The organism is Streptomyces sp. BBFR25 (assembly GCF_044590125.1).
Taxonomy (GTDB): domain Bacteria; phylum Actinomycetota; class Actinomycetes; order Streptomycetales; family Streptomycetaceae; genus Streptomyces; species Streptomyces canus_D.
This window is the reverse complement of the sequence record NZ_CP172447.1, coordinates 2,678,400-2,789,196: the sequence shown is the minus strand read 5'-3', so window position 1 is coordinate 2,789,196 and position 110,797 is coordinate 2,678,400. Positions and strand designations below refer to the sequence as shown.

The following is a 110,797-nucleotide window of genomic DNA, read 5'->3' as shown; positions in this document are numbered from 1 at the left end:
GCCCATCAGCATGCCGAAGCGGTCCGCCTCCTGCTCCTCGGCCAGGGAGAAGTCGGTGCGCGCGGCCACCGGCCGGGGCCGGTCGCCCACCCGTTCGTCCGCCTCCGCCCCGCCCTCCGCCCGACGGCGGCTCATGTGCCACACCTCGTGGCAGAGGATCACGATCTGGTGCCAGACGGCCGCGCGTTCGTCCACCACCACGTCGTCGTGGCTCTCGCGCTCCAGCCACAGTCCGCTCGCGGTGTGCGGCGGGAACGCCGCCCGGTGCACGACCACCTCCCGGCCCCGCCACGCGCTGACGGAGGCGACGAGCGCCTCGAACAGCACCTCGGGGTCCGCGGGCACGGCCACCTGGATGGGGTCGATGAGGGCGTCAGCGAGACGACGCATCTCCTTCCTGGTACGCACCGCTGTCTCCTCGTTCCCCCGGCCGTCCTTCGGTCACCCCTGCAATATGCCAAGACGCATGCCCTGTGGGCCAGTTCCGCGGCGGGTCCGGGGCCGTCTCCGCGCCCTCCGGAAAAGTCCTGCCCGGGATCTTGCCCGAACCATTGACGCGCAAGCGCTTCCCACCTACGTTTCCCGTTCGAAGTTACGAGCAACATTCGATATGTCGAACACGAATGGGGCAGGGCATGGGACGACCTGGCCTGAATCGCAGGCACTTTCTGGCCGCGGCCGGCGGCCTGACGGTCGCGGGCAGCTTCGGCTTCGCGGCGCTCGGCACCGGCGCCGACGCGCTCGCCTCCGGGGCGGACACCCGGGTGAGCTACTGGAACCTCTTCAGCGGCGGCGACGGCTACAACATGATCGCGATGCTGGACTCCTTCCGTGCCGACCACCCCGGCATCGACGTGAAGGACTCCACCCTCCAGTGGGGCAGCCCCTTCTACACCAAGCTCGCCATGGCCGCCGCCGGCAACCGCGCGCCCGACCTCGGCGTCATGCACCTCGGCCGCGTCACCGGCTTCTCGCCCGGCCGCCTCCTCGACCCCTGGGACCCCGAGTTGCTCGCCAAGTACGGCGTGCGGGAGGAGGACTTCAACCCCGAGCTGTGGAAGCGCGCCGTCATCGACGGCAAGCTCTACGCGCTGCCGCTCGACATCCACGTCCAGCTCTGCTTCTACCGCAAGGACGTGCTGAAGAAGGCGGGCCTGCTCGGCGACGACGGCCGGATGGTGCCCGTCACCTCCACCGACGAGTGGTTCGACGTACTCAAGGAGGCCAGGAAGGCCACCGCGAAGGGGCTGCAGACCATCGGGCTGTGGCACAACGACCAGAACTTCCAGTGGTGGTTCTTCGTCGCCTTCTACACCCAGCTCGGCGGGACCTGGTTCGACGACGCCAGGACCGAGGTCACCTTCGACACCGACAAGGCCGCCCAGGTCCTGGAGTTCCTGCGCAAACACGTCGCCGACGGCTACGCCAACCCCTCCTTCGGCGGCTCCGCGGGCGCCGAACAGTTCGTCAACGGCTCCCCCTTCGCCTGGGAGGGCAACTGGTCGGTGCCGGTCTTCGACACCGCGAAGCTCGACTACGGCGCCACCCCGCTGCCGCCCGTCTTCGGCAAGCGGGCCACCCACGCCGAGTCCCACTCCTTCGTCCTGCCGCACCAGGCCGACCGCGGCGGCGCCACCAACGAGGGCGCGCACCGGCTCGCCGCCTACGTCGTCCAGCACGCCCGGCAGTGGGCGGCCGGCGGGCACATCCCCGCCCACACACCGACCCTGTCCACGGCCGCGTACCGGAAGCTGAAGCCGCAGAACGAGTACGTCTCGGCCATGGACCACCAGGCCACCGAGCCCAAGGTGTGGTTCGCCGGGTCCACCGGCATCCTCGCCCAGCGGGTCGGCCCGATCGTCGTCTCCTCGACGACGGGCTCCGCGAGGCCCGAGGCCGCCGCCCGCCGGATGAAGGGCACGCTCGCCGAACTGCTCGCCATGAAGAACCCCATGGACGGCCGCACCGCCGCACAGGGAGGCAGCGCCGCATGACCGCCACCAGCGCCGAAACGATCATTCGCCCGGCGCGCGCGAAGACCGCCGCCGACAGTGCCGGGGTCCGCCACGGGCAGGGCTTCCAGCACGGCGGCTGGTTCGTCGCCCCGTTCCTCGCGCTCTTCGCGCTCTTCGTGGTCTGGCCGCTGCTGCGCGGCCTCTACCTCAGCTTCACCGACGCCAACATCTCCGGCGACAGCGCGAACTTCATCGGCCTCGACAACTACCGCGAGGCCCTGAAGGACCCGCTGATGTGGGACGCGCTCGGCCACAGCGCCTACTTCACGCTGCTCGTCGTGCCCTGCATCACCGTCCTCGCCTTCCTCCTCGCGATGCTGGCCCACCACATCGAGCGCGGCAAGTGGCTGTGGCGGCTCTGCTTCTTCCTGCCGTTCCTGCTGCCGTCCACCGTCGCCGCCAACCTGTGGCAGTGGCTGTTCAACCCCGGCACCGGCATGGTCAACCACGTCTTCGGCCTCGAAACACCGTGGCTGACCGACAAGTCGTACGCCATGCTCGCGGTCGTCATCACCACCCTGTGGTGGACCGTCGGCTTCAGCTTCCTGCTCTACCTCGCCGCACTCCAGGGCATCCCCGCCCACCTCTACGAGGCCGCCAAGCTGGACGGCGCGAACGCCTGGCACCGCACGCTCCACATCACGCTGCCGATGCTGCGCAACATCACCGGGCTCGTCGTCGCCCTGCAGATCCTCGCCTCCCTCCAGGTCTTCGACCAGGCCGTCGTGATGCAGGACTTCGGCCCCGGCCCGGAGGACTCGACCCGCACCTTCGTGCAGTACACGCTCGAACAGGGCTTCACCAGCTACCGCGTGGGCTACGCCTCCGCGATCTCCATCATCTTCTTCGTGCTCATCGCGGCCGTCGCCCTCGCCCGGATGTGGCTGCTGCGCAACCGTGAGGAGGGCGGCCGATGACCACCGCAGCGGCGCCGACGCGTACCGAACCCCGCAGGCCCTGGACGCCCGCCCAGATCGTGCTCACCCTGCTCGGCACCGCCGTCTCCGCGGTGTTCCTCGCCCCGCTCGCCTGGGCCCTGTTCACCTCGCTCAAGTCGGAGACCGAGGCGGTCGAGGTGCCCACGCACTGGCTGCCCGAGGACTGGACCGGCCAGGCCTGGACGGCCCTCTTCGAGACCGGCAACATCACCAACTGGTTCGTGAACTCGCTGGTCGTGTCGGTGTGCGTGACGGCGATCGTGCTGCTGGTCGCCGCGCTCGCCGGATACGGCTTCGCCCGCACCGAGTTCCGGGGCAAGGGCGTCCTGATGGGCGTCGTGATGACGGGCCTCATGGTCTCCCCGGCCGTACTCGGCGTCCCGCTCTTCACCAGCGTCCAGCAGATGGGGATGGTCGACACCTACTGGGGCATGATCCTGCCGCAGTGCGCGCCCGCCGCGATGGTCTACATCCTCTACAAGTTCTTCCAGGGCATCCCGCGCGAACTGGAGGAGGCCGCCTTCATCGACGGCGCGGGCCGCTGGCGCGTCTTCTTCACGATCATCGTGCCGCTCTCCCGCCCCTCGCTCGCGGCGGTCGGCATCTTCACCTTCATCAGCTCCTGGAACAACTTCCTGTGGCCCTACATGGTCACCAACAACCCCGACCTGATGACCATGCCGAACGGCATCGCGACCGTCATGAACTCCTACGGCATCCAGTGGGCCCAGCTCATGGCCGGCGGCCTGATGGCCGGCCTGCCGCTGATCGTCGTCTTCGTCTTCTTCCAGCGCCAGATCGTGGCGGGCGTCGCCCACACGGGCCTGGCCGGCCAGTAGCCCCTCACACCGTCCCGAAAGGAAAAGATGCGCACCGCCCGCTTCACCCTGGACCCCGCCTTCACCGTCGGCGCCGTCAACCCGCGCCTCTTCGGCTCCTTCGTCGAACACCTCGGACGCTGCGTGTACACCGGCATCTTCGAACCCGGCCACCCCGCCGCGGACGCCGAGGGCCTGCGCCAGGACGTGCTGGAGCTGGTCCGGGAACTCGGCGTCACCGCCGTCCGCTACCCCGGCGGCAACTTCGTCTCCGGCTACAAGTGGGAGGACTCCGTCGGCCCGGTGGAGGACCGCCCGCGCCGCCTCGACCTGGCCTGGCGCTCCACCGAGACCAACCGCTTCGGCCTGTCCGAGTACATCGCCTTCCTCAAGAAGATCGGCCCCCAGGCCGAGCCCATGATGGCGGTCAACCTCGGCACCCGCGGCGTCGCCGAGGCCCTGGAACTCCAGGAGTACGCCAACCACCCCGCCGGCACGGCCCTGTCCGACCTGCGCGCCGAGCACGGCGACAAGGACCCCTTCGGCATCAGGCTCTGGTGCCTGGGCAACGAGATGGACGGCCCCTGGCAGACCGGCCACAAGACCGCCGAGGAGTACGGCCGCGTCGCCGCCGAGACCGCCCGCGCCATGCGCCAGATCGACCCGGACCTAGAACTCGTCGCCTGCGGGTCCTCGGGCCAGTCCATGGAGACCTTCGCCGAGTGGGAGGCGACGGTCCTCAAGGAGACCTACGACCTGGTCGACCACATCTCCCTGCACGCGTACTACGAACCGCACGACGGCGACGTCGACTCCTTCCTCGCCTCCGCCGTCGACATGGAGTCGTTCATCGAGAACGTCGTCGCCACCTGCGACCACGTCGGCGCCCGCCTCAAGTCGAAGAAGAGGATCAACCTCTCCTTCGACGAGTGGAACGTCTGGTACATGGCCAAGACCCAGGCGGAGGTCGGCGCCCTGGACTGGCCCGAGGCGCCCCGCCTCCTGGAGGACAACTACAGCGTCCTGGACGCGGTCGTCTTCGGCTCGCTCCTGATCGCCCTGCTCCGGCACGCCGACCGCGTCACCGTCGCCTGCCTCGCCCAGCTCGTCAACGTCATCGCCCCGATCATGACCGAGCCGGGCGGCCCGGCCTGGCGCCAGACGACGTTCTTCCCCTTCTCCCAGGCCTCGAAGTACGGCCGCGGCGAGGTGCTCGACGTGCGGGTGGACTCCCCGACATACGACACGGCGAAGTACGGCGAGGCCGACCTGCTGCACGCCACCGCCGTGCGCGCCGAGGACGGCACGGTCACCGTCTTCGCCGTCAACCGCTCCCGCACCGAGGCCCTCCCGCTGGAGGTCGCCCTCGGCGGCCTGGGCGTCACGGAGGTCGTGGAGCACAGCGCCCTCGCGGACGCCGACCCCGACGCCCGCAACACCCTCGCCGAGCCCGAGCGGGTCGTCCCGCACCCGGTGGACGGCACGACCCTGGGCGGCGGCAGGCTCACCGCCGCCCTGGAGCCGCTGTCCTGGAACGTGATCCGGCTGCGCTGAGGCCGCCCCGGATCAGCCGCGGCCCCGGCCGGGGGAGGGCACGGGCTTCACCGGTACGCCACCGGCCGCGCTGCCCAGCAGTTCCAGGCGAACCGGGCCGGGGCCCGGCGGGGTGTCGCCCCCGGACAGCACCGCGAGGGCCAGGGTGTTGGCGGCGGCGCGGGTGCGCAGGATGCCGTTCGGCAGGACGAAGGTGTGCGGGGCGCCCGTGTCGCCGCCCACGTACTCGCCGAGGTTCCAGCCGTTCAGGAAGACCTGGACGCGTACGTCGCGCGCCCGGGTGCCGCCGACGACCAGTCCGACCGAGGCGTCGGTCTCCGGGGGGACGTCCAGGCGGAACGTGGTCCGGTACCAGGTCACGCCCTGGCGCCGGTCCTCGTCCGGGGCGGCCGCCGGGGACCCCGGCTCCCAGGCGCCGTCGTCGTAGCCGGGCAGGTGCCAGCCGTGGCGTTCCCCGTACAGCCCGCCGGTGTTGAGCGGCCCGCGCACCGGGTCGGGGGCGGCGGCGCCCATGATCCGCCAGCGCACGTCGGGCGAGGCGCCCTCGAAGCGGGCCGACGCCAGCCCGCGGGCCGCCCGGTACGCGTCCTGGCCGTGCTGCGTGCGCCGGACCAGGACGGACAGGACGTGTCCAGCGTCCTCGCCACCCCGTGCGCGCAGGGCCCGCGGCAGCCGGAAGTTTGCCGTGGCCGCCCAGGTGCCCTGCCCGTCGCCCGCCCCGCGCGGCCGGTGGCTGCCCAGCGGCTCCCCGTCCAGCCAGGCCATCAGCAGGCCGTGCGCGCCCGTGCGGTACGACAGGGACACCGACTCCAGGCCCGCGGCGCCGGTGAGGCGGCCGCGGTACCAGACGTCGCCGTAGTGGAAGCCGTAGTCGTCGGCGAAGAGCACCGGCTGCCCGTCGGGGACCGGGGTCGTGCCGTGCGACGTGCGCCGGTCGGCGACCGTCCAGCCCTCGTCCCCGTAGTCGGGCCGCGACTCGAAGTTCTCCGTGCGCCGCCGCCAGCCGTCGAGCGCGGGCAGGACCAGGTCGGGCACCCCGGGCAGCGGCCACACGGTCATCAGGCTCAGGGCGCGGCCCAGGCCCGCCTGGACCGGCGCGCCGTTCCACGTGACGTCGGTGATGCCGGGCGGGGCCCACACCTCCAGCTCGCGCTCGTCGACCGTGTCGCCGGTCAGCCGGATCACGGCACCGTCCAGCGCGGCCTCGCGCAGCAGCTCGGGGCCGCGCACCAGGACCCGGCCCGACGGGGTCTCGTACGGCCACAGCCGCAGCGAGGCGGCGTCGTCGGCGAACAGGAGGAGCAGGGTGCGGTCGGTTTCGCCGCTGCGCACCCGCACCCGGGTCAGGCGGTCCTCCTTGAGGGGCACCATCACGTGCAGCCTGCCGCGGTCGAAGGTCCAGGCGGCCTCCTCGTCCAGCCGGGTCGGCCAGGGCTCGCTCGGACAGTCGAGGACCAGGTGCGCCATCTCGCCGGCCCGCCCCACGAACGCGGCGATGTCCAGCTTCCCGACGCTCAGCGACAGCATGGGCTGCACGGTGGCGTACGCGAGCCGGCGCCCGGCGCCCAGGTGGAGGCCGGTGGCGAGCAGCTTGGCGTCCCGGGCGGGGACGGTGACCTCCACGTCCGCCCCGCCCATCGGCACCGTCGAGGTGACGTCGGCGGCGGAGTCGTTGCGCAGGACGTAGGCGTGCGCGCCGGTGTCCGGGTTGGCCAGGTGCCGCACCCGGATCCGGCGGTCCGCGGCCCGGACCGGCGCGGCCTCGGCCATCCGGGCGAAGTCCGGCACCTGACGCAGGAGGTGGCCGAGCTGGTGGAGCGGCGCGAGCTTGTCCGTCGGCCGCCGCGCCTCGTCGATCGCCGCGGTGGGGTCGTACGTCGGGGAGGGCGCCGACGGCGCGGGCAGCCACCCCCACGAGGTGCCGCCGAACGCCATGCGGACGTTGTGCAGCGTGCTCCCCTGCGCCAGGCGGTCGAAGTGGGCCCGCCGCGCCTCGGCGGCGTCCCGGGTCCGCTCCGGTTCCTCCCAGGCCGGCGGGGAGTCGGCGTGCAGCAGCGGCACCTCGATGCCGTCGGCGCGCAGCCGGTCCCGCAGGTGGTCCAGGTCGGCGCGCCCCGGGGTGTCCGCCCGGTAGAGCAGCACCGTGCCGGTGCCCCGGGTGAACTGGTGCCGGGCGGCGATCGCGTTGACCCGGGCCAGCCACTCGTCGGCGTGGCGCAGATAGGCGGGATCGGTGGTCCTGGCCCGTCCGTCGACCGTCGTCAGCCAGCCGGGCAGGCCCCCGGCGTCCACGTCGGCGCCGATGTACGGGCCGGGGTGCAGGACGACGTACAGGGCGCACTCGGCGGCCGTGCGCAGGAACAGGTCGAGGTCGCGGACGCCGGTGAAGTCGTACCGGCCGGGGGCGGGGGAGTGCTGGTTCCAGGCCAGGCGCACGCTGACCGCGTTGTGGCCGTACGCCCGCATCTTCTGGAGCACGTCCCGCCACAGGGACGGGCTCGGCAGCCGGAAGGGGTGCAGCTCGCCGGACCACAGGGCCAGCCGCCTGCCGTCCACCAGCAGGGAGTACCGGTCCAGGGCGATCCGGTGGCGCCGGCCGTCGGCGCCGGGCGGGCCGGGCGGCCGCCCGGTGGGCACGGGGCCCGGAGCGCCGGAGGCGGGCAGCGCCGCGCTGCTCACGCTGCCGCCCAGCGCGAGACCGAGGACGGTGGTGCCCGCGAGGGCGCTGAACGCTCGTCTGCCGAGCTTGCTGGGCCTGCTGAGCTCCAAGGGAGCCTCTCCTGTGTGCGCGCGTACCTCTGGTCCCGTCAGTCGCGCGGGACGCCTGTGCCGGGCCATTGTCCCAGCGCGCGCCACAATGGTCGGCATGAGGATCTCGGCGCGTGCGGACTACGCGGTACGGGCGGTACTGGAACTGGCCGTCCGGCAGGACGATTCCCCGGTCAAGGCGGAGGACGTGGCGGCCGCGCAGGACATTCCGCACAAATTTCTGGAGGGGATCCTCGGGGACCTGAGGCGCGGCGGTGTCGTGGCGAGCCGACGCGGCGGGGGCGGCGGTTACCGGCTGGCGCGCGAGGCGGCGGCCATCACGGTGGCGGACGTGATCCGGGCGGTGGACGGCCCGATCGTCTCGGTGCGCGGGGAGCGGCCGACGGGGCTGGTGTACACGGGTACGGCGGGGCCGCTGCTGCCGCTGTGGGTGGCGCTGCGCGCCAACGTGCGCAGGATCCTGGAGGGCGTGACGATCGCGGACCTCGCGGCGGACGCCCTCCCGGCCCCGGTACGACAGCTGGCGGCGGAACCGGCCGCCTGGGAGAACCCGTGAGGCGGTCCCGGCAGGGAATCGCGGCCGGGGCGGACTGGCCGGCGAGGACGGGTTCCGGCTGTCGGTGGCCGCGCCGGGGGCACCTCGCGGCGGACGCGTTGCCGGACCCGGTGCGGGAACCGGCCGCCTGGGAGAACCCGTAGGGCGGTCCCGGCGGGAATCGCGGCCGGGGTGAACCGGCCGGTGCGGACGGGTTCCGGCTGTCGGCGGCCGCGCCGGGATCACCTCGCGGCGGGCGTGCCGTCCGGGCGGCAGAGCAGCGGCTTGTCCAGTTCGGCGCAGGGGCGGTGGCCCTTGGAGCGGACGATGTCCTTGCCGACCTCGTCGGCGAGGTAGCGCAGGAAGCCCGCGGCGATCGAGTCGGCCGGCGGTTCGCCGTAGGTGTAGGCGATCTCCGTCTGCCAGTACGGGTACGCCCCCTGGTCGGCGCCCTCCAGGGTGGCCGGGTAGCCGTCGATGCGGACCTGCCGGACGTCGTCGTGGGCGGCGGCGGCGCCGACCTCGCTGTGCCCCAGCGCCCCGGGGGTGGCGGCCACCGTGTCCAGCAGCGTCCCGGTGCCGCCCACCTCGCAGCGGCCCGGCCGGCCACGCTCGAGACCGGCGCAGTCGGGGGTGGTGACCGCGGGGAGGGGGCGGCCGTCGAGGACCTGCTGTTCGAGCGTGGTGCGGGTGCCCGAGCCCGGGTTCCGGCTGACCAGGTGAATGGGGACGTCTTCGCCCTTGACCTGGCTCCAGTTGGTGACGCGCCCGGCGTAGATGTCGCGCACCTGCTTCAGGGACAGGTCCTCGACCCCCGCGTCCTTGTGCACGACCAGGGTGAACAGGGACAGCGCGACGGGCCTGGGCAGCAGCCGCGGGCGGCCGTCGGACTTCGGTCCGTCGCTGAACGTCAGTCTGTTCCCGAGCCCCCGGCCGTCCGGGAGCCGGGCGCCCGCACCGGCCGCGGCGAGGGTGTCGAGCCCGTCGACGCTGCCCTTGAACGAGGTGTCGGTCAGCGGGATGCGGGCGTCCGGGCAGGTCCGCTCGTACTGCCGCGCGGCCTCCCGCAGTACCGGCGCGAAGGCCGTGGAACCCGACAGGTGCAGGGTCCCGGCGGCGCAGTCCAGCGGCGCGGCCGCGTCGTCGCTCCCGGCCAGGGTGAACGCCGACTGGGTGGCGCTCACCAGGATGAGCGAGGCGAGCAGCCACCGGACCTGCCGCGAGGCGAACGGGTAGTACGCGGTCTTCTTGATGTTCCCGCCGCGCACCCCGCCGACGACCCCCGCGGTGACCTCCGGCTCCGGGAACTCGGGCTCGGTGAAGCCGTCTTCGCGGTCCAGGACCGCCAGGACCTTGTAGTGCGCCCTGCGGTTGAGGATCACCTTGGGCAGCCTGATCTCCCGGCCCGTGGTCTCGAACCCCTCGGCCCCCGGCACGAAGAACGTCGGCGGCACCTGGGCACTGCGCTCGGTGACGGTCATGCCGACCACACGCCGGCCGGGGAAGGCGATGCGTATGCCCACGGGGTCGCTGGCGGGAGCGACGTAGTCGCCGGCGACCACGGGACTCCAGCCCGCGTTCTCGATCCGCAGCAGCACGACCGAGGGGTCGTTCAGGTTCGTACCGTCCCACTGCATGCGCTGCAGCACCGTGGTGTCGGGCCCCGAGGCGGCCGAGTCCCGGATCGTGGTGTCCAACTGGACGCGATAGCCGAGCCGTTTGCGGCCCGCCAGCACGAACTCCCACAGCGCGGCCACGACGGGCACGGCCAGGCCCAGGACGGCGGCCACGGAACCCCAGGACAGACTCACGCCCGGCTCCCCCTCAGGACGGTGACATGGGAGGCCATGGTGGCGGGGGAGGGACCGGAGCGGGTGCTGCTCCGGTGACTCTCCAGTTCGAATTCACGCGCCGGACACCTTCGACACCCGGCGTTTTCCGGACATCAACCGCCGTCATTGACAGGGGCGTTGACGCGCAAGCGCTTCGACCCTAGGTTCCGTCACTGCGCAATGTCCGACAACACGACCGTTGTTCGACATGCAGAACACGAGATGTGGAACAGGAGCCCCCCATGCGTCGCAGACGAGCCGCACTCCTCGCTCTCCCCACCGCCGCCCTGCTCGCCCTCGTCCCCTCCACGGCGTCGGCCTATCCGAACCCCGGCCGGGTCACCGGCTCGGTCGTCACCCACGACCCGACGATGATCCGCACCCCGTCCGGGCAGTACCGGCTCTACGCCACCGGCGGCGGCATCAGCAGCAAGACGTCGTCCGACCGCACCGCCTTCGCCGCGGGCGCCGACGCCTTCGGCTCCCGGCCCGGCTGGTGGTCCCGCTACTCGTCCGTCCCGGAGGCATGGGCGCCGGACATCTCGTACCACGGCGGGAAGTACCTGATGTACTACTCCGTCTCGTCCTTCGGCTCCAACACCTCCGCCATCGGACTCGCGGTCTCCACCACCGGGGCGCCGGGCAGCTGGAGCGACCAGGGCATCGTCTACACCTCGAACGCCGCCGCCGACTACAACGCCATCGACCCGAACCTCTTCGTCGACGACGACGGCACGTGGTGGCTGTCCTTCGGCAGCTGGTGGACCGGCATCAAGATGATCCGCGTCGACCCGTCCACCGGCAAGCAGCTCGCGTCCGACACCGCCCGCCGCTCCCTCGCCTCCCGCCCGACGGGCAGCAAGGCCGTCGAGGCCCCCTACGTCGTCAAGCGGAACGGGTACTACTACCTCTTCGCCTCGTACGACGTCTGCTGCGACGGCACCAGCTCCACCTACAAGGTCAAGGTCGGCCGGGCGACGAGCGTCACCGGGCCCTACCGCGACCGGAACGGCGTCTCGATGACGGCGGGCGGCGGGACGCCGGTCCTGGAGTCGCACGGCAGCGTCATCGGTCCCGGCGGTCAGTCGATCATGAACGACGTGGACGGCGACCTGATCGTCTACCACTACTACGACGGCAGCGACAACGGCACGCCCAAGCTCGGCATCAACCTCCTGGACTGGAGCAGCGGCTGGCCCGTGGCGTACTGAGCCGCACGCCGGTACGGGCCCGTACGACCGGCCTCGGGCATCACTCCGCGTCGTCGTGGCCCCGCAGGTGCAGCGAGCGCAGGGCCACCTCGATGGCGAAGCGGTGGTCGGGGTCGGCGAGCCGGTCGCCCAGGTGGGTGTCCAGCGTCCGCAGGCGGTAGCGGACGGTCTGCGCGTGCACGCCCAGCATCTCGCCGACCTGCTCCGCGGGGGCCCGGGTGGACACGTGCACCCGCAGGGTCTCGACGAGCCGGTCGCGCCGCCGGGCCGGCAACGCGTCGAGCGGGGCCAGTTCACGGGCCGCGATCCGGTCGACCAGGGCGGAGTCGGACAGCAGCCACAGGGTGGTGAGGTGGTCCTCGCAGCGGATCAGCGGGGCGTCCGGTATGACCTCGTCGTCGACGAGCTGGAGCACCCGGCGGGCCCAGCGGACCGAGTCGGCGGCCTGGCCGATCGGCACGGTCAGACCCAGCGCGGCGCGGGTGCCGGTCAGGGCGGTGCGGAGCATGTCCAGGCGAGCGGGCGTGAGGTCGCCGGGCACGAGCAGGTGCGGCTGCGGTATGTCCAGGTCGGCGAGGACGTCACGGTCGAGTCCCGCCTGGATGTGGTCGGGTGCCGGGGACTGCAGCGCGACGAGGAAGCAGGACCGGGGCAGTTCCCAGGCGGCGGCCTTGCACAGTTCGGAGACGGCCGTCCGGGGCAGCGGCGAGGCGGCCAGCAGGAAGTGGAGTAACTGTCTTCGTAACGCGGACTCCTCGGAGGCGGCCCGCTCCCGGACCTCCGCGTACCCCTCGCGGGTGATCGCCTCCAGCTCCTCGACGTACGCGAAGAGCGCGTCGGCGAAGGCCAGGATCAGCGAGGGGGAGAGGCTGTACTGGCGGCCCAGTGTCTTGGCCCGGCGCAGCGCGATGCGGGCGCCGAGCCGGTAGGCGCCCTGCAGGACCTCCAGGTCCCGGCCCTCGTAGGCCTCCACCCGGCCGAACCTGCGCAGTAGTTCGTCGCGCAGCTCCGAGCTGCTGGAGGGGTCGGCCACCCGGTCCACGAAGGCGGTCAGCGCCTGTTCGACGCCCTGGCGGATCGCGTCCCCGTCCGGGCCGTTGAGCAGCCTGCCGTACACCGGGTAGCTGCGGGTGACCTCGGTGCGTATCTCGTTCAGCAGCCCGGGAAGCAGCGGGCGCATGAAGGCCGCGAACTTCTTGGGGAGGGGATCGAGCGGTTCACCGAGCACCGAGGGACGCGCGATTGAGGGCATGAGTGATCCCTTGCCGTCGACATGTCCGGTGGGATGGGCCGACCGGGCCCCGCCCTCGGCGGGCGGAGCCTGGACCGGTCCAGGGAGTTCACCGGTCTGGCAAGCAGACGGTAAATCAACTTTGTTGTGTTGTACATCTCTTGGGGAGGAATCGTGTCACGGTTGTGTACGCCGTGCACCGTGTCCCGTGACCGCTACTTGACGGCGGAGTGCCAGTTCTCCGAGAGGACCTTGCCGGCGTCGGGGACGACGGTGCCGGGGGCGTTGAGGCCGGTGAGGTGGGTCCGGGTGTCGTTCAGGGTGACGCTGTTGTTCCCGGCGGCGGAGGGCAGCCCGGTCTTCGCGTTCACCGCGGCGTTGATCAGACCGACGTTCAGGCCGCAGCCGGTGGCGCCGGGCACCGCGAAGGCGTCGTCGTTCTGGGTGGCGCCGGTGAGGTTGATCCGGCTCATCTCGCCGGCCGCGTCCTCGGTGCCGTCGCCCTGGAAGAAGGTCATGCCGAACTCGGGGTAGGTGCGGTTCTCCGGGCGCAGCACGATCGGGTTGGCGGCCGTCCCGATGTAGCAGTTGTCGCCGAGCAGCGGGTTCTCCAGGTGGATGCGGACCGGCAGGGCGACGATGGGCAGGTCGGTGAGGACACCCGCGGTCTGGTCGAAGGCGTAGGGCGCGCCGACCGACTCCATGGTCGCGGTGATCTTGTTGAGGCTGGAGTTCTCCAGCGACTTGCAGATCCCCGTGATCACGAAGATGTCGCTGGGACACATCAGGCCGAGCAGTCCGCCGGGCACGGCGGCGGGCTCGGCGACCAGCGCGCCGGAGGCGGGGGCGACCACGCTGCTGGTGCCGTCCGCGTTCTGGACGACGCCCATCTGGAGGTTGGTCCTGCCGGTCGTCACGGTGGTTTTCCCCAGCTTGATGGTGCCGCTCGCCGAGGTGGACACCACGCACTGCGGGGTCTTCTCGAAGCCGTCGGCGTTCAGCATCGCCGGGGCGTCCACGGGGCAGCGGGTGAAGGGGGCCCACTCGCCGTTCAGCGCGGGGTCGGCCGCGGTCGCCGTGCCCAGCGAGGCGAAGGCGCCGAGCGCGGTCAGCGCGGACACGGTGGCGAGCCGGGTGCGGGTGGAGATCCGGGGCATGGTGGTGGCCTTCCGTGGAGTGGAGGTGACAGGGGCGGGGTGCGGCGGTCGGATCAGCGCTCGGCGACGGGGATCTCGTAGGGCTGGAGGTCCTCGGTGCACTGGCCTTCGTTCTCGGGGCTCGGGAAGACGGGCGCGGCGATCGCGCACGTCTGGCCCTGGACCTGCTTGATGTGGTTGCCGGGGCCGGAGACGGAGGCGGTGAGCAGGCGGTCGAGGTCCTCGCCGTCGGTGCCGCAGCCGGTGAAGGCGGGAATGGCCGTCTCGCCGGACAGCACACCGCCGCTCAGCAGCAGGTAACCGGTGGCCGGCAGGCCGATGACCTGCTCGCCCCGGCCGTACAGCACCAGGTGGTCCCCGGGGAAGTTGGCGGGGTCCGGGTCCTCGGAGGTGAGGGACGTCTCGGTGCGGCACCCTGGACCGACGTCCAGGGGCGTCCCGTTGACCTCCAGATCCAGCACGTGCAGGACCAGCGGGGCCCGGACGTAGGTGTCCGTGATCGTCGTGAAGTCGGACAGGCGCATCTTCATGCGGGAGTCGATCCTCATCGGACCCGTCTGCTCCAGCACCATGGTGGCCTTCACCGGGGCGAAGTCGAAGGACAGGAAGGTCGCTTCGAAGGGCGGTGACTGCTTGCGCTCCCGGTAGTGGAAGTTCGCGTACGACAGGGTGTCGAAGATCAGGTACTCCGGGTCGGGCGGACCCGGCACGGGCAGGCCCTGCTCGATCAGGACGCAGGACGGCGGGAGGTACGCGGCGCCCTTCATCTTCTTCACGTTGGCGTAGCCGGTGACGTAGGCGTTGAGCGACACGTCCGTGGGCGGGTGCTGCTCGTCGTAGCGGCACGGCGGGACGTCGTCGCGGTCCGGGGCGGCGCCGGGGGTGTTCTCCAGCACCTTCGGCGCCCGCTCGGACTGCCGCTCCGGCTGCCGGTCCGCCGGTCCGTCCGCCGGTCCGTCCGGCCGTCCCCCGTCGGGGGCCCCGGAGGTCCCGGACGGTCCCGGCGCGGACGGCGAACCGCTCGGTGCCGGCTCGCCCGTACCGACCGGTACGGTGGCCAGCAGCCCCTGGCCGGGCGCGTCCTCGGCGAGGGCGCAGTCGACGGTCAGCGAGCCGGGGTCCGCGGTGGCCGGGTCCGCCGCCCCTGGCTCCAGGTCGATGGCGAGGGCGCCCGCGGAGAACGTCAGGTCGCCGTCGCCCCGGCCGGCCACCGAGGGGACGTCGCCCCGCGCGACCAGCGTCAGCGGGCCCGACGCGGGCAGCGCGACGGACTCGGAGCCGCCCCGCCAGGTCGCCGCGGCCGTGGCCGCGTTCTGGGCGACGCCGACCGCGAGCCGGGTGGCCGCCCGTACCTCGGCCGCGTCCCGCGCGGTGAGGTCCGCGACCGCCTCCGCCGGCAACTCCACGGTGGTGGTGACGTCGGACGGCGTGAACGCCTCGCCCGCCTCGGCCCGTTCCGGGAAGTCCGCCGAGATCCGCACCGTCGCGGGCAGCCGCCCCGAGGGGAGGGTGCAGACGTAGGGGAGTTCGGCCTCGACCTCCTGGGTGCCCGAGGCGGAGGCCGTGGTCGGGACCAGGGCGGCGAGCACGACGAACGCGGCGATCGACGTGGTCCGGGCACGGACCCGGGGCGGCCGCGGGGCGGCGGCTGGCTTGGCTTTCATGCGACTCCGCTCGGATGGCTCGGACGGGAGGCCGGTCTCCCCGGGCGCGGCACGGGGCCCGCGAACGCCCGGCCGGGGTGCCGGCCGGGCGGACGGACGGATCGGCGGCCTACGGGTTGGAGCCGACGATGGTCGGGATGGCGCCGGTGCTGGCCACCGTCACGGCGTAGTTGCCCTTGAAGGTGGGCTTGGTGGCGGTCGTGACGATCGCCCCGCAGTTGACGGGGTTGGTGACCGTCAGTTCACCCGCGGTGCTGTTGACCGCCAGGACACCGGTGGAGTTGGTGTAGGTGGCCGAGGCCTTGCCCGTCACCGTGAACTTGCAGGCGCCGGCGGTCACGTTGGCCTTGACGTTGCCGACGTGGCCCTTGGTGACGCCGGTGGAGGAGTTGTAGTCCACCGCGATGACGTCCCACGGGGTGACGGACGTGGTGGTGACGTTGCCCAGGACACTGGTGCACGGCGAGCCGGACGCGCCGAAGTTCATGGTGGTGATGTCGGCGACGTCACCGGGGTTGCCGGTGGCGCTCGCCATCGTCCCGGCCGCGTTCGAGGTCGTGCACGTCATGGGGATGGTGGCGGTCAGCACGATGTTGCCGACGTTCACGGCCTTGAAGGCGGCCGGCGAGGGGTTGACCGTCCACACCGTGGAGGGCACCGCCGAGGACGGGGCGGCGGCGAGACCGAGTGCCGACGCGGCCGCACACACCACGAGGGCTGACCTTCTGATGCTCTTCTTCATGACTCGGGACTCTCCTTGAGGGTCGACCTGCATTGCGCCGTGACGTTACTCGCCGGAAACATAGCCGAACAATGCGGCAGTCCATGATTCTTTGAAAAGTGGAACAAGCTGTTTCCGGGGTGAGTGAATCGCGATTCCTCTTAGTCACCTGGTGCCAAGGTCGAAGTGCCCGGACCGCGCCCCTCCCGCACCGCGACCGTCGCACGCGCCGGGGTTCCCGTACTCACCCGATGACAAGTTGCCGAGTGGTTTTTGTGCCTTGACTGACAGGTTCCGCAGGGCCTGAGTCGGTATCCCGGAAAACTCCGATTCCGGTGTTGCCCGCCGAGGTTACTCGGCCGTAACGTGCCGGTGCGGTGCTCGGTTCCTGGTCGGTGGCCCCCGTCGGCCGGAGCCATGGCGGACGCGTCCGGGCCCCACATCCCGTCGGGCCGGGAGGTCCGCCGGCGGGGTCCCGCGGGATCCACACCCCCCGGAACCGCGAGACCCTGCCCTGTCTCCCCGGAGACAAGTGCGGGGCGGGCGGGTTGTCTGCGCGGTGACAAGTTCCACCGGGGCGCCGGTGATCCGTGCCGCACCCGTTGTCAGTGCGCTCCGGGCCGACTTAACGTGCGGGCCCGCAGCGCGTATCCGATTGGCGTCCGCTGGAGGTGATATGGGAATCGAAGTAGTGGTCGAGGGTCTGACCAAGTCCTTCGGTAAGCAGAGCATCTGGCGGGACGTGTCACTCACTCTTCCGGCCGGAGAGGTCAGCGTGATGCTGGGCCCGTCCGGAACCGGTAAGACCGTTTTCCTGAAGTCGCTCATAGGGCTGCTCAAACCCGAGAAGGGCCGTGTCCTCATCAACGGGGTGGACATGGTGAACAGCCCCGAAAGAGACATCTTCGAGACCCGTAAACTGTTCGGTCTCATGTTTCAGGACGGCGCCCTCTTCGGCTCCATGTCCCTTTTCGACAATATCGCCTTCCCGCTGCGCGAACACACCCGCAAGAAGGAGTCCGAGATCCGCCGCATCGTCATGGAGCGGATCGAGGTCGTCGGGCTGCTGGGCGCGGAGGGAAAACTCCCGGGAGAGATCAGCGGAGGCATGCGCAAACGGGCGGGACTGGCCCGCGCGCTCGTCCTCGACCCGCAGATCATCCTGTGCGACGAGCCGGACTCCGGACTCGACCCGGTCCGCACCGCCTACATCTCCCAGCTGCTGATCGACCTGAACGCACAGCTCGACGCGACGATGCTGATCGTCACCCACAACCTCGACATCGCCGCCACCGTGCCCGACAACATGGGGATGCTCTTCCTGCGCGAACTCGTCACCTTCGGCCCGCGCGAGGTGCTGCTCACCAGCGACGAGCCGGTCGTGTCCCAGTTCCTGGGCGGCCGGCGCGAGGGGCCCATCGGGATGTCCGAGGAGAAGGACGCGGCCACCCTCGCCGCCGAGGCGGACGCCGCCCCCGCGGCCCCCGCCGCGCCCCGGGTGATCGTGCCGCAGCTGGAGCCCTCGCCCGGCCTGCCGCCGCGCCGGGCCGTCGCCCGCCGACGCGAGCGTGTCCTGGGCATGATCGACACCTTGCCGCCGGCCGCGCGGTCCGCCATCCGGGCCACCTACGCCAAGGACTCCGAGGCGGCCACCCTGCCGATGCCCACCGCCGGGAGCGGCGCGTGATCACCGGCGCGCTGCGGCAGACCGGGCGGCTCTTCGCGCTCGCCGCCGAAGTCGTCCGGGCCGTCTTCCGAAGACCCTTCCAGTTCCGTGAGTTCGTCGAGCAGTTCTGGTTCGTCGCGAGCGTGACCATCCTGCCCGCCGCCCTGGTCTCGATCCCCTTCGGCGCCGTCATCGCCCTCCAGGTCGGCTCCCTGACCGAGCAGCTGGGCGCCCAGTCGTTCACCGGCGGCGCCAGCGTCCTCGCCGTCGTCCAGCAGGCCAGCCCGCTCATCGTCGCCCTGCTCATCGCCGGTGCCGGCGGCTCGGCCATCTGCGCCGACCTCGGCTCCCGCAAGATCCGCGAGGAACTCGACGCCATGGAGGTCATGGGCGTCTCGCCGGTGCAGCGGCTGGTCGTGCCCCGGGTGCTGGCCGCCATGGGCGTCGCCGTCCTGCTCAACGGCCTGGTCTCCGTCGTCGGCATCCTCGGCGGCTACTTCTTCAACGTCATCATGCAGGGCGGCACCCCCGGCGCCTACCTCTCCAGCTTCTCCGCCCTCGCCCAGCTGCCCGACCTCTACGTCAGCGAACTCAAGGCGCTGGTCTTCGGGTTCATCGCGGGCATCGTCGCCGCCTACCGCGGCCTCAACCCGCGCGGCGGCCCCAAGGGCGTCGGCGACGCCGTCAACCAGTCCGTCGTCATCACCTTCCTGCTGCTCTTCTTCGTCAACATGGTGATGACGGCCGTCTACCTCCAGATCGTCCCGCCGAAGGGAGGCTGAGGACCGATGGCCTCCCCGCTCGTCTGGCTCGACCGCTCCGGCGACCAACTCCTCTTCTACGTCCGGGCCCTGCTGTGGATCCCGCGGACCCTGCGCCGCTATCTCAAGGAGGTGCAGCGGCTGCTGGCCGAGGTGGCCTTCGGCTCCGGCGGCCTCGGCGTCATCGGCGGCACCATCGGCGTGATGATCGCGATGACGCTCTTCACCGGCACCGTCGTCGGACTCCAGGGCTACGCGGCCCTCGACCAGATCGGCACGGCCGCGTTCACCGGCTTCGTCTCCGCCTACTTCAACACCCGCGAGATCGCCCCCCTGGTCGCCGGACTCGCCCTCTCCGCGACCGTCGGGGCCGGATTTACCGCGCAGCTCGGCGCCATGCGCATCAACGAGGAGGTCGACGCGCTGGAGGGCATGGGCATCCGCTCCATGCCGTACCTCGTCACCACCCGCATCATCGCGGGCGTCGTCGCCATCATCCCGCTCTACGCCATCGGGCTGCTCTCCTCCTACCTCGCCTCCCGCTACGTGACCGTCCTGTTCAACGGGCAGTCCCGGGGGACCTACGACCACTACTTCGACCTCTTCCTCTCCCCGACGGACGTCCTGCTCTCCGTACTGAAGGTGCTGATCTTCAGCGTGATGGTGATCGTCGCCCACTGCTACTACGGCTACCGCGCCTCCGGCGGCCCCGCCGGTGTCGGTGTCGCCGTCGGCCGGTCCGTGCGCAACGCCATCGTGCTGATCAGCGTCACCGACTTCTTCCTGTCGCTGGCCCTGTGGGGCGCGACCACGACCGTGAAGGTGGCGGGGTGAGATGCGCGGACCCCGAGGAGCACGTGGGCAGACACTGCGCCACCGGCTGGCCGGAGTGGTGTTCGTGCTGGTGCCCGCCCTGCTGATCTGGCTGGCCGTCGCCGTCTACGACAAGAAGTTCACCGACTCCGACCCCGTGGTCGTCGAGACCGGCAGCGCCGGAAACCAGATGCACCCGGGCGCCGAGGTGAAACTGCGCGGCGTCGTCGTCGGCGAGGTCCGCGCCATCCACGCCAGCGGCGACGGCGCCCGGCTCACCCTCGCCATGAAGCCCGGCGCGCTGGACGACGTACCGTCCGACGTCCGCGCCCAGATGCTGCCCACCACCCTGTTCGGCGAGCGGTTCGTGGCCCTCGTACCGCCCCCGGACCCCTCGCCCGAACCCCTGGCCGCCGGGGCCGTCGTCCCCCAGGACCGGTCCGCGAACGCCATCGAACTCCAGCAGGTGCTCGACGACGTCCTGCCGATGCTCACCGCCGTCCAGCCGCAGAAGCTCTCCGCGACCCTGTCCGCCGTCTCGCAGGCCCTCGAAGGACGCGGGGAACGGCTCGGCGACACGCTCACCCTGCTGGACGAGCACCTGGCGGAGTTCAACCCCCACCTGCCCGCCCTCAACCGCGACCTCAAGGAACTCGTGAAGGTCAGCCATGTCTACGCGGACGCCGCGCCCGACATCATCACGGCGCTCACCGACTTCACCACCACCAGCGGGACCCTCGCCGAGCAGGAGGCGGAACTCGCCGCCACCCTCGGCGCCACGACCCGGACGGCCGAGGACGTGACGTCCTTCCTGCGCGAGAACAAGGACAACATCATCCGGCTCGGCGACACCAGCCGCCCCACCCTGGAGCTGCTCGCCGAGTACTCCTCGTCCTTCCCCTGCACCCTGCGCACCCTCGCCGACTTCGTGCCGGCCATGGACAAGGCGCTCGGCAAGGGCACCGACCGGCCCGGTATCCACGTGGACGTGACCACCGTCGCCTCCCGGGGCGCCTACCGGCCAGGGCGCGACACCCCGGTGTACGACTCCGGCGGCGGGCCCCGCTGCCCCTCCGTGCCCTACCTCGGCGCCCTGCCCCGGCCCGCCGCGCAGACCGCCACCCCCGCGGCCGAGCAGGACCTCGGGCCCGCCAACTCCCCGCAGGAGAACGACCTCGTCAACGAACTCCTCGCCCCCGCCGCCGGGAAGAGCCCCGACGACCTGCCCGACTGGAGCAGCCTGCTCGTCGGCCCCGTCTACCGCGGTACGGAGGTGACCCTCGGATGACCGGCGCCGACCACGCGCACACCCGGCGCCGCCCGCTGACCGGACCGCTGGTCAAGTCCCTCGTCTTCGTGGTGGTCACCGCCCTCGCCACCACCGTGCTCGGCCTGAGCGTCGCCGGCACCAGTGTCGACTCCGGCAGCGGCGCCGACACCTACAAGGCCCTGTTCACCGACGTCACCGGACTCACCGACGGCGACAGCGTGCGGATCTCCGGGGTGACGGTCGGCGAGGTGACCGACGTACGCGTGGTGCACCGGCGCACCGCGCAGGTCACCTTCACCGTCCGCGACGACCGCAGGCTGCCCCGGTCGACCACCGCCGCCGTGAAGTACCTCAACATGGTCGGCCAGCGCTACGTCGCCCTCGAACGCGGCAGCGGCGACCTCACCGGCACCCTCCCGGAGGGCGGCACCGTCCCGCTGGACCGCACCACGCCCGCGCTCGACCTGACCCTGCTCTTCAACGGCTTCAAGCCGCTGTTCGAGGGACTCTCCCCGAAGGACGTCAACGAACTCGCCGGATCGATCGTGCAGGTGCTCCAGGGCGAGGGCGCCACCGTCGACAGCCTGATCCGGCACATCGGTTCGCTCGGCACGACCGTCGCCGCCAAGGACAAGGTGATCGGCCAGGTCGTCGAGAACCTCACCACCGTCCTGGACACCCTCAACGACCGCGAGGACGGCTTCGACGACCTCGTCGTCACCCTCCAGAAGCTCGTCAGCGGCTTCAACCAGGACCGCAAACCCCTCGGCGAGGCCGTCACCGCCATGGGCGACCTGACCACCGTCACCGCGGACCTCCTGGAGGACGGGCGCGCCCCCCTCAAGAAGGACATCCGGGAACTGGGCCGGCTCTCCACCAACCTCGGCGAACACACCCCGCAGATCGAGGACTTCCTGGAGAAGACCCCCGCCAAGATGTCCGCCCTGGCCCGCCTGTCCTCCTACGGATCGTGGTTCAACCTCTACCTCTGCGAGGCGCGCGTGAGCGGAGTGACCACCTCCGACGGATCGAAGCCGCCGACCGGCATCGCGATCACCGAATCGAGGTGCCGCGGATGAACCGCCCCCGCGGCAGGCCGCGCATCAAGCCGGTCAAGGAGCGCAATCCCGTCGCCGTCGGTGTCGCCGGACTGCTCGTCCTCACCCTCATCGCCCTCCTCGCCTACAACGTCGACCGGCTGCCGTTCGGCGGCGGCACCGCCTACAGCGCCGACTTCTCCGAGGCCGCCGGCCTGGACGAGGGCGACGAGGTGCGCATCGCCGGTGTCAAGGTCGGCCAGGTCACCGGCGTCGCGCTCGACGGCGCCAAGGTCAAGGTCACCTTCGAGGTCGAGGACGCCTGGCTCGGCGACCGGACGACCGCCGCCATCGCCATCAAGACCGTCCTCGGCGACAAGTACCTGGCGCTCGACCCGCTCGGCTCCGGCCGCCAGGACCCGGGCACCCGCATCCCGCTCGCCCGCACCACGTCCCCGTACGACGTGACCCAGGCCTTCCAGGACCTCAGCGGCACCGTCGACGCCATCGACACCGGGCGGCTCGCGGAGAGCTTCGAGACCATCTCCGACACCTTCAAGGACTCCCCGCCGCACGTGCGCAAGGCGGCCACCGGACTGTCCGACCTGTCCAAGTCGATCTCCAAGCGCGATGCGAAGCTGTCCGAACTCCTCAAGGGCAGCGCCGAGTTCACCAAGACGCTGGAGAACAACAAGTCCAGTTTCGAGACCCTCATCGAGGACGGCGGCCCGCTGCTCGGCGAACTCCGCGACCGCCGCACCGCCATCAGCGCCCTGCTCAAGGGCAGCCAGGACCTCGGCACCGAACTCGGCGGCCTCGTCAAGGACAACGAGAAGCAGCTCGGCCCCACCCTGAAGGCGCTCGGCCGCGTCACCAGCGTCCTGGAGAAGAACAACACCCAGCTCGGCGAGACCCTCGCGCTGGTCGGCCCGTACTACCGCCTGGTCGGCAACACCCTGGGCAACGGCCGCTGGTTCGACAGCTACCTGTGCGGCGTCGTGCCCCGCGACTACCTGCCCGCGACCTCCCAGCCCGAGACCGGATGCCTGCCGCCGAAACAGCCCGCGGCGGCCCAGGGGAGCGGTGAGTGATGACCCGACGCCGAAAGATCCTCACCGGGGTGCTCGTCCTCGTGGTGCTCGCCGCGGGCGGCCTGGTCGCCGCCCGCGTCCTCGCACCCGACGGCACCCGCGTCACCGCCTACTTCGACCGCGCCATCGGCGTCTACGCCGGGTCCGACCTGCGCATCCTCGGAGTGCGCGTCGGCGAGGTGGAGTCGGTGGACCCCGAGGGCACCAGGGTCCGCGTCGGCCTCCGCCTGGACGAGGGGATCAAGGTCCCCAGGGACGCGCGGGCCGTCGTGGTCGCGCCCAGCGTCGTCGCCGACCGCTACGTGCAGCTCACCCCCGCCTACCGCGACGGCCCGGCCCTCGCCGAAGACGCCGTACTGCCCGCCTCCCGCAACCACGTCCCCGTCGAGATCGACCAGATCTACGACTCCATCACCGAACTCGGCGACGCGCTCGGCCCGGACGGCGCCAACTCCGACGGTGCCCTGTCCGAACTGCTGCGGACCGGCGCCGACAACCTCGACGGCAACGGCGAGGCCATCGGTGACAGCGTCGAGGAGTTCGGCAAGGCGGCCAAGACCCTCGACGGCAGCAGCGGCGACCTGTTCAGGACGCTCGGCAGCCTGCAGACCTTCACCACCATGCTGAAGAACAAGGACACCGACGTGCGCACCGCCCAGGAACGCCTGGACGACGTCGTCAGCTTCTTCGCCGACAACAAGGACGACCTCACCGGCGCGCTGGAGGAACTCGGCAAGGCCCTCGGCCAGGTCAAGACCTTCATCGAGGACAACCGGGGCGAGCTGAAGAAGAACGTCGACCGGCTCGTCCCCATCACCCGGACCCTGGTCGAGCAACGGGCCTCGCTGGCCGAGGCGCTGGACGTGGCACCGCTGGCCGCCGGCAACGTCGTGAACGCCTACAACCCCGACACCCGCACCCTCGACGGCCGCGGCAACCTCAACGAGATCAGCATGGGCGGCCCGCTGCTGCCGCTGCCCGTGGCCGGGGCGACAGACGACGCGACCGACGCGGAGCAGGGGGCGGGGCGATGAGGCGCGGCAGGATCGGCGCGGGCCGGGCCGCGGGCCTCACCGCCGGCGCACTGACCGCCCTCGGACTCGCCCTCGCCCTCACCCTCGGCGGGGTCACCGTCGTACCGAGCGGCTTCGACGGCATCGAGGACCTGCCGCTGCCCGGCGGCGCCGACCTCGGCGAGGACCCCTACACCGTCACCGCGGAACTCCAGGACGTGCTCAGCCTCGTCCCGCACGCCGCGGTACGGGTCAACGACGTCGCCGTCGGCCGGATCACCGGCATCGAACTCGGCGAGGACGACTGGTCGGCCCGCGTCACCATGGAGATCAACGGCGATGTGCGGCTGCCCGCCGACGCCACCGCCCGGCTCGAACAGTCCAGCCTGCTGGGCGAGAAGTACATCCAGCTCGTCGCCCCCGCCAAGGAGCGGGGAACCGGCCGGCTGACCGACGGCAGCGTCATCCCGCTCTCCCGCACCGGCCGCAACACCGAGGTCGAGGAGGTGTTCGGCGCGCTGTCCCTGCTCCTCAACGGCGGCGGCGTCAACCAGCTCAAGACCATCACCCGGGAGCTGAACGCCGCGCTCGGCGGCCGCGAACCCGAGGTCCGCTCCATGCTGAAACGGGTCAACACCCTGGTGGGCGACCTCGACGACCACCGCGGGGACATCACCGACGCCCTCGACGCCGTCAACCGGCTCTCCTCGACCCTCGCCACCCGCAAGGACGACGTCGGCACCGTCCTCACCGACCTCTCGCCCGGACTGAAGACGCTGGAGCAGCAGCGCGGCTCCCTGCTGACCATGCTGCGCTCCCTCGACACGCTGTCCGGCGTCGCCGTCTCCACCATCAACGCGAGCAAGGACGACATGATCGCCGACCTCAAGGCCGTCGCGCCGACGCTGAGGGCCCTGGCCGACGCGGGCACGGACCTGCCCGACTCGCTCCAGGTGCTGCTGACGTACCCGTTCACCGACGAGGTGCTGCGCGGGGTGAAGGGCGACTACCTCAACACCTACCTGAGCATGGCCGCCGTACCCGGGACCCAGGTCATCCCACCGCTGGTGCCCGGGGACGCCCCGGCGAAGAAGCGGTCCTCCGCGCCCCTGCCGCTGCCCTCCGTCTCCGAGTCCGGAGGTGACCGCGGGTGATCACCCTGGCCGTACGGCTGAAGAACCTCGCCTTCCTCGTCGTCGCCGTCCTCGCCCTGTCCTACCTCGGCATCCGCTACGCCGACCTCGGCCGGTACGTGGGCGTCGCCGACTACTACACCGTGGACGTCCGACTGCCCCGCACGGGCGGCCTCTTCACCCACTCGGACGTGACCTACCGGGGCGTCTCGGTGGGCCGCGTCGGCCCGATCGGCCTCACCGCCGAGGGCGTCGTCGCCGAACTCCGCATCAAGAAGTCCGCGCCCCGCATCCCCGCCGACACCAAGGCCGTGGTCGCCGGGCTGTCCGCCGTCGGCGAGCAGTACATCGACCTGCGGCCCGAGAGCGACGGCTCCCCCTACCTCGCCGACGGCACCCGCATCGAACAGGCCGACACCGAGGTGCCCGCACCGGTCACCGACGTCCTCACCAGCGTCGACGACCTCGTCAGTTCCGTGCCGCTGGAGGATCTGCGCACGGTCGTCGACGAGTTCGGCAAGGCCTTCGAAGGACACGGCGACGACCTCCAGGTGCTGCTCGACAGCGGCAGCGACTTCGTGGCGGCCGCCGACCGCGCCCTGCCGTCCACCAGCCTGCTCATCCACGACGGCGAGACCGTCCTGCGCACCCAGGCCCAGGAGTCGCAGGCCATCCGCGACTTCGCGGTCGGGGCCAAGGACCTGGCCGCCGCGCTCAAGGGATCCGACGCCGACCTGCGCCGCCTGCTCGCGGTCACCCCCGAGGCCGCCACCCAGGTCAGCGGCCTGCTGCGGGACCTCGACCCGAGCCTCGGCGTCGTCCTCGCCAACCTCCTGACCACGTCCGAGGTCGCCGTCACCCGGCAGCGCGGCATCGAGGAACTCCTCGTGACCTACCCGGCGGCCGTCGCCGCGGGCGCCACCGCCGTCGACGAGGGCAAGCTGAACCTCGGCCTGGCCGTCACCTTCTTCAGCCCCCTGCCCTGCACCGACGGCTACGGCGCCACGCGCTACCGCAACGGCCTCGACCTCGGCACCGCGCCCGCCCTCAACACCGACGCGGCCTGCACCGCCCCGGCGTCGAGCGGCAAGAACGTGCGCGGCTCGGCCAACGCCCCGAAGAGCGGCCCGGTGCCCGACCCGGCCAGGCCCGGCTCCCTGCCCTCCGGCAGCGGCGGCCGGACCACCCCGGCGAGGGACGGCACCCCGGCGGCCCTCCCCGGCGCGCTCGCCCTGCCCGGACAGAGCGGTGAGGCACCGGCCGGCCTGACCGGTCTCCTCGCCCCGGCCACCGGGAGCACGCGATGAGGCGGGCCGGGATCCTCACCGGGGCGGCGCTCGTGCTGGCCCTCGGCGTCTGCGGCACCGGCGCGTGGACGTACGCCGAGGCCCGCACCGACGACGCGCTCGCCTACGGCCGGGAACGGGACGCGGCGCTCGCCGACGGGCGGGACGGCATCGCCGTACTCACCACCCTCGACGCCTCCACCCGGCAGCGGGCGGAGCGGAGCATCCGGGACTGGCGTGCCGTCTCCACCGGGCCGCTGCGCGAGGAACTCGGCGACACCGAGGCGGCGGCCGGGACCTCGGCGCGCGGCACGGTCACCGAGGCCGCCGTCACCGCCCTCGACACGCGGTCCGGCACGGCCAAGCTCATCGCCACCGTACGCGTCCAGGTCACCCCCGCCGGGACGAAGAAGCCGTCCACCGACCGCAAACGCCTGGAGGCCGTCCTGGCCCGCACGGGCGAGGGGGAGTGGAAGGTACGGGCACTGAGCGCCGTGCCGGTGGCGGAAGGGAAGGGCGAGGAGCGATGACACCGACGTGGCTGCTGCGCAGGGGCGCCGCACCGGAGCCCGGCACGCAGGACGAGCGGGGCCCGGACACGGACACGGACACCGCGGACGCCTCCGCCGAGCCGGAGCCCGCCGAGCCGGAGCCCGCCGGGGACGCGCCCGCCGGGGACGAGCCCACCGAGAAGGGCGCGACGCACGGGCGCCTGCGGAGGGCGGCCCTGGTCGCGACCGCCGCGGTCCTCGTCCTCGGCGGCTGCGGATTCCTCTACGGCGCCCACCAGTTGAGGTCCCAGGCACCCGCCCGCAACCACGCGCTCACCGACACCGAGGCCACCACCCGCGTCGCGGGCGACGTCGGCGACGCCCTCGCCCGGATCTTCTCCTACACACCGGACGGCACCGCCGCCGCCCGGCGCTCCGCGAGCACCGTCCTCGACGGCCGCGCCGCCCGCCAGTACGAGACCCTCTTCGCCCGGGTCCGCGACGACCTCGCCGAGCAGCGCGTCACCCTGAGCACCCGGGCCGTCCGCACCGGAGTGATCGAACTCGACGGCGACCGGGCCCGCCTGCTGGTCTTCCTCGACCAGACCTCCCACCGGGACAAGGGCAAGGCCACCACGGCGGCGGCCCAACTCACCGTCACCGCACGCCTCGACGACGACCGGTGGCGGATCGTCGACATCAAGGCCCGCTGACCATGCGCGGGAGACTGGAGCACCCCATGAAACGCGCGGTCCCGGCCCTGGCCCTCGCCCTCACCCTCGTGGCGGGCGGTTTCGCCGCCTGGGCCGGCCAGGACTGGTACGGAGCGGCCCACGACGAGCAGGCCGCCTACGCCGCCCAGCGGGACGCGGCACTCTCCGCCGGTGAGCAGGCCGTGCAGAACCTCAACACGCTCGACCACCGCGAACTGAACCGCGGCCTGGACCTGTGGGAGTCGTCGACCACCGGCGAACTGCACGAACAACTCGCCTCCGGACGCGACGAGTTCGCCGCCCAGGTGAAGGAGGCCAAGACGGTGAGCACCGCCCGGGTGCTGTCCGGCGCCGTCACCGAACTCGACGACCGCGCCGGACGCGCCCGCGTGCTGGTCGCCCTGCGCGTCACCGTCAAGGCGGCCGACGGGGCGAAGAGCGACAAGGACAGCCGCATGCTCGGCGAACTCACCCGGACCGACGGCCGGTGGAAGCTGAGCGCACTGGGACAGGCACCCGTCGGCGGCACATCGACCGGCTGACCCGGTTCCGTACCGCGAAGCCGGCCGCAGCGAGGAGGACACCGCACCATGTCGACGACCCGTCACCACATCAACCGCCAGCGGCGCCGCCAGGCCCGCGAGACCCGGCCCGCCGCCTCCGCGGGGCACCCGGAACGCACCGAGGGCACGCCACTCGGCACCGGTACGCGCGGCACCACAGCCGTCCTGGAGCCCACGGAGGCCGCCACCGCCGACCCGGCCACGGACGAGGCGGACCCGAAGGCCACCGGGACCCGGCCACGCCGCCGCCCCCCGCTCCTCGCGCTGCTCTGCGCGCTCACAGTGCTCCTCGGCGGCTTCGCGGGCTGGGCGCACGCGGAGGCCGAGGGGCTCAGGTCCGAGCCGGCGCGGAGCAACACCGCGCTGACCGACCTCGCCCGCACCAGCGAGATCAAGGGACAGGTGGCCAAGGCCGTCGACCGGCTCTTCTCCTACGACCACGCGGACCCCGGCGCCCTCGACGAGGCGGCCAAGGAACTCCTGACGGGCAAGGCCGTCGACCAGCACCGCGACCTGCTCGCCGACGTCCGCGCGCGGGCCGACGAGCAGAAGGCGGTGATCACCACGACGGTCACCGAGAGCGCGGTCGAACGCATCGACGGCGACCGCGCCCGGGTCCTCGTCTACGCCGACCAGAGCAGCGTCGCCACCACCGGGAAGAAGGCCGCGACGGACAAGAAGAGCGAGGCGGGCGAGGGGGCCGGGCAGGACGAGGGCGTGTACGCGGCGGCCATGCTCGCCGTCGACGTCGTGCACCGCGACGGACGCTGGCGGGTCTCCGCCCTCGACACCTTCGGCCGCTGAACCGCACGACCGACCACCCGCACGAGCGCCCCCCCGCATCTCCGACGGAACCGACAGGAGTGACGACCATGTCCGTACGCCGTGCCCGACGCCTGTACCGCGGGCGGGCCCGCAAGGGACTGCGCACGACCGCCCTCGCGGTGGCGGCCATGGCGGCCCTCACCGCGTCCCAGGCCCCCGGCCTCACCGGCTCCGAGGAGGACACCCACGCGGGACCGGCGGCCGACGACCTGAGCCTGCCGACGACGGACGGCCCGTTCGCCGAACTCGCCCCGCCGGGTGACGGCTCCTACCACACCGAACTCCCGCCCTTGAGGACACGCGACGGCGGACCGGCCGCCGCTCCCGCGCTCGGGCCGCAGATCCGCGCCCAGTCGGGCATCCCGGCCACCGTGCTGCGCGCCTACCGCGCCGCCGAGACCGCCGTCGGCGGGACGGACCCGGGCTGCCGGCTGCCCTGGGAACTGCTCGCGGCGATCGGCAAGGTCGAGTCCGGCCAGGCGCGCGGCGGCGCGGTCGACCGCAACGGCACGACCCTCGGCCGTATCACCGGACCGCCGCTCGACGGACGGGGCTTCGCCCTGATCCGGGACACGGACGGCGGCGCCCACGACGGCGACACCGTCTACGACCGGGCGGTGGGACCGATGCAGTTCCTGCCGTCCACCTGGGCCCGCTGGGGCGCGGACGGCAACAGGGACGGCCGGGCCGACCCGAACAACATCTTCGACGCGGCGCTGGCGGCCGGGCACTACCTGTGCGCCGGCGACCGGGACCTGGGCCGGGCGGCGGATCTGGACCGGGCGGTCCTCAGCTACAACAACTCCCGCACCTACCTCGAACTCGTCCGACACTGGCTGGAGTTCTACAGCCGGGGAGTCCACACCGTCCCCGACGGCAAGGGCGTCGTCCCGAAGAGCCCCGGCGCGGGCGGCGACACCCCGGCGACCGAGCCCGTCGACGGCGAGAGCGGCGGCAGCGGCGGCGGCAACGGCGGTGGCCACGGGGGCGGGAACGGCGGCGGAGGCGCGGACGACGGCATCGACATCGGCCCGGACCCGAGCACCACGCCGAGCCGCCCGGGACCCTCCGTGTCCACGTCCCCGTCCCGGCCCGTGCCGTCCACGGCTCCGGACCCGTCCTCCCCGACGGTCCCGGGCCCTTCCCAGCCGTCCACCGAGTCCCCGGGCCCCTCGCCGGACCCGACCGGACCGAGCCCTTCGCCGACCCCGACGGACGGCTGTGCCACGGAACCGGCGTCCCCGTCCTCGTCTCCCGACCCCACCCCCTCCCCGACGGACCCGCCCTGCCCGACCCCGTCGGGCTCTCCGGCCGCCCCGGCCGGGTAGGGCCACCCGGCGCGGATCAGCCCGCCCGGCCCATCCCCGCCGCGTTCGGCCAGCCCGTCGCCGGGACCGACTCCAGGCCGTCGGTGCCCCGGACCTGGGCCGCGGTGAGGCCGCCGCGGGCCGGGACGCCGGGCGGGGTGGGCCCGAACGGCGGCGGGTACGCGGCGGCAGCGGCGGGCGCCGGAACCGGGGCGGGCGCGGGCTGCGGGACCGGTGCCGGGTGGGGGACCGGTGCCGGGTGGGGGACCGGCACCGGCCCGGGATACGGCACCGGCTGGGGGCCCGGCACCGCGGCGGGCAGCGGCACACCGGTGCCGGTGCCGGGGGACGGAGCGGCGGCGAGCCCCGGGGCACCGGCACCGGCGGTCTGGGCGGTGATCGCGCGCATACCGGAACCGTTGGTCTCGTACATCAGGCGGTCCACCGCCGCCGTGCCCGAGCTGTAGCCGGTCCCTGTGGCCGGCCCGGGCACGGCGGCATCCCTCCCGGCCCCGTAGAGCACCTGTTCCAGGCCGGACACCAGGCGACGCACGTCCCCCTGGGGGCGCACCACGAGACGCAGGAAGCGGCTGGACGAACCGATCTTGTTGCCGCACTCCCGGACCAGCACCCGGTGCTCGGTGAGCATGCGGTCGCGCACGGCGGTGCCCTCCGCGCCCACGGGGAGGCGGACGAAGAGGAAGTTGCCCTGGGAGGGGTACACGGTCAGGCCGGGCAGCGCGGACAGCTGGGCGGCCATCTCCAGGCGGTCGCGGCGCACCTGGTGCAGGCTCCGCGCGTACTCGGGGCCGTGGTCGCGCAGCATGAACACCACGTACTCCGCGAAGGAGTTGAGGTTCCACCTGGGCAGCATGGCGCGCACCCGGCCGGCGAGCGCCGGGTTGGCGACCAGGTAGCCGAAGCGGATGCCGTGCAGCCCGAAGTTCTTGCCGAGGCTGCGCAGCACGACGACGTTGGGGCGCAGCATCGCCTCCTGGACCACGCTGGGTTCGGCCTCCGCGTCGGCGAACTCCAGGAAGGACTCGTCGACCACGACCAGGTCCCGGTCGGCCATCGCGTCCATGAACTGCACCAGCGCCTGCTTGTGCAGGTAGCCGCCGTCGGGGTTGTTGGGGTTGCAGACGACCACGGCCCGGGTGCCCCTGGCCCGGACGAACTCGCCGTAGCGGGCGAGGTCGAGGGCGAAGCCGCCGGCCTCCTGGAGCGGGAACATGTCGACCCGCTTGCCGGTCTCCATGGGCTGGTCGGTCCAGCGGCCGAAGGTGGGGACGGGGACGGCGAGGGACTCCCGGACCAGCAGGTGGTCGATCCAGGTGATCAGCTCCGTGGAGCCGTTGCCCATCGCCACGCACTGCGGCGGGAGCTGGAGCAGGCTGCACAGCTCGGCGGTGATGGTGTCGGCGCTGCTCGGGTAGTACGTGATGATGTCGCGCAGCCGGCCGGCCATCTCGTCGAACATCGCCGGGGTGGGGAAGTACGGGTTGCAGGGGATGCAGAAGTCCACCGGACCGGCGCCCGCCGCCTCGCCGCTCTCCCGCGCCAGCGCCGCCATCGAGGGGCTGTGCGCCGCGGTGCTGCGGAACAACGAGGTGACGTTGCCGGACAAGTGGACCTCCGTAAGTGGGCGGCCCGCGCGGGGGACGCGGGCCGCCCTTGTATACGGAGGCGGACGGGGCACCGTTCAACACGTGTGAAGAAAGTGTGCCCGCGTCCTGCCGTCGGCTACGCGTCGAACGAGTGCACCGTCGACGTCCGGTAGGTCTCGCCGGGCCGCAGCACGGTCGACGGGAACGACGGCTGGTTCGGCGAGTCCGGGAAGTGCTGCGTCTCCAGGCACAGGGCGTCGCCCTGGCGGTAGAGGGAGCCGCCGGTGCCGGTCAGGGTGCCGTCGAGGAAGTTGCCCGAGTAGAACTGCAGGCCGGGCTGGTCGGTGGCGATGCGCAGGGTGCGGCCGGAGCCGTTCTCGCGCAGGGTGGCGATGTGCTCGGGGCGGTCGGTGATGCCCTTGTCGAGCACCCAGTTGTGGTCGAAGCCCTTGGCGGTGACCAGCTGCGGGTGGGCGTCGCGGATGTCCCGGCCGATCGGCTTGGACCGGCGGAAGTCGAAGGGCGTGCCGGAGACCCGCGCCAGCTCGCCGGTGGGGATCAGACCGGCGTCGGTGGGGGTGTAGCGGGAGGCGGCGATCGACAGCTCGTGGTCCTCGATCGTGCCGCTGCCCTCGCCGGCCAGGTTCCAGTAGACGTGGCTGGTGAGGTTGACGACGGTGGCCTTGTCGGTGGTGGCCTCGTAGTCGATGCGCCAGTCCCCGCGCCGGGTGAGGGTGTACGTCACCTTCGCCCTGAGCGTGCCTGGGTAGCCCATCTCGCCGTCGATGCTGGTGTAGTGGAGCACCAGGCCGGTGTCGGAGCCCTCGGTGAAGGGCTCGACGTCCCACACCCGGTAGTCGAAGCCCAGGGCGCCGCCGTGCAGGGAGTTCTCCCCGTCGTTGACGGAGAGCTGGTACTCCTTGCCGTCCAGGGTGAAGCGGCCCTTGGCGATGCGGTTGCCGTACCGCCCGATCAGGGCGCCGAAGTGCGGGCTGCGGGCGACGTAGTCGTCGAGGTTGTCGAAGCCCAGGGAGACGTTCGCGTAGCGGCCCCGGCGGTCGGGGATCTCCAGGGACTGCACGACGCCGCCGTACGACAGCACCTTCATCCGCGTGCCGCCGTTCTCCAGCGACCAGCGGTACACCTTCGTCCCGTCGGCCAGCTTGCCGAAGAGTTCCTTCACCGGTTTCCTGCCTCCCGACGCGTGCGCCGTGCCGCCGACCGCGGTGGCGGCCACGCCGGCCGCGGCCGCCGACGCGATGACCGTTCGTCTGCTCAGTTCCATGTGCGGCTCCTGTACTTCCGTGAAAAGAAGCGGGCCCCGCCGTCGGTGGCGGGGCCCGAGATCCGTTACGAACCGACCCTGCGCTTGTTCCACACGTCGAACCCGACCGCCGCCAGCAGCACCGCGCCCTTGATGACCTGCTGCCAGTCGGTGCCGATGCCGACGAGGTTCATGCCGTTGTTCAGCACGCCGAGGACCAGGCCGCCGATGATCGCGCCGAGGACCGTGCCGACGCCGCCGCTCATCGACGCGCCGCCGATGAACGAGGCGGCGATGGCCTCCAGCTCGAAGTTGAGGCCCGCCTTGGGCGAGGCCGCGTTGAAGCGGGCGGCGAAGACCAGACCCGCCAGGGCCGCGAGCATGCCCATGTTCAGGAAGACCAGGAAGGTGACCTTCTTGTCCTTGACGCCCGACAGCTTGGCCGCGGGCAGGTTGCCGCCGATGGCGTAGATGTGGCGGCCGATGATCGCGTTGCGCATCAGGTAGCCGAAGCCGACCACCAGCACGCCCAGGATGAGCAGCACGATCGGGGCGCCCTTGTAGCTGGCCAGCAGCATCGTGACCACGAGGACCGCGGCGACCAGCGCGACCAGCTTGAGCAGGAACAGCTTGACCGGCGGCACGTCGAGGGAGAACTCCTGCTGCCGCTTGCGGTCGCGGACCTCCTGGTACACCACGAAGGCGATCAGGGCGAAGCCCAGCAGCAGGGTGAGGTTGTGGTAGTTGGTGTTCGGGCCGACCTCGGGCAGGAAGCCGTTGGCGATCTTCTGCAGGTCCTTCGGGAACGGGCCGAGGGTCTGGCCCTCGAGGAAGATCTCCGTCAGACCGCGGAAGAGCAGCATGCCCGCGAGGGTCACGATGAACGACGGTATGCCGAGATAGGCGATGAAGAAGCCCTGTACGGCGCCGGCGGCGGCGCCGATGGCCAGGCAGAGGATCACCGCCACCGGCCAGGGCAGATCGTGGTTGACCATCAGGACGGCGGCCGTCGCGCCGACGAAGGCGGTCAGTGAGCCCACCGACAGGTCGATGTGGCCGGCGATGATGACGAGCATCATGCCGATCGCGAGGATCAGGATGTAGCTGTTCTGCAGCACCAGGTTGGAGACGTTGCGCGGCAGCAGCAGGTCGCCGTCGGACCACACCGCGAACAGCACCACGATCAATCCGAGGGCCATCAGCATGCCGTACTGGCGCATGTTGCGGCGCATGCCGTCGAGCATCAGCTGCAGCAGGCCGCCGCCGGAGGCCGAACCCTCATCGCCGGGCGGCGCCGGTGCCGGGGTCTTGGCGGTCAGGTCGGTGCTCATCGGCTTACCTCTTCGTCCTTCCGGTCCAACTTGTCCTTCGTCATCTGCCGCATCAGCGCTTCCTGCGAGGCCTCGGCCCGCGAGAACTCACCGGTCAGCCGTCCCGCGGCCATCGTGTAGATGCGGTCGCACATGCCGAGCAGCTCCGGCAGTTCGGAGGAGATGAACACGACCGCCTTGCCCTCGGCCGCCAGGCGGTCGATGACCGTGTAGATCTCGTACTTGGCGCCCACGTCGATGCCGCGCGTGGGTTCGTCCAGGATCAGCACCTCGGGACCCGCGAAGATCCACTTGCTGAGGACGACCTTCTGCTGGTTGCCGCCGGACAGCTTGCCGACCGGCTCGAAGACGGTCGGCGCCTTGATGTTCATCGACTTGCGGTAGTCCTCGGCGACCTGCCGCTCGCCGTGCTCGTCGACCACGCCCCGCTTGGAGACCTTGCCCAGCGCGGACAGCGAGATGTTCCGGTTGATGGTGTCGATGAGGTTGAGGCCGTAGTGCTTGCGGTCCTCGGTGACGTACGCGATCCCGTGCCGGACCGCCTCCGGGACGGTCTTCGTCCGGATCTCCTTGCCGTCCCTGAGGACCGTGCCGCCGGCGTGCCGGCCGTAGGTGCGGCCGAAGACGCTCATCGCCAGTTCGGTGCGGCCGGCGCCCATGAGTCCGGCGATGCCGACGATCTCGCCGCGGCGTACCTCGATCGAGACGTCGTCGACGACCTTGCGCTGCTGGTCGATGGGGTGGTGCACGGTCCAGTTGCGGATCTCCAGGGCCGGGGCCGCGCCCTGCTCGGGCTGGTGCGGGGTCCGGTCCGGGAAGCGGTTCTCCAGGTCGCGGCCGACCATGCCGCTGATGATCCGGTCCTCGGTCGTCTCCGCCGCCTTCACGTCGAGCGTCTCGATGGAGCGCCCGTCGCGGAGGATGGTGACCGAGTCGGCGACCCGGCGGATCTCGTTGAGCTTGTGGGAGATGATGATCGAGGTGATGCCCTGCTCCTTCAACTGAAGGATCAGGTCGAGGAGTTTGCCGCTGTCCTCGTCGTTGAGCGCCGCCGTCGGCTCGTCGAGGATGAGCAGCTTCACCTTCTTCGACAGCGCCTTGGCGATCTCCACCAGCTGCTGCTTGCCGACGCCGATGTCGGCGACGCGGGTCTCGGGGTGCTCGTCGAGACCGACCCGGCGCAGCAGCTCGGTGGCGTGCCTGAGGGTGTCGTTCCAGTTGATCAGTCCGCGCTTGGCGTGCTCGTTGCCGAGGAAGATGTTCTCCGCGATCGACAGGTAGGGCACCAGCGCCAGCTCCTGGTGGATGATCACGATGCCGTGCTGTTCGCTCGCCCGGATGTCCTTGAACCGGCAGGTCTCGCCCTCGAAGAGGACCTCGCCTTCGTAACTGCCGTGCGGATGGACGCCGGAGAGCACCTTCATCAGGGTCGACTTGCCGGCGCCGTTCTCGCCGCAGATGGCGTGGACCTCGCCCTGGCGAACGGTCAGCGTGACGTCCGACAGCGCTTTGACACCGGGAAAGGTCTTGACGATCGAGCGCATTTCCAGGACGGGTCCCGCCATGGTCGTGCCTTCCAATCCTTGTCGGGGCCCGCTTAGTTGAGCTTGTCCGCGGAGTAGTAGCCGCCGTCGACCAGGATCTTCTCCCAGTTGCTCTTGTCGACGCTGACCGGCTGCAGCAGGTAGGCCGGGACGACCTTGGAGCCGTTGTCGTACGACTTGGTGTCGTTGACCTCGGGCTTCTTGTCGTCCAGGACCGCGTCGACCATGTTCGCGGCGACCTTGGCGAGCTCGCGCAGGTCCTTGAAGACGGTCTGGGTCTGCTGGCCCGACTTGATCGACTTCACCGAGGCGATCTCGGCGTCCTGGCCGGTGACGATCGGCATGGCCTTGCTTCCGGAGCCGTAGCCGTCCGACTTCAGGGCGGACAGGATGCCGATGGAGATGCCGTCGTAGGGCGAGAGCACCGCGTCGACCCGGGCGCTGCGGTAGCTGGAGGTGAGCAGGTCGTCCATGCGCTTCTGCGCGGTGCCGCCGTCCCAGCGCAGGGTGGTGACCTGGTTGAGGGCGGTCTGCTTGGAGCGGACGACCAGCTGGCCCTTGTCCATGTAGGGCTTCAGGACCTTCATCGCGCCGTTGAAGAAGTACCTGGTGTTGTTGTCGTCGTTGGAGCCGGCGAACAGCTCGATGTTGAAGGGGCCCTTCTTGCCCGCCTTCAGACCGAGCTTGTCGACGATGTAGCCGCCCTGCAGCTCGCCGACCTTCTCGTTGTCGAACGAGGCGTAGTAGTCGACGTTCTCGGTGCCGAGGATCAGCCGGTCGTAGGAGATGACCGGGATGTCGGCGTCCTTGGCCTGCTGCAGGACGTTGTTGAGCGACTTGTTGTCGATCGCGGCCACGATCAGGGCGTCCACGCCCTGCGTGATCATGTTCTCGATCTGCGAGACCTGCTGGTCCGGGTCGTCCTCGCCGAAGACGAGCTTGGTCTCGAAGCCCTTGGCCTTCAGTTCCTTCTCGACGTTGGCGCCGTCGGTGATCCAGCGCTCGGAGGACTTGGTCGGCATCGCGATGCCCACGGTGGCGCCGTCGCTGCCTCCCTTGTCCTCCTCGCTGCCGCCCTCGCTGTTCTGGCCGCAGGCGGTCAGCGTGAGGGCGAGCGAGGCGGCGGAGGCTATCGCGGCGAGTGCGGCTCTGCGGTTGCGCATGGTCATCATCCTTGATGTGAGGACTGGGTCGGCGAGGCAGGTGTGTGGGATTGTGCGCGGTCGTGTCGTCTTTTGAGAAGGGAGTTTCCGGAACGTTATGACGAGATCTCGAACCGGTTGAGCGAGCCCGGCAGCCGGGTGCCGAGCGGCGCCATGTCCCCTCCCGCTCCGTGCCGGGCGAGCAGGTCCAGGGCGAGCCGACCGCGCCGCACCCGCTCCTTCGCGGTGGCCAGCGTCAGTTCCCGCAGGTGGTGGCCGTACGGATAGATCCCCGGCGCCTTGGACAGGCCGAACTTCAGGTACAGCGGGGCGCCGCGCCGGATCAGCTCGGCGACCTCGTACATGCGCACATAGCCGCCGAGGTCGTCGGGAGCCTCGATGTACATGTCCATCGGCGCGGCCGAAACCCGTCGTATTTCGGTCAGGTGATCCAGCGTCAGGTCGCTGGGCACGTTGACGGAGTCGGCGCCGAGCCGCTCGTACACCGCGTACGAGGCCGGGTTGACCGGTCCGACGAGTGCCGAGAGCTTCAGCGTGGTGTCGGCGGGGAGGATGCCGGCCGCGCGGGCCCGGTGCAGCGTCCACAGCACGCCCTCGTCGGCGACGAGCAGGCACGTGACGCCCAGCTCGGTGGCCCGCACCGCGTCCTCGACGCACCCGGCGACCGCGTCGTGACCGCGTGCGCGCAGGCCCGCGCCGCCCGAGTCGGTCCGGGTGGAGCCGCCGATGTCCCAGGTGCCGCGCGGCCCGGTGAACAGGCAGAGTTCGATGTCGCGTTCGGCGGTGGCCTCGACCATCTCGGTGATCTCGGCGTCGGTCAGCATCCACACGCCGCTGCCCTGGCTGATCCGGTGGATCGGCACGTCGAGGCGCGAGGACTCCTTGAGCACCACGCCCAGCGCCTCCGGCCCCTCGCAGGAGGGGATCTCGGTGCGCCAGCGGCCGCCGCCCGGGAAGGAGTGCGGCGAGGCGTCGGCGGGATCGGGATCGGGCGCGGCCAGGCCGAGCGCGGTGAGGGCCTGCTCACCGGGCCTGCGTGCGGCGGCCGTGGCGGAAGCGTCGGTCACAAGCGTTCCTTAGTGTTCGATATGTCGGACGAAGTTCGCGGCCATCGGCATGGGCGGCTTGGGCGCGCGCTGTCCGGTCCGGTGGGTGTACGCCGGTGCGGAGGCCGTCAGGTCGCCCCCGCACCGGCGTACGGCTCAGGGGTGGGCGTCCGGGCGCAGCAGCACCTTGCCGACCTTCGGGTCGCCGGAACCCACCAGCGCGATGGCCTCCGAGAAGTCGGCGAGCGGCAGTTCGTGCGTCACCAGGGGCCGCGGATCGAGCAGACCGGCCGCGAAGACCCGCACCGTGTGCGCCCAGGCGTCCGGCGGCGCCCCGAAGACCGTGTGCACTTCCAGCTGCCGTACGACCAGGTCGGTCGGGTCGAGGCCGTCGGCGCCCGGCGCCGGGATGCCGGTCAGCACCAGTCGCCCGCCCCGGCGCAGCAGCGCGGCGGCGGTGCGGGCGGCGTCCGCGGACCCGGCGGTCTCGATCACGACGTCGAAGTCGTCCGGGAGCGGCTGGTCCTTGGTGCGGAAGCCGGTCGCGCCGAACTGCCGCGACAGCGCCTCCCGGTCGCCGCGCGTGCCGACGACCAGCAGCTCGCCCGGGGAGGCGGCGCGCAGGAACTGCACGGCGAACATGCCGAGCGTGCCCGTGCCGACCACGGCGACCCGCTCGCCGGGCCGGGCGTTCGCCTTCAGCGCGGCGGCGGCGACACAGGCCGCGGGCTCCAGCAGGGCCGCGGCGGTGAGGTCGGCGTCCTCGGGCAGGACGTGCAGCAGCCGGGCGGGCAGCGTCAGCGTCGGCGCCATGGCGCCCGGCTGGGTGAACCCGGTCTCCTCGTACCCGGCCGTGCACAGCGTCGTCTCGCCCGCGTGGCAGCGGTCGCACACCTGGCAGTTGCGGAAGCCCTCGCCCACGGCCTTCCGGCCGACGAGGGAGCCCGGCACCCCGGTGCCGACCCGCTCCACGGTCCCGGACCACTCGTGCCCGGGGGTGAGCGGGTAACGCACGTACCCCTCGGGCCGGTTGCCCTGGTAGACCTCCCGGTCGCTGCCGCAGATCCCGGCGGCGTGCACCCGCACCAGCGCCTCGCCGGGCCCCGGTTCACGCGGCTCGTGCGGCACGAGCCGGTGCTCGCCCGGCGCCTCGACGAGGACCGCGCCGCTCACGCCCCGGTTCCCTTCGGGGCGCGCTTCTCCCAGCCCTCGGCCCACAGGTCGAACCGCGCCTGCTGCTGCGGGAACTCGGCCGCCGCGTCGGTGTCCAGCTCCACCCCGAGACCGGGCGCGTCGGACAGGTGGAAGCACCCGTCCTCCGGGTCGACCTGCGGCGCGCCCTTCACCACCTTCTTGATCTCCGCGTCCGCGAAGTCGTTGAAGTGCTCCAGGATCTTGAAGTTCGGCGAGGTGAACCCGACCTGGAGCGAGGCCGCGGTGAGCACGGAGCCGCCGACGTTGTGCGGGGCGATGAGCGTGTAGTGCGTCTCGGCGGTCGCCGCCAGCTTCCTGGTCTCCCAAATACCGCCGATGTGGCCGACGTCGGGCTGGATGACGTCCACCGACTGGTCCTCGAACAGCTCGCGGAACTCGATCCGGTCGTGGATGCGCTCACCGGTGGCGACCGGGATCTCCACCTTCTCGGCGACCTTCTTCAACGCCCTGAGGTTCTCCGGCGGGACCGGCTCCTCCAGCCAGGCCGGCTTGAACGGCGCGAGTTCACGCGCGAGCCGGACGGCCGTGGAGGGCGAGAACCGGCCGTGCATCTCCAGCATCAGCTCGGCGTCGGGCCCGATGGCGTCCCGCACGGCCTCGATCAGCGACACGGCGTAGTTCGTCTGCTGCTGATCCAGCTCGAAGTGCCCGGTGCCGAACGGGTCGATCTTCAGTGCCCGGTACCCGCGCTCCATGACCCCCTGCGCGGCCTTGTGGTACGCCTCCGGCGTCCGCTCGGTGGTGTACCAGCCGTTGGCGTACGCCTTGACCCTGTCGGTGACCTTCCCGCCCAGCAGCTGCCACACGGGGACGCCGAGGGCCTTGCCCTTGATGTCCCAGCAGGCCATCTCGACCACCGCGATGCCGGACATCACGATCTCGCCCGCGCGGCCGTAGTCGCCGTACTTCATGCGGCGCACCAGGTCCTCGACAGCGAACGGGTCGGAACCGAGAATGTGGTTGGCCTCGGCCTCCTTCAGATAGCCGAGGAGCGCGTCGGTGTGCCCCAGCATCCGGGTCTCGCCGACTCCGGTGACGCCCTCGTCGGTGTGCACCTGGACGTAGGTCAGGTTGCGCCACGGCGTCCCGACCACGTGTGTGCTGATTCCGGTGATGCGCACGGCGGCTGCCCTTCACTCTGTTCGATATTTCGTCACTCGTTCGAAATGCTGGCGTGACAGTAAGGACGGGGTGCTCGGAGTGTCAATGGGTCGGACACATAACGGTTTCGGCAGTTTCACGGGCGGGGGAGAGCGGCCCCCGCGTGCTTCCCCACACAACTTTCACAGTGGCCTCTAGGAACGCGCCCGTCCCGGAACTTAACCTTCCCGCGTCATGGACTACTGCCACCCGTGCCGACGGCACCTCAACGGCGCCCTCGCCTGCCCGGGGTGCGGCACGCCCGCCCACGAACTCGGCCCCTCCGAACCTCACCTGACGGCGGGTGAGCAGACTCCGCCGCCCCTCGCGGCCGAGGCGGCGGCGCTCGACGAGGACCACGACGACGGCGCGGACGACGCCACCCCCGGCGCCCGGTCCAGCCGCCGCGACCGCAAGGCCGCCGCCCACCGCAGGCGCCGCCGCCGGACCCTGCTCGTCGCCGCGGGCTTCGTCCTGGCCGCCGGCGGACTGAGCCTCGCCGAACTCGGCATGGATGCCCCGCACCCCCCGGACAAGCCGGCCGCGGCGGGCGGCGAGACGACGGACGGCGAGGCGACGAGAGAGGTGGGCGAGGCATCGGCGGTCCCGGCCGACGCCCCCTCGGGACCGACCACGACCTCGGACCCTCCGTCCCCCGACCCCTCCGCGTCGACAACCGCGTCGGCGTCCCCTTCGTCCTCCCCGGAGACCACCGACTCCGAGACGACGACCGACTCCGCCCCTCCCTCGGCCTCCCGCCCCGACCCCCCGAACCCCACCGCCCCCGCGGACCCGGACCCGTCACCCCCCGAGTCCAGCAACGACCCACCCCCGACGACGACCCCCACCCCACCGCAGCCCCCGGACCCGACCCCGACGGAATCCTGCGACCGCTTCCTGTGGTGGTGCACGTAAGGGCTTCAGTCGTCAGCGTGAGGTCGGCGTCAAAGGCCCGTCGCGTCCCGCGCATGGGGTACGACCACGACCTGTACGTCGTCCTCGTAGATGACCCGTCCCGGATCCGCGGAACGAAGGGCCCGACAGTCCACTCGCGACCCAACGGCGTCCTGTACGGGGGCACACCCGAACTCCGGCAGTACGCCGGTCGGTGATGCTCACCCCTCCGGCGAGCCCTCCCCGACCATCAGCCGCAGCGCGTCCCGCAGGGCCACTCGTTCGCCCTCCGACAGTCCCGCCAGCGGCTCCCGGGCGAAGTGCAGGGACTCCCGCAGCCCTCGGGCCACCCGGCGGCCCTCCTCCGTCGCCGCCGCGACCTTCACCCGGCGGTCGCCGGGGTCGGGGCGGCGCTCGACCAGGCCCCGTGCCTCCAGTCGGTCCACGATCCCCGTGACGTTCGACGGCTCGCACTTCAGCTTCTGGGCCAGTTTCCGCATCGGCAGCGGCTCCAGCGAGAGCAGGCTCAGGAGCTTGGCCTGCGCCCCGGTCAGGGCGCGCTCCGCCGCCGCCTCCTCGTAGTCCGCGTGGAAGCGGGCGACGACCTCGCCGATCAGCTCGACGACTTCGAGGGTGAGAGCGTCGGGTCTGCGGGTCGTGTCGCGTGGTGTGGCCATGCGATCCAGGGTACCCAGTTGTTTGACAACCTGAAATGTTCAGCCGCATGGTTGTTTCAGAGCATGAAACATTCTCGGCAGCACATCCCGAGCAAGCCCCAGGAAAGGTGCCCCATGACCGACTCCCCCGCCCTCCCCGCCGTCAACCGCGAATGGCACCTGGTCACCCGCCCGGTCGGCTGGCCCAAGCCCGAGGACTTCGCGCTCGTCGAGGCGGAGGTCCCCACCCCGGGTGACGGGCAGGTGCTGGTGCGCAACCTGTACGTCTCCGTCGACCCCTACATGCGCGGGCGCATGAGCGCCGCCAAGTCCTACGCCGCCCCCTACGAGCTGGGCAAGCCCATGCTGGGCGGCGCGGTCGGCGAGGTCGTCGCCTCGAACGCCGAGGGCGTCGCCGTCGGCGACCACGTCCTGCACTTCTTCGGCTGGCGCGAGTACGCCGCCGTGGACGCGAAGAACGCCGTCAAGGTGGACCCGGACGCGGCGCCCCTGTCGACGTACCTGGGCGTGCTCGGCATGACGGGACTCACCGCCTACGCCGGTCTGCTGCGCACCGCCTCCTTCAAGGAGGGCGACTCCGTCTTCGTCTCGGGCGCCGCGGGTGCCGTCGGCAGCCAGGTGGGGCAGCTCGCCAAGCTCAAGGGCGCCTCCCGCGTCATCGGCTCGGCCGGCTCGGACGAGAAGGTCAAGCTGCTCCTCGACGAGTACGGCTTCGACGCCGCCTTCAACTACAAGAAGGGCCCGGTGAGCGAGCAACTGCGCGCCGCCGCCCCGGACGGCGTCGACGTCTACTTCGACAACGTGGGCGGCGACCACCTGGAGGCCGCCATCGGCTCCCTCAACCTGAACGGCCGCATCGCCATCTGCGGCGCGATCTCCGTCTACAACAACACCGAGCCCGCGCCCGGCCCGAAGAACCTCGCCCGTCTCATCCAGACCCGCGGCCGCATCGAGGGCTTCCTGGTCGGCGACCACTACGACCTCCAGCCGCAGTTCGTCGAGGAGGTCGGCCCCTGGGTCCGCGACGGCGCGCTGAAGTACCGCGAGACGGTCGTCGAGGGCATCGAGAACAACCTGGAGGCGTTCCTCGGGGTCCTGCGCGGCGACAACACCGGAAAGATGATCGTCAAGCTCTGACGCTCCGGCGGGGAAAAGCGGGCTTCACGGGACTTCCGGCATGCGGTAGCGTCATTCCGAAATCCGTCGTGATCGTGGGCGCGAGTCACGGCGGACCGAGGAGGAAGACACCCGTATGCCCATCCAGCAGTCCGAAGTCCTCTACACCGCCGTCGCCACCGCCGAGAACGGCCGTGACGGACGGGTGGCCACCGACGACGGCAAGCTCGACGTCGTCGTGAACCCGCCCAAGGAGATGGGCGGCAACGGCGCCGGCACCAACCCGGAGCAGCTGTTCGCCGCCGGGTACAGCGCCTGCTTCCAGGGCGCGCTTGGCGTCGTGGCCCGCCAGGAGGGTGCCGACATCACCGGGTCCACCGTCACCGCGAAGGTCGGGATCGGCAAGAACGACGACGGCTTCGGGATCATCGTCGAGATCTCCGCCGCCATCCCGTCCGTCGACGCCGCCACCGCGCGGTCGCTGGTGGAGAAGGCCCACCAGGTCTGCCCGTACTCCAAGGCGACCCGCGGCAACATCACCGTGACGCTCGTCTGACCGGAAACGGGACCCCGGGCCGGGACCAGGACCACGGCCGGAACCGGGGTCGGCGCGCCGACCGGTAGAGTGCCGCCCATGCGTGATCTTGGGGCGGGGTTCGGCCACCTTCTGAAGGGCCAGCGCTGGGTGGCCCGGCACGGCCGGAGCTACGGCTTCGGGCTCGTCCCGGGCCTGATCACCCTGGTCCTGTACGCGGGCGTGCTGGTCGCGCTCGCGCTGTGGGGCGAGGACTTCGTCGGCTGGGCGACCCCCTTCGCCGACGACTGGTCGAGCCCCTGGCTCGGGCTCTTCCGCGGTTTCCTCACCGCCGTGCTGTTCGCCCTGGCCCTGCTCCTGGCCGTGCTCACCTTCACCGCGGTCACCCTGCTGGTCGGCCAGCCCTTCTACGAGGCCCTGTCCGAGCGGGTCGACCGGGACGTCTCCCCGGACGGCACCGCTCCCGAGTCCGACCTGCCGCTCTGGCGCGAGCTGTGGATCTCCGGCCGCGACAGCCTGCGGATCCTGGTCCGCGCCGCGGTGTGGGGCGTGCTGCTCTTCGCGCTCGGTTTCATCCCGGTCGTCGGCCAGACCGTGGTCCCGGTGGTCGGCTTCTTCGTCACCGGCTTCTTCCTCACCGAGGAGCTGGCCGCCGTCGCCCTCCAGCGCCGCGGGGTCCAACTGCGCGACCGCCTCGCCCTGCTGCGCTCCCGCAGGATGCTGGTCTGGGGCTTCGGCACCCCGCTGGGCGTGTCCTTCCTGGTGCCGTTCGTCGCGGTGTTCCTGATGCCGGGCGCGGTCGCGGGCGCCACGCTCCTCGCCCGGGAACTGCTGGGCGAGGAGACCCGCGACGGCGCCGAGGACCGGGCCGAGGGCGGCCCGGCCGACCCGGCGGTCAGTCCCGGTCAGCCCCCGAGGCACTGACCGCCACGGCCACGATCGCCCGCGTCTGCGCCACGATGTCCAGCCGGTTGCGCACGAACTCCGGGTCGGTGACCGCCCCCGTCGCCGGATCGGTGTTCCCCGCCCCGAACCGCAGCACCGGCGTGTGCACATGCCCGCCCGGCAGCGTGCCGTGCAGCCCGAGCCGGTCCCGCAGCAGCGTCGCGCGGTAGGCGATCTCGTTGGAGAGGTAGTTCCCGCCGCCGCCCTCCCGGGCCGTCGACCCGGGCGTGGGCCCGTCGGGCCGTACGACCGCCTCGGTGCCGCCCGCCGGGATCTCCGTCACGCTCGTGTTGTCGTACACCGGGAAGCGGCCGGTGTCCGCGGCCGTGATCGCCGCGTACGGCAGCGTGGTCGTCGTCCACTGCGGCTGCGAGGCCGGGTCCGCCACCGGGACGGTCTCCGTGCGGGAGACGTTCTCGTTGTCCGGGAAGCCGCCCCGCCAGGCCCCGTTGGTCCGCTCCACGTCGAACCGCCCGACCCGGCCCTGGCTCACGGTGGTGAACAGGTCGACCCGGGGGAGATACGGCCGCAGCGCCCGCTCCACCGCCCCCTCGGCGAAGTCCCGCCAGCGCACCGGGAACACGGCCGTCTCCACCCGGGCGGGACCGTCCGGCGTGTCGATCACCGTGCCGTCCAGGGCGAGCGCGACGGCGCCGGACGGGTTGGAGATCCGGATGTCCCGGTCCAGCGTGAAGGGGTCGAATCCGGTGAGCAGCACCCGCTTCAGCCCCTTGCCGTGCCCGCCGTGCCCGCCGCGTCCGTCGCGCGGCAGACGCAGGTCGCTCTGACCGCGCGAGGTGCGCTCCAGCTCCGTCAGCAGCGCGGCCCGCTGCCGCTCGCCCAGAGCGAACCCGGGCTCCCAGGCGCGCAGTTCCCGCGTCATCCCGAGCCGCGCCCAGTACAGCGGCCGGTCGTCGTCGCGGCTGAGGTCCCCGCGGGCCGGCCCGCGGCCCTGCACCCGGTCCACCGCGCGCCGCCACAGCGCCGCACCCTCGTGCGCCACCACGGCACGCGCCTCGCGGTAGGAGTCCGCGCGCCCGAGCCCCCGGGCGAACGCCGGTGCCACCGCGACGAATCCGGAGCGCCGCAGGATCTCCCGGGGCACGTCCCCGTCCAGCCGCCGCTCCTCCGCGGTCGGTGCGGGGGAGGCACTGCCCGCCCGCGGTGCCGCCGTCGCCGCGGTGGGGGCCGCGAGTCCCGCCACCAGGGCCAGTCCGAGTACGCCGATCCGAACACGTATGGGTGCCAAGGGAGTCCAGGTCCTTCCGTCGCCGTGGGGTGCGCTGCCGGACGGCGGCAGTATCGCGTGACGGAAGGGGTACGCGCCATGGCGCGTGACCGACCGACTCATGGCCGTTTGTGAAGGGTTCGTACGAACTCCTGATCGGACACCCGATCGCAGGCCGCCGGATCACCGCGGCGATTAACGTCTGACACCGGGACGCCCGCGAGCGCGTCCCCCGTGGACAGCCCCGGTCCGGGACCTGACGGCCGGGCCGGGGCTCAGCCCCCCCCGGGCCCGCCTACCGGCGCACCGAGAAGCCGTACACCGTCTCCGAGCGGAACACCTCGCCCGGCCGCAGCACCGTGCTGGGGAAGCCGGGCCGGTTCGGGGAGTCGGGGAAGTGCTGGGTCTCCAACGCGATTCCGTCCCCGGGGGCGAAGGGCTCGCCCAGGTGGTCGGCGGTGTACAGCTGGAGCCCCGGCTCGGTCGTCGCCACCGTGAGCACCCGCCCCGACGCCGGGTCGTACAGCTCGGCGACCTCCTCGGCGGTGGCGGTCACGCCCTTGTCGAGGACGAAGTTGTGGTCGTAGCCCGAGCCGATCTTGCGCGCCCGCCGGAAGTCGAAGCGGGTGTCCGTCACGTCGTCCAGGCCGCCCGTCGGGATCAGGGCGGCGTCGACCGGCGTGATCCGGGAGGCGGCCAGCCGCAGTTCGTGCCCGCCCGCGTGCCCGGAGCCGCCCAGGTTGAAGTAGCTGTGGTTGGTCGGGTTCAGCACCGTCGGCGCATCCGTGACCGCCTCGTACACGATCCGCAGCGCGCCCGACTCCTCCAGCGTGTACGTCGCCGACATCTCCAGGCGCCCCGGGAAGCCCTCCTCGCCGTGCGGGGAGACCCGGCTCAGCCGGACGCCGTCCGCGACCGCCGCCACGTCCCACACGCGCTTGTCGAAGCCGCGCGCGCCGCCGTGCAGCACGTTCGGTCCTTCGTTGGGCGCCAGCGCGTACGTCCGGCCGTCCAGCGGGAAGCGCCCGCCCGCGATCCGGTTGGCGTACCGCCCGACCAGCGCGCCGAAGTAGGGCTCCGGGTGCGTCACATAGCCCTCCAGGTCCGCGAACCCCAGCACCACGTCGGCGGTGTTCCCGTCCCGGTCCGCAACCTCGGCCGACTGCACGATCCCGCCGTACGACAGGACCCGCACCCGTACGCCCGCCCGCTCCAGGGTCCAGCGGTGTACCGGGGTGCCGTCGGGCAGTGTGCCGAAGAGTTCGCTCATGTGCGGAACTCTAGGACATGCCCAGGTCAGGCCCGCTCACGGCGCCTTCGCGGTGACCGCGCGGTAGGCGATCTCCGCCAGCCGCGCCTGGCCGTCCACACTCGGGTGGAACCAGTCCCAGTGGCTCAACTGGTCCGTGCCGAACCGGTACGCGTGCACCGCGCCGTCGTCGGTGCGGCAGCGCCGGTCCTTCGCACAGACCTCCCGCAGCACCTCGTTGTAGTCCTGCACCCGGTCCCGCACCGTGTTGCGCCGCAGGGTCGCCGCCGCGTCCATCGAGTCCGCGTCGCCCAGCATCGACGGGCACAGGCCCAGCTTCCACACCTGCTTGCCCAGCGCGTTGGTGCGTCCCTGGGACCACAGCCGCTTCAGGTCCGGGATGCTCGACACGTACACCTGCGCCTTGGGAAGCCGCTTGCGCAGGGTGGTCATCGCCTCCTGGAACTGGGCCCGGAAGTCCGCCACCGGCGTCATCTCCGAGGTCGTGGACCGGCACGCGTCGTTCGCTCCCGCCATCACCGCCACCAGCTGCGGCCCACGCTGCGCCGCCCGCGTCACCTGAGCGGTCAGATCCGCCATCCGGGCCCCGGTCACCGCGTAGTTCCAGCTGTGCCCGGCCGCGTCCGCCTTCCCCAGCAGCCGTACGGCGAGCGAGTCGACCTTCGCACTGCTGCCGGTCGCCCACGACACCTCCGGGCAGTCCGACAGCACCGCGCAGGCGTCGAAGCCGCGCGTGATGGAGTCGCCCACGGCGGCCACCGACTCGGGGCTCGTGTCCCAGGCCGGGGCGGGCTTGGACCGCTTGGACGCGCTGCCGGACGGGGCGGGGGAGTCGCCGCCCGCGGCGTCGCATCCCGCCACGCCCGCGCCCAGGACGGCGGCGGTCAGCACGGCGAGCGCGGCCCGCGCCCGGCGACGCCCGTACCGCGTGCGCTGGTCCGTCCCTCGGCCCATACCGGTCCCACCCCTCGCCTCGTGCCTCCAACGTGCTCAACCCATGACACCCCGCGAGGGTTCCCGAGGGCGACGATGCAACGGCTCACACCCGTACAAGCGTCCTGCCGGGTGAATGGCGGAGGTTTGTCGGCGGCGGGACCGACGGTACGTCACACTCCTTGCCCCGTCGCACGGTAGCCTCGCCCTGGACGTGACCCGCCCGGTCACGGCCGTTCCACCCCGTTCCGAGATGTCCCGCTCAGCCCGGAGGTTCCGGTGACGACACGTGGAGTCCTGTACGTGCACTCCGCGCCGCGCGCGCTCTGCCCGCACGTCGAGTGGGCCATCGCCGGGGTGCTCGGCACGCGCGTCGGCCTGGACTGGATCCGGCAGCCTGCCGCGCCCGGCACCTGGCGCTCGGAGTTCTCCTGGCAGGGGCAGCCCGGCATCGCCTCCAAGCTCGCCTCAGCCCTGCGCGGCTGGCAGCTGCTGCGCTTCGAGGTCACCGCGGAACCCTCCGCGAACGCCGAGGGCGAGCGCTACAGCTGCACCCCCGACCTCGGCATCTTCCACGCCGTCACCGGCATCCACGGCGACATCATGATCCCCGAGGACCGGCTGCGCGCCGCCCTGGTCCGCTCCCAGCGCGGTGAGACGGACCTGGAGTCGGACCTCGCCAAGCTCCTCGGCAAGCCCTGGGACGACGAGCTGGAGCCCTTCCGCCACGCGGGCGAGGGCGCCCCGGTCCGCTGGCTGCACCAGGTGGTGTGACGCCCCGCCCGCCCGGCCTGCGCACGCGTGAAGGGCCCCCACCGACCGGTGGGGGCCCTTCACACGCGTACGGCGGTCGCTCAGACCGACCGGAAGGCGAGCACCACGTTGTGGCCGCCGAAGCCGAACGAGTCGTTCAGCGCCGCGATACGGCCCTCCACCGGGAGCTTGCGGGCCTCGCCGCGGACGATGTCCGCGTTGGCCTCGGCCTCCGGGTCGAGGTTCTCGACGTTGATGGTCGGCGGCGCCAGCCGGTGGTACAGCGCGAGCACGGTCGCCACGGACTCCACGCCGCCCGCGCCACCGAGGAGGTGGCCGGTCATCGACTTGGTGGCGGAGACCGCCATGTGGTCGACGTCGTCGCCGAAGACCTTGCGCAGCGCCTTCAGCTCGGCGATGTCACCGGCCGGCGTCGAGGTGGCGTGCGCGTTGACGTGCACGATCTCGGCCGGGTCCAGGTCGCCCCGGTCCAGCAGGTTCTGCAGCGCGGCGGAGATGCCGCGGCCCTCCGGCTCCGGCTGCACGATGTCGTGGCTGTCGGCGGAGATGCCCTGGCCGACCGCCTCCGCGTAGACGCGGGCGCCGCGCGCGGCGGCGTGCTCGGCGGACTCCAGGACCAGGACGCCGGCGCCCTCACCGAGGACGAAGCCGTCGCGCGCCGTGTCGAAGGGGCGCGAGGCGCCCTGCGGGTCGTCGTTGTTCTTGGACATCGCCATCATGTTGCCGAACGCGGCGATGGGCAGCGGGTGGATCGCCGCCTCCGTGCCACCCGCGACGACGACGTCGGCGCGGCCGGTGCGGATCATCTCGATGGCGTAGCCGATGGCCTCGGCGCCCGACGCGCAGGCCGAGACCGGCGTGTGCACGCCCGCGCGGGCGCCCACGGCCAGGCCCACGTTGGCCGAGGGGCCGTTCGGCATCAGCATGGGGACGGTGTGCGGGGAGACGCGGCGGACGCCCTTCTCCTTGAGCACGTCGTACTGGTCGAGCAGCGTGGTCACGCCGCCGATGCCGGAGGCGATGACCGCACCGAGCCGGTCGGGGTCGACGTGAGCCGCGCCGTCCTCGGCGGGGCTCTCGCCCGCCTTGCCGGCGTACCCGGCGTCCTTCCAGGCCTCCTGCGCCGCGATCAGCGCGAACTGCGCCGAGCGGTCCAGTCGGCGGGCCTGCGGCCGCGGGATGACCTCGGAGGGGTCCACGGCGGCCGGCGCGGCGATGCGGACCGCCTGGTCGGCGGCCCACTCCTGCTCCAGGGGCTTGGCTCCGGACCTGCCGGCGACCATGCCCTCCCAGGTCGAGGCTGCGTCGCCACCCAGCGGTGTGGTTGCGCCGATACCGGTGACGACCACGGTGCGATTGGTCGAGCTCACGGGAATTCTTTCTCCAACGGGATACGGATTCGTACGGCGCCACCGCCGGGTGGCGGGGCAGTCTGCCCGGATCTGTCCGATACCCGGGGTATGCCCGAGTATCGGCGGATCAGGCCTGGTGGTCGAGGATGTACTTCGTCGCGTCGCCGACGGTCTTGAGGTTCTTGACGTCCTCGTCCGGGATCTTGACGTCGAAGCGCTCCTCGGCGGCGACGACGACCTCGACCATGGACAGCGAGTCGACGTCCAGGTCGTCGGTGAAGGACTTGTCCAGCTGGACGTCCTCAACCGGGATGCCGGCGATCTCGTTCACGATCTCCGCGAGACCGGCGACGATCTCTTCCTGAGTGGCGGCCATGATGGCGCTCCTTCTTTGTTGTCCAGAGGGTGTGGCGGCCCGCCGCGTCGGCGGCAGGTGGTGCTGCGCTCCGTTCCGGACCGCTTGATCCGGCACGGAGTGCCTAGGGGAGGGTAACGACCGTCGCGGCGTAGACGAGACCCGCCCCGAAGCCGATGACGAGCGCGGTGTCGCCGCTCTTCGCGTCGCCGGTCGCCAGGAGCCGCTCCATCGCGAGCGGAATCGAGGCGGCCGAGGTGTTGCCGGTGGTGCGGATGTCACGGGCGACCGTGACGTGCTCCGGCAGCTTCAGCGTCTTCACCATCGAGTCGATGATCCGCACGTTGGCCTGGTGCGGGATGAAGACGTCCAGGTCGTCCGGGCTGATCCCGGCCGCGTCCAGCGCCTGCTGCGCGACCTTCGCCATCTCGAACACGGCCCAGCGGAACACCGCCTGGCCCTCCTGCGTGATCGCAGGAAACTTCACGTTGCCCTCGGAGTCGACGGGCAGTTCGGAGACGTCGCCGATCCGGAAGCGGTCCCAGGGGACCGTCTGCTTGATCGTTTCGGCCTTGTCGCCCTCCGAGCCCCAGACCGTCGGACCGATCGCCGGCTCCTGGGACGGGCCGACCACGACCGCGCCGGCGCCGTCGCCGAACAGGAAGGCCGTGGCCCGGTCCTCCAGGTCGGTCAGGTCGGAGAGCCGCTCCACGCCGATGACCAGCACGTACTCGGCCGAGCCCTCGACGACCATGCCCTTGGCGAGCGTCAGGCCGTAGCCGAAGCCCGCGCAGCCCGCCGAGATGTCGAAGGCCGCGGCCCGGTCCGTGCCGAGCCGGTCGGCGATCTCGGTGGCGATGGCCGGGGTCTGGCTGAAGTGCGACACGGTCGAGACGACCACGGCGCCGATCCGCGAGGCGTCGACCCCGGCGTCCGCGAGCGCCTTGCCGGACGCCTCCACGGACATCGCGGCGACGGTCTCCTCGGGTCCGGCCCAGTGCCGGGTCTCGATGCCGGAGCGTGAGCGGATCCACTCGTCGGACGAGTCGATCTTCTCGAGGATCACCTCGTTCGGCACCACCCGGGTCGGACGGTATCCGCCGACGCCGAGGATGCGCGCGTACGGGGCGCCCTTGCTGGGCTTGATCTTCGACATGCTCTCGCGCTCCTTGTCAGGCCTGTGTGTGCTCGGCGACGAGCTCGCGGGCCGCGTCGAGGTTGTCGGGGGTCTTCAGCGCCAGCGTCTGCACGCCGGGCAGCGCCCGCTTGGCCAGCCCGGTCAGCGTGCCGCCCGGACACACCTCGATGATCGCGGTGACGCCCAGCTCCTTGAAGGTCTCCATGCACAGGTCCCAGCGCACCGGGTTGGCGACCTGGCCGACGAGCCGGTCCAGCACCTCGGTGCCGGAGGCGACGGCCCGCCCGTCCTTGTTGGAGACGTAGGTCACCTTCGGGTCGGCCGGCGTCAGCGCCTTCGCGGCCTCGGCGAGCTTGTCCACCGCGGGCGCCATGTGGCGCGTGTGGAAGGCGCCGGCCACCTTCAGCGGGACGACCTTGCGGACGCCCTCGGGCTTGTCCTCGCTCAGCGCGGCCAGCTGCGCCATGGTGCCGGCCGCCACGATCTGACCGGCGCCGTTCACGTTCGCCGGGGTCAGGCCGAGCTTCTCCAGGTGCGCGACGCTCACCTCGGGGTCGCCGCCGAGCAGCGCCGACATGCCGGTCTCGGTCACCGCGGCGGCCTCGGCCATGGCCAGGCCACGACGGCGTACGAGGGACAGCGCGGCGGTGTCGTCGAGGACGCCCGCGAAGACCGCGGCGGTGATCTCGCCGACGCTGTGGCCCGCGACCGCGCCGGGCGCGGGAATGTCACCGAGTGCCGCGGCGGACAGGAGTCCGGCGGCGACCAGCAGCGGCTGGGCCACGGACGTGTCTCGGATCTCGTCCGCGTCGGCCTTGGTGCCGAAGTGGGCGAGATCGAGTCCGATGGCGTCGGACCACGCGGCGACGCGGTCCGCGGCGCCGGGAAGGGCGAGCCAGTCAGTCAGGAAGCCGGGCGTCTGGGCGCCCTGGCCGGGAGCGACGAGTACGAGCACTCTCACACTCTCTCTTGAGGACGGCCACGACCGCCCGTGGGGACAGGGACGAAGAACAGGAGCGGGTTTTGTGGACCCTGCACAAAATCCTAGAGCTGCGGATCTCCGTCGGCCAGACGCCCCAGGATGAGCGCGATCCGCAGTGTGAACGCAGACCGTACATCAGAGGGCGACCATCCGGTGACGTCAGTCACACGTCGGAGCCGGTAGCGCACGGTGTTCGGGTGAACGAAGAGCATCCGGGCGGCCCCCTCCAGACTGCTCGCCTGTTCGAGATAGACGCTGAGCGTCTCCAGGAGCGCCGCACCCGCCTCCTCCAGCGGTCTGTAGATCTCCTCCACCAGCTGCTCACGGGCCGAGGGGTCCGAGGCGATCGCGCGCTCCGGCAGCAGGTCGTCGGCGAGCACCGGGCGCGGAGCGTCCTGCCAGGCGGTGCAGGCCTTGAGCCCGGCCGCGGCGGCCTGCGCGGACCGGGTCGCGGCCAGCAGGTCCGGCACCACGGGCCCGGCGACGACCGGCCCTTGCGCGAACGGCCCGATCAGCGACTTCGCCACCGCCAGCGGGTCGTTGCGGCCCCCGGCGATCACCACCAGGCGGTCCCCGAGCACGCCGGTCAGCACCTGGAGCTTGGCGTGCCGGGCGGCCCGCCGGATGGCCTCCACGGTCAGCTCGGAGTCCCCGTCGGGCGCGGTGCCCAGCACGACGCACACGTGCTCCGGCGAGTTCCACCCGAGGGCGGCGGCCCGGGACACGGCGCCCTCGTCGGCCTCCCCGCTGAGCACGGCGTTCACCACCAGCGACTCCAGGCGCGCGTCCCAGGCACCGCGTGCCTCGGCGGCCTGCGCGTACACCTGGGCGGTCGCGAAGGCGATCTCCCGGGCGTAGACGAGCAGCGCCTCGCGCAGCACCGACTCGTCACCGGGGGCGGCGACCTCGTCGATCGCGGACTCCATCACCTCGATGGTGGTCCGCACCATCTCCACGGTCTGCCGCAGCGTGATCGCCCGGGTCAGCTCGCGCGGGGCGGTGCCGAAGACGTCGGTGGAGATGGCCTGGGGGGCGTCGGGGTGCCGGAACCACTCGGTGAAGGCGGCGATACCGGCCTGGGCCACCAGCCCGATCCAGGAACGGTTCTCCGGTGGCATGGCCCGGTACCACGGCAACGTCTCGTCCATGCGCGCGATGGCCTGCGCGGCGAGCGATCCGGAGGACTGCTCCAGCCGCTTGAGCGTCGCGGTATGCGGGTGGGCGGGATGGGCGGGGGCGTCGGGCTTGCCGGTTTCGGGTTCGGGCACGGGGACAAGACTGCCTTATCGGGCCGGGCGGGTGTGCCGCCGGGGCTACGGTGAACGACGTGATGGACGTACGCCGCGCCGACGAGCGCTATCCCGGAGGCGACGAGGCCGCGGGCATCGCCTCCCGCCACGCCTTCTCCTTCGGCCCCCACTACGACCCCGGCAACCTCCGCTTCGGCGCCCTGCTCGCCTGCAACGAGGAGCGCCTCGCACCCGGCGCGGGCTTCGACGAGCACCCGCACAGCCACACCGAGATCGTCACCTGGGTGGTCGAGGGCGAGCTGACCCACCGCGACAGCACGGGCCACGAGACGGTGGTCCGCGCCGGGGACGTGCAGCGCCTCAGCGCGGCGGGCGGCGTCCGTCACGTCGAACGCAACGACGCCGCCGCCCCGTTGACCTTCGTCCAGATGTGGCTGGCCCCGCGCGAGCCCGGCGGCGATGCCGCCTACGAGATCGTCCGCGGCATCGCCGACTCGACCCCGTACGCCGTCCCGGAGGCGGGCGCGATGCTCCACGTGCGGCGCCTGGCCGCGGGGGAGCGGACGGCGGTGCCGGACGGCGCGTATGTGTACGTCCACGTCGTGCGCGGCGAAGTACGCCTCGGCGACGAGGAACTGGGCACGGGCGACGCGGCCCGCGTCACGGACGCCGAAGGGGTGGAGGCGGTGGCGGTGACGCGGGCCGAGCTGCTGCTGTGGGAGATGGCCTAGGACCGGCTCCGTGCCTCGGCCAGCACCGCGTCCGTGAACGGCGGCCACGCCTCGACCGCCCACGGACCGAAGGCCCGGTCGGTGAGGGCGACGCAGGCGAGCCGGGCGTCCGGGTCGATCCAGAGGAAGGTCCCGGACTGGCCGAAGTGGCCGAAGGTGCGCGGCGAGGACGACGCGCCGGTCCAGTGCGGGGACTTGGAGTCGCGGATCTCGAGGCCGAGGCCCCAGTCGTTGGGGTTCTGGTGGCCGTAGCCCGGCAGGACGCCCTTCGTGCCCGGGTACTGGACCGTCATCGCCGCCGCGACCGTGCGCGGGTCCAGCAGCCGGGGCGCCTGCACCTCGGCGGCGAAGCGGAGCAGGTCCTCGACCGTGGAGACACCGTCCTTCGCCGGGGAGCCGTCCAGGGAGGTGTGCGCCATGCCCAGCGGCTCCAGCACCGCCTGCCGCGCGTACTCGGCGAACGGCATGCCCGCCGCCTTCGCGATGTGCTCGCCGAGCTGCTCGAAACCGGCGTTGGAGTACAGCCGGCGCTCCCCGGGCGCGGAGGTCACCCGGTGCTCGTCGAAGGCGAGCCCCGAGGTGTGGGCGAGCAGGTGGCGGACCGTCGCCCCGGGCGGCCCGGCGGGCTCGTCCAGCTCGACCGCGCCCTCCTCGTACGCCACCAGCGCCGCGTAGGCGGCCAGCGGCTTGGTGACCGAGGCGAGCGGGAAGCGGTGCGCGACGGGGCCGTGGGTGCCGAGGACCGTGCCGTCGGCCCGTACGACGCCCGCCGCCGCGGTGGGGACCGGCCAGTTCTCGATCGACGCGAGGCTGTTCAAGGACATGGCGTCGAGCCTAGGCGGCTCAGAGGTACCGCCGCATCGAGGGGGTCGTGTCGTGCGTGAAGCCCATCGACGCGTACAGCGGCTCGGCGTCGGGGGAGGCGGTGAGCATGACGTGCCCGGCGCCCCGCTCGCGGAACCACTCCAGCAGCTCGTCCATGCACGCCCGCGCGTACCCGCGGCGCCGGGCGTCCGGGTCGGTGGCGACGCTGAAGACGTATCCGATCAGGCCGTTCGCCGGACGGCCCGGCCCGCCGATCCGGTACTCCAGCGTCCCCACCACCAGTGCCGCCAGCGCGTCCGGCCGCTCGGGGTGGTCGACCACGAACGCCGCGAAGCTCCCGTCCGGGTCCGCCAGTCTGGTCCGCAGGGCGGGCAGGGACTCCGCCTGCCACTCGGTGGCGGCACCCGGGTTCATGGAGTCGATCATCACCTGTCGCAGGCGCAGCACTTCCTGCGCGTCTTCGACCACGGCACGGCGTACGAGGCTCATGCCCGCACGCTAATGACCTGCCGGGGCGTGTGTCCCGTGATTTCCCGCCGTACACGCTTGCTTGGAGTGCACTCCAAGGTCATAGCGTTGAGGTCATGACGGTGATGCAGACCACGGCCGGGACCCTCGGTCCGAACGCCACCAGCAACGCCACGAGAACGGACATCTGCTCCGCCCCGCCCCGGCGCCACCCGCGCCCCGACGGGCAGGACCGCTACACCATCAGCGAGGTCGTCGCCTTCACCGGCCTGACGGCCCACACGCTGCGCTGGTACGAGCGGATCGGCCTGATGTCCCACATCGACCGCTCGCACACCGGGCAGCGCCGATACAGCAACCGCGACCTGGACTGGCTCGACTTCGTCGGCAAACTGCGCACGACCGGCATGCCGGTCGCCGACATGGTGCGGTACGCGGAGCTGGTGCGCGAGGGCGAGAGCACCTACCTCGACCGACGGGAACTGCTGGAGTCCACCCGGCGCGACGTCCTGACGCGGATCGCCGAACTCCAGGACACCGTCGCCGTACTCGACCGCAAGATCAGCTTCTACGGGGACGCCGGACGTCCCCGGGACACGGAGGGCACCCGATGACCGACAGCGGCATGCCGACGGCCCGGCTCGGCACGGACGGACCGGAGGTGGGCGTCCAGGGCCTCGGCTGCATGGGCATGAGCTTCGGCTACGGCCCCTCGGACGCCGAGGCGTCCCGCGCCACACTGGAACGGGCGCTGGAACTGGGCGTCACCCTCTACGACACGGCCGACGCCTACGGCGCGGGCGAGAACGAGCGGTTCCTGGCGCCGTTCTTCAAGGCCCACCGCGAGGAGGTCGTCGTCGCGACCAAGTTCGCCCTGTCGATCCCGCCGGAGGACCCGACCAGGCGGATCATCCGCAACGACGCGCCCTACATCCGGGAGGCGGTCGAGGCGAGCCTGCGCCGGCTGGACCTGGACGTGATCGACCTCTACTACATGCACCGGCGCGACGTGAACGTGCCGATCGAGGAGACCGTCGGCGTCATGGCCGACCTGGTCCGCGAGGGCAAGGTCAAGCACCTCGGGCTGAGCGAGGTGACGGGCGAGGAACTGCGGGCCGCGCGGACGGTGCACCCGATCGCCGCCGTGCAGTCGGAGTGGTCGCTGTTCAGCCGGGACATCGAGGCGGGCGTGGTGCCGGCCGCCCGCGAACTGGGCGTGGCCCTCGTCCCGTACTCGCCGCTCGGCCGGGGCTTCCTCACCGGTGCCTTCGCCAACGCCGACCAGGACCTCACGGACGGCGACTTCCGGCGTCAGCAGCCCCGCTTCACCGGGGACAACGCGGCGGCCAACGCGGCACTGCTCGCCCCGGTCCGCGCCCTGGCCGAGGCCCACGGCGCCACCCTCGGCCAGATCGCCCTGGCCTGGGTCCACCAGCGCGCCCGGGTCCACGGCCTGCCGGTGATCCCGATTCCGGGCACCCGCAAGCCGACGCGGGTGACGGAGAACACGGCGGCGACCAGGATCGTCCTGACGGACGACGAGCTGTCCCTGCTGGAGCCGATCGCCGACCAGGTCGCGGGCGACCGCTACGCGGACATGACGTTCACGTCAGCCGGCCGGGAGTAGCAAAGCACCCCGGGGGACGCGCCCCTCAGGGGCGCGGGGAACTGCGCGAGCAACCCACCACCGGGCCGCACCCGAAACGAAGCAGGACCCGCAGACGCTAAAGCTCCGCCAGCAACTCCGCCTTCTTCGAGGAAAACTCCTCGTCCGTCACCAGTCCCTGCTGGTGCAGCTCCCCAAGATGCCGGATCCGCTCGGCGATGTCCGCCGGATCCCGCCGAGGCGCCGGCACGGACACCGGCACGGGCGCCGAAGCGCCCCGCTCCCGCACCGCAGCCAACACCGCCGCCGCGAACGGGAGCGACTCGTGCACCGGCCCGTACCCGAGCCCGAACACGACCGCCGCCGGGTCCTGGTCGGCCTGGGGGACGGCCGGTGCGGCAGCGGCGGCGGCCGAGGCGTCGGCGTCGCGCGGCAGCAGCCGCAGGTACCCCTCGAACATCTCGGGGGAGCGCCACTCCACCCCGCCCAGGTCGGTGACCGGGAAGCTCTGGTCGCCGGCCTTCCACTTCGCCGAGGACGCGCCCGTCCACGACCACCGGAAGGACACCGCCTTCCCGTCGAAGGACGCCTTTCCGTCGTACGCCTTGAACTGCAGTGGTGCCTCGGGCGGGGACACCAGGTAGCGCTCGGTCCTGCCGGACTCGGTCAGCAGCGCCCGCAGCTCGTCGGCGTAGTACTCCGCGAGCGTCTCCCGTTCGGCGGGCAGCACCAGCCGGTAGGGGTCGCCGCTCTCCTTCAGCTGTCCGGCCGCCGCCTCGATCAGCGGATCGGCGCCCGCGCGAGGTTCGGCGCGCAGCACGACGGTGCCGCGCCTGCCGGGCGTGAGCGTCACGCCCTCGATCGCCTCCAGGGGCACCCGGCGCTCCCCCAGGGCCTGGAACAGCTTGGGTGTTCGAATCCCCCGTTCGTAGCGGATGAGCACGGAGTCGGACTCGAACTCCCAGGCGGCATGAAATCCGGCCAGTACGTCACCCATGCGGCTCATCGTATGCGGCACGAGCCTTCCCGTCCCCTCCCCGCGCAAACCGGAGTTTCTGCGCCTCTACGCGCGTCCGGCCGCCGTCGCCGCGGACAAATCCGCCCGGCATGTGTCGTCTTCGTCGGCGCAGGCGACCGCGCGGTATGCGCCAACACCGATCCCCGCGAAGTTCCGCAGGCTGTCCGTGCCCGGCACGAAGTAGCCGCCGTGTCCCTGGGCGTCCCGCGCGGACAGCACCCGCGCCCCGAAACCGGCGGACACCGGGTCGGCGCCGTGCCCGAGGCCGCCGACCTCCAGGTACGGCACGTCCTGGATCCAGTCGTCGGCGTCCCGCATCGCCCACACCCGGGCGGAGGTGTCCAGGTGGGAGGCGTTCTCGGCACGCATGCCGGGGCTGCCCGCCACCGCTATGTCGCTCACCCGGCCGGGCAGCCGGTCGGCGGCGAGGCCGCACACCACCGAGCCGTAGCTGTGGCAGAAGAGGGAGACGGGGGCCTTGCCGGGCAGCGCGCGCAGCAGCGCGTTCAGGCGTACGGCCCCGTGGGCGGCGCGGGTCGCGGTGGCCGCCTCCATGCCGAGGCCGCTGGGGGAGGTGTAGTCGGCCCAGGCGATCACGGCCGTGTCCGTGCGGGGACCGGCCGCGCGCTCGGCCGCGTACAGCGACTCGGCCATGCCGGCCGGCGCCGCGTACTTCTTGCGGTCGGTGCGCTGGTAGGTGAGCAGCTCGGTGTCCACGCCGGGCACGATCACGGACACGCGGTCGGCGCGGTTCAGATCGCCGAACACCTCGGCGACCTTGCCCGAGCCCGCCGGGTCGAAGGCGAGGATGTGCCGGCCGGGGTCGAGCAGTGACTCGTAGTTGCGCATCCGTCGGCCCGCCTCGCGCTGCCCGGCGGGGGACAGGCGCTTGTCGTGCATGCGGGCGCGCTCCACCGACCGTGCCTGCTGCAGCGCGGAGCGGTTGGCGAGGTAGCGCAGCTGGACGGGGGCGCCGTTCATGTTGCCGACGGCCAGCGGATACCGGTGGGCCAGGCTCGTGCGCTGCCATGCGGTGAGCGAGGCGAAGAAGCGGGCCAGCCGGGCGGGCGCCGCCTGGGCGTCGGGCAGCCGCTGTCCGTCGATCCGGCCGTGCTCCCAGGCCGTGACCGACGCTTCGAGTGCCGTGGGGCCCCGCTGGTTGCGCAGGGCGGTCCAGCCGGTGGTCGCCAGCATCACGAACACCACGGCCAGGGCGAGCAGTGCGCGCCAGACGTTCAGCTGCGGGGAGGTGTCGAAGGAAGTCACTGGGAGGACACACTAGGAGAACGGGACGGTCTCGCGTGAATCCAGTGACGCGGATCACGTTTCGGAGGCGCGCCAGTTCCCCGCGAGCGCGGGCGCCACCTGGTCGAGGTAAGCGGCCGTCAGGTCCCGCAGGTCCGCGAGGCCGGTGTCGTCGCGGGCCGACCAGATCCGTTCGGTCACCCGCATCACCGCTCCGAAGACGGCCACGACCACACGGGGCCGCGGGTCCGCGTCCAGGTCGAGTCCCTCGCGGGCGGCGACGACGCGGGCGATCTCCTCCTCCAGCTCCGTAGCGCGCCGCAGGTGGGCGGCGAGCAGCGCGGGCGTCGACTCGATCACCCGGTAGAAGCGCAGGTGCAGCTCCAGCGGGATCAGCTGCTCGACGGCCTCGCCGATGGTGTCCCAGCTCTCCGTGAGGGCCAGGCGCAGTGCGTCCAGGGGCGCCTCCCCCGGCGGGCGGGCGAGCACGGCCCGGACGAAGTGCGACTCCGCGAGCCGTGCCACGAAGAACGCCGCGTCCTCCTTGGAGGCGAAGTAGCGGAAGAACGTGCGCTGCGAGACGTCGGCGGCCTCGGCGATGTCGTCGACGGTCGTCTCCTCGTAACCGCGCTCGGTGAACAGTTCGAGGGCGGAGCGCAGCAGCAGGTCCCGGGTGCGCTGCTTCTTGAGTTCACGCAGGCCGGGACGGGAGGCCGCGGGTGCCGCGGTCTCCGACGGCGCCGACGTGCCGGCCACCTTCAAAAGTTCTCTCCTTCGTACGGTTTGCGCAGTTCAGGCTATACGGCCGATGATTTGTCAGTTACTGACTCGTGAATTGGTTTGTCAACTGTCAGTGGCTGTCATTAGCCTCAGCGGTATGACTAGTCAGACCACCATCGACAAGCCAGGCCCGGGTGACGGCACCCCGGCGGGCTCAGCGCCCGCCAAGGGATGGCGCGGCCATCCGTGGGTCACCCTCGTCACCGTCGCGGTCGGGGTCATGATGGTGGCCCTGGACGGCACCATCGTGGCGATCGCCAACCCGGCCATCGGCAAGGACCTCGGCGCCAGCTGGTCCGAGCTGCAATGGATCACCAACGCCTACTTCCTCGCGCTCGCGGTCTCGCTGATCACCGCGGGCAAGCTCGGCGACCGCTTCGGCCACCGGCAGACCTTCCTCATCGGTGTGGCGGGCTTCGCCGCCTCCTCCGGCGCCATCGGACTGTCCGACAGCATCGCGATGGTCATCGTCTTCCGGGTCTTCCAGGGCCTGTTCGGCGCGCTGCTGATGCCGGCCGCGCTCGGCCTGCTGCGGGCCACCTTCCCGGCCGAGAAGCTCAACATGGCCATCGGCATCTGGGGCATGGTCATCGGTGCCTCCACCGCGGGCGGCCCGATCCTGGGCGGCGTGCTGGTCGAGCACGTCAGCTGGCAGTCGGTGTTCTTCATCAACGTGCCGGTCGGTGTCCTCGCCGTGGTGCTCGGCGTCATGATCCTGCTGGACCACCGGGCCGAGAACGCGCCGCGCTCCTTCGACGTCGTCGGCATCGTGCTGCTCTCGGTGTCGATGTTCGCGCTCGTCTGGGCGCTCATCAAGGCCCCCGAGTGGGGCTGGGGTTCCGGACAGACCTGGCTGTACATCGGCGGGTCGGTGGTGGGCTTCATCGTGTTCTCCGTCTGGGAGACCAAGGTGAGGGAGCCGCTGATCCCGCTGGCGATGTTCCGTTCGGTGCCGCTGTCGGCCGGTGTGGTCCTGATGGTCCTGATGGCCATCGCCTTCATGGGCGGCCTGTTCTTCGTCACCTTCTACCTGCAGAACGTGCACGGCATGAGCCCGATCGACGCCGGCCTGCACCTGCTGCCGCTCACGGCGATGATGATCGTCGCCTCGCCGCTGGCCGGCGCGATGATCACCAAGGTCGGCCCGCGCATCCCGCTCGCGGGAGGCATGGTGTGCACCGCGGTCGCCATGTACGGCATGTCCACCCTGGAGACGGACACCGGCAGCCTGGCGATGTCCGTCTGGTTCGCACTGCTCGGTCTCGGTCTGGCCCCGGTCATGGTGGGCGCCACGGAGGTCATCGTGGGCAACGCGCCCATGGAGCTGTCGGGTGTCGCGGGAGGTCTCCAGCAGGCCGCGATGCAGATCGGCGGCAGCCTGGGCACGGCCGTCCTGGGCGCCGTGATGGCCTCCAAGGTCGACAGCGACCTGGCGGGCAACTGGGCCGACGCGGGCCTGCCCGAGCTCACCCCCGCCCAGGAGGAGCTGACGGGCCAGGCCGTGCAGCAGGGCATCGCACCGGTGCCCGAGGGCACTCCGGCCCAGGTCGCCGAGAAGATCGCGGACGTCGCCCACGACACCTTCATCTCCGGCATGAGCCTCGCCTCGCTCGTCGCCGCCGGGGTCGCGGTCGTGGCGGTGTTCGTCGCCTTCCTCACCAAGCGGGGCGACAACGCGGAGGCGGGCGCGGGCGTGGGCCACATCTGATCCACGCCGGTCCCTGAACGGGTCCTCGGGCCCCGGCCCCGTCGCCCTGGTTCCTCCATCAGGGTGACGGGGTCGGCGAACCCTCCCCTCCGCCGGACACCGCAGGTCACAGTGGGTCAGGTCCGCCGCAGGGCACGGAGGGCGCGAGGCTGCGGCGCGCTGCCGGAGGGGGGCGGCGCGCAGGCAGCATGGGCGAAGCAGGCATGACACGCCACACGGGGGTACCCGAACTCCACGGAGAGTTCAGGGAGTTGATGATGGCGAGCTTCGGACAGGGATCGCGCAGGCACCCCCGCTCACGTGGCCGGACGTGGTCACGGACCGGGCCGGACCGCGCGACCCTCGCGATCGTCGGAGTCGTCTGCGCGGTCGCCGGTTTCTTCGCACTGGGGATCGTCCTCGGTCCCGCGGCGATCGTCTGCGGCTGGCTCGCGATGGGCCGCGGCTGGGCGGGGCCCCGCCCGGTCCCGGCCGTGGTCGCCCTGGTCCTCGGAGCCATCGACACGCTCCTGGCACTCATCGGGCTCATCGGAGCGACGACTCCGGGCTACGGCATGTTCTAGCCGTACCGCGGCATCACCTGTCGCCCGGATGTTCCCACCCCCGCCCATTGCGGACGGGGGTGAGCCATGTACGGCGCCGGCCGGGTACGCCCTACGCGTCCCCGCCGGCCACGCCCGGGTCCGCCGCCGTCACGTCGAGCAGCCGGTACCGGTCGATCGCCTGCTTCAGCACCGACCGGTCGACCTTCCCCTCCCGGGCCAGCTCGCTCAGCACGCCCACCACGATCGACTCCGCGTCGATGTGGAAGAACCGCCGCGCCGCCCCCCGGGTGTCCGCGAAGCCGAACCCGTCCGCGCCCAGCGACTGGTAGGTCCCCGGCACCCAGCGCGCGATCTGGTCCGGCACCGACCGCATCCAGTCGGACACCGCCACGAACGGCCCCTGGGCGCCCGCCAGCTTGCGCGTCACGTACGGGACCTGCTGCTCCTCCTCGGGGTGCAGCAGGTTGTGCTCCTCGCAGGCCACCGCCTCGCGCCGCAGCTCGTTCCAGGAGGTCGCCGACCAGACGTCGGCACGCACGTTCCACTCCTCGGCGAGGATGCGCTGCGCCTCCACGGCCCACGGCACCGCGACACCCGACGCCAAGATCTGCGCCGGGACGGAGCCGCCCGTGCCCTCGCTGAAGCGGTACACGCCCTTGAGGATGCCCTCCACGTCCACGTTCTCCGGCTCGGCCGGGTGGCGGATGGGCTCGTTGTAGACGGTGAGGTAGTAGAAGACGTCCTCGCCGTGCGGGTGCCGCTCGTCCGCGCCGTACATCCGGCGCAGCCCGTCCTTGACGATGTGCGCGATCTCGAACCCGAAGGCGGGGTCGTACGCCACGCACGCCGGGTTGGTCGAGGCCAGCAGCTGGGAGTGGCCGTCGGCGTGCTGGAGGCCCTCACCGGTCAGCGTCGTACGGCCGGCGGTCGCGCCCAGCACGAAACCGCGCGACAACTGGTCGCCCATCTGCCAGAACTGGTCGCCGGTGCGCTGGAAACCGAACATCGAGTAGAAGACGTAGACCGGGATGAGCGGTTCGCCGTGCGTGGCGTACGCCGAGCCCGCCGCGATCAGCGAGGCCGTGCAGCCGGCCTCGGAGATGCCGTCGTGCAGCATCTGCCCGTTCGGCGCCTCCTTGTAGGCGAGCAGCAGATCGCGGTCCACGGACTCGTACTGCTGCCCCAGCGGGTTGTAGATCTTCGCGCTCGGGAAGAACGAGTCCATGCCGAACGTGCGGTACTCGTCCGGCGCGATCAGCACGAACCGCTTGCCCAACTCCTTGTCCCGCATGAGGTCCTTGAGCAGCCGCACGAAGGCCATCGTCGTCGCGATGGACTGCTGGCCGGACCCCTTCTTCACGGTCGCGTACGTCTTGTCGTCGGGCAGCGGCAGCGGTTTCGACCGGACGACCCGGGTCGGCACATACCCGCCGAGCCCCAGCCGACGGTCGTGCATGTACTGCATCTCCTCGGTGTCCCGGCCCGGGTGGTAGTACGGCGGCGGCCCGGACTCCAGCTCCTTGTCGGAGATCGGCAGGTGCAGCCGGTCGCGGAAGCGCTTGAGGTCGTCGACCGTCAGCTTCTTCATCTGGTGCGTGGCGTTGCGGCCCTCGAAGTTGGGGCCCAGCGTCCACCCCTTGATCGTCTTGGCCAGGATGACCGTCGGCTGGCCCTTGTGCTCCAGCGCCGCCTTGTACGCCGCGTAGATCTTGCGGTGGTCGTGGCCGCCGCGGCCCAGGTGCAGGATCTGGTCGTCGGTCATGTTCTCGACCATCGCGCGCAGCCGGTGGTCGTCGCCGAAGAAGTGGTCACGGATGTAGGCACCGGACTCCGTGGCGTACGTCTGGAACTGGCCGTCCGGGGTGGTGTTCATGCGGTTGACCAGCACGCCGTCGCGGTCCTGGGCCAGCAGCGGGTCCCAGGTGCGGTCCCAGACCAGCTTGATCACGTTCCAGCCGGCACCCCGGAAGATCGACTCCAGCTCCTGGATGATCTTGCCGTTGCCGCGCACCGGGCCGTCCAGGCGCTGGAGGTTGCAGTTGACCACGAAGGTCAGGTTGTCCAGGCCCTCCCGGGCGGCGATGGACAGCTGGCCCAGCGACTCCGGCTCGTCCATCTCGCCGTCGCCGAGGAAGGCCCACACGTGCGACTTCGACGTGTCCGCGATCTCGCGCGCGTGCATGTAGCGGTTCATCCGGGCCTGGAAGATCGCGCCGATCGGGCCGAGGCCCATGGAGACCGTCGGGAACTCCCAGAAGTCCGGCATCGAGCGCGGATGGGGGTACGAGGACAGCGCGTTCGGCGCCTTGGACTTCTCCTGGCGGAAGCCGTCGAGGTGCTCCTCGCTGAGCCGGTCCAGCAGGTACGCGCGCGCGTAGATGCCCGGCGAGGCGTGCCCCTGGAAGAAGACCTGATCGCCGCCGTCGCCCTCGTCCTTGCCCCGGAAGAAGTGGTTGAAGCCCACGTCGTACAGCGAGGCGGAGGAGGCGAAGGTCGCGATGTGACCGCCGACGCCGATGCCGGGCCGCTGCGCGCGCGAGACCATCACCGCCGCGTTCCAGCGGGTGGCGTTGAGGATCTTGCGCTCGATCTCCTCGTTGCCGGGGAAGAACGGCTCGCTCTTGGTCGGGATGGTGTTGACGTAGTCCGTGCTGCGCATCTCGGGCACGGCCACGCGCTTCTCGCGGGCCCGCTCGATCAGCCGCAGCATCAGGTACCGGGCCCGCTCCCGGCCGCGCTCGTCGACGGCGGCGTCGAGGGAGTCGAGCCACTCCTGGGTTTCCTCGGGATCGAAGTCAGGTACCTGACTCGGAAGGCCGCCAATGATGATCGGACTGCGATCACTGCGATCGGATGCGGAAGCCACGCTGTTCCTTCGCTGTCAGAGGGCCGTTTTTCCGGGTGTCCATCCGGGTTTCTCCCCGGTTTCCTTCCGGGTGTCTGCGCCGATTCCCCCGCCGGTTCCCCATCGTGTACCTCGCGGGGGCGATCGTCATCTGTACCGTGGGGTAACCGGTTCTCCCGTGAGGATCGGGGGCACGTTCATTCGAGTCTCGTACCCACACATGGTTCCCAAATACGCAAACGGGGCAGATAGGTGTGGTGTACGTCACCCTTCGGGCTGGACGGCATGGCTGGAGTTGCGGCGACACGGCCGGGATCGTCACCGTTTCGGCGGTCCCAGACGCCGGGTACTTGCGCGATCCGTCCCGCCCGTGTGGACTACGGCCAAGCTTCGCGCACGCGCGTGGCTGAAGACATCTACCGAAACATGATCAGGAGGCAACCCGTGAGCGCGACCGCGGACCACGCGGAGGAGCGGACGAACCCTGCCGCCAGGCTGGGTTTCCAGCCCGGGCAGGTGGTCCAGGAGATCGGCTACGACGACGACGTCGACCAGGAGCTCCGCGAGGCCATTGAGGGCGCCGTCGAGGGCGAGCTGGTGGACGAGGACTACGAGGACGTGGCCGATGCCGTCGTGCTGTGGTTCCGTGACGACGACGGCGACCTGACGGATGCGCTGGTGGATGCCACCACGTACATCGAAGAGGGCGGGTCGATCCTCCTTCTCACGCCGAAGACCGGCCGTGACGGTTACGTCGAGGCCAGTGACATCTCGGAAGCCTCGACGACCGCCGGACTGACGGCGTCCAAGAGCGTCAGCGTCGGCAAGGACTGGAGCGGCAGCCGACTGGCGACGCCCAAGGCCGCCAAGTCCAAGCGGTAGCCCGCCGGGCTCCGTGACACTCCGGACCCCGGACGGGCCGGCAGCCGACCGCTGTCGGCCCGTCCGCGGGTCCGTGACCGTCCCTGCGTAGGGTGTTCCCAGCGCATCATTCACGGAGAACTTCCTGCGGAAGGGACGAACGGAACATGGCGATCCAGGTCGGCGACAAGGCCCCCGACTTCGAGCTCAAGGACAACCACGGCGCGACCGTCCGGCTGTCCGAGTTCCGCGGCCGCAAGAACGTCGTGCTGCTCTTCTACCCCTTCGCCTTCACCGGTGTGTGCACCGGCGAGCTGTGCGAGGTGCGCGACAACCTGCCGCAGTTCGCCGACCGCGACACCCAGGTGCTCGCCGTCTCCAACGACTCCATCCACACCCTGCGCGTCTTCGCCGAGCAGGAGGGCCTGGAGTACCCGCTGCTGTCCGACTTCTGGCCGCACGGCAACGTCTCGCGCGCCTACGGCGTCTTCGACGAGGACAAGGGTTGCGCCGTCCGCGGCACCTTCGTGATCGACCAGGAGGGCGTCGTGCGCTGGACCGTGGTCAACGGTCTGCCGGACGCCCGCGACCTGAGCGAGTACGTGAAGGCGCTCGACGCCCTGTGAGCGGTGCCCGCCGGGCCGACACCACGTGATTTGTCGGCTCCGGGGACTGCGGGGCGCGGGAACCCGTCACTAGGATCGACTCGTTGATCCGATATCCACGCACTACGGGGCACCCCGCCCCTGGACACCAATGGAGGACTCGTGGGAGTCAGCCTCAGCAAGGGCGGCAACGTTTCGCTGACCAAGGAGGCCCCCGGCCTGACCGCGGTCATCGTCGGTCTGGGGTGGGACATCCGCACCACGACCGGGACCGACTTCGACCTCGACGCCAGCGCGCTGCTGCTGAACAGCGCCGGCAAGGTCGCCAGCGACGCGCACTTCATCTTCTTCAACAACCTGAAGAGCCCGGACGGCTCGGTCGAGCACACCGGCGACAACATCACGGGTGAGGGCGAGGGCGACGACGAGCAGATCAAGATCAATCTGGCTACGGTCCCCGCCGACATCGAGAAGATCGTCTTCCCGGTCTCGATCTACGACGCCGAGAACCGCCAGCAGTCCTTCGGCCAGGTCCGCAACGCGTTCATCCGCGTCGTCAACCAGGCCGGCGAGGCCGAGATCGCCCGCTACGACCTGAGCGAGGACGCCTCCACGGAGACCGCCATGGTCTTCGGCGAGCTGTACCGCCACGGTGCGGAGTGGAAGTTCCGCGCCATCGGCCAGGGCTACGCCTCGGGCCTGCGCGGCATCGCCCAGGACTTCGGCGTGAACGTCTGAGCGACTGAGCGACCGAACGGCCGGGGCGAGGGCCTCGGCCGTCCGGGGAGGCCACGGTCTCGACACGTCCGGCGCCGCACGGTTTACGTGCGGCGCCGGACGCGCAGGAAAACCGAGAACCATCACCCGGGGAGGGACCATCACCATGGGCGTCACGCTTGCCAAGGGCGGCAACGTCTCCCTGTCCAAGGCCGCACCGAACCTCACACAGGTACTGGTCGGGCTCGGCTGGGACGCGCGTTCCACCACCGGAGCACCCTTCGACCTCGACGCGAGCGCACTCGTGTGCAGCAGCGGCCGGGTGCTCGGCGACGAGTGGTTCGTCTTCTACAACCAGCTCAAGAGCCCGGACGGCTCGATCGAGCACACCGGCGACAACCTCACCGGCGAGGGTGACGGCGACGACGAGTCGCTGCTGGTCGACCTCGTCAAGGTGCCGGCCCACTGCGACAAGATCGTCTTCCCGGTCTCGATCCACATGGCCGACGAGCGGGGCCAGACCTTCGGCCAGGTCAGCAACGCCTTCATCCGGGTCGTCAACCAGGCCGACGGACAGGAACTGGCCCGCTACGACCTCAGCGAGGACGCCTCCACGGAGACCGCGATGATCTTCGGTGAGCTCTACCGCTACCAGGGCGAGTGGAAGTTCCGTGCCGTGGGGCAGGGGTACGCGTCGGGGCTTCGGGGCATCGCTCTAGACTTCGGAGTCAACGTTTCGTAAAGGCGAGTACGGCGCGGGGGAGCCCCGTACACACACGATTGGGTAGCCAGTGCTTCTGAAAACCTTCGGCTGGTCGTTCGCGGTCACCGCGCTCGGCCTGGTCGCGGCGGTCTTCTACGGGGGGTGGACCGCCTTCGGCATCGTGGCGATCCTCTCCATCCTGGAGATCTCGCTGTCCTTCGACAACGCGGTGGTCAACGCCGGGATCCTGAAGAAGATGAATGCCTTCTGGCAGAAGATCTTCCTCACCATCGGCATTCTCATCGCCGTGTTCGGCATGCGCCTGGTCTTCCCGGTCGTGATCGTGGCGATCAGCGCCCAGCTCGGGCCGATCGAGGCCGTCGACCTCGCGCTCACGGACAAGGACCGCTATCAGGAGCTGGTGACGGACGCCCATCCGTCGATCGCCGCCTTCGGTGGCATGTTCCTCCTCATGATCTTCCTCGACTTCATCTTCGAGGACCGGGACATCAAGTGGCTCGGGTGGCTGGAGCGTCCGCTGGCCAAGCTCGGCAAGGTCGACATGCTGTCGGTCTGCATCGCCCTGATCGTGCTGCTGGTCTCCGCGATCACCTTCGGCGCCCACGCCCACCAGCACGGCGGCGCCCATGTCGACAAGGCGGAGACCGTCCTGCTGGCGGGCATCGCGGGCCTGATCACCTACATGATCGTCGGCGGTCTCTCCGGCTACTTCGAGGACAAACTCGAAGAGGAGGAGGAACGCGAGCACGAGGCCGAGGAAGAGGCCGAGCGCACGGGCAAGCCCAAGTCGGCCGTCAAGCTGGCCGGCAAGGCGGCGTTCTTCATGTTCCTCTACCTGGAGGTCCTGGACGCCTCCTTCTCCTTCGACGGTGTGATCGGCGCCTTCGCCATCACCAACGACATCGTCCTGATGGCCCTCGGCCTGGGCATCGGCGCCATGTACGTCCGTTCGCTCACGGTCTACCTGGTCCGCCAGGGCACCCTCGACGACTACGTCTACCTGGAGCACGGCGCCCACTACGCCATCGGCGCCCTGTCCATCATCCTGCTGGTCACCATCCAGTACGAGATCCACGAGGTCATCACCGGCCTCGTCGGCGTCGCCCTCATCGCCTGGTCCTTCTGGTCCTCGGTGCGCCGCAACAAGCGCCTCGCCGCGGCCGGGGGAGACGGCGACGAGGCGAAGGCGGAGGTCTCATCGGGGGTGTGAACCCCCTGATCCCCGTGGCCGGGCGCGCCCCCGGTGCGCCCATGCCCCTGGTGTGAGCCCGGCCCGGACGAGGAACGCTCTGAGCGGGGCGGCCGACGAGGACGACTCCTCGGGGCCGCCCCGTCGGCGGTGACGAAGGTGGGGCGGGAATGGGTTTCCTGGACGGGCTGTGGCGCGGCCGCGAGTCCGAGTTCGACTCGGGCAGCGCGGCGACCAACTCCATACAACTGACCAAACGGCACAGCCAGGTCTCCCTGACCAAACAGGGCGCGGCGACCGGCAACCTCCGCGTCAACCTCTCCTGGCGGATGCGGACCTCCGACATCTCGGGCGTCCAGCGGGAGAGCCTGCTGCGCCACCCCTTCAAGGCGCTCAAGCCCCCCGAGGTCGTCGGCCACAGCCAGAGCATGGTCAACGTCGACCTCGACCTCGGCTGCCTCTACGAACTCCAGGACGGCACCCGCGGGGTGGTCCAGCCACTCGGCGGCTTCCTGGGCGATGTCAACGCCCCGCCCTACGTCAAGCTCAGCGGCGACGACCGCTTCGGCTCGGCCTCCGGCGAGACGCTCTACATCAACCTCGACCACAAGGACGCCATCAAGCGCCTGCTGCTCTTCGCCTACATCTACGACCAGACCCCCGCCTTCGACCGGACCCACGCCATCGTCACGCTCTACCCGAGCAACGGGCCCCGCATCGAGATCGGCCTCGACGAACGCCATCCGCAGGCCCGGTCCTGCGCCGTGGTGATGATCGAGAACGTCAAGGGCGAGATCCTCGTCCGCCGCGAGGTGAAGTTCGTCTACGGCTTCCAGGGCGAGCTGGACCGGCTCTACGGCTGGGGCCTGCAGTGGGGCCGGGGGCACAAGAGCAAGGTGGAGCGCTGAGCCGCGGCCCGGCCGAACCGCCGGGCCTCCCGCGGCCGGGGGTGCCGCGTGGCGGCTACCGGCCGATGAACTGCGGACCCTGCGGGGGCAGCCGGAAGTCGGGGTCGGGCGCCCCGGTGACCGGCTGCGGATAGCCGTAGCCGGACTGCGCCCCGGTGACCCCGGCCGCCGCGGGAGCCTGCGGATACCCGTACCCGGGCCGGCCGGCGTCCGGCTGGGGGTAGCCGTAGGCGGGCTGGGCCGTCGGCGGCTGCTGCGGATAGCCGTACGCGGGCTGCGCCGGTACGCCGGTGGGCCGCTCCGGCGGCAGGGGCCGCGAGGCCGCAGGGAGGGGCTGCACGGCCGTCGGATGGTCGGGGCCGACGACCTGCGGAGCGGGCATGGACTGGGCGGGCACGGACTGGGCGGGTGTGGGCTGGTCGGGCGTTGCCTGGGACGGTGCGGACGGGGCCGCGGGCGCGGCCGGGGCCGGTTCGGGCCGACGGGCCGACATGGGGTCGTCCGCCCCTTCCGACTCGTCCACCGAGATGCCGAAGTCGGTCGCCAGGCCCTTGAGCCCGTTCGAATAGCCCTCGCCCAGCGCCCGGAACTTCCAGCCGTCCCCGCGCCGGTACAGCTCCCCGCAGATCAGCGCAGTCTCCTGGCCGGTCTCCGGCGTGACGTCGAAGTACGCCAGCGGCTCCGCGTCGGCCGCGGCGTCGTGCAGCAGGATGCGCAGTGACCGGACATGCTCGAAGGGCACGCCGTCCGCCGAGGCGATCAGCAGGATCCGCCCCACGGAGGGCTCGACACCGGACAGGTCCGTCTGGATGGTGTCGGTCAGGCCCTCGGCGACGCGCTTCTTGCCGAGCCGCCAGACCTGACCGGAGGGGTGCCGTGGCTGGTTGTAGAAGACGAAGTCCTCGTCGGAACGCACGCGGTCGTCCGGCCCCAGCAGCAGTGCGGACGCGTCGACGTCGGGGACCCCCTGCCCGGGGTTCCAGCGCAGCACGGCGCGTACCGTGGTGGCTTGCAGCGGGATGTTCGACCCCTTCAGCATCGCGTGCGTCATGCCGTCATCCTGCCCTCTCGGTCCTGGTCACGACAACGCGGGGGCGGGTACCCGGCCCATGTCCGCCCGCCCCGGGTCGCCGTCGTCGACACGGCCGGGTTACCTGGAATTCATGCCCGGTGGGAACCTCCGACATGGATACCTACGTACTATTACCGGCCACCTTTCGACGATTCCAGGTCGCCCAGACACCACGGGGGAGTTTAAATGCGTCATTTCGGACAGATAGCCCCTGATGTACGGAAGCGTCTGTTTCACCAGGAGCCCTGCACCTTCACGGCGGACTCGCCGGCCAGGCTGCTGTCCGCGGCCCTGGGTGCCACGCTCTACAGCCCGGCCACCCGACCGAGCCTCGCCGACGACATCCTGAAGCAGGGTGCGCGCGGACTGGTGTCGATGGTGCTGTGCCTGGAGGACTCGATCGACGACGCCGACGTGCCCGTCGGCGAGGCGAACCTCGTACGCCAGCTCACGGACCTGGAAAAACGTTCCGACGGCGACGTCCCCCTGCTGTTCATCCGGGTCCGCACCCCCGAGCAGATCCCCGACCTCGTAAGCCGCCTCGGCCCGGCCGTGCGGCTGCTGTCCGGATTCGTGCTGCCGAAGTTCACCGAGGAACGCGGCGTGCCCTTCCTGGAGGCGCTCGCCGCCGCCGAGGCCGGCAGCGGCCGCCGGCTCTTCGCCATGCCCGTGCTCGAATCCCCGGACCTGCTGTACCGGGAGTCCCGGGTGCAGACGCTGGAGGGCATCTTCCGGGCGGTCGACAAGTACCGGGACCGCGTGCTCGCCCTGCGGCTCGGCGTGACCGACTTCTGCTCCTCCTACGGGCTGCGCCGAGGCCCCGACATGACCGCCTACGACGTCCAGATCGTCGCCTCCGTGATCGCCGACGTGGTCAACATGCTCGCCCGCGCCGACGGCACCGGATTCACGGTGACCGGGCCCGTGTGGGAGTACTTCCGCGTCCAGGAGCGGATGTTCAAACCGCAACTGCGGCAGAGCCCCTTCCTGGAGGGGCAGGCCGTCGAACTGCGCCAGAAGCTCATCGAGCACTCCATGGACGGCCTGCTGCGCGAGATCTCCCTGGACCGGGCCAACGGCCTGCTGGGCAAGACCTGCATCCACCCCTCGCACGTGCTCCCCGTGCACGCGCTGTCCGTGGTCAGCCACGAGGAGTTCAGCGACGCCCAGGACATCCTGCGGCCCGAACGATGCGGCGGAGGTGTGATGAGGTCGGCCTACACGAACAAGATGAACGAGGTGAAGCCCCACCGCGCCTGGGCCGAGCGGACCCTGCTGCGCGCCGAGATCTTCGGGGTGGCGAACGAGGACATCGGCTTCGTGGAACTGCTCGCCGCCGGACTGGCCGACTGAACACCGGGCGACCGGACGCAAGCGATCCATGACCGACGCCGGGGCCCGTGCCGCGGCGGACAACGGGAGGCACGAGTACATGACCGACAGGGCGCACGCCGAGGGGCACGCCGAAGAGCGCGCCGGAGCATGGTCCGGCAGCTGGGTCGCCGAGCGGCTCGGCGTCGAACTTACCGGCGACGAGGCGCTGACCGGCCTGCTGGGGCTCGCCCTGCGCCGCAACCCCAAGCGGGCGCACCTGCTCGTCTCCAACGTGCTCGGCAAACACGTCCCGCAGTCGCCCTCCGTCGTCTACGGCCACGGCGTCGCCCTCGGCCGACGCGTCCGCGACCTGCTCGGTGCCGACGCCGCCGAACGCGCGGTCGTCCTCGGCTACGCGGAGACCGCCACCGGACTCGGCCACTCCGTCGCCGACGGCCTGGGCCCCGCCCCGTACCTGCACTCCACCCGCCGTCCGGTCACCGGGGTCGCCCGGGCGGGCGGCTTCGAGGAGTCCCACTCGCACGCGACCTCCCACCTCCTGCTGCCGGAGGACCCCGCGCTGCTGGCCGGGGACGGGCCACTGGTCCTCGTCGACGACGAGTTCTCCACCGGCAACACGGTGCTCAACACCGTCCGCGCCCTGCACGAGCGCTATCCCCGCACGCGGTACGTCGTGGTGGCCCTGGTCGACATGCGCTCGCCCGCGGACGCCGGGCGGCTGGACGACCTCGCCCGGGAGATCGGCGCCCGCGTGGACCTGGTGACCACCGCCTCCGGCACCGTCCGGCTGCCCCCGGGAGTGCTGGAGAAGGGCCAGGAACTGGTCGCCCGCCACGAGGCGGCGGCCACGGACCCGACCGAGCATCCGGCCACGGACCCGACCGAGCATCGGGTCACGGATCCGACCGTGGTTCCGACCGGTCGGGCCTCTGCCGCGGCGACGTCCGGAGTCGTCCGGCGCGTGGAGCTGCACTGGCCCCGCGACGTGCCCGACGGCGGACGGCACGGCTTCACCGGGGCCCACCGCGCCCGGCTGGAGGCCGCCCTGCCCGCCATGGCGGCGCGGATCGCCGAGGCGCTGCCCGCCGGGGCCCGCCGCGTCCTCGTCCTCGGCTTCGAGGAACTCATGTACGCCCCCCTGCGGCTGGCCCACGCGCTGGAGCAGGCCGTCGGCGGCGATGTCGCCGTGCGCTACTCCACCACCACCCGCTCTCCCGTCCTCGCCGTCGACGACCCCGGCTACGCCATACGCACCCGCCTGGTCTTCCCCGCGCACGACGACCCGGCCGACGGCCCCGGCGAGCGCTACGCCTACAACGTCGCGGGCGCCGGCTTCGACGCCGTCGTCGCCGTCGTCGACTCGGCCGCCGACACCGCCGCGCTGCACGCCCCGGACGGGCTGCCGGCCACACTCGCCGCCCACGTCCCGCACGTCCTGCTCGCGGTCGTCCCGTCGTACGTCCCGCGCCCTGCGCACGCCCCCGAAAGGCCCTCCATGCTGCCCGAGCCCCTGCGCGGCCCCGACTTCTCCTCGTACGCGCCCGACGAGGTGGGCTGGCTGCTCCAGGACCTCTCGGACGTGACGCTGGAGGCGCCGACCGAGGAGCGCGAGGAGGCGATCCAGAGCGGCGGCGCGCACTACGCCGAGTCGCTGCCCGTGGAGTACCAACCCAGCGAGCAGTACCAGCAGTTGTTCCACGCGGCGCTGGAGACGTCCGCCGCACGGCTGGCGCGCGCCGTCGGCGCCGTCACCGAGATCGTCCTCGCGGAACGGTCGCCCCGTCCCGTCCTGGTCTCCCTCGCCCGCGCGGGCACCCCCGTCGGCGTCCTGATGCGCCGCTGGGCGCAGTACCGCCATGGTCTCGACCTCCCTCACTACGCCGTGTCGATCGTCCGGGGCCGCGGCATCGACGCCAACGCGCTGCGCTGGCTGGCCGACCACCACGACCCCGCCGACGTCGTCTTCGTCGACGGCTGGACCGGCAAGGGCGCCATCACCCGCGAACTCGCCGCCGCCCTGAGCGCGTTCGAGGCCTCCGACGGCATCACCGGCTTCGACCCGGAGATCGCCGTGCTGGCCGACCCCGGCTCCTGCGTGCGCACCTACGGCACCCGTGACGACTTCCTCATCCCCTCCGCCTGCCTCAACTCCACCGTCTCCGGACTGATATCCCGCACCGTGCTCCGCGCCGACCTGGTCGGCCCGCACGACTTCCACGGCGCGAAGTTCTACCGGGAACTCGCGGGCGCCGACCTGTCACCGGCCTTCCTCGACGCCGTCTCCGCCCGCTTCCCCGAGGTCACGGACACGGTCGACGCCCAGGTGAAGGACCTCCTCTCCGCCGACCGCGCCCCCACCTGGGAAGGCTGGGCCGCCGTCGAGCGCATCAGCGAGGAATACGGCATCCACGACGTGAACCTCGTCAAGCCCGGCGTCGGCGAGACCACGCGGGTGATGCTGCGCCGCGTCCCGTGGAAGGTGCTGGCGCGGGCCGGCGCCGGCGCCGACCTGGACCACGTCCGCCTGCTGGCCGAACAGCGGGGCGTGCCCGTGGAGGAGGTCGCCGACCTCCCGTACACCTGCGTCGGTCTGATCCACCCCCAGTACACGCGGGGCGCCACCGGCGCCGACGGCAAGGCGGTGACGCTCTGATGCCGGTGCTCGTCGCCAGCGACCTCGACCGCACGCTCATCTACTCCGCGGCCGCCCTCGGACTGACCATGCCCGACCTGAGGGCACCCCGGCTGCTGTGCGTGGAGGTCTACGAGAGCAGACCCCTCTCCTACCTGACCGAGACGGCCGCCCAACTGCTGACCGACCTCGGCGACTCGGCCCTCTTCGTGCCCACCACCACCCGGACCCGCAAGCAGTACCAGCGGATCAACCTCCCCGGTCCGCCGTCGAAGTACGCGATCTGTGCCAACGGCGGCCACCTGCTGGTGGACGGCGTCTCCGACCCCGGCTGGCACGCCCGGGTGACCGCACGGCTGGCCGACGAATGCGCCTCGCTGGCCGAGGTCCGCGACCACCTGATGAACACCGCCGACCCGCTGTGGGTGCGCAAGCACCGGGTCGCCGAGGACCTCTTCGCCTACCTGGTCGTCGAACGCGACCTGCTGCCCCAGGACTGGGTGAAGGAACTCGCCGTGTGGGCCGAGAACCGCGGCTGGACCGTATCCCTCCAGGGCCGCAAGATCTACGCCGTCCCCAAACCGCTCACCAAGAGCGCCGCCGTGCACGAGGTCGCCCGCCGCACCGGAGCCGAACTCACCCTCGCCGCCGGGGACTCGCTCCTCGACGCCGACCTGCTCCTCGCCGCCGACCACGGCTGGCGCCCGGGCCACGGCGAACTGGCCGACTCCGGCTGGACGGCCCCGACGATCAGCGCCTTGCCCGAGCGCGGCGTCCTGGCCGGTGAGCGGATCCTCCGTGAGTTCCTGCGGGCGGCGGGCCCGGCTCGCTGAACCCGCCGTCCGGGTACCCGGCACCGCCCCCGGTGCCGGGACGGCCGTCGTCGTCGGCCGGCGGCCGTATGTCCTGCCGCCCGTCGTCCCCGCGGCCCCGCCGCCGGTGACCTGCGCCCGGCCGCAGCAGACGCATGCCGATGAAGACCACCAGCGCCAGGGCGGCCGCCGCGAGGATCACCTTCGAGTAGGTGGAGGCGATGCCCGAGACCTCCGACCAGTTGTCCCCCAGCGCGTAGCCCGCGAGGACGAACACCGTGTTCCAGATCGCGCTGCCCAGCGTCGTCAGGGCGAGGAAGACGGGCAGCCGCATCCGCTCCACGCCCGCCGGTACGGAGATCAGGCTGCGGAATATGGGGATCATCCGGCCGAAGAACACCGCCTTGGTCCCGTGCCGGAGGAACCACGCCTCCGTCTTCTCTATGTCGGACACCTTCACCAGCGGCAGCTTCCCCGCTATCGCCACCGTGCGGTCCCGGCCGAGGAGGGCACCGATCCCGTACAGGGCGAGCGCGCCGATCACCGAACCCGCGGTCGTCCACAGCAGGACGGCGATCAGGTTCATCCGGCCGGAGCTGGCCGCGAACCCGGCGAGCGGCAGGATCACCTCGCTCGGCAGGGGAGGGAAGAGATTCTCCAGAGCGATGGCGAGACCGGCGCCGGGGGCGCCGAGGGCGTCCATGAGGTCGTTGATCCACTGCGGTGCCGCACCGCTGTCGGCGGCCGGCTGCGCTGCGATGGCTGTCATGACGACCACGCTAGAAAACCGCGGCTGAAGGGACCCTGAGGAAGACCGCACGATCGACTGCGGTACACCGCAGGCGGGAATTGCGGTTTTCCGCAGTGTGCGCGGCCAACTCGCCCGGCTAGCCTCGCGATCATGCGAAACATGGCGCGACGTGCAGTGCGGTGCGGGGTGGGCCTCATCATGGGGACCGCCGCGGCCGCCGTCGAGCTGCTCTTCGCCCTGCTGGCCGGTGCGGCCCTGCTCCCGGTGGCGGCCTGGCCGGACGGGCGCCGTGCCGTACTGCGCCCGGTCCTCGCGTGCGCGCGGATCCTGGCGGAGCTGGAGCGGGCCCGGCTGCGGATGTGGCTCGACCTCCGCGTCACACCCGCGTACGAGGACGTGCGGGCGCTGCGGTACGTCGCCTGCCGCTGGACTCTGGGCGTCCTGGGCGGGGTCGTGATGCTGACGGCCGCCATCGGCCTGGCGTACGGCACGTTCGGGCTGTACGGCTGGCTCCTGCTGGACGGCATACGCAACCCCGGTTCACTGGTGCTGGGCAGTCTGGGCGGCTTGTTCCTCGTGTTCCTCGCCGTGCAGGGAATATTCGGGGTGGCCGGACTGGAGGGGCAGCTGGCGCGGCATTTCCTCGGTCCGCGCCACCAGGAGGAGCTGGAGCGCCGGATCGCCGAGCTGTCCGCCAGCCGCGCCGCGGTCGTCGACGCCGTGAACGACGAGCGGCGCCGCATTGAGCGGGACCTGCACGACGGTGTGCAGCAGCGCCTCGTCGCCCTCGGCATGCTGCTGGGCCGGGCCCGCCGCAGTCAGGACGCCGACCGCCGGGACCGGCTGCTGGGCCAGGCGCACGACGAGAGCCGCCGCGCCCTGGACGAGCTGCGCGAGGTGGCCTGGCGGATCTACCCGACCACGCTGGACGAGGCGGGGCTGCGCGCGGCCCTGGAGACGGTGGCCGAGCGGGCGTCCGTACCGGTGGGAGTGGAGTACGACCTCGCCGAGGAGCCCGAGCAGGCCGTTGCGACCGTCGCGTACTTCGTGGTCTGCGAGGCGGTCACGAACGCGGTCAAGCACGCGGCGCCGTCCCGTATAAGCGTCGCGGTCAGAGCAGAGGAGAGACGGATGTACGTGAGCGTGCGGGACGACGGTTGCGGCGGGGCGAACGCCGCGGGCAGCGGACTGTTCGGGCTCGCCCGGCGCGTCGCCGCCCTCGACGGCAGCCTCAGCGTGGTCAGCCCACCGGGAGGGCCGACCCTCGTGGCCGCGGAGCTGCCATGCGGCTGATCCTCGCCGAGGACTCGACCCTGCTGAGGGAGGGGCTGGTGCGGCTGCTGGCGGAGGAGGGGCACGAGGTCCTCGCGGCCGTCGGCAACGCCGAGCTGCTGCTGAAGGCGGTCGCCGAGGACCCGCCGGACGTCGTTGTCGCTGATGTCCGGATGCCGCCCACGCACACGGACGAGGGCTTGCGCGCGGCCTTGGAGATACGCGCGCGGTGGCCGGAGGTCGGAGTGCTGGTCCTCTCGCAGTACGTGGAGAAGCGGTACGCGACCGAGCTGCTCACCGGAGAGACGGAAGGAGTGGGATATCTGCTCAAGGATCGGGTGGTCCAGGTCGACGAGTTCCTGGACGCACTGGAGCGGGTCGCCGCCGGACGCGCCGCGTTCGACCCGGAGGTGGTCCGACAGCTGCTCGGCCGCACGACACACACCGACCTGCTCGCCCGGCTCACCGTGCGGGAGCGGGACGTGCTGGCCGAGATGGCGCAGGGCCACACCAACGCAGCGATCGCGCGCCGGCTGCACATCTCGCAGAGCGCGGTGGAGAAGCACACCAACGCGATCTTCGACAAGCTGGAGCTGACGGGAGGTGAGGGGTATTCACGCAGGGTGCTGGCCGTGCTGCGCTACCTGGGCAGCTGACCGAAGCCCAAGCGCCCCGACAGGGGAGGAGCCGAAAGAACCCGACCGGAGCGGGAGAGAGCCGCCCTCAGCCGCAGCAGCCGCCACCGCAGCAGCCGCCACCGCCGCCACCGCCCGACGACGGTGCCGGCGCGGAGGCCGAACCGCCGACCGCGACCGTCGACAGCAGCTTCACCGTGTCGTCGTGGCCCGCCGGGCAGGCGGCCGGAGCCGAGGACTCGGCCATCGGACGGCTCAGTTCGAAGGTGTCGCCGCAGCTGCGGCAGCGGTACTCGTAGCGAGGCATGCGCACAGATTAACCGGCACCGGTCGGCCGAGGGGCCTGGTTGCCCGGTGGTCCCGGTCGGCCGGTCTCGGTGATCAGTGGCCGGCCCCGCGCTCCTCGCGGATCTGGGTGACGACGTGGGCCACCGTCTGCCGGACCGCTTCCGTCTCCGTCAGGAAGTGCCAGTAGTCGGGGTGGCGGCCGTCCAGCGTGGTGATCGCCCGTTCCAACCGGGCCACGGCGTCGTCCAGGGGGCGCGCGTGACGGGCCTCGGGGGTGTTGCGCCCGGCCATGGCCAGACGCTGGGCGTCGCGGATCGCGAAGCGGGTGCGTTCGATCTCCTGCTGGGGGTTCTTCTGCACGGCGTTCAGCTGCCGCAGCCGGTCGCCGGCCGCCGAGACGGCCTCGTCGGTGGAGTTCAGCAGCGCTCGTACCGTGGACAGCAGGGCGGTGGCGTCGGGCCAGCGCTGCTCGTCGCGGGCGGTCTGCGCCTCGGCCAGCTTGCGCTCGGCCTGCCCCACCGACTCGGCCGCCTGGTCCGGTACGTGCTGGAGGTCCTGCCAGCAGGCGACAGTGAACCGGCGCCGCAGCTCGCTGAGCACCGGCTCGACCTGTTCGCTCCGGGTGGTCAGCGCCTGGGCGCGGGTGCGCAGGGAGACCAGGCGGTGGCCGATCTCGGCGGCGCGCTCGGGCAGCCGTTCCGCTTCGGCGCGGACGGCCTCGGCCTCCCGGGTGACCCGTTCGGCCCGCTCCAGGGTCTGGGGCACTCCGTGCTGCCCCGCGCCCTGGTTCAGCCGGGTCAGCTCCGGGCCGAGGGCGGCGAGACGGGTGGCGAGGTCGTCCGCCTTCAGACCGGAGCCACGCGCGGCGTCCAGGGCGTTGGAGGCGGCGAGCAGGGCCTGCCGGGCGCGCTCGACGGAGGGTGCAAGGCGCGCCAACTGGGTCTCGGCCTTGCCGAGGAGGGGGCCGAGGCCGTCGGCGAAGCGGTCCAGTTCCTGTTTGACCCGGTCCAGTTCGGACTTGGCGGCGGTCAGTTCGGTGCGGGCGCGGGAGGCGGCCGACGCCTCCAGGTCGTCCCGGTCCAGGTCGTGGGCGTCGACGGCGCCGATGTACTGGTGGCTGACCTCGTCGATGCGCCGGCCCAGGGCCTCGAAGTCGGAGACCGCGCGCCGGGCGGCGGGGGAGGAGTCGACGGCGGCGATCGTCTCTATCGAGATCCGCAGGTCACGCTGGGCGGTGTCCAGCTCGTAGAAGGCGGCGGCCGCGTCGTCCTTCGCGGTCTGGGCCTCGGCCCGCTGGCTCTCGGCCCGCCCGCCGAACCAGCGCCGGGTGCCGCCCCCGGCGAACGCCGCGGGCAGCGCCAGCACGGCGAGCAGGGGCAGACCCATCAGGGTGAGCGTGTCACGGACCGGGCCCCTCCGGGGCCTGCGGGAGCGGTGCGGCAGGCGCTGGGCGCGCGCCACCATCGGCGAGTACGGCTGCGATGGTGTCGCCGTCACATCCCTCTCCCGTGTCGTCCGTCCTGCCCGGGTTCATTCTCCCACCCGTTAGGGACGAACACACGGGCCGGTCAGTTCGCGGTTCGGACGGTGATTTTGCCGTCACCGGACCGGGCGTCGACCACGTGTGCGCTGGTGTCATCGGTGGGCACGGACACGTCGACCGAGCCGTCACCGGTGTCGGTGGACACCTTGTACGCGGCCCGGGGCAGCGAGATCGTCACGGAGCCGTCGCCCGTACGGGACTCCACCTGGTCCGGGACGGTGCCGAGTTCCAGGCGGACCGAGCCGTCGCCGGTGTGCGCCCGCACCTGGCGGGAGGAGACCGAGGCGCGGACGGAACCGTCGTCGGTGCGCAGTTCCAGCGGCCCGGAGGAGTCGGTGACGTGCACGGAGCCGTCGCCGGTACGGATGTTCAGCGCGTCCTCGAACCCGCTCGCGCGCACGCTGCCGTCCCCGTCCTTCACGTTGACGGCGACGCCGCGCGGCACCTCGACGCGGTGCTTGGCCGCGCAGTTGGCGACCACACCGGAGCAGTGCATCCGCAGCACCAGCCGGTCGCCGTCCATCTTCCAGGTCACCTCGGGGTCCGAGCCGACCGCGACCGAGCCGGAGAACCACCGCGTGACCTCGATCTTCCCGGACGCGTGGTCGTCCGAGGCGACGATCTCCAGGGCGGAGTCGTCGGAGTCGACGGTGAGCGTGCGGCCTGGGAGGGCGAAGGACCGGTGCTCGGGGTCCTGGTCGTCCGAGGCGGAGGCGCAGGCGCTCAGGCCCGCGACGAGAACGGCGACGGCGCCGACGGCGGCGAACGCGCGGACGGGAACGGTACGGGCGGGCATGACGGTCTCCCCCTGGAACGGACGACGAGGTGCCGCACCCGGGCCTTCCGCGGTGGGCGGAGACCTGCTCGGTGAGGCTCTTCGACCGTACGGAGCACGGGCCCCCGGCGGGATCCGGGCCGCTACCGGATCGGGGGTGGGGTTAACCCCCGGAGCACGGCGCCGACGCGTTTGCCGGGCGGCGCCCCGGGCCATGTAGGCTGTCGACTCGTCCTGGGTGCGTAGCTCAGGGGTAGAGCGCCTGCCTTACAAGCAGGATGTCGGCGGTTCGAAACCGTCCGCGCCCACCAGGACCGGCGCCGTCGTCGGTGCGCAAGGCCCCCGGAGATCCTTCCGGGGGCCTTACGCGTGCGGTCGTTCCCCGTCTCCCTAGGATGAGGTCCGTGAGGAGTCCCGAGCAGCACGCCCAGCGACCGCCCGTGCGGTGGTGGCGGGTCGTGTGCGTGCTCGGACTGCTCGCCGGGCTCTTCGGCATGCACGGGCTGGCACCCGGCGGCGGGCTCCCTGTGCACTCCGCTGGGCACCAGCCCGCTTCGGCGGCGGCGTCCGCACCGATGGCCGCGGGCGTCGCGCACGGCGGCGTTCCGCACGGCGGCGCTGCCCACAGCGGCGAGACACACGCCGGGTGCCCGCAGGGCGACGGCTCCTGCGGCGGCGGACATCTACAGCACGCCGACGCGATGTGCGCGTCAGGCGCGGTGAACGACGGGCCGGTGCTGCCCGCGCCCGTTCCCGACCCGGTCCCTGTCGGCGGGTGCGAGGGCACCGTACGCGTGCACGCGGTCGACGCCCCGGACGGGGCGAGGGCACCGCCCTCGCTCGCCGAACTCCAGCTCCTGCGGATCTAGACACCGCCCTCCACCCGCGCTGCCCGAGCGCCGCGCGGTGCACCGGCATGTCCATCCCTCCACAGCAGGAGCCCACGCATGAACCAGATCCGTACCCGCACGACCGCCACATCCCTCACGACCCGCACGCGCCGTACCGCCCTGGTGGCGGCGACGGCCGCCGCCGCGTTCGTCCTCGCCGCCTGCGGTGGTGGCAGCGGAAACGACGACGGCGGCAGCGCCCACGAGGGCCCGCACGGCTCCGCGTCCGCGAGCGCCGAGACCGGAAGCACCACCGGGAACGAGACCGGCGAGAACGCGCACAACGCCCAGGACGTCGCCTTCGCGCAGGGCATGATCCCGCACCACCGGCAGGCGCTCGAGATGGCGCGGCTGGCCGCGGACCGCTCGGCGTCGGCCGCGGTCGAGGACCTCGCCGCCCGCATCGAGAAGGCACAGGACCCGGAGATCACGACCATGACCGGCTGGCTGACGGCCTGGGGCGAGGACGTGCCGGAGCCCGCGCCCTCGAACACCTCGACGGGCTCGACGGGCATGGAGTCGATGCCGGGCATGGACCACTCCGCGCACTCGGGCATGCCCGGGATGATGGACGGCCAGGACATGGCGGAGTTGGAGCGGGCCTCGGGCCGGGCGTTCGACACGATGTTCCTGACCATGATGGTCGAGCACCACGAGGGTGCCGTCGAGATGGCCGGGACCGAGAAGACCAAGGGCCGCTACGCGCCCGCCAAGGCGCTGGCCGACGACATCATCACCGCGCAGAACGCCGAGATCACGGAGATGAACAAGCTCCTCGGCGAGAAGTGACCGGGTAGGAGACCGGGCCCTCGGCCGCGCTCACGAGTCCCGCCCGGGTGACGCTCACGCTTCTCGGGCGTCCCCGGGCGGTGACTCCGACAGCGGGGCCTCATGGGCGTGCTTCAGCGCCGAGCGGGCGCTCACCTGGTCGGGGCCGGTCGTCTCCGACCAGTAGCGATGGGTGCTGACGAACACGGCCAGTTCGCGCTCGCGCCGACGGAGCTTCTCGACCTCGGCCTGCTCGTCCTCCGACCAGCCCGGGGAGGCCGGGCGCTCGACCTTCCGCCAGCCGTTGTCGTCGCTGAATCCGTCGAGTGGCTCGACGGACCAGGGAAGTCTCTTCAGCAGGGCCGACAGCTCGGCCCGGACCTGATGCAGTTCCTCCTGACCGGCGAGGAGATCACTGGGGAAATCATAGGTCGTAGCCACGTGCCAATGATACGCCTGTTCGATTTTGAGGCGCGCGTTCCCTTCGGTGGTTCACGCGAAAGGGTGGCCCCACGGCCCCGCCCGACGGCCAGACCCCGCCCGACTGACAGACCCCCGCCCGACCGTCAGACCCCCGCCCGACTGTCAGACCCCTCCCCTACCGTGAAAGAGATGGACGGCGTGCTTCCCGGGCGTCGGCCACGCCTGGAGAAGGGAGACTGACGTCATGTGCCGCAGCATCAAGACCCTGCGTCCGCCCGTGCTGGCCGAGGAGGCCACCGAGGACGAGATCAGGGCCGCCGCCCTTCAGTACGTACGCAAGGTCTCCGGGTTCCGCGCGCCCGCCGCGCACAACCAGGAGGTCTTCGACGAGGCCGTGGAGGCCGTCGCCAAGGCCACGACCGAGCTGCTGGCGAACCTGGAGATACGGGGCGGCGCCGGAGCGCGACGAGCCTCCTGACGCCGGAATTCCTGACGTCGGGCCGACTTGTCCGTGCGGGGGCCGACCTGCCCGCGGGGAGGCCGACCCGCCGCTCGCGGCGCTACGACGCCTTCGTCGTCCTGGGCTGGCGGCGCATCAGGAACGCCGCCCCCGCCCCGGCGCCGAACAGCGCCACCAGCGACACGCCCGTCGCCAGCCAGGTCGCGCCCAGCCACTGGCCGCCGAAGTAGCCGAGGGCGACGCTGTACGCGGCCCAGGCCAGTCCGGCCAGCGCCGACCAGGGGAGGAACTCGCGGACCCGGCGATGCGCCGCGCCCGCGACGAGCGAGACGACCGAGCGGCCGGCCGGGGCGAAACGGGCCAGCACCACGAGGGCGCCGCCGCCACGGGCCAGGGCGCCGCCGAGACGTTCCTGCGCGGTGGTCAGCCGCCGGGAGCGGGCGATCGCGCGGTCCAGCCGTGCCCCACCGCGCCAGGCGAGGCGGTACACGGCGAAGTCGCCGATGACGGAGGCGGTCGCCGCGCAGAGCGTGAGGACGAGGATGTCGGGAACGTCCTGCGGGACCCGCCCGGCTGCCGCCGCTCCCGACCCCGCGGCCGCCGCCGTCGCCGCCGTGATCACGAGGACTCCGCTGGGCAGCACCGGAAGGAAGATGTCGAGGAGCACCGAAACGGCCACCAGCGCATAGATCCATGGGCTGCTGACCAGCGACCCGACACTTCCCAGACCTTCGACCACCACAACTCCCCGATACTCCCCCGTGGGCCGGGCCATGCCGCGAGACGCGGGGACGGCAGGTGCGGCCGATGACAGCCATTCAGCGTACGCCCGGGGTGTGACAGAAGGTTCACAGGGGGCTTGTGTGATCGACGCACGGCGTTCACACGCGCGACAGCGGTGCCTCCGCGTCCGGGTGGGCACCGCTGTCGGGTCTGGCGCAGGGCGGGCAATGGGGAACCGGGGCCGAATCCCGGAAACCCCGTGAGGGTGAACCCCGGGAAACCCCGTGAGGGTGAACCCCGGAAACCCCGTGGCGGTCCGATCAGGCCGCGACCGGCGTCTGCCGCTCCGGGGCGGCCTGCTCCTGCTCGGACGTGCGCCGGGCGAGGAGCCGGTCCAGGCCGAAGGCGCCGGACCCGGTGAAGGCGAGCAGGAGGAAGGCCCAGCAGAACATGACGGAGGCCTCGCCGCCGTTCTCCATCGGCCACAGGGCGCCCGGCTGGTGCACCTTGAAGTAGGCGTAGGCCATGGAGCCGGAGGAGACGACCGCCGCCGCGCGGGTGCCGAGGCCCAGCAGGACGAGGCCGCCGCCGACCAGCTGGATCACGGCCGCGTACCAGCCCGGCCAGGTGCCCGCGTCGATCGTGCCGCCGCCCGCCGCGCCGCCGAGGACGCCGAAGAGCGAGGCGGCGCCGTGGCAGGCGAAGAGCAGGCCGACGACCATGCGGAACAGGCCGAGTACATACGGCTGGGCGGTGGCGCTGTTGAGGCGTCCGGGCATGGGGGAGTGCTCCTTCGGTCGGCCGGCCGGGGCGGGCCGGTGGGGGACGGAACCGAGTGGGCTGCCCACGTTAGGTGAGCCTAATGAGTGCTTGCAAGTTCAACATTCCGCCATAGCCTGACGTGCAGTCACCTGCCCGTCGCCGCCGCCCGACCAGGTGGGAGCGCTCCCACACTCGCTGCGCGACCCAGGAACGTGACTCAATTCATACCCCGCACCACCCCCGCCCCATGCCGGACGGGCCGTTCCCGTGCCGGACGGGCCCGTCCTCTGCCCGGCAGGGGGCAGGCCCGTCCGCGGCTAGGACAGCTCCCGGTCCGTGACCGTCCGCAGTGCGGTCGTCCCGTCCCGGCGCGCCCGGGCCTGTTCCAGACGCAACCGCGCCGACCGCCCCCGCAGGGTCAGCGTCATGATCTGGTTGCCGAACCAGGGCCCGCCCGTCCGGCGCCAGCTCACCGCCGGGGGCGCGCAGCGTCCGTGCCGGGCGATGCGCCGCCCGAGGGCACGTGCCGGGGCGCTCCAGCCGAAGCGGAAGCCGAGGCGGATCGAGAGCGGCACGGAGTTGTGGACGGGGGAGCAGGTCAGCTGGGCCACCCGCGCGTCGGGTGCGCGCTCCGGCCACGACGGCTCGGCCACGTAGGCGTGGTGGACGTCGCCCGAGAGCACGCTCACCGTCGCGGGCGCCCCCGGCCCGGTACCGGCCTCGGCGATCAGGTCGGCGAGGGAGTCGAAGGAGGAGGGGAACGCGGACCAGTGCTCCAGGTCGGCCCCGCGCCGTACTCGTTCCCCGAGGCGGGCCCAGCGCGCGCCCCGTTCACCGCCGCACATCGCGGCGTTCCACGCCTCCACGTCGTGCACCAGGTGGGGCAGCAGCCAGGGCAGCGAGGTGCCGATCAGCAGGTGGTCGTACGCGCCACGACCATCGCCGCCCGCGCCCGCGCCCTCGTCCTCGTTCTCGCCCCGCCCGTTCCCGTCCCCGTCCCCGTCCTCGTCCTCGTCTCCGTTCCGCCCGTCCAGGACCTGTTCGCGCAGCCACGCGGCCTCGCCCGGGTCGAGCATCGTACGGCGGTCCTCGTCCAGGACGCGGGCCGCGCGGGAGTCGACCATCAGGAGCCGTATGCGTCCGAAGTCGCGCCGGTAGCTCCAGCGGACGGAGGCCGGATCGGCGTCGGCCCGCACGGCGAACTCCCGCAGCGCGTCGGTGCCGTCGGGCGCTTCGCGGACGGCCGCGTACAGCGGGTCGGTGGCCAGTTCGTCCGGGGAGAGGTTGCCCAGCTGCTGGTAGACCCAGTACGACATCAGCCCGCTCAGCAGCCGCTCCTGCCACCAGTCGGTGGCCCGCATGTCGGCGAGCCAGGCGGCGGAGGTGTTCCAGTCGTCGATGACGTCGTGGTCGTCGAAGATCATGCAGCTGGGCACGGTGGACAGCAGCCAGCGCACTTCGGGGTCGAGCCAGGACTCGTAGTAGAGGCGGGTGTATTCCTCGTAGTCGGCGACCTGGTCACCGGGAGGCCGTTCCAGGTCGCGGCGGCCGGAGATCCACTGGCGGGTGGCGTCGGAGATCTCGTCGGCGTACACCTGGTCGCCGAGCAGCAGCAGCACGTCGGGGCGGGCGCCCGCGGGGTCGGCCGCGACGCGGGCGGAGAGGGTGTCCAGCGCGTCCGGGCCCACCGGGTCCTTGCCGCCGGCCGGTGGCGCGGCCCAGCGGCAGGAGCCGAAGGCGACGCGCATGCCGTCCTCTTCCGTGGACGTGGCGATCACCGACGGCGGGAAGCCGGAGTCCGGCAGCGGCCACACGGGCGTGCCGTCGAGGAACACTTCGTACTCCGTCGCCGTGCCGGGGGTCAGGCCCCCGACCGGCACCAGGGCGTAGTGGTGGTCCGCGATCCGGAAGCTGGGGGCCGCGCCCCGGGCGCCGTCGGCGCAGCGCACCTCGGCCGTGCAGGGGCCGTCCGTCTCGACCCAGACGGTCGCGCGGGAGCCGTCGGTGTACCTCAGCAGTGGTCCCAGGCGCAGTTCCGCCATGATGATCCTCTCCTCCGTCGCCCCGTACGGTACGGAACGACGGAGGCCGACGGGGAGGTTCCGCGCCGAACGGTTGGCGGAACGGACGGTGGACGGGGCGTCAGCAGGCGGCGAGGTAGCCCTGCAGGGCGGACTTCTCGGCCGAGTCGACCGAGAGGTCGTAGTAGTACTTCACCTGCACCCAGGCGCGCACGTACGTGCAGCGGTAGGCGCTGCGCGAGGGCATCCAGGTGGCCGGGTCCTGGTCGCCCTTGGACTGGTTGACGTTGTCGGTGACGGCGAGGAGCTGGGGCCGGGTCACGTCGTTGGCGAAGGACTGCCGTCGCGAGGTGGTCCAGGAGTCGGCGCCGGAGTCCCAGGCCTCGGCGAGCGGCACGAGGTGGTCGATGTCGACGTCTGCGGAGGCGGACCAGGTGGCGCCGTCGTAGGGGGAGTACCAGCTGCCGCTGGTGGCGGCGCAGGAGGAGTCGGTGACGACGTTCGTGCCGTCGCGCTTGAGGATCGTCTCGCGGGTGTTGCAGGTGCCGGACTGGGTGATCCAGTGCGGGAAGAGGTCGCGGTTGTAGCCGGTGCGGTCCTCGGTGGCCACCGTGAGGGAGGCGAGGTAGGTGCGGGCGGTGGCGGCGCTGACCGGGGTGGGGAGGGCGGCGGAGGCGGCCGGGCCGTTGAGGAGCCCGGCGGAGGCTATGAGCCCGGTGAACGCGGCGAGGAAACCGAGCCGTCGACGCGCGTAGAACTTCGGCATGCGAACTCCCTTGGGGTGTGGAGGTGTTGGGACGCGGGCAGGGGAATGCTCGCGACGCCGCATGGCGCACAGGTGTGCGGTTGGTTAGAAGTTAGTGACGTGTGCATGGCACGTCTAGAAGTGTGACGAGACTCGTGACGGGACCTTCGGCCCTCGGCGCCGCCCAGGGGGTCGCGTACTATGGACGGCGCAGAAGGGGAGTAGCTCTTCGCCGGACCGTCGACATACTGCTCAGCTCGTCTGAGCCGGCGCCCGGAGGCAGGCCTCGTACGCGGGGCAGGCCAGCGAGACCTTCGGCAAGCAGTGCACGCCCGTGCCGTACGGCGCGGGTGGATCCGTGTGCTGCCGTGCCGAGGTGTCGCGCGTCGCGGGGATCGAGAGATCCGCGCCATCAGCACTCTCGGCGGGGCGGCCCCGACCGATTGAGGAATCTTGATCAGCCTGACCGTGACGGCGCTCGTCTTCGGCGTCGTCTTCCTCGCCGAACTGCCCGACAAGACCGCGCTCGCCGGCCTCGTCCTCGGCACCCGCTACCGCGCCTCGTACGTCTTCGCGGGTGTGGCGGCCGCCTTCCTGGTGCACGTCGTGCTCGCGGTCGCGGCCGGCAGCGTGCTGACGCTGCTGCCCCAGCAGATCGTGCACGCGGTGACCGGCGTGCTGTTCCTGGGCGGCGCCGCCGTGCTGCTGATGAAGAAGGACGACGGGGACGAGGAGGTCCGCAAGCCGGAGGACCAGTCCTTCTGGAAGGTCTCCGGGGCCGGGTTCATGCTCATCCTGGTCGCGGAGTTCGGCGATCTGACGCAGATCATGACGGCCAACCTCGCGGCCCGCTACGACGACCCGCTCTCCGTCGGCCTCGGTGCGGTGCTCGCGCTGTGGGCGGTGGCCGGGCTCGGCATCGTCGGTGGAAAGGCCCTGATGAAGCGGGTGCCGCTGGAGCTGATCACGAAGATCGCGGCGGTGCTCATGCTGGGCCTCGGCGTGTGGAGCCTGTGGGAGGCGATCGCGGGCTGAGCGGCGCGCGCCGGATTACTGCGGTTCCGGCGGCTCCGGCGGTTCCCTGCGGTTCCTGCGGTTCCGGTGATTCCGCGCCGTGGCCGGTGGCGCGAACCCCGGTCTGTTTTGTACCGTGGATGAACAAAGTGGCTCCCGCCCGTTCTCCCTGACCGGCGGGCGGGGCCGCCTTGTTCCCTCCCCGCGCCTTGGAGTCTGCCGATGACGGCCACCGCCACCACCGTTCTGCCCGCCCGCGCCCTGCTGCTCGACATGGACGGCACCCTCGTCAACTCGGACGCCGCCGTGGAGCGCGTCTGGCGGCGCTGGGCCGACCGGCACGGGCTGGACGGCGACGAGGTCATGAAGGTCGTCCACGGACGGCAGGGCTACGCCTCGATGGCGCTGCTGCTGCCGGACCGGCCCATGGAGCAGAACCACGCCGACAACGCGCGCATGCTCGCCGAGGAGACGGCGGACACCGAGGGCGTCGTCGCGATCCCCGGCGCGGCGGAGTTCCTCGCCTCGCTGCGCGGTCTGCCGCACGCCCTGGTGACCTCGGCCGACGTGGCCCTGTCCACCGCGCGGATGGCCGCCGCCGGGCTCGCGCAGCCGGACGTCCGGGTCACCGCCGAGTCGGTCGGCGCGAGCAAGCCGGACCCGGAGGGCTTCCTCAAGGGCGCCGCCGAACTGGGCGTCGCTCCCGCCGACTGCATCGTCTTCGAGGACTCCGGGGCAGGGATCGCGGCCGGGCGCGCCGCCGGGATGCGCGTCGTCGGGGTCGGGCCGCGCGCCGGGCTGCACGGGCCGGACGTGGTCGTGGAGGACCTGACGCGGGTCCGGGTCGAGGCCGACGCGGACGGCACCCTGCGCCTGCACATCGGCTGACGCCGCCTGCCGGGTCCCGCCGCTACGGCTCCCGGGTCTCCGACTCCAGCCTGCGGCGGGTGTCCGGGCCGTAGACGCCGACTCCGTCGGAATAGATGCCGCGGTACCACTGGTAGTGGCGGACCGCGTCCTCGACCTGGCGGTTGTAATTGCCGTTGAAGTCGCCCCGGTAGAACTTCATCTCCGCCAGACGCTGCTGCAACTCGATGACCTCCGAGCCCTGGTCGCCGCGACGCAGCGGGTCGCCGCCACCCGAGTCGCCGTCCTCCTCGGACTCCGGCGAGGCGTCGACGGGCGGCGTGGTCGTGCTCTGCGTCGGCTCCGCCGACCGGGACGGTGTGGGCGAGGCGCTCGACGCCGACGGGGACGGTGAGGCCGAAGCGCTCGTCCCGGTCGACGGGGAGGCGGACGCGGAGGCCGAGGGGGACGCGGAGGGCGACGGCGCGGCGGACGATCCGCTCGGTTCCGCGCTCGGGGAGGTCTCGCTGGTCGACGGGTCCGGCACGCTCGCCCGTACCTCGTCCGGCAGCGCGCCGTCCCGCGACGGGGTGTCGTACGAGAACAGCCCGCTCGCGAATCCCGCCGCGCCGAGCACGACCACGACCGCTCCGGCGGCACTCAGCAGCACGCCCTTGCGCCGCCGCGGTGGCCGACCGCCGCCGCCCGCCCCCTCCGCCTCCGGGTCCGTCCGGGGGAGCGGTGCGGTGGCGGAGGCGTCGAACAGGCGCAGGTCGTGCGCGTTCGGCGAGCCGGTCGAGGGGGCCAGGGGCGTCGGCAGCGCGGAGGTCGCCTCCGTGTCCCCGCCCGTACCTGCACCCGCTCCGGCGTCGACGGCGCGCAGCGTCATGGTGGCGTCCGGGTCGGACGGCGGTGCGACGGGGTGGTCACCGGGCGCGTCGGACGCGTCGGGCGCACCCGAAGGCTCCCCGGCGCCGTCCAGTTCGACGTACGGCCGTATGCGCAGCGGGTCGAAGTCCTCCGCCGCTGCCGCCTGGGCCGTACGGGCGTCGCGCAGGGCGTCGGACGCCCTGGTCCCGCAGGCACAGGACGGGGTGTTGTCCGCCGCCCTGGGTGTGCCGCACTCCGGGCAGGCGGCCCCCGCCGACCCGTCCTGCGACGGTTCCTTCTGCTGTTCCACGCGTTCGTCCCTCCCCTCGCGACTCCCCTCGCGAACTCCAGAGATTATGCAGATCTTCTCCACACTTCGGCGCATGCGCCCCCGGAATACCGGCTTCCTCGAGGACGGAAACGGCCATACCCGGTCACACCGTCTCAGGGCTCCCGGTGCAGCGCTTTGCGGAACCAGTGCTCGGCGTACGGGCTCTCGTTGTACGCCTCGGTCTCGGTGTAGCCGAGGCGGGTGTACAGGGCGCGGGCCTCGACGAGGTCACCCCGCGTGTCGAGGACCATGTGCCCGGCCCCGAGCGCCCGGGCCGCGTCCTCGGCGGCCCGCACGAGCAGCGCGGCACCGCCCCGGCCGCGCAGCGCGCCGTACAGGAACACCCGGGTCAGCTCGGCGGTGGTGTCGTCCAGCAGCCGTACGCCCGAGGTGCCGGCCGGTTCACCGCGGTAGCGCGCGACCAGCAACCGCCCCCGGGGAGGCATGAGGTCGGTGCCGGGCTGCGCGGCGATCTCCCGCTCCAGCTCGGCCGGGTCGGTGGAGCGGCCCTCGTGCAGCTGGTACCAGCGGTCGCTCACCTCCGTGTAGTACGCGCGCCAGAGGGCGGCGGCTACGGGGGAGTCGTACGGTTCCGGGGCGACGGTCCAGGTCATGACGGGCATTGTCGGCGGGGGACCGGCGCGTCGGGCAAGCGTATTTTCCCACCGGTGTGCCGTCGGTGCACGCCGTGCGCCGTTTGAGTGCGGACTCCGGGGCAACACGAACGGCGAACCGGCCCGCTCGGAGAGACGGCAGGCCGAAAACCCGGAAGGCACTCATGTCCACAGGCGTGATCATCGCTTTGATCGTGATCGTGGCGGTCGTGCTCGTCGTCGCGGCCGTCCTTGCCCTGCGCGCACGGGGCCCCCAGCACGGCGGAAGCCTGAAGCGGCGCTTCGGTCCCGAGTACGACCTGGCCGTGGCCCGGCACGACGGCGACACCAAGGCCGCGGAACGGGAACTGGCCGAACGGGTGCGGCGGCACGGGTCGCTGCGCACGCGGCCCCTGGAGACCGCCGAGCGCGAGCGTTTCGAGGAGCGTTGGGCCGCGGCCCAGGAGCGCTTCGTCGACTCCCCGCGCGAGGCGGTCGGCGAGGCGGACCAGCTGCTCGCGGAACTCGCCGGCGCGCGGGGCTTCCCGGACGGCGGACAGTACGAGGAGCAGCTCACGGCGCTGTCCGTGCACCATCCCCACCATGTCGAGGGCTACCGCCGCGTGCACCGCGTGACGCACGCGCGCGTGGACGAGACGCAGGGCGGCGGTGCGGGCACGGAGGAGATGCGCGCGTCCATGGTCGAGGCCCGCGCGCTGTTCGAGGCCCTGGTACGCCCGGGCCGCCACGAGGCCGGGCGGCAGCGGTCCGGCACGGAAGCCGGAGAACCGGCTCCCGCCGCCCACGCGACCCGCGCGCCGCACGCGTGGTCGCTCGGCAAGCGCCGACCGAAGGAGAGCTGAAGCGATGCCCGACATGGCAGGCAAACCCGGCCCCGGCCCCGACACCACGGCCGACCCCGGCATCACCGCCGAGTCCCGGCCCGGCGCCGGCGCTGAACCCCGGCCCGGCACCGCAGCCGAACCCCGGCCCGGCACCACAGCCGAACCCAGGCCGCCCGGTACCACCGCTCGAAGCGGCGGCGCGGCCCGGCCCGAAGCCGGGACCACCGTCCGGTCGGAGCCCGGGACCACCGCCCGCTCCGAGCCCGGGATCACCGCCGAAGCACCTCCGGCGGCGGCCACCCCCGCGGCCACCCCGGCGAGCGCATCCGCATCCGCACCCGCACCCGCATCCGCATCCGCATCTGCCCCCGCGTCGCCCGCCGGACCCCTGCTGCCGCCCGGTGAGACCGACCGACTCGGTCAGCGGCTGCACCACGCGGTGGCCGGGTTCGTCGACGCGCCACGCGCTTCCGTCGAGGAGGCCGACCGCGTCCTGGAGGAGATCGCCGCCCGTTTCACGGACGCCGTGACCCACCGCCGCAGCACCCTGCGCACCTCCTGGGCGGAGGCGGGGCCGGACAGCGGCGCGCCGAGTACCGACACCGAGCAACTCCGCCTGGCCCTGCGGGACTACCGCGAGCTGGCGGACCGCCTGATGCGCCTGTGAACCACGGGCGTCAGCCCGCCGCCCGGCCTTCCCGCCACCGCCGTACGACCTCTTCGACGTCGTAGGGCTTCAGACCCAGCGGGGGGCCGGGCGGCGGCTTGAACATGACGTCGCGGATCTTGACGTTGATCTCCTCGACGATGCGGCGGACCACCCGCTCGGACGGGGCCTTGGCCGCCGCCTCCAGGGCGTCCTCCGCCTCCTTGCGCAGGGCCAGCGTGGGCGGCAGCACGGAGAAGCCCTCGCGGGCCATCTTCCGCTTGACCCACCACAGTTCGTCGTAGGTGCTGTCCATCTCGCTGGGCAGGGGCTTGCCCGCGCCGGGCAGATCGGCGAACTCGCCGCGGGCGTCCGCGTCTCGAATCTGTTTGTCGACCCAGGACTCGAAGTCGACGCCGGGTGGCTTTCGCTCGGTCATGACCCCATTGTGCCGGACGCCGGACATCGTTCCCCGGGTCGATCTATCATGCGGCGGCGACAAGCCAACGGACCCCGAAGGAGCGCACGTGCTCGAACTCACCATGGCCGCCGTCACCGCGGCGGACGCGGGCGCCACGGCCGGCATGCAGATGGCCGACGCGCCCAGCGAGCCGGACGCGGTGCTGCGGGTGGGCAGGGACAGGTCCGTGTGCCGGCTGTCGACGCCCGACGACTGGCTGTTCGTCTCCCGGGTCCACCTGGAGTTCCGGTGCGGCCCGGACGGCACCTGGCGGCTGACCTGGCTCCGCGGCTCCCAGCCGGACCCGTCCTGCGAGGTCCGGCTGACCGTGGGCGGTCACGCGCAGGCGCAGCCCATGGCGTACGGCGGTACCGTGCCGCTGCCCAGGGGCGGCAGCGGCGAGGTGGTGGTCCAGGACCTCGCGGAGCCGCGCAGCGTCAACGTCGGCTTCTACCACGAGGTGTAGGCCCGGCCCGCGTTGCTCAGGGCAGCACGCGCGCCAGGGCGAACCCGTCGTACCCCTTGGCGCCGACCGTCTGGATCGCGGTGCCGCTGAGCCGGGGATGGCTGCCGATCAGCTCGATGGCGGCGCGGGTGCCGCGCACGTCGCCGGAGGTGTCGTCGGCGTCCGCCACCCGGCCGCCGCGGACCACGTTGTCGAGGACGATCAGGCTGCCGGTGCTGGTGAGCCGCAGGGCCCACTCGAGGTAGTGTGGGTTGTTGCCCTTGTCGGCGTCGATGAAGACCAGGTCGAAGGGGGCCGGGTTCTCGTCGGCGAGCTTCGGCAGGGACTCCAGGGCCGGGCCCACGCGTACGTCGACGAGGGCGTCGAGGCCGGCCCGGGCGAGGTTGCGGCCGGCGACCTCCGCGTGCCGGGCGTTGTGCTCCAGCGTGACCAGGCGGCCGTCGGCGGGCAGGGCGCGGGCCAGCCAGATGGTGCTGTAGCCGCCGAGGGTGCCGATCTCCAGCACGGTGCGGGCGCCCTGGATCTGGGCGAGGAGCTGGAGGAGCTTGCCCTGGCTGGCGGTGACGTTGATCGGCGGCAGCCCGGCGGCGTCGCTCTCCCTGCGGGCGGCCGCCAGGGCCTCGTCGTCGGGTGCGAGGTGGCTGATGAAGTAGGTGTCGACGTCGTCCCAGAGCTGCGACTCGCTCATGCGGGGCCTCCCGCGGGCACGGCGCGGCGGAAGAGCTGGCGGGAGCCGCCCTCGGGACCGGGGGCGACCGCTTCGGCGGGGGTGAAGCCGAGGCGCTCGTAGAAGACGCGTGCGCCGCTCGCGGAGGCACCGGGGTGGTCGGCCCCGAACGTGACCACCTCGACGTCGGCCGGTCCCCGCACCCACCGGCGCATCGCGTCCCGCACCAGCTCACGGCCCACGCCGCCCGTACGGGCCTGCCGCGACACGACCAGCCAGTGGATGTGGTGGACCGGCGCGTCCGCCCCGAACAGCAGCCCGCCGAGCAGGTCCGTGCCCGGGTCCGGGTCCGTGTCCTGCTCCGACGGGACGGCGACGAGTGCCGCGTTCCGGCGGATGTGGTCGCGCACCGCGTCGTGGAACCCGGCGTCCTCGACCATCGGGCCGAACCAGTGCTCCACCTGGGCCGCCAGGCCGAGGAAGCCGGGGAAGTCTCGCTCTTCCGCAAGTCTGACCATCATTCCGGCAGTCTCGCAGAGCGGCCCGGAGGCCGCAGGCCGCGCAGCGCGGAGCGCGGCGCGGCCTGCGCTGCTAGCGCCCCTCCACCGCCGGTGCCGAGCCCGGCAGCGGGCGTCCCGCCGACTCCGTCATGAACCACACCGCCACGCCGCCGACCACGGCCGCGGCCATCATGTAGTACGCGGGCATCATCATGTCGCCCGTCGCCCCGATCAGCGCCGTCACCACCAGCGGCGTCGTGCCGCCGAACAGGGACACCGAGATGTTGAAGCCGATCGACAGCGAGCCGTACCGCACCCGCGTCGGGAACAGCGCCGGCAGCGCCGACGGCATCGAGGCGGTGAAGCAGACCAGCAGCAGGCCCAGCGCACCCATGCCCAGCGCCACCGCGAGCAGGCTGCCCTCGCGGATCAGCAGCAGCGCCGGAACGGACAGCAGCAGGAAGCCCGCGCAGCCCGCCGCGATCACCGGCCGCCGCCCGACCCGGTCGGTCAGCGCGCCCGCGAACGGCTGGACGACCATCATCAGCGCCATCACGCCCAGCACCACGAGCAGCCCGTGCGTCTCGTCGTACTTCAGCTCGCTGGTCAGGTAGCTCGGCATGTACGACAGCAGCATGTAGTCGGTGACGTTGAAGACCAGCACCAGGCCCACGCAGAGCAGCAGCGCCCGCCACTGACCGGTGACCATCTCGCGCAGCGGCACCTTCGGCCGCGCCGTCTCCGCCTTCGCCACCTCGGCCGCGAACGCCGGGGTCTCCTCGAGACGCATCCGCAGGTACAGGCCGACGATGCCCATCGGGCCCGCGATCAGGAACGGGATGCGCCAGCCCCAGGACATCAGGTCGCCGTCCGACAGCAGCGCCGTCATCAGCGTCACCAGACCCGCGCCGCCGATGTACCCGGCGAGCGTGCCGAACTCCAGCCAGCTCCCCAGGAACCCGCGCCGCTTGTCCGGCGCGTACTCGGCGATGAACGTGGACGCGCCCGCGTACTCGCCGCCGGTGGAGAAGCCCTGCACCAGCCGCGCGGCCAGCAGCAGCACCGGCGCCCAGACGCCGATCGTCGCGTACGACGGGATCAGCCCGATGGCGAACGTGCCCGCCGCCATCATGATCATCGTCACGGCGAGCACCTTCTGCCGCCCGACCCGGTCCCCGAGCGGACCGAAGACCATGCCGCCCAGCGGCCGGACCAGGAAGGCCGCCGCGAAGGCGCCGAACGTGGAGAGCAGCTGCGCGGTCGGGTTGCCCGACGGGAAGAAGACCTTGCCCAGCGTCACGGCGATGTAGCTGTAGACGCCGAAGTCGAACCACTCCATCGCGTTGCCCAGCGCCGCCGCCTTGACGGCGCGCCGCACGAGCGCGGGATCGGTGGCGGTGGGCGAGCCGGTGGCACGCGGGACGGGTGCGGGGGCCGTACGGGACGGAGGAGCAGCGGCGACGGGGGCGGCCGACAAAACTACGCTCGCCTACTTTCGACGGGGACAGGGACGGAGGCGGAAACGCCACGACCCGCACGGCGGCGCTGTCGCCGGGCCGGAAAGAGCCCGCGGCACTCGGCCACGGGCGGAAAAGCGACCATAGGCGCTGATGCGCCGCTTACGCCCGGTATGCTTTTCGTTGCACAGTGCACCAAAACGGCGTGCACGCAGGGCACATGCGGGTGCCGCGCGCCGTCCGTCCACCCGCGAGCTGTGATCCTTCTCGCTCCGCGAAGCGAATCGCGGGCGGCTGTCAGGTTGAGTGGGGGGTGCTCGCGTCTTCCTCCGGGGGTGGTGCGAGCCTCATAGGGTTCGCAGGGACGACACACTACGTACACGAGCCCGGTACGTAGGGTACGAACGGGGCGGGAGGCCGACGAGGCGTGGCGAATGCGGAGCACAGTGGGCGACCGGCGGAGTCCTTCGGAGCCTCGGCCGCCGACGCGACCAGAGCACGGCTGCGTGTCGCACGCCTCGGCCTGTGGCTGATCGCCGCCGTCCTGGCCGTACGACAGGTGGCGGCGGTCCTCGGCACACCGCGCGGGGAACGCCTGACGGACCTGGAGACCTGGGTCGGTGAGCACGGCGTCCTGCACGTGGAGGGGTCGCTCTACGACTCCACGCAGTTCACGGGGACCCCGTTCGTCGGCCTCGTCCTCAAACCCTTCACCCGCGCCGCCGAGCAGGCCCTCGGCTGGGGCTGGACCTTCGGCTCGCTGCTGCTGGTCGTCGCCCTCGGCCTGGTCGCGGCCCGCGCCCTGCCCCGGCCGGTCGGACGCCGTACGGCGCTGCTGGCGGCGCCGGTCGCCATCAGTCTGCTCATGCTGTCGCTCCCGGTGCGCAACGCGTTCTGGCTCGGGCAGACCAGCATCATCCCGGTCCTCCTCGTCCTCCTCGGCTGCTTCGCCGTACGCGGGGCCCAGGGCGACCGCGTGGGCGGCGCGCTGATCGGTGTCGCCGCCGCCTTCCAGCCGACCGTCCTCCTCTTCGTCCCGCTGCTGTGGTTCACCGACCGCAGACGCGCGGCCGTGTCGACCGGGATCACCTTCGTCGCCTGCACGGCCGTCGCCTGGGCGGCCATGGCACAGGACTCCTACACGTACTGGGTGCACCACATGGCCGGTGTCGGCCTGGGCGGCGAGGCCGACGACCTCGCCAACCAGTCGCTGCACGGCGCCCTGCTCCGCCTCGGCCTGAACGGCCCGCTGGAGATCGCCCTCTTCCTGCTGCTCGGCGCCGCCGTCGCCGTCCTCGCCCTGCGCCGCGCCGTGCGCTACGCCCGCGACGGCCAGCTGCTGCTCGCGGTCGCCGTCACCGGCTGCGCGGCCGTCGTCGTCTCCCCGGCGACCTGGCAGCACCAGCTGCTGTGGGTGCTGCCCGCGGTCGTCGGCCGGGTCGGCAAGCGGGCCTCCGACCGGCTGGTGTGGCCGGTCGCCGTCGTCCTGGTGATGACGCTGCCCGCGAAGATGATGCTGCCGAACATGGCGGCCCTGTACCCGCTGCGGGACAACGTCGTCCTGCTCGCCGCGCTGGCCGCCGCCGTCGCCGTGCCCTTCCTGCCGCGCACGTCGCCGTACTTCGAGACGCCGGTCCCGACGGCCTACGCGCCGCCGGTCCCGACCCGCTTCAAGCACGTTCCGCTGCTGCCGTTCCTGCGCCGGGTCCTCACCCGCCCCAACCTGCTGCTGGAGCTGCTCCTCATCCGGGTCACCTACGCCGCCTACTCCCAGGTCCGCCTCGCGGCGACCGGCGGCAGCAACTCGGCGGGCCGGGCGCGGGCCGAGGAGCACGGGAGGCAGATCCTCGACATCGAGCGCTTCCTGCACCTGGACATCGAGCACGCGATCAACCACGCGGTGGTCAAGGTCGGCTGGCTGCGGGACTTCTTCGACTTCTACTACACGTCGTTCCACTTCGTCGTCCCGCTGGCCGTCCTCGGCGTCCTGTACTGGCGCCGCCCGGTCGACTACCGCTGGGCCCGCGCCTCCCTGGGCTTCGCCACGCTGCTGGCCCTGGTCGGCTTCTGGCTCTACCCGCTCGCCCCGCCGCGGCTGATGCCGGGGCTCGGGATCATCGACACCGTGCACGGCGTGCAGGACTTCACGAAGCCGGACTACGGCACCCTGACGCACCTCACCAACCAGTACGCGGCGATGCCGTCGCTGCACTTCGGCTGGTCGCTGTGGTGCGGGGTCGCGATCGCGATCATCGCGCCGAGGATGTGGATGAAGGCCCTCGGCCTGCTCCACCCGCTCTTCACCCTCTCGGCGATCGTGGCGACCGGCAACCACTGGGTCCTGGACGCGGTGGGCGGCGCGGCCGTGGTCGCGGCCGGCTTCGGGCTGACGTACTGGTTCCAGGGGCCGCGGGCCAGGACGGTCACGGCGGCAGCGGTGACGGCGCCGAAGACGGCCCGGGAACCCGCGGCGGACGTCAGCAGTGACCCCCCGCCCCCGGCGAAGGACCGTACCGGGAGCTGATCCGGTACTCGCCCGGCGCCTCGACGGTCAGCCGGGTGAAGTCGCCGTCCCGCGTGAGGCACCCGCCGTCGCTGCGCAGCCACGGCGACCAGGCGACCCGCACGGTCACCGCGCCGGGCTCCTCCACGCGCAGCACCAGGTCGGCGGGGGCGGTGCTCACGACGGTGCCGGGCGCGGAGGCGAGCGGTACGGCGTCCCGCACGCGGAAGACCTGCCAGTGCGCGTCCCGCCAGACCTGCTCCAGCCACTCGGGCCGCAGCTCCGGGTCCCGCACGAGCGCCGCCTCGGCCTCGGCGGGGCCGTCCGGCTTGGCGGCCGGGAGGACGACGAAGCCCACCGCCCAGTGGTCCAGCCACTGCCGGTAGGTGGCCGCGGAGAAGGAGCCGTCGTAGAAGAGGCGTCCGCGTTCCACGTCGAGCTGCCGGTTCCAGCCGCGGGCCAGGTTGACGTGCGGGGCGAGCAGGGTGGCCTCGCGGTGGTTGCGGGCGGGCACCACCTCCACCCGGGTGCGGTCGGCGCCGAGCCCCTCCAGGGCGTCCACGACGCCGTCCGTCTGCGCGGCCCAGGCCGGCACGACGGTGGACACCTTCAGGTCGTCGACGGTCTTCTTGCCCACCCAGCTCGCGGAGTAGACGACCGCGACGGCCAGCAGCCCCGACACCAGCCGCCGCGACCGGGCCGCGGTGAGCGCGGGAGGGGCGGTGAGCAGCGCGGCCAGCAGCACGGCGGGCGCGAACAGCTCCGCGAACCGCTCGACGTTCGTGCCGACCGGCGAGGCGATCAGATACGTCAGCACGGTCCCGAGCGCGTAAACGGCCCCGCTCCACCGGGCGACCCGCCAGGTGGACGGGGCCAGCACGGTGACGGCGAGGCCGAGCACGACCGGCGGCCATATTCGGGCGAACGGCATCGGCTGCTCACCCGTGAAGGGGAAGAACAGCGTCGTCAGCCCGACGACGGCGGCCGGGGGTATGAGCAGCACCAGAGCGCGCCGCCAGTCCCGTACGAGCAGGAACGCGGCGCCCACGACGGCCAGGAACAGCCCGGCCACCGGTGACGCCATGGTGGCGAGCGCCGCGTATCCGGCGGCGAGCCACGGCCGCCGCTCCCGCACCAGCGGCACGCAGGCGGCCAGCGCGAGGGCGACGCCGAGTGCGAAAGTGGCCCGGCCCGAGGCCACGTCGCACCACAGCGCGAGCGAGGCCAGCAGCGCGGGCCACACGGGCCTGCGCACCCCGCACCGCACGACCAGCACGGCCGCGAGCCAGGAGGCGGCGAGCCCGGACACGACCGTGACCGTGCGCACGCCGAGCGCCGCCATCAAGTACGGGGAGACGACGCTGTAGTTGACGGTGTGCATCCCGCCGTACCAGAACAGCCCGTACGCCGAACTCCCGTGCCGCGTCGCGAAGTCCGCCCACGCTTCCTGCGCGGCGAGGTCACCTCCGCCGGTGGCGAGAAACGCCCACCACACCGCGTACAGCGGGATGGTGGGCAGGGTCGCGAGCAACGGCACGCGATGCCGACGCCCGAAGGCGCGCAGGGCGTCGCTCGCGCGTCTGTCCTGTCGCCGTTCGGGCCGGGGGACGGTCAGTTCGGCAGGGACCACGGTCGAGGTTTCCGTTCGGCGTCATCGGGGTGCACGGCAGGGACACGTGCGAAGACGATAAATCGAACAGAAACGTTGACCTGGACCGGGGCTGATTACTCGGCGGCGGCCCAGCCGACGAAGGCGCTGAACGCGGCGGGGGCGAGGGTGAGGGTCGGGCCCGCCGGGGTCTTGGAGTCGCGTACGGCGACGGTGGCGTGGCGGGTCACTTCGGCGACCTCGACGCACTCGCCGCCTTGGTCGCTGCTGTACGACGACTTGCGCCAGGCCAGCTGACCCAGCGGCGCGCACTCCACGCACTCCCCGCCCTGGTCGCCGCTGTGGCTGGACTTACGCCATTGGATCGTCGTCGGTATCGCCTTGCTCACCACAGCGTTCCTCCATCACCCGGCGGATCAGCTCCGCCGAGTCCCTGAGAGAGAGCGCGGCGGCCCGGAGGTGATCGTAACGGAGCGAACAGTCCTTGACCGTCTCCGGGTTGGCGGTCGGATGTCCGGCACCGTACCCCTCCGTGTAGACGATGGCCGGGTCCCGAGCGAAGCGGAAGAGGGTGAATGAGCCTTGGAGCCCTGGATGCGCGCCGACCGAGAACGGGAGCACCTGGACGTTGATCCGGGGATTGTGCTCGAACGACAACAGGTGGGCCAGTTGCCCCCGCATCGTCTCCCGGCCGCCGATCTCCTGATGGAGCGCGGCCTCACTGAGGACCGTCCAGAAGACCGGCGGCTCCTCCTTCTCGAAGATGCGCTGGCGGGCGAGCCGCACCGCGGTGCGGTCGTCGAGGTCGGTCGGGTCGAGCGTGCCGAGCACGGCCCGGACGTAGGCGTCGGTCTGGAGCAGTCCGTGGATCATGTGCGTCTGGAAGGTGCAGATCTCGACGGCGCGCCCCTCCAACTCGGCCACCTGTTGGAACCAGGCCGGAACCTGGCTGCGCATCACCAGGTCGACCAGCCGGGACAGTAACCCTCCCGTCCCCAGCGCCGCGTCCACCCGCTCGCTGAACTCCGGCGTCGGCAGCTTCCGGGCCGTCTCGATCTGGCCCACCAGGGAGCCGGTGTAATTGACGATGTCGCCGAGCTGCCGCTGGGTGAGCCCGGCGGCCTCTCGATGGCGGCGCAGCTCGAAGCCGTAGTAGTCGAGCGGCGAGGCGCCGGGGTCGAGGACGTTGATGTGGGTCATGCGAAGAGCCCTCTCTCGCACAACTCGGTCCACGGCGGGACCGGTTGTATCCGTTCGGTAGCCCACGGTAGTCGTCCGACGTCAGGCTCGTGCCGTGAACGAATACTTTCCCTCGGTCCTCCTGGGCCACTGCGCGAACCAGTACCGGATGAGCTTCACGGCCGGCGCCCACTCGGCCCGGCACGCCCGGCGCATCGTCCGCTCGTATCTGCACGAGTGGGACCTCGCCGAGCTGACCGACGCGGTCGAACTCGGCGTGACCGAGCTGCTGGCGAACGTCGTACGCCACGTCCCGGACCGCCGCTGCACGCTGCTGTTGCTGCGGCGGATGGGCGGGGGCGAGGGCGGGGTCCGGGTGGAGGTGTCGGACGGGAGCCCCCGGCAGCCCGTACCGGCCGGGCCGGTGAGCGAGGACTCGGAGTGCGGCCGGGGGCTGACGCTGCTGGAAGCGGTGGTCGACAAGTGGGGTGTGGAGCCGGGGCCGAGGGGCGGCAAGACCGTGTGGTTCGAGTGCGGGCGCGGCTCCGCGGCGGCCTAGCCCAGGGACTCCTGCGACGGTACGACGACGCCGTACATGTCGGCGACGGTGGCGAGGGCGCTGTGGTGCACCTGGCGGGCGTCGACCTCGATGTCCGCGACGGGCAGGGCGCGAGTGGCGCAGGCGTCGGCGACGACCGTGGGGCGGTTGCCGCGCAGGAAGGCGCCCTGGGCGGTGAACGCCACGCACATGTGCGTCATGAAGCCGACGACGACGAGGTCGTTGTTTCCGGCCGCGTCGACGTGCTCGCCGAGGTCCGTGCCGAAGAAGGAGTCCGGTGCCTTCTTGGTGACGACGGGCTCGCCCTCGACCGGCGCGACGCTCGGGTGGATCTGCCCGATCTCGGCCTGGAGGTCGTACGGGCTGCCCTCGCCGCCGTCGTGGACGACGTGGACGACCTTGGCGCCTTCCTGCCGGGCGCGGGCCAGCAGCCGGGCGCCGGCGTCGAGCGCGTCCTGCCAGCCGTCGAGTTCCATGACGCCGGTCGTGTAGGTGTTCTGGTAGTCGACGAGGACCAGCGTGGAGTCGGCGAGCTTGGCGGGGGTGTCGTCGAGCCCGCTGAGGCGGCGCAGCGTGGTTCTGGGCATGGGGACTCCCTGGTGTCGGTCGGGGCGGCGCGGTGACTGATTGACCCGCGGCTACGACGCTAGGCCCGGTCAGGTGATGTCGGCAATGTCGTCTAACCTGCACATACCGACATCACCCTGTGCTCCGCGGGAGGAACCGTGAACTCCGTCGGACGACTGATCGTCGTCGTGCTCTTCGAGGGCGTCGATCTGCTCGACGTCACCGGACCCCCGGAGGTGTTCTCCCTCGCGCGGCGCGAGACGGAGGACGCGGCGGGCTACGAGGTGGTCCTCGCCGCCGGGACCATGGACCCGGTCACCACCGCCGCCGGTGTCCGTGTGCTCCCCGACGCCACCTTCGACGCGCTGTCCGCGCGGCGCATCGACACCCTGATCGTGCCCGGCGCGGTCGAGGTCGACGATCGGCGCCGGGTCCGGGCGCTCACCGATCCCACGGTGGTGGAGTGGGTGCGGCGGCTCGCGGAACGGACCCGGCGGGTCACGTCCGTCTGCGTCGGGGCGCACGTGCTGGCCGCCGCCGGGCTGCTCGACGGCAAGCGCGCCACCACCCACTGGTCGACCGCGCGGCAGCTCGCCGACGAGCATCCGGAGGTCGAGGTCGACGCCGACCCGATCTTCATCCGCGAGGGCGACGTGTGGACCGGCGCGGGCATCAGCTCCTGCCTCGACCTCTCCCTCGCCCTCGTCGCCGACGACCTTGGCGAGGCGGCGGCGCTGCGGGTGGCCCGGCAGCTCGTGATGTATTTGAAACGGCCCAGCGGACAGAGCCAGTTCAGCGTGCCGCTGGAGCAGGTCTCCACGACCCGGCGCGTCGAGGACATCCGCCACCACATCATGCGCAACATCGCCGCACCGCTCACCGTCGCCGACCTCGCGGCCCACGTCCACGTCAGCGACCGGCAGCTCACCCGCATCTTCAAGACCGAACTCGGCACGACCCCGTACGCCTACGTCGAGTCGGCGCGCGTGGAAGTGGCACGCCAGCAGCTCGAAACCACCGACGCCACCCTGGAACGCGTCGCCTCCGCCTGCGGGTTCGGCACGGTGGACACTCTGGTCAGGGCCTTCCGCCGCAGACTCGACACGACCCCGACCGAGTACCGGCGCCGGTTCCGGACCCTCCCGGCCTGAGGCGGGTTCCCGGGCACGGAACGCCGAGCGCGGGAGCCCCGTCGGAGCAGGTGGCCGAGGGGCCCCCTGCCCCGACGGGGCTCGATCCGCCGGACGGGCGGCTCACCGGCGCCCGGCGAAGGCCGGTGCCGTGCGCGGCGCTCCTCGGCTCAGCCGAAGTTCACGTCGCTGCACCACATGTACGCCTGGTCGAGGTGCGAGGCCTGCCAGATCACGAACAGCACGTGGTGTCCGGTGTACCCGGAGGTCTGGACGGGGAAGGTGATGTTCTGTGCCGGGGCGTAGCTGCCGGTCTGCGTGATGAAGTCGAGGTTGCCCCAGCCCAGGGTCTGGGTCTTGGGGTCGAAGCCCTGCTTGCTCACGTAGACCTTGAAGTAGTCGGCACCATGGGACGCCTGGTCGTACAGCTGCACCGAGAAGTTGCTGCCGACGTTGGTGGTCTTCCACTGGCCGGGCTTGTTCAGACTGGCGTTCCTCGACAGGTTGTTGCTGCAGAGCGTCCCGTCGGGGGTCTTCGCCTGGAACTGGCCGCCGAGGCCGTCGCGGAGGGCGCTCATCCAGTTCCACATGGTGTCGGCGTTGGCCTGGAAGGCCTGCCAGCACATGGGGTCCTGGGTCTGCATGGCCGGGTTCGTGTGGTTGCTGCCCCACGTCTGCCAGCACTGGTACGCGCGGGTGGCGGGAGAGACGATGGTGCCGTGGGCCTGGGCGGGGGTGGACCAGGCCAGTGCGCCGGCGACTACGGCGAACAGCATGACGAGCGCCTGGAGCGGCCGGCGGAGGGCCGACCGCGGACGCCCGGTTAACGGACTCATTGTGCGCATGTGGGGGGAACTCCTTCCAGAGACAAGGCTGTAATGGGAGCGCTCCCAAAGTGACGACTCCTCAGTGAAATGTCAATGAAACAGACAAACTTGATCACGGGGGTGGGTCGCGGTCGGGGAATCCGCCCTGGTGCGGGAGCCGGCGCCCCTCCCGGACTCGGGCACCGGCCCCTCCCGCGGCGACTCCGGAAGCACTCCTTGCCGTCGAGTCCCACCCATCGCATCCGCAGGGGCGACGGCTTACCATGACGCCGCGTCAGTTCACGGTCCCGCGCATCCGGGCCGGCAGAGGAGACCGCCGTCACGGCCGAGTCCCCGCCAGCACCACGCAAGCCGTTCGGTCAACCGTCACTCCATCGAGATGAGGTTCCATGTACCGAAACCGACCCGCCGTTGGCGCGTTCGTCGTGGCCCTGTGCACCGCCGGCCTCGCCCTCGGCCCGGCGACCGCCGCCAGTGCCGCCGAGGCGAAGTCCCGCGTCGGAGCCGACTGGGAGACCCAGTCGATCGTCTTCACGGCCGCCGCGGGCCACACCAACGACCTCAACGTGTTCTTCATGTACACCAGCGACGGCATCCAGCGGATCGGCTTCCGCGACGTGGTACCGCTCCAACCGGGCGACCACTGCGCGTACTCATCGGCCGAGGACACCACCGCCGTCGTCTGCGAACTGCCCGCCGACGCCCCCCGCCCCGACCGGATCGACATCCACCTCGGCGACGGCGACGACACGGTCGCCGCCTTCACCCCCGGGGTCGGCACCGTCAGCGGCGGCTCGGGCGACGACGAACTGCACGCCCACACGGCACGCACCGTGCTGGGCGGCGACGGGAACGACATGGTCATGGGGCCCGCCGTGCTGCACGGCGGCGACGGCATGGACCACCTCATGGGTGACGACGAGGACCAGCGGATGTGGGGTGGCGCGGGGGACGACATGATCGAGGGCTACGGCGGCGACGACACCGTGTACGCCGGCTCCGGCGACGACCATGCCATGGGCGGGGACGGCCGCGACCTCGTCCTCGGCGGCACCGGCGACGACATGCTGCACGGCGAGGGCGGCGACGACCTCGTCGGTGGCGGCCTCGGGAAGGACACCGTCGACGGCGGACCGGGCCGCGACATCGTCCTCCCGTAGGCGCACCCGGCGCACCGCCGTCGGCGCCCCGGTCACGTGGCGCGGCTCAGCCGGTCGGCCGCTCGAACGTGACCGGGGTCTCGAAGGCCGCCCGGCGGGTGGCCCGGCGCAGCGCCTTCAGGACCGGGGTGCCGAGCGCCAGGGTCAGGACGACCGTCATGGCGGCGCGGCCCCCGTCCCAGCCCAGCGACGTGGCCAGGCAGTAGGCGAGGAAGCGGGCCAGGTTGTCGGGGACCGACGCGTCCGGGTCGAAGGCGATGTTCGACGCGAGCGTGTTCATGAAGGTCCAGCCCGCCAGGTTCATCACCGTGCCGTACGCGAAGGCCGCCAGGAAGCCGTACACGGCCAGCATCAGCAGCTCCGCGCGGCCGCGCAGGCGGTCGGGGCCCGGCAGCAGGCCCGCGCCCATCGTGAACCAGCCCATCGCCAGCATCTGGAACGGCATCCACGGCCCCACCCCGCCGGTGAGCAGCGCGGACGCGAACATCGTGACCGAGCCCAGGACGAAGCCGAAGCCGGGGCCGAGGACCCGGCCGCTGAGCACCATGAGGAAGAACATCGGCTCCAGGCCCGCCGTCCCCGCGCCGATGGGGCGCAGCGCCGCGCCCGCCGCCGCCAGCACGCCGAGCATCGCCACGGCCTTCGGACCGAGACCCGACTCCGAGATCGTCGCCGCCACCACCGCCACCAGCAGCACCAGCACGCCCGCGAACAGCCACGGCGCGTCCTGCGCGTGCGCGTTCAGCGAGGCGTCCGGCGGGGCCAGGAAGGGCCAGCCGAAGCCCGCCACGCCCACCGCGCTGACCAGCACGAGGGCCGCGACCGAGCGGGGACCGAGGCGCACGGCACGGGCCTGGCGCTGGGGAGGGGAGCCGCCGGTCATGACAGGGCCTCCCGAACCTGCGCCACCGTGAGCCACTTGCGCGGCGCCAGCACCTTGGCGACCTGCGGCGCGTAGGACGGGGAGGCCACCACCACGTCCGCCGCCGGGCCGTCGGCGATCACCTCGCCCTCGGCGAGCAGCACGACCCGGTGGGCCAGCTCGGCGGCCAGTTCCACGTCGTGCGTGGCCAGCACGATCGCGTGGCCCCCGGCGGCCAGGTCGCGCAGGATGCGGGCCAGACGGGCCTTCGCCGCGTAGTCCAGGCCCCGCGTCGGCTCGTCCAGGAGGAGCAGGGGAGGGCGGGCGGTCAGGACGACGGACAGCGCGAGGGTGAGGCGCTGGCCCTCGGAGAGGTCCCGGGGGTGGGTGTCGTCCGTGACGCCGGGGAGCAGTTCGGTCAGCAGGGTGCGGCAGGTGCCGGGGGCCGCCTCCGCGTCCCGGTCGGCGGCCGCGCACTCGGCGGCGACCGTGTCGGCGTACAGCAGGTCGCGCGGTTCCTGCGGGACCAGGCCGACGCGCCGGACGAGGTCGCGCGGCGCCGTGCGGTGCGGCACGGCGTCCCCGGCGCGGACCGCACCCGCCGACGGTTCGACGAGGCCCACGAGTGCCGAGAGCAGGGTCGACTTCCCGGCGCCGTTGCGGCCCATCAGGGCGACCGTCTCGCCGGGGGAGACGGTCAGGTCGATGTGGCGCAGGGCCTGGACACGGTCGCGGCGCACGGCGAGGGAACGGACCTCGGCGGCGTACGGGGCGGGGGACGAGGAGGGCTGCGGGGCCGTCCCCCGGCGGAGCCAGCGGCGGGTGGCGGGGCGCGGGGCGGGCGGCGCCGGGAGCGGGGCGGACGGCGGCGGGGTGTGGTCCGGGATCTCCCGGTCGGCCAGGCGCTCGCGCAGCGGAGCCGCCCGGCGGCGGGCGTCCCGGATCGTCAGCGGCAGCGGGGACCAGCCCGCCAGCCTGCCCAGGCCCACCACCGGCGGGTACACCGGGGACACCGCCATCACGTCCGCCGGAGCGCCGATGAGCGGCGCCTCGCCGGGGGCCGGGAGCAGGACGACCTGGTCGGCGTACTGGATGACCCGCTCCAGGCGGTGCTCGGCCATCAGGACCGTCGTACCGAGGTCGTGGACCAGGCGCTGGAGGACGGCCAGGACCTCCTCGGCGGCGGCGGGGTCCAGGGCGGAGGTCGGCTCGTCCAGGACCAGCACGTCCGGGTGCGGGGTGAGGACCGAGCCGATGGCGACCCGCTGCTGCTGGCCGCCGGAGAGCGTGGCGATGGGGCGGGAGCGGAGATCGGACAGGCCCAGCAGGTCGAGGGTCTCCTCGACACGGCGGCGCATCACGTCCGGGGCGAGGCCCAGGGACTCCATGCCGTAGGCCAGTTCGTCCTCGACGGTGTCCGTCACGAAGTGGGACAGCGGGTCCTGGCCGACCGTGCCCACCACGTCGGCGAGTTCGCGCGGCTTGTGGGTGCGGGTGTCGCGGCCGGCCACGGTGACCCGGCCGCTCAGCGTGCCGCCGGTGAAGTGCGGGACGAGGCCGCCGACCGCGCCGAGGACGGTGGACTTGCCGACGCCGGAGGGACCGGCAAGCAGGACGAGTTCGCCCTCCGGGACCTCGAAGTCCACGTGCCGGACGGTGGGTTCGGCCGCACCGTCGTACGTGACCGACACGTCCTCGAAGCGGATCACGACGGCTCCTTCACGGCGGACTCGGGTGCGGGGGTGATGAACGCCGGGAGCAGGCCGACGAGTACGGCCGCCGCGGGCCACAGCGGGAGGGACGGCGCGACCAGGGGGACCACCCCCGGGTGCAGCGCCGCCGGGTCGCGGGCGGCAGCCAGGAACAGGAGCGCGGCGACCGCGACGCCGGAGGCGGTGACCAGCCAGGCGCGGGCGTCCCAGCGGTCGGGGCGGTAGCGGGTGCGGACCGTGCGCCGGCCGCCCAGCCACAGGCCCGCGACGGCGGCGGCGACACCGGCCACGAGTACGGGGATGCCGTACGTGCCGCCCGCCGCGGTCAGCAGCCCGTACGTCCCCGCGCAGACGCCGAGCAGGCCGCCCAGGGTGAGGGCGGCGGTGGTCCGGCGGACGCGGGCCGGGACCTGGGCGGTACGGCCGTAGCCGCGGGCGTCCATCGCGGCGGCGAGGGCGACGGAGCGCTCCAGGGCGCCCTCCAGGACGGGGAGGCCCACCTGGAGCAGGCCCCGCAGGCCCCGGTCCGGGCGGCCGCGCAGGCGGCGGGCGGCGCGCAGGCGCTGGACGTCCGCGATGAGGTTCGGCGCGAAGGTGAGGGCCACGACGACGGCGACGCCCATCTCGTACAGGGCGCCGGGGAGGGACTTGAGGAGGCGGGCGGGGTTGGCGAGGGCGTTCGCCGCGCCGACGCAGATGAGGAGGGTGGCCAGCTTCATCGCGTCGTACAGCGCGAAGGTGAGGCCCTCCGCGGTGACCCGGCCGCCGAGGCGGATGCCCTGCGCCCAGTCGGGGAGGGGGACTTCGGGGAGGGTGAGGAGGGTGTGGGTGCCGGGGATGGGGGAGCCGAGGACGGTGGTGAAGAGGATGCGGATGAGGAGGACGGCGAGGGCGAGTTTGACGAAGGCGCCGTAGGAGCGGGACCACGGGGCGTGCGGGCGGCGGGTGATGACGACGTAGGCGGAGACGGTGATGAGGAGGGCGAGGAGGAGGGGGTTGGTGGTGCGGGTGGCGGCGGTGCCGAGGGCTAGAGCCCAGAGCCACCAGGCGCCGGGGTGTACGGTTTCGCGGCGCTGGTGGGGGGTGGGGGCGCTTACCGGCGCTTGCAGGGTGCCGCCTGCGCCCACCCGTGCCGCCCC

107 protein-coding genes and 1 tRNA gene (1 of these 108 running past the window's edge) are annotated in these 110,797 nt (G+C 72.0%); 54 read left to right on the top strand and 54 right to left on the bottom strand.

The window, feature by feature from the left end; translation table 11 throughout:
• Positions 1-408: the 5' portion of a toxin gene (locus ACGH52_RS12725; RefSeq protein WP_399939133.1), read on the bottom strand. 132 nt of this gene lie to the left of the window's left edge; 408 of the gene's 540 nt are visible here — the first part of the coding sequence; it begins with the start codon at positions 406-408; its stop codon lies beyond the left edge, outside the window.
• Between the two features lie 227 nt (positions 409-635).
• Here ACGH52_RS12725 and ACGH52_RS12720 point away from each other — a divergent pair, with 227 nt between their 5' ends.
• From ACGH52_RS12720 to ACGH52_RS12705, 4 genes are read left to right on the top strand one after another with little or no spacing between them, the layout of a single operon-like run.
• A complete protein-coding gene (locus tag ACGH52_RS12720; RefSeq protein ID WP_399939130.1) occupies positions 636-1,994 on the top strand; it encodes an extracellular solute-binding protein in 1,359 nt (452 codons plus the stop codon).
• Positions 1,991-2,932: a carbohydrate ABC transporter permease gene (locus ACGH52_RS12715; protein ID WP_059299225.1), complete on the top strand. Its 942-nt coding sequence runs from the start codon at positions 1,991-1,993 to the stop codon at positions 2,930-2,932. The genes ACGH52_RS12720 and ACGH52_RS12715 overlap by 4 nt, the downstream gene beginning before the upstream one ends.
• Entirely contained in the window at positions 2,929-3,792 is an 864-nt protein-coding gene (locus ACGH52_RS12710) for a carbohydrate ABC transporter permease (RefSeq protein WP_121704019.1), read from the top strand. The genes ACGH52_RS12715 and ACGH52_RS12710 overlap by 4 nt, the downstream gene beginning before the upstream one ends.
• Positions 3,793-3,819: 27 nt before the next feature.
• A complete protein-coding gene (locus ACGH52_RS12705; protein WP_399939126.1) occupies positions 3,820-5,325 on the top strand; it encodes an alpha-N-arabinofuranosidase in 1,506 nt (501 codons plus the stop codon).
• 12 nt (positions 5,326-5,337) lie between these two features.
• On the opposite strand, the gene ACGH52_RS12700 is transcribed toward ACGH52_RS12705, so the two are convergent.
• Complete coding sequence (locus tag ACGH52_RS12700) at positions 5,338-8,094, bottom strand: beta-galactosidase (RefSeq protein WP_399939123.1); 2,757 nt, start codon at positions 8,092-8,094, stop codon at positions 5,338-5,340.
• Between the two features lie 97 nt (positions 8,095-8,191).
• Here ACGH52_RS12700 and ACGH52_RS12695 point away from each other — a divergent pair, with 97 nt between their 5' ends.
• Positions 8,192-8,650: an Rrf2 family transcriptional regulator gene (locus ACGH52_RS12695; RefSeq protein ID WP_059299465.1), complete on the top strand. Its 459-nt coding sequence runs from the start codon at positions 8,192-8,194 to the stop codon at positions 8,648-8,650.
• 221 nt (positions 8,651-8,871) lie between these two features.
• Here ACGH52_RS12695 and ACGH52_RS12690 read toward each other — a convergent pair whose 3' ends face one another.
• Complete coding sequence (locus ACGH52_RS12690; RefSeq protein ID WP_399939119.1) at positions 8,872-10,440, bottom strand: substrate-binding domain-containing protein; 1,569 nt, start codon at positions 10,438-10,440, stop codon at positions 8,872-8,874.
• Between the two features lie 263 nt (positions 10,441-10,703).
• On the opposite strand from ACGH52_RS12690, the gene ACGH52_RS12685 reads away from it, so the two are divergent.
• Entirely contained in the window at positions 10,704-11,672 is a 969-nt protein-coding gene (locus ACGH52_RS12685) for an arabinan endo-1,5-alpha-L-arabinosidase (RefSeq protein WP_399939116.1), read from the top strand.
• 40 nt (positions 11,673-11,712) lie between these two features.
• Here the strand turns inward: ACGH52_RS12685 and ACGH52_RS12680 are convergent, their stop codons facing one another.
• The 4 genes from ACGH52_RS12680 to ACGH52_RS12665 form a co-directional block, all read right to left on the bottom strand.
• The gene (locus tag ACGH52_RS12680) at positions 11,713-12,924 is read right to left on the bottom strand and encodes a helix-turn-helix domain-containing protein (RefSeq protein ID WP_059299231.1); all 1,212 of its coding nucleotides are present in this window, start codon (positions 12,922-12,924) and stop codon (positions 11,713-11,715) included.
• 194 nt (positions 12,925-13,118) lie between these two features.
• On the bottom strand, positions 13,119-14,060 hold the full coding sequence (locus ACGH52_RS12675) for a hypothetical protein (protein ID WP_059299232.1): 942 nt from the start codon (positions 14,058-14,060) through the stop codon (positions 13,119-13,121).
• A 53-nt stretch (positions 14,061-14,113) separates the two neighbouring features.
• Positions 14,114-15,724 carry a DUF6801 domain-containing protein gene (locus tag ACGH52_RS12670; protein WP_399939113.1) on the bottom strand — a complete coding sequence of 537 codons (1,611 nt, stop codon included), beginning with the start codon at positions 15,722-15,724 and terminating at the stop codon, positions 14,114-14,116.
• A 109-nt stretch (positions 15,725-15,833) separates the two neighbouring features.
• On the bottom strand, positions 15,834-16,466 hold the full coding sequence (locus ACGH52_RS12665) for a hypothetical protein (protein WP_076974184.1): 633 nt from the start codon (positions 16,464-16,466) through the stop codon (positions 15,834-15,836).
• A 655-nt stretch (positions 16,467-17,121) separates the two neighbouring features.
• On the opposite strand from ACGH52_RS12665, the gene ACGH52_RS12660 reads away from it, so the two are divergent.
• The 14 genes from ACGH52_RS12660 (at position 17,122) to ACGH52_RS12595 (ending at position 30,435) form a co-directional block, all read left to right on the top strand.
• A complete protein-coding gene (locus tag ACGH52_RS12660) occupies positions 17,122-18,132 on the top strand; it encodes an ATP-binding cassette domain-containing protein (RefSeq protein WP_361461540.1) in 1,011 nt (336 codons plus the stop codon).
• The gene (locus tag ACGH52_RS12655) at positions 18,129-18,893 is read left to right on the top strand and encodes an ABC transporter permease (RefSeq protein ID WP_059299236.1); all 765 of its coding nucleotides are present in this window, start codon (positions 18,129-18,131) and stop codon (positions 18,891-18,893) included. Before ACGH52_RS12660 ends, ACGH52_RS12655 begins: the two co-directional genes overlap by 4 nt.
• Positions 18,894-18,899: 6 nt before the next feature.
• Positions 18,900-19,706 carry an ABC transporter permease gene (locus ACGH52_RS12650; protein WP_059299237.1) on the top strand — a complete coding sequence of 269 codons (807 nt, stop codon included), beginning with the start codon at positions 18,900-18,902 and terminating at the stop codon, positions 19,704-19,706.
• Between the two features lies 1 nt (position 19,707).
• Positions 19,708-20,973, top strand: coding sequence for an MCE family protein (locus tag ACGH52_RS12645; RefSeq protein WP_121704026.1), 1,266 nt, complete (start codon positions 19,708-19,710; stop codon positions 20,971-20,973).
• A complete protein-coding gene (locus tag ACGH52_RS12640; protein WP_076974181.1) occupies positions 20,970-22,034 on the top strand; it encodes an MCE family protein in 1,065 nt (354 codons plus the stop codon). The genes ACGH52_RS12645 and ACGH52_RS12640 overlap by 4 nt, the downstream gene beginning before the upstream one ends.
• Positions 22,031-23,083 carry an MCE family protein gene (locus ACGH52_RS12635; RefSeq protein WP_059299240.1) on the top strand — a complete coding sequence of 351 codons (1,053 nt, stop codon included), beginning with the start codon at positions 22,031-22,033 and terminating at the stop codon, positions 23,081-23,083. The genes ACGH52_RS12640 and ACGH52_RS12635 overlap by 4 nt, the downstream gene beginning before the upstream one ends.
• The gene (locus ACGH52_RS12630) at positions 23,083-24,117 is read left to right on the top strand and encodes an MCE family protein (RefSeq protein WP_399939107.1); all 1,035 of its coding nucleotides are present in this window, start codon (positions 23,083-23,085) and stop codon (positions 24,115-24,117) included. The genes ACGH52_RS12635 and ACGH52_RS12630 overlap by 1 nt, the downstream gene beginning before the upstream one ends.
• Positions 24,114-25,250, top strand: a complete 1,137-nt coding sequence (locus tag ACGH52_RS12625) for an MCE family protein (protein ID WP_399939104.1) — start codon at positions 24,114-24,116, stop codon at positions 25,248-25,250. The genes ACGH52_RS12630 and ACGH52_RS12625 overlap by 4 nt, the downstream gene beginning before the upstream one ends.
• Positions 25,247-26,536 carry an MCE family protein gene (locus tag ACGH52_RS12620; RefSeq protein WP_399939101.1) on the top strand — a complete coding sequence of 430 codons (1,290 nt, stop codon included), beginning with the start codon at positions 25,247-25,249 and terminating at the stop codon, positions 26,534-26,536. Before ACGH52_RS12625 ends, ACGH52_RS12620 begins: the two co-directional genes overlap by 4 nt.
• Positions 26,533-27,045, top strand: coding sequence for a hypothetical protein (locus ACGH52_RS12615; RefSeq protein ID WP_059299244.1), 513 nt, complete (start codon positions 26,533-26,535; stop codon positions 27,043-27,045). Before ACGH52_RS12620 ends, ACGH52_RS12615 begins: the two co-directional genes overlap by 4 nt.
• Positions 27,042-27,719 carry a nuclear transport factor 2 family protein gene (locus ACGH52_RS12610; protein ID WP_121704031.1) on the top strand — a complete coding sequence of 226 codons (678 nt, stop codon included), beginning with the start codon at positions 27,042-27,044 and terminating at the stop codon, positions 27,717-27,719. Before ACGH52_RS12615 ends, ACGH52_RS12610 begins: the two co-directional genes overlap by 4 nt.
• 2 nt (positions 27,720-27,721) lie before the next feature.
• Positions 27,722-28,261 (top strand): nuclear transport factor 2 family protein, encoded by a 540-nt coding sequence (locus ACGH52_RS12605; RefSeq protein ID WP_076974175.1) that lies wholly within the window; start codon positions 27,722-27,724, stop codon positions 28,259-28,261.
• Between the two features lie 48 nt (positions 28,262-28,309).
• Positions 28,310-29,086 (top strand): hypothetical protein, encoded by a 777-nt coding sequence (locus ACGH52_RS12600; RefSeq protein ID WP_121704032.1) that lies wholly within the window; start codon positions 28,310-28,312, stop codon positions 29,084-29,086.
• Positions 29,087-29,154: 68 nt separating this feature from the next.
• Positions 29,155-30,435, top strand: coding sequence for a lytic murein transglycosylase (locus tag ACGH52_RS12595; RefSeq protein ID WP_399939095.1), 1,281 nt, complete (start codon positions 29,155-29,157; stop codon positions 30,433-30,435).
• Between the two features lie 16 nt (positions 30,436-30,451).
• Here the strand turns inward: ACGH52_RS12595 and ACGH52_RS12590 are convergent, their stop codons facing one another.
• The 8 genes from ACGH52_RS12590 to ACGH52_RS12555 all read right to left on the bottom strand — a co-directional run bounded on the left by ACGH52_RS12590 (position 30,452) and on the right by ACGH52_RS12555 (position 40,705).
• A complete protein-coding gene (locus ACGH52_RS12590) occupies positions 30,452-32,041 on the bottom strand; it encodes a pyridoxal phosphate-dependent aminotransferase (protein ID WP_399939092.1) in 1,590 nt (529 codons plus the stop codon).
• 116 nt (positions 32,042-32,157) lie between these two features.
• Positions 32,158-33,306: an aldose epimerase family protein gene (locus ACGH52_RS12585; RefSeq protein WP_399939089.1), complete on the bottom strand. Its 1,149-nt coding sequence runs from the start codon at positions 33,304-33,306 to the stop codon at positions 32,158-32,160.
• A gap of 65 nt (positions 33,307-33,371) precedes the next feature.
• Positions 33,372-34,616 carry a multiple monosaccharide ABC transporter permease gene (gene mmsB, locus ACGH52_RS12580; protein ID WP_076974171.1) on the bottom strand — a complete coding sequence of 415 codons (1,245 nt, stop codon included), beginning with the start codon at positions 34,614-34,616 and terminating at the stop codon, positions 33,372-33,374.
• Complete coding sequence (gene mmsA / locus ACGH52_RS12575; protein WP_076974170.1) at positions 34,613-36,181, bottom strand: multiple monosaccharide ABC transporter ATP-binding protein; 1,569 nt, start codon at positions 36,179-36,181, stop codon at positions 34,613-34,615. Before mmsA ends, mmsB begins: the two co-directional genes overlap by 4 nt.
• A gap of 32 nt (positions 36,182-36,213) precedes the next feature.
• On the bottom strand, positions 36,214-37,323 hold the full coding sequence (gene chvE / locus ACGH52_RS12570) for a multiple monosaccharide ABC transporter substrate-binding protein (RefSeq protein ID WP_121701325.1): 1,110 nt from the start codon (positions 37,321-37,323) through the stop codon (positions 36,214-36,216).
• Between the two features lie 95 nt (positions 37,324-37,418).
• Positions 37,419-38,390, bottom strand: coding sequence for a hypothetical protein (locus ACGH52_RS12565; RefSeq protein WP_076974168.1), 972 nt, complete (start codon positions 38,388-38,390; stop codon positions 37,419-37,421).
• A gap of 135 nt (positions 38,391-38,525) precedes the next feature.
• Positions 38,526-39,542 (bottom strand): zinc-binding dehydrogenase, encoded by a 1,017-nt coding sequence (locus tag ACGH52_RS12560; protein ID WP_076974167.1) that lies wholly within the window; start codon positions 39,540-39,542, stop codon positions 38,526-38,528.
• Complete coding sequence (locus ACGH52_RS12555; RefSeq protein WP_059299255.1) at positions 39,539-40,705, bottom strand: mandelate racemase/muconate lactonizing enzyme family protein; 1,167 nt, start codon at positions 40,703-40,705, stop codon at positions 39,539-39,541. Before ACGH52_RS12555 ends, ACGH52_RS12560 begins: the two co-directional genes overlap by 4 nt.
• A gap of 214 nt (positions 40,706-40,919) precedes the next feature.
• On the opposite strand from ACGH52_RS12555, the gene ACGH52_RS12550 reads away from it, so the two are divergent.
• The gene (locus tag ACGH52_RS12550; RefSeq protein ID WP_399939083.1) at positions 40,920-41,639 is read left to right on the top strand and encodes a hypothetical protein; all 720 of its coding nucleotides are present in this window, start codon (positions 40,920-40,922) and stop codon (positions 41,637-41,639) included.
• A 200-nt stretch (positions 41,640-41,839) separates the two neighbouring features.
• On the opposite strand, the gene ACGH52_RS12545 is transcribed toward ACGH52_RS12550, so the two are convergent.
• A complete protein-coding gene (locus tag ACGH52_RS12545) occupies positions 41,840-42,295 on the bottom strand; it encodes a MarR family winged helix-turn-helix transcriptional regulator (protein ID WP_052842866.1) in 456 nt (151 codons plus the stop codon).
• Between the two features lie 114 nt (positions 42,296-42,409).
• Here ACGH52_RS12545 and ACGH52_RS12540 point away from each other — a divergent pair, with 114 nt between their 5' ends.
• The 3 genes from ACGH52_RS12540 to ACGH52_RS12530 all read left to right on the top strand — a co-directional run bounded on the left by ACGH52_RS12540 (position 42,410) and on the right by ACGH52_RS12530 (position 44,870).
• Positions 42,410-43,432, top strand: a complete 1,023-nt coding sequence (locus ACGH52_RS12540; protein WP_076974164.1) for an NADP-dependent oxidoreductase — start codon at positions 42,410-42,412, stop codon at positions 43,430-43,432.
• A gap of 115 nt (positions 43,433-43,547) precedes the next feature.
• Positions 43,548-43,967, top strand: coding sequence for an organic hydroperoxide resistance protein (locus ACGH52_RS12535; protein ID WP_059299258.1), 420 nt, complete (start codon positions 43,548-43,550; stop codon positions 43,965-43,967).
• A 78-nt stretch (positions 43,968-44,045) separates the two neighbouring features.
• Positions 44,046-44,870 (top strand): EI24 domain-containing protein, encoded by an 825-nt coding sequence (locus ACGH52_RS12530; RefSeq protein ID WP_210978091.1) that lies wholly within the window; start codon positions 44,046-44,048, stop codon positions 44,868-44,870.
• Here ACGH52_RS12530 and ACGH52_RS12525 read toward each other — a convergent pair.
• The 3 genes from ACGH52_RS12525 to ACGH52_RS12515 all read right to left on the bottom strand — a co-directional run bounded on the left by ACGH52_RS12525 (position 44,842) and on the right by ACGH52_RS12515 (position 48,343).
• Positions 44,842-46,140, bottom strand: a complete 1,299-nt coding sequence (locus ACGH52_RS12525; RefSeq protein WP_399939079.1) for a pyroglutamyl peptidase — start codon at positions 46,138-46,140, stop codon at positions 44,842-44,844. The two genes, ACGH52_RS12530 and ACGH52_RS12525, sit on opposite strands and share 29 nt — an antisense overlap.
• A gap of 274 nt (positions 46,141-46,414) precedes the next feature.
• On the bottom strand, positions 46,415-47,389 hold the full coding sequence (locus ACGH52_RS12520) for an aldose epimerase family protein (protein ID WP_121701517.1): 975 nt from the start codon (positions 47,387-47,389) through the stop codon (positions 46,415-46,417).
• A 36-nt stretch (positions 47,390-47,425) separates the two neighbouring features.
• Positions 47,426-48,343: an SGNH/GDSL hydrolase family protein gene (locus tag ACGH52_RS12515; RefSeq protein WP_121701518.1), complete on the bottom strand. Its 918-nt coding sequence runs from the start codon at positions 48,341-48,343 to the stop codon at positions 47,426-47,428.
• A gap of 258 nt (positions 48,344-48,601) precedes the next feature.
• Between ACGH52_RS12515 and ACGH52_RS12510 the strand changes: the two genes are divergently transcribed.
• The gene (locus ACGH52_RS12510; protein WP_059299262.1) at positions 48,602-49,096 is read left to right on the top strand and encodes a DUF3145 domain-containing protein; all 495 of its coding nucleotides are present in this window, start codon (positions 48,602-48,604) and stop codon (positions 49,094-49,096) included.
• Between the two features lie 80 nt (positions 49,097-49,176).
• Here ACGH52_RS12510 and ACGH52_RS12505 read toward each other — a convergent pair whose 3' ends face one another.
• The 5 genes from ACGH52_RS12505 to fasR form a co-directional block, all read right to left on the bottom strand.
• On the bottom strand, positions 49,177-50,466 hold the full coding sequence (locus ACGH52_RS12505) for a beta-ketoacyl synthase (protein ID WP_059299263.1): 1,290 nt from the start codon (positions 50,464-50,466) through the stop codon (positions 49,177-49,179).
• 109 nt (positions 50,467-50,575) lie between these two features.
• Positions 50,576-50,824, bottom strand: a complete 249-nt coding sequence (locus ACGH52_RS12500; RefSeq protein WP_052842858.1) for an acyl carrier protein — start codon at positions 50,822-50,824, stop codon at positions 50,576-50,578.
• 103 nt (positions 50,825-50,927) lie between these two features.
• The gene (locus tag ACGH52_RS12495) at positions 50,928-51,959 is read right to left on the bottom strand and encodes a ketoacyl-ACP synthase III (RefSeq protein WP_059299264.1); all 1,032 of its coding nucleotides are present in this window, start codon (positions 51,957-51,959) and stop codon (positions 50,928-50,930) included.
• A gap of 16 nt (positions 51,960-51,975) precedes the next feature.
• Positions 51,976-52,896, bottom strand: a complete 921-nt coding sequence (locus ACGH52_RS12490; RefSeq protein WP_059299265.1) for an ACP S-malonyltransferase — start codon at positions 52,894-52,896, stop codon at positions 51,976-51,978.
• Positions 52,897-52,985: 89 nt separating this feature from the next.
• On the bottom strand, positions 52,986-54,191 hold the full coding sequence (gene fasR, locus ACGH52_RS12485) for a fatty acid biosynthesis transcriptional regulator FasR (RefSeq protein ID WP_059299266.1): 1,206 nt from the start codon (positions 54,189-54,191) through the stop codon (positions 52,986-52,988).
• Between the two features lie 62 nt (positions 54,192-54,253).
• On the opposite strand from fasR, the gene ACGH52_RS12480 reads away from it, so the two are divergent.
• Complete coding sequence (locus ACGH52_RS12480; protein ID WP_076974240.1) at positions 54,254-54,904, top strand: pirin family protein; 651 nt, start codon at positions 54,254-54,256, stop codon at positions 54,902-54,904.
• Here the strand turns inward: ACGH52_RS12480 and ACGH52_RS12475 are convergent.
• Both ACGH52_RS12475 and ACGH52_RS12470 read right to left on the bottom strand, forming a co-directional pair.
• Entirely contained in the window at positions 54,901-55,728 is an 828-nt protein-coding gene (locus tag ACGH52_RS12475) for a serine hydrolase (protein WP_059299468.1), read from the bottom strand. The two genes, ACGH52_RS12480 and ACGH52_RS12475, sit on opposite strands and share 4 nt — an antisense overlap.
• A gap of 19 nt (positions 55,729-55,747) precedes the next feature.
• Entirely contained in the window at positions 55,748-56,218 is a 471-nt protein-coding gene (locus ACGH52_RS12470; RefSeq protein ID WP_121701201.1) for a GNAT family N-acetyltransferase, read from the bottom strand.
• 95 nt (positions 56,219-56,313) lie between these two features.
• On the opposite strand from ACGH52_RS12470, the gene ACGH52_RS12465 reads away from it, so the two are divergent.
• A complete protein-coding gene (locus ACGH52_RS12465; RefSeq protein WP_193777484.1) occupies positions 56,314-56,811 on the top strand; it encodes a MerR family transcriptional regulator in 498 nt (165 codons plus the stop codon).
• Positions 56,808-57,824 (top strand): aldo/keto reductase, encoded by a 1,017-nt coding sequence (locus tag ACGH52_RS12460; protein ID WP_059299269.1) that lies wholly within the window; start codon positions 56,808-56,810, stop codon positions 57,822-57,824. The genes ACGH52_RS12465 and ACGH52_RS12460 overlap by 4 nt, the downstream gene beginning before the upstream one ends.
• A 97-nt stretch (positions 57,825-57,921) precedes the next feature.
• Here ACGH52_RS12460 and ACGH52_RS12455 read toward each other — a convergent pair whose 3' ends face one another.
• From ACGH52_RS12455 to ACGH52_RS12445, 3 genes are all read right to left on the bottom strand, one after another.
• Positions 57,922-58,800 (bottom strand): DUF4429 domain-containing protein, encoded by an 879-nt coding sequence (locus ACGH52_RS12455; RefSeq protein WP_399939070.1) that lies wholly within the window; start codon positions 58,798-58,800, stop codon positions 57,922-57,924.
• 66 nt (positions 58,801-58,866) lie between these two features.
• Complete coding sequence (locus ACGH52_RS12450) at positions 58,867-60,087, bottom strand: alpha/beta hydrolase family protein (protein WP_076974156.1); 1,221 nt, start codon at positions 60,085-60,087, stop codon at positions 58,867-58,869.
• Between the two features lie 54 nt (positions 60,088-60,141).
• Positions 60,142-60,828: a TetR family transcriptional regulator gene (locus ACGH52_RS12445; RefSeq protein ID WP_121701204.1), complete on the bottom strand. Its 687-nt coding sequence runs from the start codon at positions 60,826-60,828 to the stop codon at positions 60,142-60,144.
• Positions 60,829-60,943: 115 nt separating this feature from the next.
• Here ACGH52_RS12445 and ACGH52_RS12440 point away from each other — a divergent pair, with 115 nt between their 5' ends.
• Together ACGH52_RS12440 and ACGH52_RS12435 are read left to right on the top strand one after the other, a co-directional pair.
• Complete coding sequence (locus tag ACGH52_RS12440) at positions 60,944-62,554, top strand: MFS transporter (RefSeq protein WP_076974155.1); 1,611 nt, start codon at positions 60,944-60,946, stop codon at positions 62,552-62,554.
• Positions 62,555-62,808: 254 nt separating this feature from the next.
• Positions 62,809-63,117, top strand: coding sequence for a small hydrophobic protein (locus tag ACGH52_RS12435; protein ID WP_076974154.1), 309 nt, complete (start codon positions 62,809-62,811; stop codon positions 63,115-63,117).
• A gap of 91 nt (positions 63,118-63,208) precedes the next feature.
• Here the strand turns inward: ACGH52_RS12435 and aceE are convergent, their stop codons facing one another.
• The gene (gene aceE, locus ACGH52_RS12430; protein ID WP_210978095.1) at positions 63,209-65,965 is read right to left on the bottom strand and encodes a pyruvate dehydrogenase (acetyl-transferring), homodimeric type; all 2,757 of its coding nucleotides are present in this window, start codon (positions 65,963-65,965) and stop codon (positions 63,209-63,211) included.
• Between the two features lie 423 nt (positions 65,966-66,388).
• Here aceE and ACGH52_RS12425 point away from each other — a divergent pair, with 423 nt between their 5' ends.
• The 6 genes from ACGH52_RS12425 to ACGH52_RS12400 all read left to right on the top strand — a co-directional run bounded on the left by ACGH52_RS12425 (position 66,389) and on the right by ACGH52_RS12400 (position 70,948).
• Positions 66,389-66,826, top strand: coding sequence for a DUF3052 domain-containing protein (locus tag ACGH52_RS12425; protein WP_007449195.1), 438 nt, complete (start codon positions 66,389-66,391; stop codon positions 66,824-66,826).
• Positions 66,827-66,972: 146 nt separating this feature from the next.
• Positions 66,973-67,431: a peroxiredoxin gene (locus ACGH52_RS12420; RefSeq protein ID WP_076974152.1), complete on the top strand. Its 459-nt coding sequence runs from the start codon at positions 66,973-66,975 to the stop codon at positions 67,429-67,431.
• A 141-nt stretch (positions 67,432-67,572) separates the two neighbouring features.
• Complete coding sequence (locus ACGH52_RS12415) at positions 67,573-68,148, top strand: calcium homeostasis/redox stress adaptation protein (protein WP_052842815.1); 576 nt, start codon at positions 67,573-67,575, stop codon at positions 68,146-68,148.
• 145 nt (positions 68,149-68,293) lie between these two features.
• Positions 68,294-68,869, top strand: coding sequence for a TerD family protein (locus tag ACGH52_RS12410; protein WP_121702275.1), 576 nt, complete (start codon positions 68,294-68,296; stop codon positions 68,867-68,869).
• A gap of 49 nt (positions 68,870-68,918) precedes the next feature.
• Positions 68,919-70,061 carry a DUF475 domain-containing protein gene (locus ACGH52_RS12405; protein ID WP_076974150.1) on the top strand — a complete coding sequence of 381 codons (1,143 nt, stop codon included), beginning with the start codon at positions 68,919-68,921 and terminating at the stop codon, positions 70,059-70,061.
• A 149-nt stretch (positions 70,062-70,210) separates the two neighbouring features.
• Positions 70,211-70,948 (top strand): Tellurium resistance, encoded by a 738-nt coding sequence (locus tag ACGH52_RS12400; protein WP_059299279.1) that lies wholly within the window; start codon positions 70,211-70,213, stop codon positions 70,946-70,948.
• A gap of 55 nt (positions 70,949-71,003) precedes the next feature.
• Here ACGH52_RS12400 and ACGH52_RS12395 read toward each other — a convergent pair whose 3' ends face one another.
• On the bottom strand, positions 71,004-71,999 hold the full coding sequence (locus tag ACGH52_RS12395; RefSeq protein WP_210977383.1) for a TerD family protein: 996 nt from the start codon (positions 71,997-71,999) through the stop codon (positions 71,004-71,006).
• A gap of 207 nt (positions 72,000-72,206) precedes the next feature.
• Between ACGH52_RS12395 and ACGH52_RS12390 the strand changes: the two genes are divergently transcribed.
• The 3 genes from ACGH52_RS12390 (at position 72,207) to ACGH52_RS12380 (ending at position 76,820) form a co-directional block, all read left to right on the top strand.
• Positions 72,207-73,373, top strand: coding sequence for an HpcH/HpaI aldolase/citrate lyase family protein (locus ACGH52_RS12390; RefSeq protein WP_121702277.1), 1,167 nt, complete (start codon positions 72,207-72,209; stop codon positions 73,371-73,373).
• Positions 73,374-73,452: 79 nt separating this feature from the next.
• A complete protein-coding gene (locus tag ACGH52_RS12385; protein WP_399939060.1) occupies positions 73,453-76,008 on the top strand; it encodes a phosphoribosyltransferase in 2,556 nt (851 codons plus the stop codon).
• Positions 76,008-76,820, top strand: coding sequence for an HAD family hydrolase (locus ACGH52_RS12380; protein ID WP_399939057.1), 813 nt, complete (start codon positions 76,008-76,010; stop codon positions 76,818-76,820). Before ACGH52_RS12385 ends, ACGH52_RS12380 begins: the two co-directional genes overlap by 1 nt.
• On the opposite strand, the gene ACGH52_RS12375 is transcribed toward ACGH52_RS12380, so the two are convergent.
• Positions 76,738-77,568, bottom strand: coding sequence for a DedA family protein (locus tag ACGH52_RS12375; protein ID WP_399939055.1), 831 nt, complete (start codon positions 77,566-77,568; stop codon positions 76,738-76,740). The two genes, ACGH52_RS12380 and ACGH52_RS12375, sit on opposite strands and share 83 nt — an antisense overlap.
• A gap of 132 nt (positions 77,569-77,700) precedes the next feature.
• On the opposite strand from ACGH52_RS12375, the gene ACGH52_RS12370 reads away from it, so the two are divergent.
• Positions 77,701-78,843: a sensor histidine kinase gene (locus ACGH52_RS12370; RefSeq protein WP_171987150.1), complete on the top strand. Its 1,143-nt coding sequence runs from the start codon at positions 77,701-77,703 to the stop codon at positions 78,841-78,843.
• Positions 78,834-79,478, top strand: a complete 645-nt coding sequence (locus ACGH52_RS12365) for a response regulator transcription factor (protein WP_059299284.1) — start codon at positions 78,834-78,836, stop codon at positions 79,476-79,478. The genes ACGH52_RS12370 and ACGH52_RS12365 overlap by 10 nt, the downstream gene beginning before the upstream one ends.
• 67 nt (positions 79,479-79,545) lie before the next feature.
• Here the strand turns inward: ACGH52_RS12365 and ACGH52_RS12360 are convergent, their stop codons facing one another.
• The 3 genes from ACGH52_RS12360 to ACGH52_RS12350 form a co-directional block, all read right to left on the bottom strand.
• The gene (locus ACGH52_RS12360) at positions 79,546-79,764 is read right to left on the bottom strand and encodes a zinc ribbon domain-containing protein (protein ID WP_011028303.1); all 219 of its coding nucleotides are present in this window, start codon (positions 79,762-79,764) and stop codon (positions 79,546-79,548) included.
• A gap of 74 nt (positions 79,765-79,838) precedes the next feature.
• Positions 79,839-81,209, bottom strand: coding sequence for a hypothetical protein (locus tag ACGH52_RS12355; protein WP_399946726.1), 1,371 nt, complete (start codon positions 81,207-81,209; stop codon positions 79,839-79,841).
• A gap of 104 nt (positions 81,210-81,313) precedes the next feature.
• Positions 81,314-82,084 (bottom strand): DUF4097 family beta strand repeat-containing protein, encoded by a 771-nt coding sequence (locus tag ACGH52_RS12350; RefSeq protein ID WP_121702282.1) that lies wholly within the window; start codon positions 82,082-82,084, stop codon positions 81,314-81,316.
• A 215-nt stretch (positions 82,085-82,299) separates the two neighbouring features.
• On the opposite strand from ACGH52_RS12350, the gene ACGH52_RS12345 reads away from it, so the two are divergent.
• The 3 genes from ACGH52_RS12345 (at position 82,300) to ACGH52_RS12335 (ending at position 83,742) form a co-directional block, all read left to right on the top strand.
• A tRNA-Val gene (locus ACGH52_RS12345) sits at positions 82,300-82,374 on the top strand.
• 93 nt (positions 82,375-82,467) lie between these two features.
• On the top strand, positions 82,468-82,932 hold the full coding sequence (locus tag ACGH52_RS12340; RefSeq protein WP_399939049.1) for a DUF6153 family protein: 465 nt from the start codon (positions 82,468-82,470) through the stop codon (positions 82,930-82,932).
• Positions 82,933-83,010: 78 nt separating this feature from the next.
• Positions 83,011-83,742 carry a DUF305 domain-containing protein gene (locus ACGH52_RS12335; protein ID WP_399939046.1) on the top strand — a complete coding sequence of 244 codons (732 nt, stop codon included), beginning with the start codon at positions 83,011-83,013 and terminating at the stop codon, positions 83,740-83,742.
• Between the two features lie 54 nt (positions 83,743-83,796).
• On the opposite strand, the gene ACGH52_RS12330 is transcribed toward ACGH52_RS12335, so the two are convergent.
• Positions 83,797-84,162 (bottom strand): hypothetical protein, encoded by a 366-nt coding sequence (locus tag ACGH52_RS12330; RefSeq protein WP_076974142.1) that lies wholly within the window; start codon positions 84,160-84,162, stop codon positions 83,797-83,799.
• 226 nt (positions 84,163-84,388) lie between these two features.
• On the opposite strand from ACGH52_RS12330, the gene ACGH52_RS12325 reads away from it, so the two are divergent.
• Positions 84,389-84,622 carry a DUF2277 domain-containing protein gene (locus ACGH52_RS12325; protein WP_076974141.1) on the top strand — a complete coding sequence of 78 codons (234 nt, stop codon included), beginning with the start codon at positions 84,389-84,391 and terminating at the stop codon, positions 84,620-84,622.
• Between the two features lie 82 nt (positions 84,623-84,704).
• Here ACGH52_RS12325 and ACGH52_RS12320 read toward each other — a convergent pair whose 3' ends face one another.
• The 4 genes from ACGH52_RS12320 to ACGH52_RS12305 form a co-directional block, all read right to left on the bottom strand.
• Entirely contained in the window at positions 84,705-85,379 is a 675-nt protein-coding gene (locus ACGH52_RS12320; RefSeq protein WP_171987147.1) for a DedA family protein, read from the bottom strand.
• A gap of 268 nt (positions 85,380-85,647) precedes the next feature.
• Entirely contained in the window at positions 85,648-86,106 is a 459-nt protein-coding gene (locus tag ACGH52_RS12315; protein WP_076974140.1) for a DoxX family protein, read from the bottom strand.
• Between the two features lie 300 nt (positions 86,107-86,406).
• Positions 86,407-88,131: an alkaline phosphatase D family protein gene (locus tag ACGH52_RS12310; protein WP_399939041.1), complete on the bottom strand. Its 1,725-nt coding sequence runs from the start codon at positions 88,129-88,131 to the stop codon at positions 86,407-86,409.
• A gap of 100 nt (positions 88,132-88,231) precedes the next feature.
• Entirely contained in the window at positions 88,232-88,876 is a 645-nt protein-coding gene (locus ACGH52_RS12305) for an HNH endonuclease family protein (protein WP_059299293.1), read from the bottom strand.
• Positions 88,877-89,308: 432 nt separating this feature from the next.
• On the opposite strand from ACGH52_RS12305, the gene ACGH52_RS12300 reads away from it, so the two are divergent.
• Together ACGH52_RS12300 and ACGH52_RS12295 are read left to right on the top strand one after the other, a co-directional pair.
• Positions 89,309-89,890 carry a TMEM165/GDT1 family protein gene (locus ACGH52_RS12300; RefSeq protein WP_076974137.1) on the top strand — a complete coding sequence of 194 codons (582 nt, stop codon included), beginning with the start codon at positions 89,309-89,311 and terminating at the stop codon, positions 89,888-89,890.
• 201 nt (positions 89,891-90,091) lie between these two features.
• Positions 90,092-90,757, top strand: a complete 666-nt coding sequence (locus ACGH52_RS12295) for an HAD family hydrolase (protein ID WP_210977389.1) — start codon at positions 90,092-90,094, stop codon at positions 90,755-90,757.
• Positions 90,758-90,779: 22 nt separating this feature from the next.
• Here ACGH52_RS12295 and ACGH52_RS12290 read toward each other — a convergent pair whose 3' ends face one another.
• Positions 90,780-91,895 (bottom strand): peptidoglycan-binding protein, encoded by a 1,116-nt coding sequence (locus ACGH52_RS12290; RefSeq protein WP_399939036.1) that lies wholly within the window; start codon positions 91,893-91,895, stop codon positions 90,780-90,782.
• A 134-nt stretch (positions 91,896-92,029) separates the two neighbouring features.
• On the bottom strand, positions 92,030-92,530 hold the full coding sequence (locus ACGH52_RS12285) for a GNAT family N-acetyltransferase (protein WP_210977391.1): 501 nt from the start codon (positions 92,528-92,530) through the stop codon (positions 92,030-92,032).
• 164 nt (positions 92,531-92,694) lie between these two features.
• Here ACGH52_RS12285 and ACGH52_RS12280 point away from each other — a divergent pair, with 164 nt between their 5' ends.
• The gene (locus ACGH52_RS12280) at positions 92,695-93,372 is read left to right on the top strand and encodes a hypothetical protein (protein WP_121700513.1); all 678 of its coding nucleotides are present in this window, start codon (positions 92,695-92,697) and stop codon (positions 93,370-93,372) included.
• Between the two features lie 4 nt (positions 93,373-93,376).
• Entirely contained in the window at positions 93,377-94,021 is a 645-nt protein-coding gene (locus ACGH52_RS12275; RefSeq protein ID WP_399939031.1) for a hypothetical protein, read from the top strand.
• A 10-nt stretch (positions 94,022-94,031) separates the two neighbouring features.
• Here the strand turns inward: ACGH52_RS12275 and ACGH52_RS12270 are convergent, their stop codons facing one another.
• Positions 94,032-94,439 (bottom strand): DUF1992 domain-containing protein, encoded by a 408-nt coding sequence (locus ACGH52_RS12270; RefSeq protein ID WP_123623768.1) that lies wholly within the window; start codon positions 94,437-94,439, stop codon positions 94,032-94,034.
• 88 nt (positions 94,440-94,527) lie between these two features.
• Here ACGH52_RS12270 and ACGH52_RS12265 point away from each other — a divergent pair, with 88 nt between their 5' ends.
• Positions 94,528-94,926 carry an FHA domain-containing protein gene (locus ACGH52_RS12265; RefSeq protein ID WP_210977393.1) on the top strand — a complete coding sequence of 133 codons (399 nt, stop codon included), beginning with the start codon at positions 94,528-94,530 and terminating at the stop codon, positions 94,924-94,926.
• 16 nt (positions 94,927-94,942) lie between these two features.
• Here the strand turns inward: ACGH52_RS12265 and ACGH52_RS12260 are convergent, their stop codons facing one another.
• The 3 genes from ACGH52_RS12260 to proP all read right to left on the bottom strand — a co-directional run bounded on the left by ACGH52_RS12260 (position 94,943) and on the right by proP (position 97,570).
• Complete coding sequence (locus ACGH52_RS12260; RefSeq protein ID WP_059298927.1) at positions 94,943-95,614, bottom strand: O-methyltransferase; 672 nt, start codon at positions 95,612-95,614, stop codon at positions 94,943-94,945.
• On the bottom strand, positions 95,611-96,114 hold the full coding sequence (locus ACGH52_RS12255; protein WP_174256264.1) for a GNAT family N-acetyltransferase: 504 nt from the start codon (positions 96,112-96,114) through the stop codon (positions 95,611-95,613). Before ACGH52_RS12255 ends, ACGH52_RS12260 begins: the two co-directional genes overlap by 4 nt.
• 70 nt (positions 96,115-96,184) lie before the next feature.
• On the bottom strand, positions 96,185-97,570 hold the full coding sequence (gene proP / locus ACGH52_RS12250) for a glycine betaine/L-proline transporter ProP (RefSeq protein WP_076974129.1): 1,386 nt from the start codon (positions 97,568-97,570) through the stop codon (positions 96,185-96,187).
• A 407-nt stretch (positions 97,571-97,977) separates the two neighbouring features.
• On the opposite strand from proP, the gene ACGH52_RS12245 reads away from it, so the two are divergent.
• Positions 97,978-100,074 carry a bifunctional glycosyltransferase 87/phosphatase PAP2 family protein gene (locus tag ACGH52_RS12245; RefSeq protein ID WP_121701130.1) on the top strand — a complete coding sequence of 699 codons (2,097 nt, stop codon included), beginning with the start codon at positions 97,978-97,980 and terminating at the stop codon, positions 100,072-100,074.
• Here ACGH52_RS12245 and ACGH52_RS12240 read toward each other — a convergent pair.
• From ACGH52_RS12240 to ACGH52_RS12230, 3 genes are all read right to left on the bottom strand, one after another.
• Positions 100,028-101,683 carry a hypothetical protein gene (locus ACGH52_RS12240; RefSeq protein WP_121701129.1) on the bottom strand — a complete coding sequence of 552 codons (1,656 nt, stop codon included), beginning with the start codon at positions 101,681-101,683 and terminating at the stop codon, positions 100,028-100,030. The genes ACGH52_RS12245 and ACGH52_RS12240 overlap by 47 nt on opposite strands.
• A gap of 95 nt (positions 101,684-101,778) precedes the next feature.
• On the bottom strand, positions 101,779-102,051 hold the full coding sequence (locus ACGH52_RS12235) for a DUF397 domain-containing protein (RefSeq protein WP_399939024.1): 273 nt from the start codon (positions 102,049-102,051) through the stop codon (positions 101,779-101,781).
• Complete coding sequence (locus ACGH52_RS12230; RefSeq protein ID WP_399939021.1) at positions 102,014-102,862, bottom strand: helix-turn-helix domain-containing protein; 849 nt, start codon at positions 102,860-102,862, stop codon at positions 102,014-102,016. Before ACGH52_RS12230 ends, ACGH52_RS12235 begins: the two co-directional genes overlap by 38 nt.
• 94 nt (positions 102,863-102,956) lie before the next feature.
• Here ACGH52_RS12230 and ACGH52_RS12225 point away from each other — a divergent pair, with 94 nt between their 5' ends.
• Entirely contained in the window at positions 102,957-103,400 is a 444-nt protein-coding gene (locus ACGH52_RS12225; protein ID WP_399939018.1) for an ATP-binding protein, read from the top strand.
• Here the strand turns inward: ACGH52_RS12225 and ACGH52_RS12220 are convergent.
• Complete coding sequence (locus tag ACGH52_RS12220; RefSeq protein WP_076974125.1) at positions 103,397-103,987, bottom strand: cysteine hydrolase family protein; 591 nt, start codon at positions 103,985-103,987, stop codon at positions 103,397-103,399. The two genes, ACGH52_RS12225 and ACGH52_RS12220, sit on opposite strands and share 4 nt — an antisense overlap.
• A gap of 138 nt (positions 103,988-104,125) precedes the next feature.
• On the opposite strand from ACGH52_RS12220, the gene ACGH52_RS12215 reads away from it, so the two are divergent.
• On the top strand, positions 104,126-105,118 hold the full coding sequence (locus tag ACGH52_RS12215) for a GlxA family transcriptional regulator (protein WP_399939015.1): 993 nt from the start codon (positions 104,126-104,128) through the stop codon (positions 105,116-105,118).
• 149 nt (positions 105,119-105,267) lie between these two features.
• Here ACGH52_RS12215 and ACGH52_RS12210 read toward each other — a convergent pair whose 3' ends face one another.
• Complete coding sequence (locus ACGH52_RS12210; RefSeq protein ID WP_059298937.1) at positions 105,268-105,873, bottom strand: lytic polysaccharide monooxygenase; 606 nt, start codon at positions 105,871-105,873, stop codon at positions 105,268-105,270.
• 440 nt (positions 105,874-106,313) lie between these two features.
• On the opposite strand from ACGH52_RS12210, the gene ACGH52_RS12205 reads away from it, so the two are divergent.
• Entirely contained in the window at positions 106,314-107,084 is a 771-nt protein-coding gene (locus ACGH52_RS12205; RefSeq protein WP_399939010.1) for a calcium-binding protein, read from the top strand.
• Positions 107,085-107,130: 46 nt separating this feature from the next.
• Here ACGH52_RS12205 and ACGH52_RS12200 read toward each other — a convergent pair whose 3' ends face one another.
• The 3 genes from ACGH52_RS12200 to ACGH52_RS12190 are packed head-to-tail and all read right to left on the bottom strand — an operon-like array spanning position 107,131 to position 110,785.
• Complete coding sequence (locus tag ACGH52_RS12200) at positions 107,131-107,967, bottom strand: ECF transporter S component (RefSeq protein WP_121700759.1); 837 nt, start codon at positions 107,965-107,967, stop codon at positions 107,131-107,133.
• Positions 107,964-109,655 (bottom strand): ABC transporter ATP-binding protein, encoded by a 1,692-nt coding sequence (locus tag ACGH52_RS12195; protein WP_399939007.1) that lies wholly within the window; start codon positions 109,653-109,655, stop codon positions 107,964-107,966. Before ACGH52_RS12195 ends, ACGH52_RS12200 begins: the two co-directional genes overlap by 4 nt.
• Positions 109,652-110,785 (bottom strand): energy-coupling factor transporter transmembrane component T, encoded by a 1,134-nt coding sequence (locus ACGH52_RS12190; protein WP_399939004.1) that lies wholly within the window; start codon positions 110,783-110,785, stop codon positions 109,652-109,654. Before ACGH52_RS12190 ends, ACGH52_RS12195 begins: the two co-directional genes overlap by 4 nt.
• Positions 110,786-110,797: the final 12 nt, after the last annotated feature.

What these genes read in the sequence shown, in the direction of transcription:
- ACGH52_RS12480 (WP_076974240.1), top strand. Translation starts at nt 54,254, where the DNA reads ATGGACGTACGCCGCGCCGACGAGCGCTATCCCGGAGGCGACGAGGCC.
- ACGH52_RS12460 (WP_059299269.1), top strand. Translation starts at nt 56,808, where the DNA reads ATGACCGACAGCGGCATGCCGACGGCCCGGCTCGGCACGGACGGACCG.
- ACGH52_RS12320 (WP_171987147.1), bottom strand. Translation starts at nt 85,379, where the DNA reads ATGGCCCGGCCCACGGGGGAGTATCGGGGAGTTGTGGTGGTCGAAGGT.
- ACGH52_RS12710 (WP_121704019.1), top strand. Translation starts at nt 2,929, where the DNA reads ATGACCACCGCAGCGGCGCCGACGCGTACCGAACCCCGCAGGCCCTGG.
- ACGH52_RS12255 (WP_174256264.1), bottom strand. Translation starts at nt 96,114, where the DNA reads ATGATGGTCAGACTTGCGGAAGAGCGAGACTTCCCCGGCTTCCTCGGC.
- ACGH52_RS12470 (WP_121701201.1), bottom strand. Translation starts at nt 56,218, where the DNA reads ATGAGCCTCGTACGCCGTGCCGTGGTCGAAGACGCGCAGGAAGTGCTG.
- ACGH52_RS12535 (WP_059299258.1), top strand. Translation starts at nt 43,548, where the DNA reads ATGCCCATCCAGCAGTCCGAAGTCCTCTACACCGCCGTCGCCACCGCC.
- ACGH52_RS12310 (WP_399939041.1), bottom strand. Translation starts at nt 88,131, where the DNA reads ATGGCGGAACTGCGCCTGGGACCACTGCTGAGGTACACCGACGGCTCC.
- ACGH52_RS12395 (WP_210977383.1), bottom strand. Translation starts at nt 71,999, where the DNA reads ATGACGCACGCGATGCTGAAGGGGTCGAACATCCCGCTGCAAGCCACC.
- ACGH52_RS12365 (WP_059299284.1), top strand. Translation starts at nt 78,834, where the DNA reads ATGCGGCTGATCCTCGCCGAGGACTCGACCCTGCTGAGGGAGGGGCTG.
- ACGH52_RS12695 (WP_059299465.1), top strand. Translation starts at nt 8,192, where the DNA reads ATGAGGATCTCGGCGCGTGCGGACTACGCGGTACGGGCGGTACTGGAA.
- ACGH52_RS12370 (WP_171987150.1), top strand. Translation starts at nt 77,701, where the DNA reads ATGCGAAACATGGCGCGACGTGCAGTGCGGTGCGGGGTGGGCCTCATC.
- ACGH52_RS12545 (WP_052842866.1), bottom strand. Translation starts at nt 42,295, where the DNA reads ATGGCCACACCACGCGACACGACCCGCAGACCCGACGCTCTCACCCTC.
- ACGH52_RS12720 (WP_399939130.1), top strand. Translation starts at nt 636, where the DNA reads ATGGGACGACCTGGCCTGAATCGCAGGCACTTTCTGGCCGCGGCCGGC.
- ACGH52_RS12350 (WP_121702282.1), bottom strand. Translation starts at nt 82,084, where the DNA reads ATGCCCGCCCGTACCGTTCCCGTCCGCGCGTTCGCCGCCGTCGGCGCC.
- ACGH52_RS12385 (WP_399939060.1), top strand. Translation starts at nt 73,453, where the DNA reads ATGACCGACAGGGCGCACGCCGAGGGGCACGCCGAAGAGCGCGCCGGA.
- ACGH52_RS12465 (WP_193777484.1), top strand. Translation starts at nt 56,314, where the DNA reads ATGACGGTGATGCAGACCACGGCCGGGACCCTCGGTCCGAACGCCACC.
- ACGH52_RS12440 (WP_076974155.1), top strand. Translation starts at nt 60,944, where the DNA reads ATGACTAGTCAGACCACCATCGACAAGCCAGGCCCGGGTGACGGCACC.
- ACGH52_RS12375 (WP_399939055.1), bottom strand. Translation starts at nt 77,568, where the DNA reads ATGACAGCCATCGCAGCGCAGCCGGCCGCCGACAGCGGTGCGGCACCG.
- ACGH52_RS12220 (WP_076974125.1), bottom strand. Translation starts at nt 103,987, where the DNA reads ATGCCCAGAACCACGCTGCGCCGCCTCAGCGGGCTCGACGACACCCCC.
- ACGH52_RS12610 (WP_121704031.1), top strand. Translation starts at nt 27,042, where the DNA reads ATGACACCGACGTGGCTGCTGCGCAGGGGCGCCGCACCGGAGCCCGGC.
- mmsA (WP_076974170.1), bottom strand. Translation starts at nt 36,181, where the DNA reads ATGGCGGGACCCGTCCTGGAAATGCGCTCGATCGTCAAGACCTTTCCC.
- ACGH52_RS12550 (WP_399939083.1), top strand. Translation starts at nt 40,920, where the DNA reads ATGGACTACTGCCACCCGTGCCGACGGCACCTCAACGGCGCCCTCGCC.
- ACGH52_RS12210 (WP_059298937.1), bottom strand. Translation starts at nt 105,873, where the DNA reads ATGCTGTTCGCCGTAGTCGCCGGCGCACTGGCCTGGTCCACCCCCGCC.
- ACGH52_RS12360 (WP_011028303.1), bottom strand. Translation starts at nt 79,764, where the DNA reads ATGCCTCGCTACGAGTACCGCTGCCGCAGCTGCGGCGACACCTTCGAA.
- ACGH52_RS12625 (WP_399939104.1), top strand. Translation starts at nt 24,114, where the DNA reads ATGAGGCGCGGCAGGATCGGCGCGGGCCGGGCCGCGGGCCTCACCGCC.
- mmsB (WP_076974171.1), bottom strand. Translation starts at nt 34,616, where the DNA reads ATGAGCACCGACCTGACCGCCAAGACCCCGGCACCGGCGCCGCCCGGC.
- ACGH52_RS12500 (WP_052842858.1), bottom strand. Translation starts at nt 50,824, where the DNA reads ATGGCCGCCACTCAGGAAGAGATCGTCGCCGGTCTCGCGGAGATCGTG.
- ACGH52_RS12705 (WP_399939126.1), top strand. Translation starts at nt 3,820, where the DNA reads ATGCGCACCGCCCGCTTCACCCTGGACCCCGCCTTCACCGTCGGCGCC.
- ACGH52_RS12495 (WP_059299264.1), bottom strand. Translation starts at nt 51,959, where the DNA reads ATGTCGAAGATCAAGCCCAGCAAGGGCGCCCCGTACGCGCGCATCCTC.
- ACGH52_RS12670 (WP_399939113.1), bottom strand. Translation starts at nt 15,724, where the DNA reads ATGAAAGCCAAGCCAGCCGCCGCCCCGCGGCCGCCCCGGGTCCGTGCC.
- ACGH52_RS12305 (WP_059299293.1), bottom strand. Translation starts at nt 88,876, where the DNA reads ATGCCGAAGTTCTACGCGCGTCGACGGCTCGGTTTCCTCGCCGCGTTC.
- ACGH52_RS12475 (WP_059299468.1), bottom strand. Translation starts at nt 55,728, where the DNA reads ATGTCCTTGAACAGCCTCGCGTCGATCGAGAACTGGCCGGTCCCCACC.
- ACGH52_RS12355 (WP_399946726.1), bottom strand. Translation starts at nt 81,209, where the DNA reads ATGGTGGCGCGCGCCCAGCGCCTGCCGCACCGCTCCCGCAGGCCCCGG.
- ACGH52_RS12585 (WP_399939089.1), bottom strand. Translation starts at nt 33,306, where the DNA reads ATGGAACTGAGCAGACGAACGGTCATCGCGTCGGCGGCCGCGGCCGGC.
- chvE (WP_121701325.1), bottom strand. Translation starts at nt 37,323, where the DNA reads ATGCGCAACCGCAGAGCCGCACTCGCCGCGATAGCCTCCGCCGCCTCG.
- ACGH52_RS12455 (WP_399939070.1), bottom strand. Translation starts at nt 58,800, where the DNA reads ATGGGTGACGTACTGGCCGGATTTCATGCCGCCTGGGAGTTCGAGTCC.
- ACGH52_RS12615 (WP_059299244.1), top strand. Translation starts at nt 26,533, where the DNA reads ATGAGGCGGGCCGGGATCCTCACCGGGGCGGCGCTCGTGCTGGCCCTC.
- ACGH52_RS12640 (WP_076974181.1), top strand. Translation starts at nt 20,970, where the DNA reads ATGACCGGCGCCGACCACGCGCACACCCGGCGCCGCCCGCTGACCGGA.
- ACGH52_RS12675 (WP_059299232.1), bottom strand. Translation starts at nt 14,060, where the DNA reads ATGCCCCGGATCTCCACCCGCACCCGGCTCGCCACCGTGTCCGCGCTG.
- ACGH52_RS12380 (WP_399939057.1), top strand. Translation starts at nt 76,008, where the DNA reads ATGCCGGTGCTCGTCGCCAGCGACCTCGACCGCACGCTCATCTACTCC.
- ACGH52_RS12260 (WP_059298927.1), bottom strand. Translation starts at nt 95,614, where the DNA reads ATGAGCGAGTCGCAGCTCTGGGACGACGTCGACACCTACTTCATCAGC.
- ACGH52_RS12540 (WP_076974164.1), top strand. Translation starts at nt 42,410, where the DNA reads ATGACCGACTCCCCCGCCCTCCCCGCCGTCAACCGCGAATGGCACCTG.
- ACGH52_RS12275 (WP_399939031.1), top strand. Translation starts at nt 93,377, where the DNA reads ATGCCCGACATGGCAGGCAAACCCGGCCCCGGCCCCGACACCACGGCC.
- ACGH52_RS12600 (WP_121704032.1), top strand. Translation starts at nt 28,310, where the DNA reads ATGTCGACGACCCGTCACCACATCAACCGCCAGCGGCGCCGCCAGGCC.
- ACGH52_RS12230 (WP_399939021.1), bottom strand. Translation starts at nt 102,862, where the DNA reads ATGACCCACATCAACGTCCTCGACCCCGGCGCCTCGCCGCTCGACTAC.
- ACGH52_RS12515 (WP_121701518.1), bottom strand. Translation starts at nt 48,343, where the DNA reads ATGGGCCGAGGGACGGACCAGCGCACGCGGTACGGGCGTCGCCGGGCG.
- ACGH52_RS12270 (WP_123623768.1), bottom strand. Translation starts at nt 94,439, where the DNA reads ATGACCGAGCGAAAGCCACCCGGCGTCGACTTCGAGTCCTGGGTCGAC.
- ACGH52_RS12200 (WP_121700759.1), bottom strand. Translation starts at nt 107,967, where the DNA reads ATGACCGGCGGCTCCCCTCCCCAGCGCCAGGCCCGTGCCGTGCGCCTC.
- ACGH52_RS12635 (WP_059299240.1), top strand. Translation starts at nt 22,031, where the DNA reads ATGAACCGCCCCCGCGGCAGGCCGCGCATCAAGCCGGTCAAGGAGCGC.
- ACGH52_RS12530 (WP_210978091.1), top strand. Translation starts at nt 44,046, where the DNA reads ATGCGTGATCTTGGGGCGGGGTTCGGCCACCTTCTGAAGGGCCAGCGC.
- ACGH52_RS12665 (WP_076974184.1), bottom strand. Translation starts at nt 16,466, where the DNA reads ATGAAGAAGAGCATCAGAAGGTCAGCCCTCGTGGTGTGTGCGGCCGCG.
- ACGH52_RS12400 (WP_059299279.1), top strand. Translation starts at nt 70,211, where the DNA reads ATGGGTTTCCTGGACGGGCTGTGGCGCGGCCGCGAGTCCGAGTTCGAC.
- ACGH52_RS12715 (WP_059299225.1), top strand. Translation starts at nt 1,991, where the DNA reads ATGACCGCCACCAGCGCCGAAACGATCATTCGCCCGGCGCGCGCGAAG.
- ACGH52_RS12520 (WP_121701517.1), bottom strand. Translation starts at nt 47,389, where the DNA reads ATGAGCGAACTCTTCGGCACACTGCCCGACGGCACCCCGGTACACCGC.
- ACGH52_RS12315 (WP_076974140.1), bottom strand. Translation starts at nt 86,106, where the DNA reads ATGCCCGGACGCCTCAACAGCGCCACCGCCCAGCCGTATGTACTCGGC.
- ACGH52_RS12605 (WP_076974175.1), top strand. Translation starts at nt 27,722, where the DNA reads ATGCGCGGGAGACTGGAGCACCCCATGAAACGCGCGGTCCCGGCCCTG.
- ACGH52_RS12325 (WP_076974141.1), top strand. Translation starts at nt 84,389, where the DNA reads ATGTGCCGCAGCATCAAGACCCTGCGTCCGCCCGTGCTGGCCGAGGAG.
- ACGH52_RS12280 (WP_121700513.1), top strand. Translation starts at nt 92,695, where the DNA reads ATGTCCACAGGCGTGATCATCGCTTTGATCGTGATCGTGGCGGTCGTG.
- ACGH52_RS12680 (WP_059299231.1), bottom strand. Translation starts at nt 12,924, where the DNA reads ATGCCCTCAATCGCGCGTCCCTCGGTGCTCGGTGAACCGCTCGATCCC.
- ACGH52_RS12410 (WP_121702275.1), top strand. Translation starts at nt 68,294, where the DNA reads ATGGGCGTCACGCTTGCCAAGGGCGGCAACGTCTCCCTGTCCAAGGCC.
- ACGH52_RS12630 (WP_399939107.1), top strand. Translation starts at nt 23,083, where the DNA reads ATGACCCGACGCCGAAAGATCCTCACCGGGGTGCTCGTCCTCGTGGTG.
- ACGH52_RS12685 (WP_399939116.1), top strand. Translation starts at nt 10,704, where the DNA reads ATGCGTCGCAGACGAGCCGCACTCCTCGCTCTCCCCACCGCCGCCCTG.
- ACGH52_RS12420 (WP_076974152.1), top strand. Translation starts at nt 66,973, where the DNA reads ATGGCGATCCAGGTCGGCGACAAGGCCCCCGACTTCGAGCTCAAGGAC.
- ACGH52_RS12650 (WP_059299237.1), top strand. Translation starts at nt 18,900, where the DNA reads ATGGCCTCCCCGCTCGTCTGGCTCGACCGCTCCGGCGACCAACTCCTC.
- ACGH52_RS12205 (WP_399939010.1), top strand. Translation starts at nt 106,314, where the DNA reads ATGTACCGAAACCGACCCGCCGTTGGCGCGTTCGTCGTGGCCCTGTGC.
- ACGH52_RS12660 (WP_361461540.1), top strand. Translation starts at nt 17,122, where the DNA reads ATGGGAATCGAAGTAGTGGTCGAGGGTCTGACCAAGTCCTTCGGTAAG.
- ACGH52_RS12435 (WP_076974154.1), top strand. Translation starts at nt 62,809, where the DNA reads ATGATGGCGAGCTTCGGACAGGGATCGCGCAGGCACCCCCGCTCACGT.
- ACGH52_RS12645 (WP_121704026.1), top strand. Translation starts at nt 19,708, where the DNA reads ATGCGCGGACCCCGAGGAGCACGTGGGCAGACACTGCGCCACCGGCTG.
- ACGH52_RS12295 (WP_210977389.1), top strand. Translation starts at nt 90,092, where the DNA reads ATGACGGCCACCGCCACCACCGTTCTGCCCGCCCGCGCCCTGCTGCTC.
- ACGH52_RS12335 (WP_399939046.1), top strand. Translation starts at nt 83,011, where the DNA reads ATGAACCAGATCCGTACCCGCACGACCGCCACATCCCTCACGACCCGC.
- ACGH52_RS12390 (WP_121702277.1), top strand. Translation starts at nt 72,207, where the DNA reads ATGCGTCATTTCGGACAGATAGCCCCTGATGTACGGAAGCGTCTGTTT.
- ACGH52_RS12285 (WP_210977391.1), bottom strand. Translation starts at nt 92,530, where the DNA reads ATGACCTGGACCGTCGCCCCGGAACCGTACGACTCCCCCGTAGCCGCC.
- ACGH52_RS12595 (WP_399939095.1), top strand. Translation starts at nt 29,155, where the DNA reads ATGTCCGTACGCCGTGCCCGACGCCTGTACCGCGGGCGGGCCCGCAAG.